Below are 115,343 nucleotides of genomic sequence, written 5' to 3' on the forward strand. Positions count from 1 at the left end.
TAGGTACTCCATTCATCGGAAATTTAGTGCGAAGACCTTGATATAACAGTATTCTGAAGATGCAAATGAAAATTGGATTTTCAGGAGGGAATTACATGACTTCAGTCATTGAGGTAAGTCATTTAGAAAAAGTTTATCAAAATAAGCAAGCACTTAACGATGTAACTTTTCAAGTCGAGAAAGGAGAGACATTCGGTTTTTTAGGACCAAGTGGCTCAGGAAAAACAACCACAATAAAAATATTAACTGGACAATTAACACACACTTCTGGAATAGCAAAAGTATTTGGTGTACCAGTTCAACAATTAAAATCGCCAGCTCAACGAAAACGATTTGGAGTGGTTACAGATAATAGTGGTTTGTATAACCGTCTCACTATCTACGATAATTTAAAAACGTATGCGCAATTATATGATGTGCAAGAGAACCGCATTAATGAAGTGTTAGAGATGGTTCGTTTACAAAATGAAGCAAAGCAACAAGTTGCCAAGTTATCAAAAGGTATGACACAGCGCGTGCTCTTGGCAAGAGCATTACTTCATAACCCTGAAATATTATTCTTGGATGAGCCAACTTCAGCATTAGATCCCGTGAACTCGAAGCACATTCATGAAGGATTAAAAGAATTGAATAAACAAGGAACAACGGTATTTTTAACAACACATGATATGGAAGAAGCAGATCATTTATGTCATCGTGTAGCATTTTTGAATAAAGGTTCTGTGCAGTTATTGGATAGCCCTAAAAATTTGAAGAAGCAATATCGTGAAGAGAAAGTGTTGCTAGAGCTAAGGGATGGTAGAGAATTGGAATTACCTTTAGCCCCTTCTATTGCTAATGATATTCAACGATATATTTCAGAAGATCGTATAGAAACCATCCGCACAAAAGAACCAACTTTAGGGGATATTTTCGTAGAAGTAACGGGGAGGGAACTAGTATGACTTTTTCTGTAAAACGTTTTATGGCAATTTTTCAAAAGGATTTAAAAGACTTATATCGTAATATGTATGTCTCTTCAACGATTATCTTACCACTCGTATTTGCGCTCATATATGGACGGATGGATGTTGTTCCATTAGAAATTCATATATTTATTATCAGCATTTCTTTATCTATGGTAGGTGCCTTTCTTCAATGTGCAATTATTGCGGAAGAAAAGGAAAAGAATACACTTCGTGGTTTGATGCTTTCACCTGCTACCATTACGGAGATACTAGCAGGAAAAAGTGCCGTAACAATAGTTATCACATTAGTAATTACGTATATCTCTATGTTGATTTCAGGATTTTCACCTTCTAATCTTATACCGGTAATAGTAGGAGTTGTATTATCTCTTGTATTCTTTATTGCGCTAGGAACTTGGTTAGGATTAATCACTCGTTCTGTTTTAGAAGCTTCCATCTATATTTTACCTGTAATGTTTATATTTGGAATGTCTAATATGTTTATTGGGTTTGCAGAAGAATATCCTTTTCTGAAAGTGTTAGAATATACACCAGCTATTCAGTTATTTGAAATAGCGAATATAACGAACGGGACTATTGCCGATTATTGGCAACCTTTTGCAATTATTGGTGCTTGGATAGTTGTTGGTGCTGGATTAACAATCTTGTCCTTCAAGAAACGAATGATGGATTAATATAATTGCCACGTTTTATTTAATAAACGCAAAAGAATAGTTTTATAATTGACTGGAGTCCTTCGTTTGCTTAAGTAGCGGAGGACTCTTTATGTTGTGCCCGATAAATTTTGAGTCACTCTATAAGGGGTAGCGTCAGGAAAATGCGGATTTACAACGTTAAGGAAATTTTCAATATTAAAAAGCCTAATTTCTCAATTGAGAAATTAGGCTTTCATTGCTTCATTAAAGCGCCCGATTCTTAAAGATGTAACCTGTTTCCAATTTTTAAAAAAAACATTAAAGAATATTCACTCCTATTTTTGGAACAATACAATTGATTGTATTAACGAATAAGGAGGTTAATTAGAAATGGATAAACAAAAATTAGCTGATCATGAATCAATGGATTTACATGAAGTTATTAATTTCAAAACCCTGTGCTTAGCGAAATCAAAACTAATGCAAGGACTCGTATTTGATCAAGATTTGAGAGCATTAATGCAAACTTAGAAAGGGCATACATATGCTCTTTCTTTATGACTGTGTCTCCGTTGTATCGATGTTATGAATAGAAGTCTAATAGAAATAGGTCAAAAAATAATATCAGAAAGAAAAAGGTGATCAACTTCAGTGATCACAAAATGATTCCACTACTTCTAACATTGACTTTTACCTTTGGATTAACAAGGATATGCTCATAATAATTTTCTCCCTTTATTTCTTTCCATATAGCTGGATGAAAGGCAATGAGTTCTCTGCCTAATCCAAGTACGTCACTTTGATTCGCTGCAAGTTTTTTGAACAGAGCATCCGCTTTTTCAGTGAGAATCTTTGATAATCGATTTTCCAAAAAATTGATCATTTCCTGCTTATCTAAATGGTCTGGAGGATAGTCAACAATCTCTACGTCCAATTGCAGCATAATATCAGCATGTACCTTTTCTTTTTTTTCCAGCTTAAGTTTTCTTGATACGCTTTTTACATTATAGCTGACAGATCCGCCAGCTTTTTTATCTAACTGTTCTGTTAAAAGTGCTTTTTTGGATTGTGTTTCCATAAATAATAATAGCAAAGTACTTTCAGCAGGGGAAAGAAACTGTCCGGTAAAGCTGTGGTCATGAAAAAGAGCAGCCCCATTTATTTTAACTTCATTATCTTCCTCGTCCTTGCTCAGATAAGGGAGCATGAAATCTTTTCCTTCATCAAACAAATAGGTGCGAATCGATCTTAGTGTAATATCCTGAATCACCGAATGTTTTTCACTGCTGTGAATCAATTCGTACAGGTATTCCCCTTTTTCAACTTCATTTTCGGATATATGGGTAATTATCCCATTTGCACTGTTATCTGTCACAGCAATTTTGGCGTTTAAATCCACCCTTGGATCCCGGTAAAGAGGATCCAGCACATTGTAGATATCACCTTTGGCGACGTCGTTTCCTAAGATTAAAGTTCTTCCTTTTGCTGGATCGTAATTACCAGGTACGCTTTGATCAATTGTCATGCTTGCCTCTTTTATCGAACCTCCTTTTCCAGTTACCAGTTTATTCGATATGGATATTTCCCCCCTGCTTGACTCACTAATATTCATATCTCTAATAATTGAAGTTGTTTGATAATCACCATTCTCATCCAAGTCAAAACCTGATAAATACACAGTACGGGAATTCTTTAGAAATCTTTCATCCCAGCACCCAGCTAGTAATGGAAGAATAAAGAAGATCAAGAAGAGCTCAGTTTTTCTCATAGGTCGATGCCGCCTCTCTTTTAAAAATAATTGTTATTAAAAGCAGTAGGATAGGGATAATAATGCCGAAAACTAAACTTAAATGCTTTAACCATTTTTCAAGTAAGGTAATCTCCATATAATAAAATATTATCGAAACGATAAGGACGAATGTTCCAGATAGTATCACAGCAAATTTATGTTTGATATGGATTAATTTACTTATTCCCATACTTGCTGAAAAGGTGTAGCTAATAATAGTAGTAAAAACTATCAGACCCCAGAAAGAAAGAAATATTAAATCTAATCGGCTTAAAATTCTTATTTCCATCGCACTTAGTATATATAGAACCGGTTCCGGCGTGTTTTTTATTTCTTCAGGACTAAGCATTACGGTACTTAGAATCACAATATACGTTAAAAAAATGGTTACAAATAATACTGCTAAAAAAACTCCTTTCAGTGCTGAAATAGTTTTAGATTGCTTTATAAAAGCAAAATAAATAAGTAATGTTTCAAACCCTATGAAGGATATCATTGAGTCACTAGTGCTTTTAAGAATATTCCATCCACCACTGGAACCAATAGGGAAGAGATAGCGAACATCTATGTTTGGATCACCATAAACCAAAAACGTAATGAAGAATAAAAACAGAATGAATATGAATAGTAAAGAAAATAAAGATACCAAATTTTTTATATTACAAATACTTCCATAAATAAGTAGAACGAATGCTATCAAAAATAATATCCATGCTGGAGTTTCAGGGAGTATCCATCGTTTCAAGTTATCCACATATATAATGAAGATATAACAAATCACTGTGAGCAGGTAAATAATATATAAAAAATTTAATACAGTTCCAGAAGTTTCCCCAAAAATTACTTTAGAAAAATCAAATAAGGTAAGATTGGGGAAATTCCTGCAAAGTAACCAAATAAGCAGTACAATTAGTTGAATAAAAAATCCAGAAATTAAAATGGAAATCCATCCGTCACTGCCTGCTGCTTCATGTGTTTGATGAGGTAATGATAACAAGCCTACACCAATCATCGTTTGCACCAGCAGAAAAAATAAATTTACAGAACTAATACTGCTCTTCACTCTCATCTAGTTTCCACTTCCTTGATCGTTTTTCTTGCTTATAATGAGAAGAATTTTTGGAGTGTTTATACATCATCCAAGAAGGAACACGAATGATAGTATCTTTAAAATTCTCCATGTTTAATGGAACAAAAGGTGAAAAATATGGAAAACCGAATGAAATAAGGCGTGACAAGTGAATTAACACAAATAACACTCCAACGACAATTCCAAAAAAGCCGAATATAGCTGCCAATAGCATTAAAGGAAATCCTAATATACGAATCGAGCTGCTCATTTCAAGATTTGGTTGAACAAATGATGAGACTGATGTTAATGCAACAACTATAAGCCCACCATAGGAGACAATTCCTGCCTCAACCATTGCTGTTCCTACAACTAGCCCTCCGACGATCCCAAAAGTCGTGGCGACGGAAGGTGGCAGTCGAATGGACGCTTCTCTAAGCAACTCTAAGGAAAGCTGCATAATCATTAACTCTATAAATGGCCGAAATGGTACGTAGCTCAACGAAGACTGCAGCGAATAAACAAGCTCCAAAGGAATTGCTTCATAATGGAATGAAACGAAAGCAATATATAATGCCGGTAGAATAAGTGCAATGATATAGCTGAATAGACGTATAAACCTAAAAAATGAACCTAACCACCAACGAGTAATATAGTCATCCGGTGTTTGAAAGAACGTCATAAATGTTGCTGGCAATATAATTACAGTAGGACTTCCATCTATAATTAAAGCAACCCTTCCGTCCTTTAAATTTGCTGAAGCTCGATCTGGCCGTTCTGTAAGTAAAAGCTGGGGAAATGGAGTAACTGTATGGTCTTCAATGCAATCCTGAATATCTCCTGCTGATCGGATGGAATCAAGCGTAATACTTTTTATACGTTGTTCAACCTTTTTGATGATTTCCGGATCTGTCACATGATCCAAATAAATTAGTGATACATTCGTTGTTGTTGAGGAACCCAATGTATAATTTTTAACCGTGAAATCGGGTGATTTTGTTACAGTACGGAGTAAAAAAATGTTTTTGTCTAAGCTTTCAACAAAACCTACTTTTGCCCCAAGGATTGTTTTTTCTATGATAGCCTCTGAAACTTCTCTATCGGTTGATGCGTTCGTTTTCAGCAGGAATCCTTCACTATTCCTGCTTTTTTTTATTAGCAGACAATAACCGTCTAATAATCCGTTGATGGCTATTTCATTACTTTTGGCAGTGCTGATCTCCTGGCTATATAGTTCATTTAAAATATTGTTGTTTTCCATTTTCGTAAGCGGTTTAATTATTTTTGATTCAAGCTTTTCCTGATCAACTAATGAATTGATGTAAAGGATAATATAGATTTGATTATTGCTATGTATTTCACGGTCTTTTAAATCGCTGGTATGATTTAATTGACTTTTGATATTCTCTATGGAGAGATTTGCCTGATTTATTAAAGACTTTTTGGATTTATTTCTTTTAAATCTCATCCCTGCACACCCTTTTTACCGCCACTTCTTGTTAGTAGTATGTGGAATTTGAATACAATTATGCAAATAGAAGATGGAAGTTGTTTCAAAGAGAATGCAAGGACATCAGTGGGACAAATTACTTGAACATCAACGCTCAGCAGCCCCATAAGGCATATTCCCCAAATTGGCCCAATAATTGAGTTTTGGAGGCTATACTTTATTCTGTTTTTGTCCCATATAGTTTAAGTGTATTTCACAATCTTCAAACTCACTTTTTATTGCCAATACCAGTATTAACATTAGAATTGTTATAAGACCGAATGTTGAAGTGAATATATCAATTACTCCAAAATTTAACTTAATATACTTATACTTAGTACAACAATCAATTAAATTAACCATAGAAATAAATCTTTAATCGGACTACCTTTTTTGGTAACCACCATGAAAAATAATGAGAATCCTATTACCAATGTTATTACTAACATCATTATTTCCGCATTCATATAATACACCTCCAGTTAATAAAGCCTTTCTTTGTTTACTTTATATCAGTAAAGAAGATTCACATTATAAGATTTTTCATTTCTTCATAATTGACACTTCCCTTAACTAAACTGCCCGTTAGTTTAAGTGAAAATATTCGCAAATTTTATATTGCATTAGAATAATTACAATTATTGCGTAAATTAAATTTAAACTAAATGCCTTGATTGTCACTTTTGAATTTTAATTTGCACTTTTTTAAGTGTTATTTTGCAATATTTGACAAAAAAAAGCTTTCTTCAATTCAAAAGGCAGGTAGATTTTAATATTTACTTGATTCCGATTACTAAATCGTCTCGTGTAGCTTCAACTTCTGTTGTTATGGTTTCAAGATTATTAAGTTTAGGTATTCTTTAAATTTGGGTGAAGGGTCTATGTATTAGCCCAAAGTTCCCTCCAGTAATCTTAATGTAACAACGGTTTTTCGAGTATTGAAACAATCCTACGGAAGCACAGAGACAGGCGTTTTTTTACGAAATAAAGAAATCCTTGGATTGTGGAGGGATTAATAGGGAAGTTTATTTAATAAAGAATAAATCATGTATAAAGGAAAGGAGAAAAATTATATGAAACTTTATGAAAATCTTAACAAAAATTTTATCTCTGGCGAATGGCGTGATGGCCAAGGGGAAACCACTTATGAAGTGAAAAACCCCTATAATGATGAAGTTCTGCAAGAAATAAAAATGGCTAGTAAAGAAGATATAGATGAGGCTTATAAATCTGCTGAACAGGCTAAAAAGAAATGGGCAAAATTTAATCCATTCGAACGCTCTTCCATCATGGAAAAAGCAGTTCAGATTATCGATGCGAGAAGAGAAGAGTTTGTTAACCATTTAATTAGGGAAGGTGGCTCATCCCATCTGAAAGCTAACGTCGAAATTGACTTTGTTATTGCAATTACAAGGGAGGCAGCTTCTTTTCCACTTAGAATGAGTGGGGAAATTGTCCCTTCCCTGATCCCAGGAAAGGAAAATAGGATTTACCGTAGTCCTCTAGGGGTAGTCGGTGTAATAGGACCATTTAACTTTCCAATGTATCTTGCCATGCGTTCGGTTGCACCGGCACTTGCTGTCGGTAACGGGGTCGTACTGAAACCTGATGATCAGACAGCTGTAACTGGAGGAATATTGCTTGCGAAGGTATTTGAAGAAGCTGGATTGCCGAAAGGAGTCTTTAATGTTGTCGTTCCAAACATAGAGGATATCGGCGATGCATTTGTGGAACATCCAATTCCACGGTTAATTTCATTTACAGGGTCTACTCCGGTAGGACGGCATATCGGTGAAATTTGCGGAAGAAATATTAAAAAAGTTGCTCTTGAGTTAGGGGGGAACAACCCACTCGTAGTGCTGGAAGATGCGAAAGTGGAAAATGCGGTAAACTCGGCATTATTCGGTAAGTTTATGCATAATGGACAAATATGTATGGCCATAAATCGAATTATTGTTCATAAGGATATATATGAGGAGTTTGTTGAGAAATTTGTTGAAAAGGCGAAAAAGATTAAAGTGGGCAATCCAAGTGAGAAGGACAATCTAATCGGTCCTTTGATAAATCGGCAGGCAATTGATCGGATACTCGAACAAATCGAATCAGCTAAAGAGCAAGGGGCAGAAGTTGTGTTGGAAGGAAAAGTAGAAGGGAACGTCATGCACCCTTATATACTAACAGGTTCGAATGATGTTGCAACTGCTCAGAACGAAATGTTTGGGCCGGTGGCAACTATTATTTCTGCTGAAAGTGATGAAGAAGCAATTCGCATTGCAAATGACACCCCATTTGGTCTAAGCGGGGCGGTTCACGCAGGTTCCCCGGAAAGAGGTGTGGAGGTGGCCAAACAGATAACCTCTGGTATGGTTCATGTGAATGACCAAAGCGTTAATGATGAGCCATTGATTGCATTCGGAGGGGAGAAAGCATCTGGATTGGGCCGATTTGGAGGGAAATGGTCACTTGAAGAGTTTACAACTGTCCAATGGATTTCTGTCCAAACCGAAGAAAGGGAAAATCCTTTCCATACAGATTATTTGGAGTAAAAATCATTTATGATAAAAAAACGCCTTTTCGCATAAACAAAAGGGCAGACACAAAAAGAGATTATAAAATAATGGAGATAAAGGAACTGATTAAGCCAACCTCTTCTTGTTTTATGTATATATAAGTAGGCGTCAAATAATCCCTATCTGAAAACAGGTGGGGGTTATTTGACGCTTATGTACAAAATTTCCTGAATGGTTGGCGGTACCCCTAATGCAAAACAACGATAAAAACAGGTGCAAGATAGCGTCTCAAGTGACACCAAGACAAAGATCATACACGATTATCAGTTAGCTTATCGTTCGAAGCATACATTCAAGAAAGGACCAATAGCCTTAATGAGAGACTAAAATGGTTATCGAACAATTGGAATAAACTAGAGGGAGTTTCGTTCGAGAAAGGAAAGCTTTCAATTGCACGGTTGGAGAAGGAGATTCCAGAGGAAGCCAAAAACTTTAGTGCTAGACTTTATCAGATGCTTCCTAGGATAAAATTAACCGATTTACTCATGGATGTTGCTCATATAACTGGATTTCATGAACAATTTACTCACGCCTCAAATAACCGTAAACCAGATAAAGAAGAAACGGTAATCATCATGGCAGCCCTATTAGGAATGGGATTGAATATTGGGCTAAGTAAGATGGCTGAAGCAACGCCGGATCTTACATATAAACAACTTGCAAATGTATCTCAATGGAGAATGCATGAAGATGCCATGAGCAAAGCGCAAGCTGTATTAGTAAATTTTCACCACAAGTTAGACTTATCTTCCTATTGGGGTGACGGTACAACATCTTCGTCAGATGGAATGAGAATGCAGGTAGCGTTTCATCTTTACATTCAGACGCAAATCCGCATTACGGAACCGGAAAAGGTACAACAATCTACCGATTTACCAGCGACCAGTTCTCATCGTATTATACAAAAATTATTCATACTAATTCAAGATATGCTATTCATGTCCTAGATGGATTATTGCATCACGAGACCGACTTAAATATAGAAGAGCATTTCACAGACACAGCTGGCTATACAGATCAAATTTTTGGATTAACTCACCTTTTAGGCTTTAAGTTTGCGCCAAGAATAAGAGATTTGTCAGATTCAAAGCTGTTTACATTAGAAAAGGCAAGCGAGTATCCAAAATTAGAGTCTATTTTTCGTGGCCAAATAAATACAAAAATTATTAAAGTTAATTATGATGATGTCTTACGATTAGCTAATTCAATAAGAGAAGGAACTGTCACGGCATCACTTCTTATGGGGAAGCTTGGTTCCTACTCTAGACAAAACAGTTTAGCTACAGCTTTGCGTGAAATGGGAAGAATCGAAAAACTATTTTTATTCTTAATTACCTTACTAGTGAATCTTTAAGAAGAAAAATTCAAAAAGGCTTAAACAAAGGAGAGGCCATGAATGGTCTCGCAAGAGTAATTTTCTTTGGGAAACAAGGGGAACTTCGGGAACGAACGATACAGCATCAACTACAAAGGGCCAGTGCTTTAAATATAATTATCAATGCCATTAGTGTTTGGACTACGCTACATCTGTCAAAAGCAGTGGAATACCAAAAGGGCTTAGGGGGTTTTAAAGAGGACTTGTTGCACCATATGTCTCCTTTAGGCTGGGAGCATATTAATTTACTGGGGGAATACCATTTTAGTCATGAGAAAATGGTTTCATTAGATTCTTTAAGACCATTAAAACTTTCTTGACGTTGGTAAAAACGGGGTAATCGTCAGGAAAATTCGCTTAACGTTGTAAATCCGCATTTTCCTGACGCTACCCCTATAATTTTAAAATAAACTTTAAAATATTTTTATAGATTCTTTACGGGTTTTCGTTTAATCTATAAGAAGTGTTTTAATTTTTATGTTTATTAAAGGGGGACATCATCGTGAATCAAATCCATCGACCAACCGTAGTAGCACTATTATTAGCTGGTTCTTTTATTGCAATTTTAAATCAAACGCTAATGATAACAGCCATTCCCCCAATAATTATAGAAATGGGTATTACGGCAAATAGTGCTCAATGGTTAACAACAGTTTTTATGCTTGTAAATGGAATCATGATTCCAGTAAGTGCGTTCTTGATTGAACGATTTACAACCAGACAATTATTTATGTCATCAATGGGGATCTTTGCTATAGGAACATTAGTGGCAGGTGTAGCCCCTGTTTTTGAGATGTTATTAGTTGGAAGAGTTATTCAATCTATTGGAGCAGGGGTAATGCTGCCACTTATGACGACAGTATTCTTACTGATTTTTCCAATTAATCGCCGTGGCTCTGTAATGGGGTTAATTGGTTTAGTTATTTCTTTTGCTCCAGCTATCGGTCCAGCATTATCCGGATGGGTAACAGGACATTTTTCTTGGAGATATTTGTTCTTTATTATCTTCCCGATTGCAGTCATTGATATGATTATCGCTTACTTTGCTTTAAAAAATGTAACAGAGGTAAAAAAGACAAAGCTCGATATCCCATCGGTTATTCTATCTTCGTTTGGGTTTGGTGGAATTTTATATGGTGTGACCAATGCAGGGAATTATGGCTGGGGAGCATCAATTACACTAATAACACTGGCTATTGGCGTTATCTCATTAACATTATTTATTTTGAGACAGTTAAAACTAACACATCCAATGCTAGAATTTCGTGTGTTCAAATATGCCATTTTCCCGTTCAGTGTTTTTATTGGTTCGATAACATTTATGGGACTTATTGGTACAGAGACGTTAATTCCATTATTTATGCAGAATATGCGTGAATTCAGTGCATTTCAAGCGGGGATGGCAATGTTGCCAGGTGCATTAGTAACTGGATTTCTAGCACCTATAATTGGTAGAATGTTTGATCGATATGGTGGTAAGTGGATTGTCCTTCCAGGTGTAGTCATAATTACCTTGGCCACTGTTCCATTCATTTTTATAGATACAGAAACGACGTTTGCATTTATAACTACTTTGTATGCCGTTCGAATGTTAGGTTTAGCATTGATTATGATGCCGATACAGACTGCTGCACTGAATCAGCTGCCTAATAATTTAATACCTCATGGAGCAGCAATGGATGGTACGATGCGTATGACAGCAGCTTCTGTAGGAACTGCTGTCTTGGTTACTGTAATGACCTCAGTAGAATCCATGGCAGAAAATCAAGTGGCTCGCCCGGATATTTTAGGTGTGAATGTGTCATTTTCTGTAATTGCAGTGTTAGGACTATGTACGATTATTGCCTATTTCTTTATTAAGTTCGACCCATCACCGGCTAAAATAGCAAAGATGGAAGAAGACAAGTCAAATTAAAGTATCGACGTGTGTAAAACTGGTTGTTGTTGATTTATGTTCAAGGTGAACGATACCAGTTTTAAAAAATATACGTGGATTTTTGTAAAGATGACAGCCGGCGATCTCCCGATACACAAGACGGGGGGATCACCGGCTGTCATTTTTTAATAATAAAAAGAAGTTTGCTGAAATTGAGGCAGATACTCGTTTATGCGCTCTTATTCACTTCTTTTTTCATGTAATCATCTGTATTTTTCTTTCCATATTTCCTCATCGAGTAATTGTATAAAACAAATCCTAATATAATCCAAGTACCGATGATAAGCCATTCATAGGGCCAGATTAACGCAGATGGCATACCTGGAAGATAAAGAATCGTAACACCAATAGCCATAATGGTCGCTATCCAACCAATCGTAGTTCCACCAGGAAGGCGAAAGGGTCGTTGCATCTCTGGTGCTTTCTTTCGCAATATTATAAAGGATATAGTAACCATTAACCAAGCAACAACAAGTCCAAGACCACCTGCATTGACTAACCAAACAAGAGCTGGTCTTCCTAAAAGCGGAGCCGCCGTCGATAATACTGCAATTAACAAAATAGCTTTATGGGGAGTATTATATTTAGGATGTAATTGCCCTAGAGATTTAGGGAGCATTCCAGCCTTTGCTAAAGCATATATTGCCCTGCTACCTCCAACATAAAATCCGATCCAACTTGTCAATATCCCACCGATACCACCTAAGACAAGAAAATTACCCATCATTTCACTATTTCCAAAAGCCTTTGCCACCGCATCTGCTGTAACTAAATTGGATGCATTGATTTCTGACGGAGTTAACATTCTAGAAACACCAAAAATTATCGCTATATACCAAATTACAGCTACTACTACAGATAAGATTAGTAATTGCCCGATTTTTTTATTTGGTAGATTAATTTCTTCGGCAGCTTGTGGTATGACATCAAAACCAACAAACATAAAAGAAGTCATCATAAGAACTGTCATGATTCCTGTCATTCCTGTTTCAAAAAGCGGATTCATATTGCTCATATTACCGCTAAATGTACTTCCAGTAATAAGCATGATTCCTGCAATGAGAATTAGTATGGTTAAGATGAAATTTATTATAGATGATAGTTTAATTCCTCTATAATTAATCCATGCAACCAATACCGAACCAATAATCCCCACACCAGCCCAAGTTAATGTGACATCCCAACCGGCAATTGTATAGAGGTATCCTTGACTATAATTGGGGACAAGGTACTCGAAAACAGTTGGTAAGGCTACTGCTTCAAAAGCAATAACTGAAACATAACCAAGAATAATTGCCCAAGTGGCTATGAATGATGTTACTCTTCCCATTGCCTTGTATGTGTACACATGTTCTCCTCCGACAAATGGAAGTGCAGAGGACAGTTCTGCGTATGTTAAACCAACAAATACGACAAGTAGGCCGCCGAGTAAAAATGCGATAATTGCTCCGAGTGCTCCAGCTTCCGTTATCCATAAACCAGAAGTAACTACCCATCCCCAACCAATCATAGCCCCAAAGGCAAGTGCAAAAGTTTCCTTTTTACCTAGTGATTTTAATAGTTTATCCGAGTCATTCATCAAATTCCCCCTAATGATAGTTGGTTTAGCATGGTTTATTTATTAATAATTTTGGGATACACCTAGTTGATGTTGAACGAATAAAATAGCATCACTTATACGGGAGATAAGTTCATTAACTTCTTGTTTCGTAATAATTAACGGCGGAGCGAAGCATAAGATGTTTGAACCATCGTAAGTAACGCCTCTAGATATAACTCCTCGTTCATGTAAAGCATTAATAACAGCGGGGGTTACACCAACATCCGGAGTAAATGGTTGACCAGTGGCAGAATCCTGCATAAGTTCGATAGCACCTATTAATCCGATTGCTCTAACTTCTCCAACTATAGATGATTCTTTTTTGATCTTTTGGAAACCATTCTGTAATTCTAAGCCTCTTTCCTTCGCATTAGTGACAAGTGACTCTTTTTCAATAATTTCTATATTTTTTAATGCGACCGCGGCAGCTGTAGGATGACCACTATAGGTAAATCCATGGAAGAGGGTTCCTTTAGATTTTTCTTTTAATACAGTGTGAATATGATCGGATACGACAACTCCCCCCATGGGAATATATCCACTAGTAACACCTTTAGCGAAAGTCATTGCATCTGGTACAACGTTCCAATTTTCCATACCAAACATCGTTCCAGTTCTCCCAAAACCAGTGATTACCTCATCAGCAATAAAAAGGATATTATAGAAGTCGCAAATTTCTCTTACTGCTTCTAGATAATCTGCGGGCGGGATCAATACACCTCCAGCTCCTTGTACAGGTTCTACAAAAATTGCTGCAATTGTATCTGCGGTTTCTTGTTCTATCATGGATTGTAACGATTCAATTGCTTTTTCTGTAGTGGAACGATAGGGTGTTTCTGCATGTAAGAAGTCATTCATCAAATGACCAGCCATATCCCAAAATTCTGGTATACCAGTTATGCTTGTAGAGGCAGCAGCTACTCCATGGTATCCTCTTTTTAATGAAATGATTTTTCTTTTTGAAGCCTTGTTTTGTATTTTCCAGTAATGACGTGAAAGTTTTACAGCGGAGTCATTTGACTCTGATCCGCCTGAAGTGAAGAAGACAGCATTTAATCCTTGTGGAGTAAGTTCTGAAATTTTCTTTGCTAATCGTATAGCTGGCTCATGACTAAATGTTGAAAAAGCAGAACTGAAAGCTAGTTTTTTCATTTGTTCTGATGCTACTTCCGCTAATTCAGTTCTTCCATGTCCGATATTTACATTCCAAAGTGAAGAAACTGCATCGATATATTCTTTGTTATTGGTATCTGTAACATAGATACCATCACCCTTAGCCATAATTGACTTAGCTCCATCTGTTTGTTGCTGTATAATGGATGACGTAGGGTGAATAAAATGTTTTTTATCTAATTCAAATAAATCTTCCATTAAAAAACCTCCCTATTAAAATACAAAAACCAGTCATAAAGACAGAGTTGACCCGTCGATATAACTGGTACTTGATCTAATTTCGTGCTTTACGGGTGAAGTAAAGTCAATTAGATTCAACAATTATTGGTTTATATTTTACAGAAAATTTAGTTATATCACAATAGTGAAATATAACTATTTTATGTTTGTTGTCAAATTGACTTTATTACCAAGTTTTGATCATTAACAAATAATAAGTGATATCTCAAGTTAATCGTGTTTTACTAGATAATAATATTGGTCAAGGAGGCGCAGGATGTCAGATTTAACTGAATCTATAAAGGTGTGGGTATTAGAGTATTTTCCGAAGGGTTCTTTTATCACGAACATTAATTGTTTAAAAGGGAGTACTACTTCAACTTTAGTTGGAATTACTATAGAGCATCCTGATAAGACGGAAAGTCAAGTGGTATTAAAACAATATAATAAACCTGAAGCTGTGGGGAAAAGTGAAGCAATTACATCGGTGGAAAATGAAGCGAATAGTTTAATCGTAGCTAACTCACTAAGGGGCAATAGTCCAAAGTTAATTGGAACAGATAAGTATGGTGATATAAGTGAATATCCACTGTTATTAATGAGCAAGTTACCTGGAGCGGTGGATTTACATCCGGATTCCATTTCTACATGGATTGAAAAACTTGCCATAACGTTAGTGGAAATACATCAGAATGATATAAAGGATTTTTCAAGTAAGCATTTTCGCTATCAACAATCAGATGATTTAAACATCCCAGTTTGGTCTCAATATCCAGAAGTTTGGAAAGCGTTAATTGAAATTGCGAAGCAACCAGAACCGATGTATGATCCAATATTTATTCATCGTGATTTTCATCCTGTCAATGTGCTGTGGCAAGATGGGGAAGTGGCTGGTGTAGTGGATTGGACAAATGGCTGTATCGGACATGCGGGTATTGATCTTGGACATTGTCGTTGGAATTTAGCAATGATTTTTGGTGTGGAGGAAGCGGATATTTTCTTACAATATTATATAAAACAAGCTGGAAATAGATTTAAATATGATATGTATTGGGATAATGTTTCTCTAATGGATGTTTTGATGGATCATCCATCTGTTTACCCTGGATGGGCGGCGTTTGGACGGAGGGAAATAACGAAAGAGATTATAATGGATAGAATGGATCGGTATGCAATATCTTTATTTAATAAAGTATACTAGCCAAAATAAGGCGCTAGAATCATATTTTAATTCGATGATTTAGCGCCTTTATTTAACTTATTTATATTGAATGTAGACAACATGAGTTTGTAGAAATTCTCCTAACCCATGTTTTCCGTCTGCTCCGCCAATTCCTGATTTTTTCCAACCAGCATGGAATCCTTGAATTGCTTCGAAGCTTTCTCTATTAACATAGGTTTCTCCGAATTCTAATTCATTACTAGCGCGCATCATGTAATTCACGTTATTTGTAAAAATAGCAGATGTTAATCCATATTGGCAGTCATTTGCTAATTCGATTGCTTCATCCAATGAAGTAAAAGTAGCAATAGGTAATACAGGCCCGAACACTTCTTCTTTCATAATTTCAAAGCTATTATCGACATTTGATAGTACAGTAGGTTCATAATAGTATCCAGCCTCTGTGTTCACTCGGTTTCCACCTGTTAATACAGTTGCTCCATTTTCTACTGCGCGCTTAACCATATCTTCTACATTTTTAAGACCTGCTTCATTTGAAAGTGGTCCCATATCGATTTGTTCATTTCCAAGAGGATTTCCATAACTAACATTGGACATTGCTTTTGTGATTTTTTCAATAAATTCATCAGCTACATCTTCATGTACATAAACTCTTTCTGTACAGTTACAAACCTGTCCTGTATTGATGATTCGAGAATCAAGAACGGATTTTACAGCCAAGTCAATATCTGCATCTTCCATCACAATCGAAGGCGCTTTGCCTCCTAACTCAAGAGACACTTTTGTGATGTTTTTCGATGCTTTCTCCATTACTCTTGATCCAGCCTCTGTGCTTCCTGTTAAGCTGATCATTCCGATTTTTTCGTTTTTAGATAATTCTTCACCAACAATGCTACCTGCACCAGTAACTATATTAATAACACCTTTTGGTAATCCGACTTTATCTAAAATCTTAGCAAAAGCTAACGCATTATTAGGAGAAACACTACTTGGTTTGAGCACTATAGTATTTCCAGTTAATATAGCAGGTGCAGCTTTTCGTGCAATTAAGAAGAACGGAAAATTCCAAGGTAATATACCGGCTACAACACCAATTGGTTGTTTGAATACAAGGATGTTTTCTTTTTCTCTGTCACTTGGTACGATTTCACCTTCATATTTTCTTGCCCAACCAGCAATATATTCAAAGTAGTCAGCAGTAACACTAACTTCTACAACAGCTTGATCAAGCGGTTTTCCCATTTCCTCAGAAATAATCTTTGCATATTCATCAATGTTTGATCGAATCTCTTTACTTATTGCGAATAGATAAGATGCTCGTTTACTTGAAGGAAGGTTTGCCCAGTCTTTTTGCGCTTTTGCAGAACCATCGATTGCTCTTCTAGTATCTTCTAAGCTAGCTTTTGGAACTGTTGAAACTATTTCCTCTGTTGCAGGATTTGTAACCTCAAGTGTTTCATTGTTACTAGCATTGACAAACTCTCCGTTAATGTACATTTGATATGTTGTTATCGCTTTCAATTCAGCCATACTCTTTCATCCTTTCTATTGTTTCGGAATGTACTATTATATTAGACAGAAAAATGATGGCTGTCAATAAAAAACAAATATAAACAGAAATTATTTAGTTTGTTTATATTGATATTATTGTGTAATTATATAGATTATATCCAATAAAAAGGAATATAATGGTATTTATGTTGTGAAATTATTAAAAATAAAAGGTGAGATTAGATAAACAAAAAATAACAAAAATAAAACTGTTTATTTGTGTTGACTTTCAAATAAGAGCATATTAGTATATAAACATCAAGTTCATGTAATCGCTATCATTTATATTGTTTAGAAAGAAGGGGATTTAATGAAACGAAAAGGATTCATTATGACAGTCTATCCGGATAAACATGATGAATACGAAAAACGACATAATGAAATTTGGCCAGAAATGGTTGCAGAATTAAAAAAACATGGTGCGCACAATTATTCGATTTTTTTAGATAAACAAACGAACCAATTATTTGGTTATATCGAAATAGAAGATGAAGAAAAATGGAGCAAGATGGCGGAAACTTCAATTAATCAAAAATGGTGGAAGTTTATGAAGCCCGTTATGAAAACGAATTCAGATGATAGCCCTGTATCAACGGATTTAACAGAAGTGTTCCATATGGATTAAGAGGAGGGAATAAAAAATGAGCAAGCAAAGATTTGCAGCTAAAAATGTAACTGGCTGGAAAGCGACTATTGCAATTGCGATGGCGAATTATATTGAAGCCGGGTCAATTATTGCTGCAGCTAGTAGTCTTACATTATGGCAAGCCTATCTTGGGTTTGATAGTTTAGGTGTTGGGTTGCTTAGTGCGTTAAGTGCGAATGCTTTAGGTGCGGCGATTGGTGCGCTTATTGGTGGACCATTAACAGATAAATATGGAAGAAAGATAATTTTTAGTTATGATTTATTAGTGTATATGATTGGTGTTGCTTTGATTGCGGCATCTGTAAACTTCCCTATGTTGTTAATTGGTACGATTATTACTGGTATCGCGGTAGGGGCAGGAGTGCCGGTATCTTGGACTTATATTGCAGAAGAATCACCAAAGAAAAAAAGAGCCGCGCATGTTGGTGCAGCTCAATTAGCCTGGTCGATCGGACCGATGATTACATTTGCTTTAGCAGTACTTGTAGCACCATTAGAGTTATTAGGATCGAGATTAATCTTTATCCACTTATTTATCGTTGCTGGTTTAGCTTTATATATTCGTAGAGGTCTTCCGGAATCCAAGATTTGGGAAGAGCAAAAAGCAAGAGACGATGCGGATAAAGCAAAAGGTATTGTTAAAAAAGGTACATTGAAAGAATTATTTACACTGAAACCAAACAGAGAAGCATTATTCTTACTACTTGGTATTTACTTATTCTGGAACTTAACAGCGGGAGCAATGGGATACTTTATGCCATACATATACGAAAATGTAGGTGGCTTAAGTAATATGGAAGCAAACTTATTACAGTCGTTCCTATGGATGTTCACCGTGTTAACCACCTTCTTTATCTTCATGAAATTAGGGGATAAAATAAGCCGTAAAACACTGTTTACGATAGGTGCACTTATGGGTGTAGCTGCCTGGATAATCTTAACGTTTATGCCGATGACTTGGCCGACATTGATTGCCTTTGTTATTTTGTGGGGATCTGCAGCTGGTATTGGTGCTCAAGCGTTTTACGCATTATGGACGAGTGAATTATTCCCAACAAGATATCGTGCTACCGCGCAAGGATTTATGTACTTTATTGTACGAACAGGAATTGCACTTTGGTCAGTAGTATTACCAGTAATTATGGACACACTAGGTTTTGTGGTTGCGGGCATTGTGATGATTATATTCCTTGTTATTCATTTAGTTATCGGAGTTGTTCTAGCTCCTGATACGAGAGGTAAAACATTAACAGAAATTGAAGAAGAGCGTTATGGTAAAGAACGAATAGCGAATTAATAGTATACAACAAAAAAAGGTAACGGAAAATTCGTTGCCTTTTTGTTTTTTTTTTATTCTTTTTACTAACTAAAAAACAAAACATCTTTGTTTATTTTGGTTTTGGTTGACTAACCAAAAAGATAGCGTTATCATAAACGTACAGAAGGCAACGAAAGATTACTTAACTTGACGATTTTATAGATAGACGGATAGAAGCATTCTATTGATTCAAGGAAGGTGAATTACATGCAACAATGTAACTTAGCGGTAGATATAGGAGCTTCCAGTGGAAGAGTTATTGCAGGGTACTTACAAAATGGAAAATTACAATTAGAAGAAGTTCATCGTTTTGATAATAAATTAATCGATCTGAACAATTATTTTTGTTGGGATATCGATCGAATTTATCAAGAAATATTAATGGGTATTAAATCGGCAGTTGATAATGGATACCAGCCTATAAGTCTTGGAATTGATACGTGGGCGGTTGATTTTGTTTTGTTAGATGAAAATGACATGCGATTAACAGATGCGGTTTCTTATCGAGACCCACGGACAGACGGAATGATGGAGGAAGTCTTCTCTCAAATAAGTAAAGAACGTCTCTATTTAGAGACAGGAATTCAGTTTCAAAAATTTAACACGATGTATCAATTACAAGCATTAAAGAATAGCAATCCTGATTTGATCGAGAAAGCAACGAGTTTTCTAATGATACCAGATTACTTAAATTTTTTACTTACTGGGAAAAAAGTTAACGAATATACCAATGCAACTACGACTCAATTAGTTAATGCATTTACGAAAAAATGGGATATCGATTTAATTGAACAGTTAGGTTTTAATTCGAACATGTTCATGGATATTCAACCTCCTGAATCAGTAATTGGTAATCTTCGCCCAGAGCTTCAAGAAGAATTAGGTGTTGATTTTAATGTAATCTTACCCGCAACGCATGACACTGGTTCAGCTGTTGTAGCTGTTCCTGAACAAGAAAATTCCATATATATTAGCTCAGGGACTTGGTCTTTGATCGGGGTGGAGAATCATTTTCCAATCTGTACAACCAAGGCACTAGATTATAATTTTACGAATGAAGGCGGAGCGGATTACCGCTATCGTTTTTTGAAAAACATCATGGGATTATGGATGATTCAAGAAGTAAAGAGAAACTTTAATGATGAATTTGAATTTGCCGATTTTGCTGCGATGGCAAAAGGAGAATCATTTAAATCGATTGTGGATGTAGATGATGATCGATTCTTAAAACCTGAAAATATGATTGAGGAAATAAAAGCATATTGTAAGGAAACCAACCAAGCTATACCTCAATCGCCAAGTGAAGTGGCTAAATGTGTATTTAATAGTTTAGCAGTTAGCTATCAACAAGCGATCTCTCAAATTGAAGAAATTTATGAAATCGACTTTCCGACCATTTATGTTATTGGTGGCGGATCAAAGAATGAAATGTTAAATCAATTAATAGCAGATACAACAGGAAAAACAGTAATAGCTGGTTTGTCTGAAGCTACAGCTATTGGGAACTTAATTGTACAAATGATGGCAATCGATCAAATAGATGATATGCAACAAGCTAGACAAATTATTAAACATTCATTTGATTTATATACCTATGCAAAAGTAACGATGGAGGGGTAAATATGGACGTCAAACAAAATTATGAACAAGCGAAAAAACAATATGAAAAATGGGGAGTTAATGTTGAGGATGCGTTAGAGAAGCTAAAACAAATTCCGATTTCGATTCATTGTTGGCAAGGGGATGATGTGACAGGATTTGAAGTCAATCAACAGGAGTTATCGGGGGGGATCGATGTAACGGGAAATTACCCAGGTAAAGCAACTACACCAGAGGAATTACGAGATGACCTTGATAAAGCTTTATCACTGATTCCTGGTATGCACCGAGTCAATCTACATGCAATATATGCAGAAACAAATGGAGAAGCCGTGGAACGTGATGAGATTGAGCCTAAGCATTTTGAAAACTGGGTAAAATGGGCAAAAGAAAACGGTTTAGGACTTGACTTTAATCCAACATTATTTTCTCATCCAAAAGCAGATGACGGTTTAACGTTAGCACACCCAAATAAAGAGATTCGAGATTTTTGGATTCGTCATACGATTGCCAGCCGTAAAATAGCGGCTTACATGGGGAAAGAGTTAGGGACTTCTGCCTTAACAAACATCTGGACTCCAGATGGATATAAAGATATCCCAAGTGATCGTCTGACACCTAGAAAACGTCTAGAAGATTCCCTAAACCAAATATTTGAAGAGGAAATAGATAAGGAATATAACGTTGACGCAGTAGAGAGCAAACTATTTGGAATAGGATCGGAAGCATATGTAGTAGGTTCACATGAGTTTTATATGGGATATGCATTGAAAAATAATAAATTATGTCTACTAGATACAGGACATTATCATCCTACAGAAATGGTATCTAATAAAATTTCTTCGATGCTATTATATAGTGATGAATTAGCTTTACATGTATCTAGACCAGTTCGTTGGGATAGTGATCATGTTGTTATATTAGATGATGAATTACGTGAAATTGGCTTAGAGATTGTCCGAAATGATGCTTTAGATAAAGTTAGAATCGGCCTTGATTTCTTTGATGCAAGCATAAACCGAATTGCAGCATGGACAATCGGTACTCGGAATATGATTAAATCGTTATTATATGCGTTACTAACACCGAACGAGCATTTAAAACAATTACAAGAAGAAGGTAACTTCACAGATCGCTTAGCGATAATGGAAGAATTAAAAACTTATCCATTTGGGGCTATTTGGGATTACTACTGTGAATCCATGAATGTACCAGTTGGAGAGTCATGGTTAACAGAGGTAAAAGAATATGAAAAAGAAGTTTTATCTAAGCGATAATTTTAAGAGGATTTGAAGTGGAAAGGGAGAGAATGATGACACAGGATATTACACAACAAGATGTGTTAGATGCACCTTTTATGAAAGAAATGATGAATACAACATATGATATGTGGAAACTTGGATGGGATGAACTTAATGGAGGTAACATCAGCTATCTACTAAAAGAAGAAGAGGTAAGAAGTTACTTTGATTTGAACCAAGTAAAGCGAACTATTTCATTAGATTTTCCGGTAATAGAGTTGGCAAATCAGTATTTCCTTGTTACTGGATCAGGTAAGTTCTTCAGAAAAATTATAGAAAATCCAGAAGAATGTTTAGCGGTATTACGAGTAACTAGTGATGGAGAATCAGTTGAACTTCTATGGGGATTAAGTGATGGAGGAAGACCGACAAGTGAGTTAGCATCTCACTTTATGAGTCATATTGTTCGATTAAAACATGATCCGAATCATCGAGTCATCATGCACACACATGCAACAAACTTAATTGCAATGACATTTACACATGAATTAGATGAAGTTCAATTTACTCGGACATTATGGCAAATGTGTACAGAATGCTTAGTGGTATTCCCTGAAGGAGTAGGGATACTCCCATGGATGGTTCCTGGAACTTCAGAAATTGGAAAGGCTACAGCGGAAAAAATGAATGAATATCGTTTAGCAATTTGGTCACATCATGGAATATTTGGTGCAGGGGAGTCAATTGATCAAGTATTTGGATTAATTGAAACAGTGGAGAAGGCTGCAAAAGTCTATAATCTTGTAAACGCACATCCAGACGGTGCTAAACAAGTAATTACTGATCAGCAACTGATAGATTTAGCAGAAGCTTTTCATGTGAATCCTCCTAATAAATACTTTTCTTAAAAGGCCGATGCAATTATGAAAGAACGAAGCAGTGGAAATACAAGTGTTTCGTTCTTTCTATGCTTGTTAAACTTAGTAGAAAATGGGTAAAATATAGTAAAAATATGATATGCTATTTTAGAGAATATGTTAAAGGTAAGAGAAGGAAGTGGTTAGATGCTTGTAGCAGAAAGACATCACAAAATAGTTGAATTAGTGAATGAAAAGAAGAGCATTCGAGTTTCTGATATGAGTAAGTTATTTGCAGTTACAGAAGAAACGATTCGAAGAGATTTAGAAAAGTTAGAGAAAGAGAATAAGTTAGCTCGTAGTCATGGTGGCGCAGTTAGCTTGCATCCGAATGATTCTTTAGAGATTCCTTATACGCAACGAGAAATTATGAATGTACGTGAGAAACAAAAAATTGCAATGGAAGCTATTAAACATGTTTTTGAAGGAGATAAAATCATTTTAGATGCCAGTACAACTGCCTGGTATATGGCAAAAGCATTACCTGACTTACCTTTAACCGTCATGACCAACTCCATTAAAGTTGCAATGGAACTGAGTAACAAACACCAAATTAACGTGATTTCAACTGGTGGAACGCTTCTGTCTAAGTCACTCTCTTACGCTGGACCTTTAGCAGAGGCTTCGTTCCATAGTTATCATCTTGATAAGGCATTTATTTCTTGTAAAGGTCTGCATCTAGAAAGAGGAATAAGTGAGTCGGATGAACAACAATCACGTATTAAAAAGAAAATGATTGAAAGTGCTGATTCTACTTATTTAATGATAGATTATAGTAAATTTGGCAAAACTGCTTTTTCGAAAATTGATCAAATTGAAGTCGCGCATCATTTGGTTACAGATAGCAAAGCAGACCAAACGATGATTCAGTTGTTAAAAGAAAAAGGAATTCGTGTAACGGAAGTACAAAATGATGAATAATTAACAAGATATCAAAGAGGTAGGGACATAACAAACAGTTCTGGTCAAAAGACGGATGATAGGTAAAATAAGCGTAAGAAATATACGGAGACTCCTGTGGGAGGAAGGCCTAGTTGAGACCCCGGATTGCGGAGCAACCGGAGGCTCATCAGCCGCCCACGGAAAGCGCAGTATATTTCTGAAGCGGGTTTTCAATACTCATTCATTCGGATTCCTCTTTTGATTAAATACTTTTGTCCCAACCTCTTTTTCGATGGAGCATAGCGGGCTCGAACCGCTGACCTCTTCACTGCCAGTGAAGCGCTCTCCCAGCTGAGCTAATGCCCCGTTAATAAAAGTATATACCCTCTATAAAACTATTTCAATATAACTATGAACTATATTGAAAAACAAGTCTAAACTACTGTTTTCCTCTTTTTATAGGTTAAAAGTTCTGAATTTACATTATTTTTACAAAAAAGCGATGGTAGAAGTAGAATTTTTATGCAATATTTAAAGAGAAACGATTGTTTATGTCGAAATGAATACAATCGTATTAAAAAATGGTAACGGAGGGGACGTATGAAACAGGTGAAAAGATCGCTTAGTATGTTCATGATTTTCGCATTAATTATGATGAATGTAACACCAGCGTTATCAGTATATGCTGAAAGTGCTACAAATGTAGATACAGTCGCAGAAGATTTAATTCTTTCGGAGTACGTGGAAGGAACTTCATTTAATAAAGCGATTGAAATCTTTAATGGTACAGGAGAAGCAGTGGATTTATCGAATTATTCTATCGAATTATATAGCAATGGAGCTTATTCTGCTAGTCAGTCTTTATCACTATCAGGCACTTTGGCTAATGGTGATGCGTACGTTTTAGCCCATCCGAGTGCAGATCAGGCAATCTTAGATCAAGCTGATGTAACAAATGGCTCTGTTATTAATTTTAACGGTGATGATGCAGTAGCTCTATTAAATAATGAAGAGAAACTAGATGTAATTGGTGAAATTGGACAACGAACCAATTTTGGACAAGATGTTACGTTGGTTCGGAATGCATCAGTCATCGCACCAAGTACAACATTTAATGTAGAAGATTGGACGGATTACAGTCAAAATACGTTCGCGTATATCGGTTCTCATACAATGGATGGTACTCCGGGAGATCCTGAAGATCCTGAAGAACCAGGTGACCCAGAAGAACCAGATCCAGGTCAATTACCTATTTCCGATGTTCGTGATCTCCCAGATGGAGAAGTAGTTACCGTAGAAGGAATTGTTACAGCTGATAATCAAGCAATTAGTAATGGCAGCCAATTTACTACATATATCCAAGACGAGACGGCTGGTATTAATCTATTTGCTTTTGAACAAGGTGAAATCTCTGATGTTACAAAGGGTGACAAAGTTGTCGTAACAGGAGAACTTGCTACCTATAATGGGTTAAAAGAAATTGTACCGAATTCATTAGAAGTGATTGACTCGGGGTTAGATTTACCAGAAGCACAAACAATAACTTTAGAGGAATTACAAGATGAAGAATTGGCTGAATCACTAGAAGGGCAGCGAGTTCAAGTCAATGGTTACATTCGGTCCATTCCAGATAGTCCTGCCGGCGGTGGGTATAATATTACAGTTACAGATGCAGATTTTAATGGTACAACGCTTCGTGTAATGGAAAATGCACTTGATATTTCTGAAGTGGAACCAAACACTTGGTATGATATTACAGCTGTTGTAAGTCAATACAATACGTATCAATTAATTCCTACAGAGCAAGCAGATATTCAAATTGCAGAAGAACAGCCAGAACCGCCTTCTTCTGAAGGGTATTATGAGACTACAGTAGAAAGTGTAACAGATGGTGATACCATCCGCGTAGCTGAGCCTGTATTTGGGGAAAAACGTGTCCGATTTGTAAATATGGATACTGCAGAAACATATGCTGCCCATAATGATGACCCGGAACGTGATGAAATAAATGATAACCAGAAATACTATGGAGATTTAGCAACGGATTATATAGGGGAACTCATTCAACCAGGTGATGAGATTTATCTAAAAGTCGGAGATAAACCAACAGATGACTATGGAAGAATTCTTGCAGAAGTTATCCGTAAAGATGATGGTTTAAATGTAAATTTAGAAATGGTAGAAGCTGGATATGCATCCACGTACTTTATTGCGCCAATTGATGAAGAAGCTTATCCGGAGTATCAACAAGCAGTAAAAGAAGCAAAGGATGCTGAATTAGGAATTTGGAATCCAGAGAACCCACTTCTAGAATTGCCATTTGTTTTCCGAGCAAATGACGATCAAAAAGGGTTCCAACGATATGTTGGAAACTCAGATACGATGGAGTATGTAGTCCCGGATAATTGGGCAGATGTTCCAGTGGAGCATCGAATCTTTTTCTCTAGTCCGGAAGAAGCTGAATCTTATGGATATACACCGGTAAGCGGTGATGGAGGAGATTCTTCTGAGGAAACGTTAGATCTACAGCTAATTAGTATGAATGATTTACATGGGAAGATTGACCAGGAATACATGTTAGATTTAGAAGGAAATGGTGAATCCGAGTTATATGGAAGAATGGATTATACAGCTGCTGCAATCAAAGAGCATCAAGAAGGAAATGAACATTCGATGCTTGTTCATGCAGGAGATATGATAGGTGGAAGCTCTCCAGTATCAGGTTTATTACAGGATGAACCAACGGTAGAGATTATGAATGCGATGGGTTTTGATGTTGGTGCTGTTGGAAATCATGAATTTGATGAAGGTTTACCTGAACTCCTTCGAATGATTGAAGGTGGAGATCATCCAGAAGGAAAAGGGACAGAAGGCTATGAAGGCATGGATTTTCCATCCCTTTGCGCGAATTGCGTATATGAAGATACTGGTGAAACTTTCTTACCACCGTATATTATTGAAGAAGTAGATGGTGAACAAATTGGATTTATTGGAGTAAACACACAAGAAACGGTCAATATGGTTATGCCATCTTCATTAGAAAATGTAGAGTTTACGGATGAAACAGAAGCTGTAAATGATGCAGCGGAAGAATTAACGAGTCAAGGTGTAGAAGCGATTATCGTGTTAGCACATATGCCAGCTACTCAAAATGGCGATGATGCTACAGGAGCTGCAGCTGATTTAGCACGAAATGTAAATGACGCTGTTGATGTAATCTTTGCTGGACATAATCATGTGGAGAATAATGTATTAGTGGATGACAAATTAATTATCCAGGCAAATGAATACGGAAAAGCATTTGCGGATGTGCAATTAGTTTTAGATCGCGAATCCGGCGATATTATTGAAAAAGAAGCAGAAATTGTTTATGTAAAACAGAGTGATTACACGCCAGATGCAGAAGTCGCTGCGATTTTAGATAAATATGCGGAAGAAATTGCCCCGATTATAAACGAAGTGATTGGTTATAATGCGCAAGACTTAACGGGTGATTATACAAATGATGGCGATCATGGATTAGGAAACTTAATATCTGATGGTATGAACGAAGCAATGGATAGTGATTTTGCCTTTATGAATGGCGGAGGGATAAGAGATGATCTCTTAGCAGGCGATGTCACTTGGGGAGATTTATACAATATCCAACCATTTGGAAATACGTTAATGACCGTAGAAGTTACTGGTAATGACATATATGAAATATTAAATGAACAAATTCATCCAGAATATGGTCCTGATTATAGTGTTAGTGGTTTGCATTATACTTGGAACCCGGAATTAGGAGAGGTGATTAATGTTACTTTTCCTGATGGCACACCAATTGATTTGGAAGAAACATATGTCTTAACAGTTAACAACTACATGGGAACTTCAGAAGGGCCGATTAAGGACCTTGGAGAAAATCCTACGATGGGCCCTGCCGACATTGATGCTACAGTTGAATTCATTCAAGCAATGGGTAGCTCCGAAGCAAACCCAATTGTATATGAGGCAGAAGGAAGAATTACACAAACAGATGAAGAACCAGGTGACCCGGAGGATCCTAGTGAACCAGATCATATTATAGAAGCTATACCAGATAGAGGTTTATTAGCATTTGTTCGAACAAGAGATCTTTTGTTTATAGAAGATGGATCGGATGTAGTAATCGATATCTCGAATGAAAGTAGACTACGCATGCTTTTATTGACATTGCCTCAAGTATATATTTTAAAAAATAAGGAAGTAACACTTCATGTCACGAATGGTGAAGAAACAAAGACATTTGATATGGCAGAAGAAAAATTAAGAACTATGTTAGTCTTGCTAACGAAATAACGATAAAGTCGAATTTACCTGTAGAGAACTGTTAATTTCTCTACAGGTTTTTCGTATTTACAAGAGGATAGAAGTTACCTTATAGTAATGATAGTAGTTTTCTATGATAAGGTAGGAGATCAAAACATGATAAAACAAAAACAAAGCATAGATGCAAGGTTTAAAGTAGCGAATAGAGAAGCTTTAATCGGAGTAGGTTTAGTTATATTTAATTTTATTTGGTGGTTCGGTTTTGCCTATGGATTGGGAAGTAAAAATCCAGAAGAGTATTCGTATATAGTAGGATTTCCAGCTTGGTTCTTTTATAGTTGCATTCTTGGATTTATAGTAATGGTCACATTGACCGTCATAGCAGTTAAATTCTTTTTTAAAGATATACCACTTGATGATACAGAGGAAAATTAATCTTAATACCGGGTCAATGGGTTAGAGTGAGGAGAAAAATGTAATGAATTGGGAAGCAGTTATACCATTATTCCTATTAATTTTTATCATTTTTTTAGTTGGAATGTGGTCAAGTAAATTTGTGCGGAATACAGATTCATTTGTTCAAGAATATTTTCTTGGGGGCAGGAGCTTAGGTGGGTTCATATTAGCGATGACGCTTGTAACTACTTATGGAAGTGCAAGTAGTTTTCTTAGTGGTCCAGGAACTGCTTATAATGAAGGATTAGGTTGGGTTCTTTTATCCATGACTCAATTAGCTACAGGTTATTTTGTGTTAATGGTATTAGGTAAACGATTTGCGATTGTTACTCGAAAATACAAAGCAGTAACTATTGTAGATTTTTTAAAAGAAAGATATCAATCCAAATGGGTCGTTTTATTATCTTCATTTAGTATACTGATATTCTTATTTTCTGCAATGTCTGCACAATGGATAGGTGGAGGTAGGTTAATTCAGTCGCTTACTGGTATGTCTTACCTTTCTGCATTATTTATATTTTCTGCTGCAGTACTTATCTATGTGATTGTAGGGGGATTCCGAGCAGTTGCAATTACAGATGGAATTCAAGGAATTATTATGTTTTTAGGTACATTAATATTGCTAATTGCTGTAATTGTTGCAGGTGGAGGAGTTCCACAAATTATGGAAGACTTACGTGCAGAAAATATGAATCTTATAACACCTTTTGGCGCGGATGGTGGATTAACACCTGCATTTGTATCTTCCTTTTGGATATTAGTCGGTGTGGGAGTTATTGCCCTACCACAAATTGCAGTAAGAGCAATGTCATATAAAAACTCGCGATCACTTCATAGAGCCATTATTATTAGTACGATTGTAGTTGGATTTATAATGTTAAATATGCACTTAATTGGCGTGCTCGGTAGACCAGTAATGCCTGGAATTGAAGTAGGTGATACCGTTATGCCATTACTTGCTCAAGAAGTGCTACCTGGCTGGCTAGCTGGAATTGTATTGGCAGCACCTATGGCAGCTATCATGACAACCGTTAATTCATTATTGTTAATGGTTAGTTCCACGATTATAAAGGATGTATATTTAAATTATATTGAAAAAGAAGCTACAGATAAAAAAGTGCGTGGTTTGAGCATGGGGGTGACTGCCCTTATCGGAGTTATTGTTATAGTTATGTCGCTACAACCACCTGATCTAATTATCTGGTTAAATCTATTCTCGATGGGTGGCTTAGAAGCAGCTTTTATTTGGCCGATTGTATTGGGGTTATATTGGAACCGAGGCAATAAATATGGCGCAATAGCTTCCATGATAACAGGTGTGTCTAGTTATATTATTTTTGAAAGTTTCTTTCCACAACCATTCGGAATGCATTCTGTTGTAACGTCGATAACTATTGCTTTAATAGCTTATATCATTGGAAGTTTATCTAAACAACATCCAGTATCACAAATGAGTTAAATAGTAGTTTCTATATTACTTTTAAATCTTACTTTTAAGTATCTCTCAAAAACGAGCGATACTTTTTTTATTGCTTAGGAAACTATACAATTTGAATGCTATGGATAACTTAGTTACAGGAACAGCCACGTCCAGCTCCAGCGCCCAACGACTAGCGATCCTTCCTCACCTTCGTACGGTAATTAACATCGGCTTTTTACGGTCGCCGTGTTTCCTTTATCTCCTGCGGCTCAGTCCAGTCCGTACGTCGCTAAACGGGCGCTTGCGCTTTTGTTCTTAGGAAAGTCAATTCTTGTGTACAATCCGAATGCTGCGATAGTTGATTTTCATTACAGACGGGCGTTTATGCTTTTGTTCTGGATTAAGAGAAACGCCGGAGTGAGCGTGGAAAATCACTATCGGATTCCTTTATAAAATAGTATCAGACTGAAGTCGTAGGATAAATCCATCTTGAGAGGTTTGTTATTGTTAAAATATTCGATATAATTAATGTTAAGGAGGTAACAGGATGTTATTTTTTAAATCGTCAAAGCAAATAAAGGAACAAAAAAAGTTGATGAACAATCATATTGAGACAATTATTATTCAATCTGGCTGGGCAGACGTTAATATTTATACGCATAAAGAAAATTATATCTCCTTATTTCTAACTTCCATTGAAAATGGACCGTATTGGATTGTTGAAGAGAATCAAGATCAATTACGACTAACAATAGAACCTGGAATAAGAAGGTTGCATTTTCGATTTAATCAAACCATTAAATTAGATGTATATGTTCCCGAACAAAATAATATAAACTGGGAAGTTGAAGCGGACTCTGGAAGTGTTTATTTTTACAAACAAGTTGTTCAAAATATTATGTTGAGAGTAGGATCTGGAAACTTCAAAGGCAACGATCTTACAGTAAATAATGCTTTCGTAGAGGTTGGTACAGGTGAAGTAAATATCAATCATTTCAATGGGGAAAATCTTCAGTTAGTAGGTGGGTCTGGAGATATTAAATTAGTGGATGTTACTTGTAATAGGATTATGTCCAAAATAGGGTCAGGTAGTTTGAGGTATAATCATGTTCGGTATAAAGAAATGATTTCAGAAGGTGGATCAGGTGATGTATTTTTGGAGAATTTTCAAGGGGATACGAAGATGAAAGTAGGGAGTGGGGATATAGAAGTAGTATTAGATGAAAGACCAAATTTAAAATGTGAGTTACAAGCTGGCAGTGGAACAATTATAACCGATACCGGCCATATATCTGATGGGAAAATCCATAAAGATTATGGTGAAGCAAAATATGTATTAGCATTAACCAGTAGGTCGGGTGATGTAGTGGTGAAGCAGAAATTTTAATAGGAAGGAATATATACAGAGGAGTGGTATAGATGATAGGGAGAAAGGCAGAAATGGAACGAATCACAAAATTAATAAACGGTAATGAAGTAAAAGAGATACAGATAGATATCTCGGTATCAAATATTACAGTGGAGCCATATGAAGGGAATGATATTGAACTTACTTATACACAAAAAATCGATAAACCATTGTGGGATATACATGTTCAAGAAGGGATTTTATCTATTCATTTACAACATAAAAATACAATTATACGAAGAACCGAAGACTATAAATTAAAAATTAAATTACCTCGTGAATTTATCTTAGCTGGATCCATAAACAACGGTGTCGGTCATATTAGAATCGCTGAAATTATAATCGGCGAGTTTACTATACAATTAGGATCGGGTGGGGTTCATTGTGAAAAGGTAGAAGCAAATAATCTGAGCATGCATGTTGGGGCAGGGAATATACGGCTTCGACATATACACGCAACAAATCTTGATGCTCAAACGGGAACTGGATCTATCTCAACGAAAGACATAAAAGGGAATACAGATTTAAATAGTGGAGTAGGTAATATAAATATAGCGTTAGAAAAAGATGCTAATATTAAATTAGATTTATCGACAGGTATTGGAAAAGTAATTCGAGATGGATGGTCAGAGTCTAGTTCTGCAATTGGAAATACGAGTATACTACAAAGAGAAGAAGAGCATGGTATATGTGCTGTGACGGGTGTTGGAAACATAAAGGTGCATAAAGAGTCAGAAACAGTTGGTAATTTGTAATCTAGTTGTGGAGGTTATGATGATCATTCGTATGTATGAATCTAGTGATACAGAATGATGTGATGCTGATAAGTGATATTAGGAGGAAAATATTATAATAAAATCGAGGTTGGGCTTGTCATATAAAGTGTGTAAGTCCCTGTTTACTCATAAACCAAAAAAAGGAATAGCTCCCAACTGATTTTTGTTGGCTACTATTCCAAGTTTTTTGTTCTAATTCAGACGCTGGAATTCCATTCTCTGGCTAAGTTAATAAAATATTCAATAGCACTTTCGTTGATAAGCGATCCTTTATTCATTACTTGCTCAAAACTTTCGCCCATTAATATTTTCTTTATAGGAACTTCAATCTTTTTGCCATTTAATGTTTTAGGCAATTCCTTCACTTCAAACATATGAGTAGGCACATGTCTTGGTGAACAGTGCGTTTTTAAGTTATTTTTAATAGAGTTTTTCACTTCATCTGTGAAAGGCTTACTATTTTTCATTACTACAAACAAAGGAGTAATCGAGTCTCCGTTGGTTTGAGGTAAATCTATCATTAAACTATCTTCTACTTCTTCGATTTGATCAACTGCTCGATAGATCTCACTTGTACCAATACGAATACCTCCGCGATTGATTGTTGCGTCCGAACGACCATAGATAATAGAAGTGCCTTTTTCCGTGATTTTTATATAATCACCGTGACACCAGACCCCGCGATAAGTGTCAAAATAGCTATGATACATTCGCATACCATCATCGTCATTCCAGAAGAAGATCGGCATACATGGAAATGGTTTTGTTAGTACTAACTCGCCAATTTCATTAACTAATGAATTTCCATTTGAATCAAAACTTTCCACTTTTGCTCCTAGACCACTACACTGCAATTCACCCGCATATACTGGTAGAGTTGGAGAGCCAAGTAAAAAGGCCGTACAAACATCGGTTCCGCCACTAACAGAAGATACCCAAATATCTTTTTTTACATGAGTATAACACCATTGAAACCCTTCAGGAGGTAACGGAGATCCAGTCGAACTTATGTTTTTTAAAGCAGAAAGATCAAATTCTTCTTCTGGGTGGATATCTTTCTTCATCGAAGAAGTTATGAAACTGGCACTGGTTCCAAATACAGTCATTTTTGTATCCTCAGCAAACTTCCATAAGAAACGTTCATCTGGGTAGGATGGACTTCCATCGTATAAAATAATACAGCTACCATTAAGGAGCCCGCCAACAAGAAAATTCCACATCATCCATCCGGTTGTAGTAAACCAGAAAAATCGAGAATTCTGATCTAAATCGAGATGTAAGTGAGTGGCTTTTAGATGCTCGAGTAACATACCACCCTGACTATGAACGATTGCTTTCGGCTTTCCTGTTGTACCAGATGAATAGAGTACCCAAAGTGGATCATTAAAGCCGACAGGTGTAAAGGTTAGTTCTAAGGGTTTACTAGTGTGCACTGCATCTTTCCATGTTATTGGTTGTTTTAAATTAGAAAAATCTGTATCGGCATGCAAGTAAGGGATCGCAATCGTAGCTTCTAAAGAAGGTATTGTTGATTGAATCTCTTCAATAATCGCCATTCGATCAAAGCTTTTACCACCATATTGATAGCCATCTATGGTAATCATAACTTTAGGTTCAATTTGCTGGAATCGCTCGATAACACTTTGTTTACCAAAGTCAGGAGATGCACTGGACCAAATTGCTCCGAGACTAGAAGTAGCTAGAAAAGCGACCACAGTTTCATAAATATTAGGAGCATAACTAACTACTCGGTCTCCTTTTGTTACACCGATATTCTTAAGTGTAAGTTGAAGAGCAGTCGTATCTTGATAAAGTTGTTGCCAGGAAATTTCTTGCTTTCCTCTTGTTTCTGAAGCATGTATGATGGCAGGGTTGGAATTATCTTTATGCTTAAATACATGTTCTGCATAATTGACTTTCGCTTCTTTAAACCATCTAGAACCAGGCATTGATGTACTTGATATTACATGTTGATAAGGGTGGTGAGAAATTACATTAAAGTATTCCCATATCGTTTCCCAAAAAGAACTAATATCGTCTACTGACCATTTCCACAAAGAAGCATAATCGTTCAAATGAAGTTGTTTATTGTTTGCTAGCCATTGTTGATATGCATACATATTTGATTGTTTAATTTGTTGGTCGCTTGGTTCCCATAATAATGTACCTTCTTCTACTTTCACACTCTTTTCCCCCTTTAACTCTAAACTCTTTATATATTATTATATGAAAACGTTTTCTTTACGTAAAGGGTACTTTTAACCCGCATGTATGAAGATTTCTTCAAGACTACGACGGATAGTCTAAGAAGATTAAAGAGGATAATCTGTACGTAAATGTCCGATTCAAGAGCCTGCAGACCCTGATTTTCTATTACTGCAGAACAGCGGAAACTTCACTGAAAAAAGGCTGATTTTATAATCAGCCTTTTTTCGTAGCTTGTGTCATTTGGTGCCATACAGATCCTTTGGCTTCCTTGCCACCTTGAATTCGTTCAAGCGCCATATTTATTTGCATTCTAACCTCAAATTCAGGGTCATCTACAGCATCTTGAAGTGGAGCAATAGCTGATTCATCTCCAACTTCATATAGAAACATGGCCGCACGCCAACGAACTAATTGGCTTTTATCTTTCAATGTCGTAATCATTTTTGGTGTAGCTTCTGCAAATCCAAGGTCAGAAATACAATCACCAGCTGTACGTCTTACATTAATAGCTTTATCTTCTAACGCTATATAAAGCAAAGGTAGTACTTTTTTATCTTCAATCATGCCAAGGTAGGCCGTTGCAAGACGTCGAATTGATGACTTTTCATCGTGAAGTGCTTTTTCTAACAGATCTAGATCATCGATAGTCGGATCTAGTCGGTCTAAAGCAGCATAGCGATTTTTCCAATTCGGATCATCCATCTTTTCGATGGGTACAGTTTGATAATATCCAGAACTTTGTTCGGTTTTATCCGCTTGGAATGCCAAATTGACAAGTGTTTGAAGTCTTTCTTCGTCATAGCTAGCTTTTAATTCCTCAACAACTTCCTCGCCAATTTCGTCTATATTACCGTATCTCGGATGTTGTTCCACCCACTTACGATCCATAATTACATTTGTAGATGCTGGTGAAGCATCCATGACGGCATTTGTGAAAATCTCAGGTAATCCAAATCGCTTCTCTTCATCATCTTCTTCAAGCTTTACTTGCATCGGAATACCAAGGAACATTTGAATAAAAACATGGACTTCTCCAAAACCATCTTGTTGCTCAGTGGAAGGTGTAATATTTGGAATTTCCAATCCCTCTGTTGTACCCAAAACTTCACGTACTTGTGGCAATAATTCTTCCCACGGTGTCTTCGGATGTCTCGCTAACGCAATAAAATCTACCACACGGTAAATATTTTTAACCCCTGTTAATGCAAATAATTCCTGTACATAGTTAGGTGCATTAGTCAAATCATCTTTTTCATTATAATTATACGTTTCTTCTGGAGGTAGAGACTCACTCAAATTAATCTTCATTGAATGTGGGCTAGGTGTTGGTTCAATAGAAACAATTTTCATAACCAATATACCTCCTATTTATTTGCTAGTACGTTAATAAATTCTCGTAAATAATCTGGTAGATCTGGTGGACGACGACTTGATACTAAATGTTCATCCACAACGACAGGTTCATCCACCCAAGTTGCTCCAGCATTTGTCATATCATCTTTAATCCCAGGTGTACTTGTTACTGTTTTTCCGTTAAGGATATTTGCAGATATAAGCACCCAGCCAGCGTGACAAATTTGACCAATTGGTTTCTTGGCTTGATTCATATTACGAACCATATCAAGAACTTCTGGGAATCTACGTAGCTTATCTGGTGCCCAACCGCCAGGTACTAGAATTGCATCGTAATCAGCATCGTTTACATCCGTAAATGCAAAGTCAGATTCTACGGGCACACCATACTTGCCAATATATTTGTGATTTGCTTCTTTTCCAATAAGATCGACCTGTGCTCCTTCTTCTCGTAACCGGAGGACAGGATACCATAATTCTAAATCTTCAAAGTCATGATCAACAAGTGCTAATACTTTTTTATTTTTTAATTGCATCGTTTTATTCCTCCATTCTATGTATAAGTTTAACAGACGTGGTCTCAGATGACGATTAGAATGATTAAGGATATGCTTAAGAAAGCATAAAAAAACGGTTGGAATAAATCAACCGTTATATTCTGCATATTTAATAAAGCTTTGTTCTTCTTCAATAAGTCCGCATGCAGCACATTGTACCTTTAATTTAGGACCTTTATATAATTGATGAAACACTTCAACGTTTTCATCGGTATAAGCGTTAATTGTTTCACCAGTTTGCGGGTCCATCTTTACCGGAGTGGCATGCTGTTCAATTAAATTAAATCTAGAGCGGTTCGTCTTACAATTAGGACATCGGTATGCATGTGTCACTATATCACCTCCATCAGTAGTATTCCTTTGATGGAGGATTTTATCCCGTGTGGAACAGATACTCTAACTTTTGCCTAGTGATTAATTAGCTAAACCAAGATTTGATCCGTTCCACTATTCCTTGATCCTTTTGGTCATCTTTTTCTACGCTGTCTGATTTTTCTTGGTCTTCGTCATTAGAAAGGTAGATATCTTCTTTATCAATTGCATGATCGTAAGTTAATACGGCTCCAATTTCTGTTTGATGTTCTTGATTACTAATAGTTGTATGTGAAATCTTATATTTATCAGCTAGATCTCTTTCTTGTTTTAAGAATTTATACGCTACGCTTCCATTCATTAATAATGTGGAATTTGGATGTTTTTTCATTTCTGTTTCTAACTTTTCTAATCCACGGTCGGACATCACTTCACCAATTGTTAAAGCAAGAATCACACGTTCACGTAAAGTACCTAAAAAGTGTTTACGTTCAGCCTCTTTTGGTAAACGTGTACCATACATGCCTTCTTGTAAATAGTCATCTACATTTTTTTTCGTCATATGTTTTCATCCTTTATATATCATTACTGCTATTGATAATGTACACCATTATTGTATGTAATAACAAAGAAAATCTATCAAAGAATTTTCTAAAGGAAAAAGCATATATGATACTATAAACGTAATGGAATACAAACTGGTAGGAGGTCTAAGGGAGATGAAAAGAAATAATAAAAGGCCAATTTCATTAGGAAATGGTATCTCGCTGATAGATGGATATGATCTAGATGTAGAGAGTAGGACAGGTATTTATGTTTTGGAGGAAGAAGAACTAACGATTATTGAGACAGGCCCAAGTCCATCAGTACCGTATATCAAAGAAGGAATAGAAGGTTTAGGACATGATTTAACAGGAGTGAAATATATCATTCTTACACATATTCATTTAGATCATGGCGGTGGTGCAGGTCGGCTACTACAATTATGTCCAAATGCAACAGTAATTGTGCATCCAAAAGGAAAGCGACATTTAATTGATCCGAAGAAGTTAGCCGCAGGAGCAAGAGCTATTTATGGAGAAAGTTTTTCTGATTTGTTCGATCCAATTATCCCAGTGCCTGAGGATCGTATTATTATAAAGACAGAGGGAGACAGCCTGACTATAGGTCCAGCCCGTAAACTTGAATTTTGGGATACTCCTGGACATTCGCGACATCATTTAGGGATTTATGATCCAGTGAGTAATGGGATGTTTATTGGAGATACTGCTGGAATTCGTTATGAACAGCTAGTACCACATGGTATTGATTATTTCCTGCCATCTACATCACCTAATCATTTTGATCCTGTTGCAATGAGAGCCTCTATTGAACGCATGCGTAAGAAAGACTTGGATTACATTTACTTTGGCCATTTTGGTGCTACAGAATTAGTTAATCAAACGTTTAATCAAGTTTTATTTTGGCTCGATATTTTTGTAGAGGAAGGCGAGAGAGCCGTTGCAGAGGAGAAAGGATATGATGCGATAGCTAAAGGCTTGCTGGAAAAAGTGCAAGCAGATTTACAGGATAAAGGTATACCAGATGATCATAAAGTATATACAATTATTAATCTGGATCTACAAGTGAGTGCTTTAGGAATTATTGATTATTTACAAAAGCAATTGCGTGAAAAGTAGTCCATTAATTAAAATAAAAAACCCGACTCTACCTAAGCTTAAAAAATTCAGGTGAAGTGGGGTTTTTCTTTAAGTTTATATGATCACTGGCTATGAAGGAGCGACAATCTCTACTTTAATGCGATCAGGATCTTCAAAATAAATAGCGTAGTGATTCGGTCCGCCAGCAAAAGGATGGCGATCTTGATACAGAATAGGGATTTGTTTTTCCTTCAATTGTTCTGTTAGTGTATCAACATGTTCTTTTGATGTGGCGTGGAAAGCGATATGATTTAGACCTACCCTGCGACGGTGATAACAAATATCTAAAAATTTATCTTCAGCCTGGACAAATACAATATAGGATTGATCTAGCTTCCAACTTTGACCTTTATCCCATTTTTGGTAAGAATCATATCCAAGATCTTCTAATAACCATCCCCAGAATTCTTGAGATTGTCGTAAGTTGGAAACATAAATTTCAATATGATGTATAAGTCCTCTCATCTTCGCCAACTCCCTGTTGTAGTAATTGTTTTTCATCTATGACAAGTCCAATAGGGCAATGATCACTTCCTAAAACAGAAGAATGTACTTCCGATTTTTTAAGAGCTGGAATTAGTTGCTCTGAGACAATGAAATAATCGATTCGCCATCCTATATTTCGTTCACGAATCGTTTTCATATAAGACCACCAAGTAAAGATGTCGTCTGCTTCTGGATGAAAATGACGAAGTGTATCGACAAATCCGGCATCTAGTAATCGCGACATTTTACTTCTTTCTTCTTTTGTAAACCCTGAATTTCCATGATTCGTCTTATCGTTTCGTAGATCAATTTCATGATGAGCGACATTCAAGTCCCCACAATAAACTAGAGGTTTTTTCTTATTTAATTTCTGCAAATAGTCAAATAAACGATCTTCCCATTCTAGGCGATCTTCTAATCGGGTTAAATCACGCTTGGAGTTTGGAGTGTAGACATTGACCAAATAAAATGATTCATATTCTAAGGTAATAATTCTACCTTCTGGTTCGTAGTTATTGGAATCGATCCCATAAAAAACATGAAGTGGCTCCCATTTGGTGAAGATGGCTGTACCCGAATAACCTTTTCGTTCAGCATAGTTCCAATATTGATAATATCCATCTAAATCTAATTGAATTTGACCTTCTTGTAATTTTGATTCTTGTATGCAAAAGAAATCTGCGCCCATTTCTTGGAAAAAATCTAAAAAACCTTTTCTAACGCAAGCTCGTATCCCGTTTACATTCCACGATATAAAATGCATATCAGTTCTTCCTTCCTCATTAATCTGTTAGTTATTTTATCATAATTCGTTTTTTCCCTGTTGAAATCACTATTATTTTGTAAAATAACATTTCCCGGGAAATATGTTGTCGAATGGCTTTAGACAAAAAAAGAGAAAAGAAGAGAGTTATTTACTATATTTATCTATTAATAGAGTATGTATCCTGTTAAACGCTAATAAGATATGTAAATAAATGTTAGCTGCGATAATTCCAAACAAAAGAAATATCATGAACTCACGTAAATCAAATGGTCCATCATCAATAACAAATAATACACCAATGATGATGCAAGCTGCTAATGAATACAAACTGAGTTGTAATAAATAACGTACAAAATTAGATGAAATATAAATCCTCTTAATAATCATATCAATTACTAAAGATATAATAGCACCTGCAACAAACGGAGGGATGCTAAACATAAATACGAAACCAAATGTCTCCCAAAAACCGAAGTAATATGTATTAGGTGCACGTTGGGAAACAAATATATAAGAAGCCCATGAATAAAGTGTACTGAATAATATAATTGCCAATATTGTCGTATGTAATCTCTTCATGATATCTATCCTCCTATTACTATCTATTTCATAACCAATTTTATCTTATGTGATTAATGAATCAATGAAAATAATTAAGAATTTCACTTATCGGAGTTAGTTTTTAAAAAATTAAAAATTTAACTTGTATTCTTAGTGTATTAAGCATATAATACATCGTGTAAGTGTATTATGTGGTTAATACACTAAAAGAATCCGTTTGCTGGTTTCAAAGATGAAGGAGAGAAAGCAATGAAATTGCAATTCAATAAACGCGAACCTGTTTATATTCAGGTGAAAAGACATCTAAAAGAACAGATTGCAACTGGAAAATTAAAACCTGGAGAAGAAATCCCTTCACGTAGAGAGTTGGCTAGTCAATTAGAAATCAACCCAAATACTGCTCAACGAGCGTATAAAGAAATGGAGGAAGAAGGATTGATATATACAGAAAAGAACCTTCCTAGCTGTGTTACTTCTGATTCAAAGAAGATAGAAGGAATTAGAGAAGATCTTATTAATAATGCAATTGAACAATTTTTACATGCAATAGAGCCTATCCATTTATCTAAAGAAGAAATTATAGAACGTATTAAGAACCAATATGATGTTACGCGTGGGAGGGATTAGAATGATTGAACTAACGGATGTATATAAGCGGTTTGGAAGAAAGTCAATCCTAAACGGGGTTACGTTTCAAGCAAAAAAGAGTGAAATAACCTGTTTGATCGGGATTAATGGATCTGGAAAAACGACTATACTGCAATCGATCATGAATCTTACTCCAATTAGTAAAGGGAAGATTACCATTGATGGAGATTTATTAAATAAGTACACATATGAAAAACTTACGTATATTCCGGATACCATTACGTTATTACCAAGAATGAAAATTAAGGAAGCATTTATGTTTATGAATGATTTCTATTTAAATTGGAATCAAAAGCGTGCGGATGAGATGTTAAAGTTCTTTAAGCTTGATCGAGAAGATAGAATTATGAATCTCTCTAAAGGAAATAAAGCAAAGGTGAATATGCTTATGGGTCTTGCGATGGATACGGATTATATTCTCATGGATGAACCTTTTTCTGGAATCGATATCTTTAGCAGAGAACAAATTGCTGATGTATTTACTAGCCATCTCGTTGAGGACAGAGGAGTTATTATTACAACACATGAAATTAGTGATATTGAACATCTAATTGACAAGGCTATTTTAATAGATGATGGAGTAGTTGTGAAAGAATTTAATACAGAGCAAATGCGAGAAGATGAAGGAAAATCTGTAGTTGATGTAATGAGAGAGGTGTATCACAGTTGAGGAATTTTGCTAAATTAGTGAACTTTGAATTTAGACGATTTTTGCCGATATTTTTAGCTTTATCCGGAGTTTTGATAGTTGTACAAATAATTGGGGTCTTTATTGTTTCAAATTCTTATAAAAATAATCTAGAAATAAATTATATTTCAGGTTTAATGGACAAATCAGAATATATTAGCCAATATGGGTTGATTTCCATGCACCAAATTACAAACAATATATTCTTTTTAGGTGCGATTGCCTTAGTTGTTGTGTCTTTACTAATCTATTTGCTTTTCATTTGGTATAGAGATTGGTTTGGAAAGAATACCTTTGTGTACCGACTGCTTATGCTGCCAACGAATAGAATGAATATCTTCTTTTCTAAAGCTAGTTCTATATTGATATTCATATTTGGTTTTGTGGTGCTGCAAATCTTAATGATACCGATGCTCCACTTTATATTAGAGTTATTGGTTCCCATAGACTTTCGTCTTGATTTATCTTTAACGGATATTATTTTAGGTAATCAGGCATTGTCCTTGTTTGTACCGACTTATTATGTTGATTTTATTATTTATTATGTCATAGGAATTATATCCATGTTCGTTATCTTTACAATGATTCTTATGGAAAGAAGCTTTCGGTTATTAGGTTTTGGAATGGTTATTGTATATGGTGGTTTAATTATTTTGTTACTTATTTCTCCTGATATTCTCCAGGTATTAACGAATGATTATTTTTATTGGATGGAAGTTCAAATTATGCGAGGGGCATTACTCATACTGATTGGTGGATTATCGCTTTGGTTAAGTAACTACTTATTGAATAAGAAAATAAGGGTGTGATCTTAAATGAATCATTTAAAAAGGTATTGGGGTATTTGGAGTATATTATTAGCCATTGTAGTCATTATTACAACTTATTATGCACAAATTGATCATACTCCAATAGGTTTAGAGTGGAAAAAAACTTCAGGTGATTATTCTGAATTAGACAATATGGATATTGTGGGTTCTACTTCAACAGTAAATCAATCCGTAATGTATAGACTATCAACAAATAAATCAAAAGATAATCTTCAACAAGATATTGTAGGAGCTAATTTTATTGATTCGAGATTAAATATTTATAATCACCAGCAATTGAATGAATATATAAATGAATACAAATCATTTATGCGAGGAAAACCATTATTTATTGAATTATATGAGGAAACAAATGAGTATGTTATTTTTGCGGACATTAAAGAAGAGAAATTGATGGTGGAAGTATTATACAAGGAAAATAAGGAAGTTAATAAGATGGAATTTCCACTGGAACATTTAGAAAGTGCGTATGTGCATATTTCCTCTTTAAACTATAACGATAATCAGTTATATATGATTCTTGGTTATGAAAAGGAAACCAGCGAAAATGGATTTCCTATCATGAATTATAAATCCATTCGAATAGACCTTGATCAAGAAAAAATAGTTGAAGAAAAACAAATAGTTGAAAATAACAATAAGCAAAAGGAAGTTGAACTAGAATTCTTAGATAGCTTTATACAAGAAAACAAAGAATACTATTTAATTGTGGAACGTACGTATAATCTAATTGAAGAAAGCGCTGAATCACAAAATTACCAAAATACAAATACTGCTCATAGACTATATTTATATGACGCAGAAGCAGGAGAGCAGGTAGAATTACCAGAAATAATTACAGAGAATTCTGCCCCAGTTTTATATGAAGGAAATGTTTTATTCGTGAAAGAAGAGGGCGGTAAATTAAGTATGGAATTATTTGATATTGATACAGAAGAGATAGAGACAGTAAGTCAGGTGGAAGTAGAGAGTCCATATAGTATTCCAATGTTAGAAGTGCGAGGTGAAAATGCATATCTATTATATTCTCCAAATGAAGGTAGAAACAAAATTATGTTGAATGTTACCAATATTAATACTTTCTACAATGTATTTACTGGAGAGTTAATCGTAAATCAGTCAAAAATAGAAGGTGAAGTTTATGCAGATTGGATGGAATTTTATTAATTATTACTGAAGCCTTTTAAAAATGTATGTTTGCATTGATACAGGTGACGATGCAGGTATACGATAATTCACATATATTATATTGAATCTAGACAAGATTTGTCATAGATCAACTTCCAACAACCCATGAATAGGAGAAACCGAAATCGTCGGTTTCTCCATTTTTTTATGTTCTAGAAATTATAAAATTAAGCAGTAGAACGCGTACGCTAGCAATTTTATTCTGTATAGATAAAAAATCGCCTATATAATAAGGATGTTATTAGATGGAAATTTTTAGGTTATCCAAATTTTTAACTATTTGGCACGATTTGGGACTATTTAATAAGCGATGGCATCTAAACGAAGCTCAGTCCATTTAATGGGCATTAATCGCTATTAATCACGATTAATCCGTTTTGACGAATTGGTAAATTATTTATATTCTAAAAGACGTGATTGTTCAAATAATTTGGAGGTGAAAGCATCACTACGATTTTAGATGTTGCTGAAAAGTTAAAGGTAGATACGGATGAGTATTACTTTAGAAGACCAACAAAAGAAGATGGGGGTCCCGTTTGGGAGCTAGTTAGAGAGATAGGAAATTTAGATTTAAATTCATCGTATAGTTATGTATTATGGTGCGAAGTTTTCGCAGAATCTTCCATCGTCGTAGAGCATAAAGAAACACAACAAATTGTCGGATTTATTTCGGGATTTATGCATCCTGAAAAGGAAGATACCCTCTTTATATGGCAGGTTGCCGTTTCTTCAACACAAAGAGGAAAAGGATTAGCAACCAAGATGCTACTTCAATTACTTGAGTGGAACGAGTCGGTTAATTTTATTGAGGCAACAGTTGCCCCTTCAAATAAACCATCCAATTACTTGTTCCTAGGATTAGCAAGAAAAATTCATACAAACTGGAAAATAAGCGATTATTTTAAAACAGATCATTTTCCAGCTAAAGATGAAGAACATGAAGAGGAACTACTTTTTAGAATAGGGCCAATGAGAAAAAATAAAAATAAAAGGATGATATAATGACAACGATTGTTGATAAAGCCCGGAATGATATGGCAGTATTTGAAGAAATGGAATCAGCGGTAAGAAGCTATAGTCGCGGATGGCCAGTAGTATTTGAAAAAGCGAAAGGCTATAAGCTGTGGGATAAAAATGGAAATGAGTATATTGACTTCTTTGCTGGGGCAGGTGCACTAAATTATGGCCATAATCCAAGTGAAATGCAAAAAGTCATGATTGATTATATACAAAATGATGGTGTTATTCATAGTCTTGATATGGCTACGGCACCGCGTAAAAAATTCTTAGAGTCATTTAATGAAATAATTTTAAAACCACGTAATATGGATTATAAAGTAATGTTCCCTGGTCCTACAGGTACGAATACGGTTGAAAGTGCTTTAAAAATTGCTCGTAAAGTAACAGGACGAGATACGGTAATTGGTTTTACAAATGCGTTTCACGGAATGACAATCGGTTCCCTATCGGTTACAGGTAATTCCTTTAAACGTAATGGAGCTGGAATACCGTTAAATCATGCAATTTCTATGCCATTTGATCAATATGTAGATGAGCAAGATTCAATTGCATATATTGAACGTTTCCTAGAGGATTCTGGAAGTGGAGTAGCACTACCAGCTGCATTTATTCTAGAAACAGTTCAAGGAGAAGGTGGAATTAACGCTGCCCGTCTTGAATGGGTGAAAAAAATAGAAGAAATTTGCAGAAAATGGGATATTCTACTAATCATTGATGATGTCCAGGCAGGATGTGGAAGAACGGGTACATTCTTTAGCTTTGAAGAAGCAGGAATCAACCCAGATATAGTTTGCCTGTCAAAATCAATTGGTGGAGTTGGGTTGCCAATGGCAATCACATTGATTAAACCTGAATTTGATCAATGGGGACCTGGTGAACACAACGGTACATTCCGTGGAAATAACCTTGCATTTTTAGCAGCTACAGAAGCATTAAACAATTGGAAAACGGATGCATTCTCTCAAAATATTAAGAAAATGAGTTCTCTATTCCAAGAGAGAATGAAACGCATCGTAGAAAAGTTTCCTGAATTAAATGCAGATTTAAGAGGTAGAGGCTTAATGCTTGGTATTGGGGTTCATGTAGATGGACTTGCAGGCGAAATTTGCGCGGAAGCATTTTCTAGAGGTTTAATTCTTGAGACATCCGGAGCGAAGGATGAAGTTGTTAAATTCCTTCCGCCATTAATTATTGATGAAGATGGTATTGAAAAAGGAATGGACATCTTAGAAGAAAGTATTCAAGCAGCACTAGAGAAATAAGGAGGAATTTTAATCATGATCGTAAAATCATTAGAAGACATTCAAGGTACAGAGGATCATCAAAAAGGGGAAACATGGGAAAGCAGACGTTTTGTTTTAAATAAAGACAATGTTGGCTTTAGCCTTAACGATACGATTATTAAGGCAGGAACAGAAAGCTACTTCTGGTACAAAAATCATATTGAAGCAGTGTACTGCATCGAAGGTGAAGGGGAAGTAGAGAAAAAAGATACTGGTGAGGTATGGCAGTTGAAGCCAGGAACGATGTATCTTTTAAATGATAACGATAAGCACTATTTACGTGCAAAAACTCAAATGCGTATGGTATGTGTGTTCAACCCTGCGTTAGTAGGAACGGAAACACATGATGAAGATGGGGTATACCCATTATTAGCTGAATAATAAAAGATTAAAAGGACCCTGACTTCTCAAAGGAGGAGGAGGGTTCTTTTTTTTTGAAAATAAAAGGGTTGTAAATTGTGTCAAAAAAGACTACAATTTATATAAACTATCCAGTCAGTTTTAATAAAGAGGTGTAATTATGGCTCCACGAATTTCTGATGAAGAAAAAGAAGCACGCAGAGAACATTTATTGGAATCTGCTTTGGAGTGTTTCTCCGCCAAGGGATACTATGCATCAACAGTCGACGATATAGTTCGATATTCGAATTTAAGTAAGGGATCAGTCTACAACTACTTCAAAAGCAAGGAAGAAATTTTTATTCATTTGCTTCAGAAAAAACGTCAGGAAATGGTAGAAGAGCTTACGATTAAATTAGCAAAAATCGATAGTCCACTAGAAAAACTGAAATATTGGATCCGAGAAGATATTCCGTACAGTCTGGAAAAGAAAAAATTTATGCGTGTACATGTTGAGTTTTGGTTATATTCCACAGACTCACCAGAAGTTCAACATATTTTAGTTGAACGGTTTGATGATATGTTTGGATTGACGAAAGAGATTATTGAGCAAGGACAGAAATTAGGGGAAATCAAGCCAGATATAGATGCTGAGGCAGCTTCATCTATGTTTTGGTCCTTGCATGATGGAATTTGGTTACACGCTGTTATTGGTTATGACGAGGCGAAGTTAGAGGCAAGTATTAAAGAAATGGAAAGCGTGCTTATCACATATTTAACAGCAAATGCCTAAATTTGGAATCATTTTTGATGGTTCCTCATATATTAAGAAACTGACCGGTCATTTTAATAAAGGAAGGTGAAAGCAATGTTAAAGAAATTATTTAGATATCGAAATAACAAACAAGATATTTATATGAAGAACGAAGAGCATTTATTACGCGAGAAATTATCCGTGCAATATGACTATATTCGTTCAATGACAAGATAAAAATCAAGAGTCCACGCAGTTACGTGGGCTCTTTTTTGTCTCATCCTCTTATATTTACAAATTGGTCAAATGACTTTTTCTCCAATACTCTCTCGTATAAGAGAGTGAATACCATCTTCATCTCCTTGCTCAAATAACTGTACAATTTTACTTCCTACAACAACGCCGTCGCAAGCGGCAGAAAGTTCTCTTGCGCGTTCGGCAGTGGATATACCAAATCCAGCTAATACTGGTACATGGCTTATTTGCTTCAGTTTTTCTAAAAAGTGGAACGCATCATTCTCGTGTTGAGCGCGTTCACCTGTAGTACCAGTCACAGATACGGCATATAAAAATCCTTCTGATCGTTTTGCTATTCTTTCCAGACGGTCTTCTGTACTTGTCATGGCAGCTAAACGGATAAACGCGATATCGTGCTGCGTTAACGAAGATGCTACATCGTCCTCCTCTTCCATCGGAATATCCGGAATAATGATGCCGTCGACACCTGCTTGAGAGCAATCTCTAGCAAATTGTTCAAATCCATATTTCCATACTGGGTTAATATAGGTCATTAGGACAACAGGGATGTTTCGCTGTGATTTTTCGCTTTCCAATGCTTCTAATACAGAACCTATCGTAGTCTTATTTGCCAGCGCGCGTTGTCCTGCATCTTGAATGACAGGCCCATCTGCTACCGGATCAGAAAATGGAATTCCAAGTTCCACTGCCGAAGCACCTGCTTCTTCTAAAAACTGAATACGTTTGTTAAGGTTATCAATGCCACCATCTCCAGCCATAATATAAGGTACAAATATAGGTTTTTTGGCTTGTGTTTTTTCTTTCAATACAGCATCGAGTTTACTTTTTCCCATTATTGTTCCCCCTCCAGTCTTTCTTTTACTTGCTCGACGTCTTTATCCCCTCTACCAGATAAGCAAATAACGATAGATTGCTCAGGATTCATTTCCTTAGCTAACTTTGTAGCATAACTAACTGCATGTGCGCTCTCTAATGCAGGAATAATGCCTTCTGTTTTGGATAAGAGTTGAAAAGCTTCAAGTGCTTCCTCATCTGTAATCGAGGAGTATGTTACTCTTTTCGTCTGGTGAAGGTGACTATGTTCTGGTCCAATTCCTGGATAATCAAGACCTGCTGAGATAGAGAATGCTTCTTCAATTTGTCCACAATCATCTTGAAGCAGATACGTAAATGTTCCATGCAACATACCTGGAGAGCCACCAGTAAGGGTCGCTGCATGTTGTTTGGTATCTAATCCTGCTCCTGCAGCTTCTACACCGAATAAAGTCACTTCCTTATCATCGATAAATGGGTAGAACATGCCCATCGCATTACTTCCGCCACCAACGCATGCGACAACAGCATCGGGTAAGGAACCTATTTTTTTCATACTTTGTTCTTTGGTTTCTTTGCCTATCACGGATTGAAAGTCGCGAACAATTTTTGGGAAAGGATGAGGTCCAACGACTGATCCGATAATATAATGAGTGTCATTGACATTATTTACCCAGTAGCGAAGCGCTTCGTTCACAGCGTCTTTTAAGGTTCCACTACCTTGGGAGACACTGACTACCTCCGCCCCTAGCAATTCCATGCGAAAAACATTTAGCTTTTGCCGCTTAATATCTTCTTCCCCCATAAAAACAATACATTCTAATCCTAATAAAGAACATACTGTTGCTGTAGCTACACCATGTTGTCCTGCACCAGTTTCAGCTACAACTTTTTTCTTGCCCATTCGCAACGTGAGTAGTGCTTGCCCAATTGTATTATTGATTTTATGAGCACCAGTATGATTTAAATCTTCACGTTTTAAATAAATTTGTGCGCCGCCTGCATGTTCCGTTAACTTTTTAGCGTGATATAATGGGGTTTCACGTCCGATGTATTCCGTTAAATATGTTTGAAGTTCCTCGTTAAAACTCTCATCTTTCAACGCATCTTCATACGCTTTTTCTAATTCAAGTACTGCAGGCATTAATAGTTCTGGAACAAATCTTCCGCCAAACTCTCCATATTTTCCTTTTGTATTTGGAAATGAATAAGTAGTCATCGCAATACATCCTTTCTTTGTACGTTAGTAATAAATTGCTGGATCTTCTTTGCGTCCTTTTTTCCATTTGTTTCTACTCCACTTGAAACATCAACACCAGCGGGATTTACAGTTTTTATAGCTTCACGTATATTCTCTGTATTCAACCCACCAGCCAATATTAATTTGCTAGTAAAAGGTTGGTCTTTAAGGATATTCCAATTAAATGTTACCCCGTTTCCTCCGCGCGATGATTGCAGAGGGGGACTGTCGATTAATATATATTTTGCAGATGATTGATTTGCTTGGTTTAATCCCTCTGTAGTAGCTGGAAATGCTTTGATTATCGGAATTGGAATCCTCTTTTGATAGTCGATAGACTCATCGCCGTGTAACTGGACAATATCAAGATTCACCCTCTCGATGATGGATAGGATATTCTCTAAAGGCTCATCTACAAATACCCCAACTTTTTGAATGGTCTGAGGAAGTGTATTTGCTATTTCCTCAGCTAGAGAGGTGGATAGTTGTCGCTTACTCGGTGCAAATACAAATCCAATCATATCAGCGTTAGCATCTACAACTGCTTGAGCAGTATCAATGGAAGTTATTCCGCATATTTTTACAAACATCTATATACTCCTTTCCACAAGAGGAACGCGTAGATTATTAAAATCAGTTTCTAATTGATTCGACCTCATAAATGTTTCTCCAACTAAAATCGCTTTTGCTCCAGATTCAGCAGCTAGTGTTGCATCACTAGCAGTTCTCATGCCGCTTTCACTGATGATAATCGTTTTATTGGTATCAACTCGTTGAGCCAATTGTTTCGTAGTTTGTAAATCAACGTCAAAAGATTTTAAGTTACGATTATTTATGCCAATGATTGCTGGGGATATCGTTAAGGCATTTTTTAATTCTTCTGCTGTATGCACTTCACATATGACCTCAAGTCCTTGCTTTGTAGCATAATTATATAATTCTTGGAATCTCTCTAATGGTAAAGCTGCTAGAATTAACAGAATAATAGAAGCTCCTGCATCTTTTGCATCATCAATTTGAATTTCATCGATAATAAAATCTTTACAAAGAACTGGAATTGAAACGGCTTCACTTACTTGTTGTAAATCGTTTAATGAACCTTTGAAAAAACGTTGATCTGTTAATACAGATATGGCTGATGCACCTGCTTGCTCATACTTTATAGCTTGCTCGACGGGATCAATGTCCATTTGAATTTCTCCTTTTGATGGAGAGGCGCGTTTTATTTCGGCGATAATAGATAATGAGCTTGCTTGATTGATTAGTTGAATAAACGAGTGCACTGGTATATTTCTACTTCCGAAATCGATTTTCTCTTGTTTTCTACTGTTAACTTCCGTTTGCTTTTCCTCTAAGATTTTTGCTAGAAAAGTCATTTAAACCACCTCGCTAACTTTCTTACTGAATGTGATTAAGTTATTGAGTTTGCTTAATGCTGATCCAGATGTAATACTTTCCCGAGCAAGTTCGACACCGTCATAAATGGAATCCGCTTTTTTGCTGGCAAACAATGCAATACCTGCATTGAACAATACCGTATCTAGATATGCACTATCTTCCCCTTTTAATACAGAAAGTAAGATATTTGCGTTTTCTGTTGCATTTCCTCCTTGAATTTCATCGTTCGGATAAACAGATAATCCCACCTCTTCTGGATGAATGGTTTTTTCTTCTAAACGATCATTCTCTACGAGGATATATTTATTTTCTCCTTGTAAAGAAGCCTCGTCTAAACCGCCAGCCCCATGAATCACAATTGCTCGTTCTCTTCCAAGTAGTTGTGCAGCTTTTGCCACCATTTGAAGAGCTTCTGGATCATAGACTCCAATATATTGAGAATCTAAGTGGACAGGATTTGTTAATGGGCCGATGAAATTAAAAATAGTAGGTATTCGTAAATCTTTTCTTACTTTGCCCACTTGCTTTAGTGTCGGATGTACATGTTGAGCAAATAAGAAAGCAATTTGATTTTTATCTAACATTTCATTCACTTGTTCTTTAGTAAAAGCAAGAGATACGCCTAATTTCTCTAAGACATCTGCACTTCCTGTTTGACTAGATACACTTCTATTTCCATGCTTTGCTACGGTGACACCAGCTCCAGCTAATACAAAGGCAGAACATGTACTGATATTAAAACTATTAGAACGATCTCCGCCCGTTCCGCAATTGTCCATTACTGGTTGATGAAAGTTTAGTAGGAAAGGAGAATGTTCTTGAATAACTTGAGATAATCCAGCTACTTCCTCAGCGGTTTCTCCTTTCATTTTTAAGGAGATAAGAATGGCTGCTAGTTCCGAATCAGATACTTCTTGTGAGAAACAATGTTTAAATACTTCTTTTATTTCTTCTGTGGATAAATCTTGTCGTTCAATAATTTTATGAAGTGAGTGCTTCATTATTTTCATCCTCCTGTAAGGCTTTGATTTGGATTAAGAAATTCTTAATGATTTGCTTTCCATCCTTTGTACCGATTGATTCTGGGTGAAACTGCATTCCAAAGAGTGGTAGTTGTTTATGTTCGATTGCCATAATCTCATTATCATCCAGAGATCGTGCTGTCACTTGGTAATCGGCAGATAGACTTTTTCGATCAACAATAAGTGAATGGTAACGCATGACCTGTATTGGATGTTGAAGTGAATGTAATAACTGTGAATCTTTTATTGAGATAGGTGACGTTTTTCCGTGTTTTATCACTTTGGCTTGTTTTATTTCTCCCCCTAAAGCTTCTGCAAGTACCTGATGTCCTAGACAAATACCGAGTATTGGGAATTCTCGATATACTTCCCGTACAATCTTCAAGCAATTTCCTGCTTTTGTCGGAGAACCTGGTCCAGGAGATATAATAATTGCTTCAGGATGCATGGCTCGTATTTCATTAGGTGTTATTGCGTCATTTCGAATAACACGGACTTCCTTATTAAATTCAGAAATATATTGATAGAGGTTATACGTAAATGAGTCGTAGTTATCGATTAATAAAATCATGATCGTCCACCTCCATAAATGATTTGGCTTTATTTAGCGTTTCAATATACTCACTTGTAGGTATGGAATCATAAACGATTCCTGCTCCTGCTTGTAAGTATGCTTTGTCATCTTTAACGATCACCGTTCGAATAGCTAAAGCCATGTGAACATCTTGTTGAAAGTTAATAAATCCAATACCTCCTCCATAAGGACCTCTTTGGTGTTGCTCTAACTCGTTGATTATTTGCATTGCACGTATTTTGGGTGCTCCGGATACTGTTCCAGCTGGTAAACAAGAGATTAAAGCATCAATACTAGAGTAGTTAGATTTTAAAATGCCAGTGACTTCAGAGACCATATGCATGACATGTTGATATTTTTCTATTTTCATATATACCGGAATATCAATACTTCCGATTTCACATACCTTTCCAAGGTCATTTCTACTTAGATCTACAAGCATTTGATGCTCCGCTCTTTCTTTTTCATCAGCAAGCAATTCCTCTGTGAGCATGAGATCAATTTCGTTCGTGCTTCCTCTTTTTCTTGTACCTGCTATTGGATTCGTGATGATCTTCTTGCCAGTTGTTTCGATGAGACTTTCTGGTGAAGCCCCAAGAATGAGGTAATCATTAAAATCCATATAAAACATGTAAGGGGAAGGATTCGATTGTCTCAGTTGTTCATAAAAGGAGAGGGAAAAGGTTTCTGGATTTTCGACCTTTGCCTTCATTCGCTGAGACAATACAACTTGAAAAATATCTCCGTCTTCAATATGTTTTTTTGCAGTAGCTACATTTTTTTCGAATACGTCTTGGTCCATCTCTGGAGTAAATGAATATCTCGCTGGGATGGGGACTGTCGCTGCTCTTGCTTTCTTTATTATTTTTCTGAGTTGGCCTAGACGTTCCTGTAAATCATCTCGAGAAGTGGATGAATCCGTATCAATCACAAGGAGGTAGCAGGTATCTTGTTCATGGTCGAATATGATCGTATCTTCAAATAACATCAGATGTATGTCTGGCATGTTTCGTTCATCGGGTAATCGATCTCCGATGTGTTCAAAGGAACGTATCGTATCGTAGCCGATATATCCGATTGCGCCACCATAGAATGGAATGGAAATATCGATTTCGGCTTTAGGTAGATGGTGTTTTATATAATGTAAGGCATGTTGTTCTACCCATTCATCTTCGTCATTCGTATAGTTGCAAATCTTGGTACGGTTATCGAATCCTAGAATTTCTTGGTATGGATTCATTCCTAGAAATGAAAAGCGTCCTTTTTCTTCATGCGGAAAGCTGCTTTCTAATAAATATTTTTTTGTGCTAGTTAGTTGGGTTAGTACTTGAATAGGTAATAATCGATCGATTGGTTGTTTCTCAACTACATAATGGATACTCATGTCTTCGACTCCTTATTTAAAAGTAATTGAATAAAAAAAGTCCCCTATAAACACAGCTAGTGTGCTTATAGAGGACGATAGGAACCGCGGTGCCACCTCATTTGGAAAGAAATCTTCCCAACTCGTTTTCAGATACGGGAGAAGTTATGCTCCGATATCCTATCCGTATAACGGCGGAAACCCGTTTTTCCCTACTAGTCTAATGCTTCAAGAAAACTCTCGTAAGTCCATTCAATACTCTTCGGCGTGCTAGAATTTCACCAACCTCTAGCTCTCTGTAACGATTCCTGAATATTTACTCCTCTTACTCAATGATTTTGCAATTATTTAGTTGTATGAATACAAAAAAGCCCCTAATCCTAAAAAGGACGAGGGACCGTGGTACCACCTTTATTAGCTGAAGTTCAGCTCACTTTGAAAGTAAGATAATAAATTATCTACTTAGTCTCGATAACGAGAGACGAATTCGCCAAGGCCTACTTCAGTTAACGGTTCGGTTTGGAGCTCAGAAGTCCATTCCTTAATAAAATATCCCGCTGATTCTCACCAACCATCAGCTCTCTTTAGGGTTTTTATTAAGTACTCTTCTTCGTCAGTGCCGATTCATCAATTTGTTGAATTTATCTTACCGGATGGGACAAGTAATTGTCAATAACTTTTTTAAAAGTTTTTTTAAGGGCTACTTATTTAATCAAGATACCCACCAATTGATAAATGCATTCTCGCTTAACCTCGAAAAGTTTCAAATTTGTCATCGACAGAAATTCGTTCTTTCTGTGGCGGTATTTCTTCAAAATAACCTAAATGAAGAAAACCAACGATTTTTTCATTTTCTTGTATATTTAATTTATCTTTCACGTTATCATCGTAAATATGCGGGTTTGTTTTCCATACGACTCCAAGTTTTTCTTGCCATGCAAGTAACCAGAAATTCTGAATCATGGAAGCAACAGCTCCGTAGTTCTCGTCCCATTGCTTTGGAATATCAGACTCTTCCATAATTACAACGAGAATGGCATTAGGTTCATTTAAATAATTTTCTCTGTTTTCCTGTCTTTCTACAGGGTAAGTAGATGCAACTTTTTTTGCGAAGGTAGGCAAGTGTTCTTGACTAACAAATAAAAAGCGCCATGGCTGTCTCATTCCATGTGTGGGTGCCCAGATTGCATCCTCTAATAGCTCTTTTATCTTATCTTCGGTAACTTCTTTATTTGTGTAACCTTTTTTTATGGCACGTCGTTCTCTAATAAGTTTTGCTAATTCCGTTCTTTCCATACCCATACCCCTATACAATTTAATTGATAATTATTATCAATTAAATTGTAACGGAAGCGCACATTCTTTGCAAATTTTGAATAAATTACTTTACAACTAACTTGTAAAAAGGTAAAATGAACTAATATCTTTTTTTGGTTGATATTTGCGAAATTTAACTGAATAGTAAATATTGTTGCGCAGTAGCTATATAATCTGTGCTTTTTTCATACATGTTTATATTCAGCGAAATTTGGTAATGAAAGTAATATACACGAAAGAAAGGAGCATAAGGATGGAAAGAGTTACTTTAGAACAAATATTTGTTCACCCAATCACAAAGAAGTATTTACAGCGTTCTGGGATTGCCCATGCAGTGGCGGTGGCGGAATATGCGTATATTTTTTCTAAGCGATTTGCTGTAAATCCAGATCTTGCTACAAAAGCAGCGCTCTTACACGATATCGGTCACTATACATGGTATCGTAATGGCGAATGGGATTATGATCTCTATAAAGAAAATGATATTCATGCGATTAAAGGTTCAAGTCGTGCTCATAAACTTTTAATTCGAAATGGTGAAGAGCGACATGCAGCTAAAGAAATAGCTATTGCTATTTTACTTCATACCGACTCTTATCTGCCAGAAGGGGAGTTGCAATTAAATTCACTTCAACAAGTTGTAGCAATGGCAGACGAAGCTGATGAAGAGTATGGTGGTAATCATCATTATAAAGAAATTGATCCCGAAATAGCACTAAAAAGAATTCGAGCACTAGATAAACAAATTGATGAGGCTTTAACTAAAGCAGATACCTCTTCTAAGCATGCATAAAAGATATGCTTGGAGTTTGAGGTTACATATTTTTTCTGCGTCTAAAAAACGCCCCCTAATTTTTAGAGGACGTTTATGATTTATTTCTCCAGGTATTCTTCTAACGTAATGTCTTGATTCATGATTTCTTCTGCTGCTTTATGTCCTACATAACGTAAATGCCAAGGTTCAAATTGATATTTAGTAATATCTTCTTTACCTTCTGGGAATCGAATGATAAAACCATAATTTGCGGCATTTTCTTTTACCCATTTTCCTTCTTTTGTTTCACCAAACTCCGTTACTAGATTAAAGTTAACTTCTGGACTTGTTACATCCATAGCCAGTCCGGTTTGATGTTCACTCTCTCCAGGTCGAGCACTAAATGTGTTTGCATGCTTTTCACCATTTTCAGCGGCATTTGCTGCAAAAATGTTATCTTGGCGGTCGTATGATCGGTATCCAGATTGTGCGTAAAGCTCTAAATTTTCTTCTAGCGCATCTGCAAACAATTCTTCTAATGCATCAGCGGCAGCTTGGCGCATATATTTTTTTGGAATGTCCTCCGTGAATGGGAAAGGAACATTAGGTATAACTAAATCATCTGGAATATAGTCTGCAGGCAATGAAAATTCTTTATTTACAAGAGCTAGTTGATCGTATGGGTTTGAAATGATTTCCGTACCCGCATCTGTAAATGCAGGTTCTGTCGGTGCTGGTAGACCTTCACCTGGTTTATACGAATTTTCGGATTGGATAACTTCCTCTATTTTTTGTTTGGTATCCTCATTATAGACCCCAGAAACGAGTAAATCCTCTTGTTGTAGTTGAAAATCAGTTATTGCCCAAGTCACCTGTTCGTTATAGTTACCTTGTTCAGAAAAGTTGTACCCTAACTGTTCAAGAAAATACTGAAGAGCATCTACCTCTTCTCCTTGATCTAGCTTTTGTAAAGGGGTTTCTGGTAACTCTTTATTATTTTGATTAGCTGTTACATCCTCATCATTTGTTGGGTTTTCTAAAGTTTCTTGTGAAGATGAATGGTTATCATCATTAGATTGGCATGCGCTTATGAAAAGTAGTAGTACACCGATCAATAACAACCAAAGCAAACGTTGCATAATTAACTCTCCTAACCCGTACTATCTCTTATTCTTTTCCAGGTGAGAAATGTCCGTCAACTAAAAAAAGCTTAATAAAGGATAAGGACATCACCTTGATAAGCCTTATTTATCATTATTACTGAGTGAAAAAACCTCAAATGATGGAAGACTTACGTTATATATGTATATATATTTTATTAACGCGTAATTAGAAATAATTTTGCAGATTATATCTTCTCATATTTTTAGGGGATTGAGTAGCTAAAACAATAAGTTAGTAATTTCTGAATTTATAGCAAATAGAAGGGAGGTGGAAAATTAGATGAAGGATGTAGTTTTGAGCCAGTGGCAGTTATTACCACAGACTCAAAACGAATTTGATTAGTCTTATGATTTCTCAGCAAATAATTTAGCAATACCAATAATCGTTTTCGTAGATTTTTCCATATTTTGAACAGATACATACTCATATTTTCCGTGGAAATTCTCTCCACCGGTAAAGATATTTGGAGTTGGTAATCCCATATAAGAGAGTTGGGATCCGTCTGTTCCTCCACGTACTGGTTGAATAATAGGTTCGATATCTAATTGTTTCATAGCCTCACTAGCTATATCGACAATATCTTTAACCGGCTCTATTTTCTCGCGCATATTGTAATACTGATCTTCCATTTCTACGTGAATAGCATTTTCTCCATATTTATGTTGTATATCAGTAGCGAATTGTCGTAACGTATCTTTTCGATTTTCAAACTTATTACGATCATGATCGCGAATAATGTAATAAACTTTGGTTGTTTCTACGTCACCTTCGATAGATATTAAATGATAAAACCCTTCATATCCCTCTGTATGCTCGGGAGCTTCCTGTTCTGGAAATTTCGAGATAAATTCAGCAGCAATCTTTCCTGAATTGACCATCTTATTCTTTGCAGTACCTGGGTGAACACTGTTCCCAGTGAAGGTGACTTTTGCGGCTGCAGCATTAAAACTTTCATATTGAAGTTCTCCTAAAGGACCACCGTCGATCGTATATGCGTATTTAGCGTTAAAACGGGATACATCAAATTTATGCGGACCACGTCCAATTTCTTCATCTGGTGTAAAAGCAACACGAATAGTACCATGCTCTATTTCTGGATGTTGGATGAGATACTGCATAGCTGTCATAATTTCAGCAATGCCCGCTTTATTGTCAGCTCCTAAAAGTGTCGTACCATCAGTAGTAATTAATGTATGTCCTTTATAGGAAGAAAGCTCTGGAAATTCCTTAGTTGATAGCACAACTTGAAGCGTTTCATTTAATACGATATCCCCGCCGTTATAATCAATGATTTGCGGATTAACGTTCTTACCAGTAAAATCCGTAGCAGTATCTACGTGGGCAAGAAAACCGATCGTCGGAATATCATTTTTCGAATTTGCTGGTAATGTAGCCATGAGATATCCATATTCATCGACTTCGATTTCTTCCATGCCAATTTCTTTTAGTTCATCTTTAAGATAGTGAATTAAATCCCACTGGCCAGGTGTTGATGGAGTAGTACTTGAATCTCCGTCAGATTGTGTGTCTATTTTTGCATATGTAATTAATCGATTGATAAGTTGTTTTTGCATGTTGAAGCTCCTCTTCGTTTTCTATTAGTTTATCATATATTGATTATTTAGATATCTGTATATTATTTTATAAAATGATATGATAGAAAATAAAATAGATGCTGGAGGGATAATATGAAAAATTTAATTAGTGTACAGCGTTTGATGCGTAGATTTTCGCAAAATCAGATTGTAATTGTGGATGTACGATTTGATTTACAAGATCCCGATGCTGGAAGAAAAGCGTATTTGAAAGAGCATATACCTGGTGCAATTTATATGGATTTAAATAAGGATTTATCTGGGAAGGCGGGTAAACATGGAGGTAACCATCCTTTGCCAGATTGGGAATTATTTGCGAATAAGCTAGGCCAGATAGGGATAACCAATGAAACGATCGTTGTCGTTTATGATCAAGGAAATGACATGTTTGCGCCTCGATTTTGGTGGTTAATGGATTATGTAGGTCATGATAAAGTTTATATTCTAGAAGGAGGATTGGACCAATGGAAAGAAGAAGGTGGTGTGGTAACAACAGAAATACCTTCTTTAACTCCAGTCACTTATCATCCTCGAATGAAACAAAATCGTACCGTTGATATGAAGGAAGTGCGCGATAAAATTACTAATGGCAACACGGTATTAATCGATTCTCGTTCCTATCCAAGATATCTGGGAGACGAAGAGCCGTTATATCGAAGAGCAGGACATATTCCAGGAGCAGTCAATTATTTTTGGAAAGATGTACTTACGAGTGATGGTACAAGGTGGAAAGATAAAGAGCAGTTAGAAAATTTGTTTGCTAATCTTTCAAAAGATGATGAGATTATTGTTTCTTGTGGCTCAGGTGTTTCTGCTTGTCCAAACATACTTGCGTTAGAGGCAGCAGGGTTTCACAATGTGAAATTGTATCCTGGTAGTTTTAGTGATTGGATATCATATGATGAAAACGATGTGAAAGTAGGAGAGGAGACCACGTAATGTTAAAACGGTGTGGCTGGGTTACTGACGAATCCATCTATATTTCTTATCATGATGAAGAATGGGGAGTTCCTGTTTATACGGATGACAGGTATCTATTTGAAATGTTGTCGTTAGAAGGAGCTCAAGCAGGGTTAAGTTGGATTACGATTCTAAAAAGACGAGAGAATTATAGAGAAGCATTTGACCATTTTTATCCGGAAATTGTGGCAACCTATTCGGATGAAAAAATAGAAACATTACTATCAAATGAAGGTATTATTCGAAATAGAAAAAAGGTAAGTTCGGTGATTAATAATGCCCATAGATGCATGGAAGTCGCTAAGGAATTTGGTTCTTTTCATAACTATATTTGGAGTTTTGTGGATGGACAACCAATTATGAATACGTGGGAAAACGATAAGGAAATTCCTGCTTATACGGACCTTTCCAAAAAGATGAGTAAAGATATGAAAAAAAGAGGTTTTCGCTTTGTAGGTCCAACTATCTGTTATTCATTTATGCAAGCAACTGGAATGGTGAATGACCATACAAAGCAATGTTTCTTATACCATGGTAATCAAGAAAATAAAGATTAACTCTTTCTTCAATTGTTTTTAAGCTAAAAACCGAACTACAATCCAGTCACATCGTTCACTCCTTCTCGAATTTTTACTTCGATTCGTGTAGAGTTAAGCTGGAAAGTAGTTCGGTTATTTGTTTTATTTAAGTTTAAATACTTTTAATTGATTGTTTAAATCAATTGCGAGTTCTGCAAGACTGTTGGCACTGCCTGCAACCTCTTCCATTGAACTAGAAGTTTGCTGAGCAGCAGCAGATGCTTGTTCCACACCAGCAGCTGATTCTTCTGAAGTTGAGGCAATTTCTTCGATAAGTTGATTCATATTAGTACTATTTTCAACGATATTTAATAGATCTGTCGTAATATATTCAATTTTATGCACCATGTCATTAACACCATGTTGAATTGTTTTAAAGTTGTTCCCAGTTGATTCGATTTGACTTGTTCCTTCTTGAACTTCCTTGTAGCCGTTATTAAGGGAACTAACAACTTCTTTTGTTCCGTCTTGGATATTAGAAACAATAGTGGTGATTTCTCCTACAGAATTTGATACTTGTTCAGAAAGTTTTCTGACTTCATCTGCTACAACAGCAAATCCCCGTCCATGCTCGCCAGCTCTTGCAGCTTCTATGGCAGCATTTAATGCTAATAAGTTCGTTTGTTCAGAGATATCTTTAATAACGGATATCAGATTCGATATATCTCTTGATTGATGATCTAAACCTTTAACCTTATCTACAGAAACTTTCACAATTTCATCAATTCGGTGCATCTGCTTCATTGAATTTTGCATTAAAGCGGTTCCCTGGTTGGTTTGTTCTAACATCTTTTCGGTGGTACTAGTAATCGCATCTCCGTTTTCACGAGACTTGTTAACTACCTCTACAAATTCTGACATCTTACCAGACAGGTCTGAAGCGCCATTTGCCTGTGTCTCTGCTCCAGCTGATAATTCTTCCATCGTCGCAGCTACTTGTGAATTCCCTTCTTTCACTTCCGTTGCAGCTTGGGTAAGATGATCGCTACGTTCTAATACGGAAGTACTTGCTGAAGAAACCTTCGTTAGGATCGCTTTCATATTGTCTTTCATTTGGTTAACGGATGCACTTAATTGACCAATTTCATCTTTTCCGTTATATTCCATTCCTTTTGCTGTTAGGTCACCATCTGCAACTTTGGAGGTGATTTGTACAACTTGTTTCAGATTTCTAGAAATTTGCACACTAACTATACTAAAAATAATTATCCCTATGGCAATGGTAAAAAGGTTAGCCATTGTAAGTGTCGAGGAAACACTATCCATACTAGTTTCTGCAGCTTCTGAAGCTTCTGCTTGAGCTTCCTCTCTTTCTGATATGAATTCGTTAACAATGTCAACATTACTTGTACGGAAACGATAGGTTGTTTCTCTTAGTGTATTCGCCATTATATTATCATTGTTTTCTATGGATGGAATGACCTTTTCTTCAAAAGTACTATTAATCGTATCATCAGATCGTTTTAATTGACTTATTTTAAAGAATTCATCTTCCGTCGTTAAAAAATCTTCCACTTCTACTATTAATTGATCTACTTGAGTTTTATACTCATTAAATCGATCAACATATAAATTATTACTCGTAAGTAAATAGTCTGCAATTTGGACATCTTTACCTTGAATTGCTAGTGATAGTTGATTTAGCTTATTTACTTGTTCGCTATATGTATACACTGCTTCAGCGTCTTCCTTAGATTGTTTCACTTCTTGGTTCACAAAAAACCAGGCACTGAAAGTAAAGAAGATAACAACTAAGAATGATAATAAATATTTTTTACCAATACTTAAATTATTAAAGGCTTTAAAATTAATGGAGAACCGGTGCTTTGGTTTTCCTTTATTATCTTTCTTTTTTATGTTTAAGAAATTAAATGTTCTTTTACTTTTGGTAGTTTCTGTATTTCTAGATTTCATCTTTTTGTTCTTTAGAAATTTCATATTTTCCCCCGCCCATATTATGTTTTATATAATATCGGTAAATAGGTAGAAAGTATGAAGAGAATTGTTAAAAATTTATGAAAGATTTGATATTATAAGCTAATAAATCGTATGAAACTATCAAATAAAGTATAATTATTGATAGATTAAGAGAAAGGGATGAGAAGACGATGGAATATGTTACTTTAAATAATGGCTTAAAAATGCCTCAATTAGGTTTTGGAGTTTGGAAAGTTCCAAATGAAGAAGTCGTTTCACCAGTAGAACATGCATTAAAAGTAGGTTATCGTTCAATAGATACAGCAAAAGTATATGGAAATGAAGTAGGGGTAGGAGAAGCTATCTCTAATAGCGGTATACCGCGTGAGCAATTGTTTATAACTACCAAAGTGTGGAATAGTGATCATGGGTATGATAATACATTAAAAGCGTTCGATGAAAGTTTAGAAAGGTTAGGTTTAGACTACGTAGATCTTTACTTAATCCATTGGCCAACTCCAGAATTTGACCAATATGTAGAAACTTATAAAGCTTTAGAAACATTATATAAAGACGGTAAAGTTAAAGCAATTGGTGTTTGTAATTTTGATATTGAGTATTTAGAAAGAATACTTAATGAATGTGAAATAGTACCGGTACTTAATCAAGTAGAATGTCATCCTTATCTACAACAAAAAGAACTTCGGGATTTTTGTGAGAAACACAATATCTACCTAGAGTCGTATAGCCCTCTAATGAATGGTAAAGAGGTACTTCAAAGTGAAGAACTACAAAACTTAGCAGAAAGAAAAGGTAAAACTGTTGCTCAAACAATTCTACGTTGGCATCTGCAATCAGGAATGATAGTTATTCCTAAGTCAGTGACACCTAACCGTATCGAAGAAAATCTAGATGTATTTGATTTTGAACTTACGGATACTGAAATGCAGGAGATTAACGAATTGGATAGGAATTTAAGAAGCGGTGCAGTACCAAGTGAAATGAATGTAAGATAAATTGTAATACGAATAATAAATAATTCATGTCCTGATATTACTTGAATCATTAAATAACACCTTCGAACTGATACATTCAAACGATGCAATCATTCGAAGGTGTTATTTTTGAGAAAAAACACGTTCTACTGCTTTTGCATATTCAGTAAAATAAACTGGTATTTCTGATTGGTTTAAACCGCAGTACATATATTTTACGATCGATTGATTATACCACTTTTGTTGATCGTAACCTGCATTAAAATTTGCCCAGATACTATCTCCCAATAAAGCGTATTCTTTTTCAAGTTCAATTAAGTTGTCTAATTTATCGGCGATAATTAAATATTTTACTTCCTTAGGGGAGTTTTGGATGCTTTTTATTGTATGTTGTTTGCGTTCTTTCCAAGATTTGGATTTATCTTCTGTATGAGCAGCAACAAGTCGAGCAATTTCCTTTCCGAACTCATATTGGATGTCATCGATTGTAACAGGAGTATCTTCAACAACGTCATGAAGATAAGCTGCACATACCAGTGCATCCGAACAGCCTTCTAGCTCAAGCCTTTGAGCAACACGAATTGGATGTGTGATATATGCTTCGTCCGAATTTTTTCTGGTTTGCCCTTGATGTGCCTTTGTTGCAAAGGTTTTTGCCTTCTCTTTTAACATAGTATCCTCCGAATATAGATGTTTAGTATTTATAGCATATGAAATAAACAACTTACTGTTATATCATAATTATCATTTTATTCAGTGAAATTAATTTATTCTATTATTTAATAGTATCTTAATTGTTGCAAGGATACAATGATATTTTTAAAGTAAAGGTAAGTTACCATTTTCATGTATTTTAGTATGGATAAATGAATATTAAATTGCCGAAATCCCTTTACAATACAAACTTCCAATTCGAATTTCGTAATACACGAATGTACTTCATTCATGTAGAAAAAGTTAGGTTGGATTATAAGAAAAGCTCTTTCTTTCTTTTCAGCACATAAACCATTACACTAGAGGTAATGAAATTAGATTAGCGGAGGTAACATCAATGGAAAAAGGAATTAATCAACGTAAGACAGAACATATACGTCTTTGCCTTACTGGAAATGTAGAGGGAGTAAATAAATCAACAGGATTAGAAGGCATTAATTTTATACATAACGCATTACCGGAAATAGATTTCGCAGATATTTCTTTGGAATCAAGTTTTTTGGGGAAACAATTGAAAGCGCCGTTTTTAGTAAGTTCAATGACTGGGGGATCGGAGCTAGCGACAAAAATTAATCAGAACCTTGCTATTGCTGCAGAGGAAAAGGGATGGGCACTGGCAATTGGTTCAACGAGGGCTTTCTTAGAAAGCGATCAACATAAGGAGTCATTCCTAATCAGAAATCAAGCTCCTACAGCACCATTGATTGTTAATATCGGAGCGGTTCAATTAAATTACGGCTATGGTCCAGAAGAGTGTCAACGAATTATTGATAAGACAAATGCAGATTCTATTGTCCTTCACCTTAACAGTTTACAGGAAGCGGTTCAAGATGGCGGAGACCTGAATTTTAAAGATTTACTACCAAAAATAGAGCAGGTCTGCAAACAAGTAAAAGCCCCGGTGGGAGTAAAAGAAGTAGGTTTTGGGATTGATGGTGAAGTAGCTAGACGATTGTATGACGCAGGTATTTCATATATTGATGTAGCCGGTGCTGGAGGTACATCTTGGAGTCAAGTGGAAAAATTACGTTCTAAAGATCCTTTAAATAAAGCGGCAGCAGAAGCATTTAATAACTGGGGAACTCCGACAAAAGATTGTCTTGTGTCTGTACGTGGAGAATTACCAGAAGCTCCTCTAGTGGCAAGCGGCGGAATGAAAACAGGTGTAGACGCAGCGAAAGCAATTACGATTGGTGCCGATGTCGTAGGCTTTGCTAGACATTTATTAAAAGCTGCTATGGAAACACCAGAAGATGTTATTCGGACTATGGAACAGCTGGAGTTAGAATTGAAGATGACGATGTTTGGAATTGGAGCTGTTAACTTAGAAGAGTTAAAAAACACGTCTCGGGTATCAATTATGGGACAATCATTAATGGATAAGTAATAAATGGAGTTGTAAAAGGAAATCCCTTTTACGGCTCTTTTTTTATAAATTTTAAGTCGAACTTTTTAGTGATTAATTAAGTAATGATGAAAGTGATTCAAATACATAAGAATAGGGAATTCAATATAAAAAAGAAGGAGTGAAGATAGATGGTGTGGACAATGCAAGATTATCCCAGTTCTATGAAAAATCTGGATAAAGCGACAAGAAAAAAGGCAATTGATATTGCTAATTCTATGATTGATGATGGTTATAAGGAAGGTCAAGCAATTCCAATAGCGATTGAACAAGCGAAAGAGTGGAAGCAACATGCATCTCAAAGTGAAATTAACACTTACCAAAGCCAGGGTAGTCCAACTAAGCGATCCGAAGAAGGGAAACAATCTACAAGTAATCCTGAGCGATTGGAAGAAGGGGAAGAGGTTTATAAGCATGATGATGGTTGGGCAGTAGCTTCGGTAGGTTCTGATAGAGCAAGTGAAGTATTCTCGGTAAAAAAAGAAGCCATTGCTAGAGCAGTGGAAATTGCACGGAATAAAGGCACTTCACTAACCATTTATAAAGAGGACGGTACTAAGGAAGAAAAACGGTCTTATGCTGAGTAATAACAAAGGTAATAATTATTTGTACAGCTATAGCAGCAAAATAAAATTGACAGTAAGAGGATAGCGCAAGTTCCTTTTACTGTTTTTATATGGAAATCAATTCTAAATTTCTTGTGTATGGTAAGAAACTTAGGTTGATTTTACAAAAAGCCTTTTATATAATTGATATCGTACTTAATAATGATAATCATTTTCAATTGAGTCGAAAATAAACTAAGATATGAGGATTACGATATGAAGTTATGGATATTAATTATTATTACTGTAATCTTGTCATTTGTTTCTCTTTTCATAGGAGCAATTGATATCAAGGTAACGGATTTACTAGATTGGGAGTCTGATAAGACCCAAACATTCCTCATTAGTCGGGTACCTCGTTTAATGGCAATTATTTTGGCTGGTGCAGGAATGAGTATCGCAGGATTAATAATGCAATCGCTTAGTAGAAATAAATTTGTCTCACCAACTACTGCGGGTACTTTAGATGCAGCTAAACTTGGAATATTAATATCCATGTTGTTTTTTACAAATGTTACATACACACAACAAGTAGTTTTTAGTTTTGCGTTTGCCTTAATTGGAACGCTCGTCTTTATGCAAATATTAGATCGTATTAAATTTAAAGATGCAATATTTGTTCCGTTAATTGGTATCATGTATGGAAATATTTTATCTTCAATTACAACGTTTTTTGCATATGAAGCTGACCTGCTCCAAAATATATCATCTTGGTTAATGGGGAGTTTTACATTAGTCATTGCTGGTCGTTATGAGTTGTTATATGTAAGTGTTCCAGCTGTTATTTTGGCATATATATATGCGAATAAATTTACAGTTGCGGGCATGGGTGAAGAATTTGCAAAGAATTTAGGATTGAGTTATAAAGTTGTACTTAATATCGGACTTGTACTTGTCGCTATTATTGCAACAACTGTTGTACTTACTGTTGGTGTCATACCGTTTCTAGGATTAATTGTTCCAAATATTGTTTCTCTGTATTTAGGAGATAACTTAAGGAAAACAATTCCACATACAGCAGTAATGGGAGTGGTGTTCTTACTAGTATGCGATATTATAGGACGTATTGTAGTTCATCCGTTTGAGATCCCTGTAAACGTAACTGTAGCAGTTATCGGTAGTGCGATCTTCTTAATCATGTTATTTAGGGGGAGAGCATATGCGAAAAAATAGTACTAAGCTGATATTTTTAGCAGTAATAGGACTACTCTGTATTTTATTTTATGCTTTTTATGATATTAAGGGTGGCTTTGATTATGCTTTCCCTAGAAGAATGAATCGAGTTCTTGCAATGATAGTAACAGGTATTGCTATTTCTTATGCGACAGTTATTTTTCAAACGGTCACTCGAAATCGTATTCTAACACCATCGGTTATGGGGATAGATTCCATGTATGAAGTGGTTCAAACCTTAATCTATTTCTTTGCCGGTTCTATGTCGATGTGGGTCTTGAATAAATACTTGAATTTTGGGGCTGCATTACTCGCAATGGTTCTCTTTGCTTTCCTTTTATATCGCTTCTTATTCAGAGCAAATAAGCATCCAATATATTTATTATTATTAATAGGGATGATTATAGGAACCTTTTTAGGCAGTTTTGTAACATTCTTACAAGTGCTGATTGATCCAGTCGAATATTTAGGATTGCAATCATTATTATTTGCCAATTTTTCTAGAGTAAATGTTGAAATTTTATATATTGCTGTAGGAATACTAGTAATTTCATTTATATTTGGCTACTTTATGTTAAATAAACTAGATGTGATGTCACTAGGTCGAGAGAATTCTATCAATTTAGGTATTAAATATGATCGAATGGTGATGCAAGTATTGATTTTATCATCTATATTAATTGCCACATCAACTGCTTTAGTAGGTCCAATTACTTTCTTAGGATTAATCGTGGCGAACCTGGCTTATCAATACCTAGCATCATACAAACATACGGTATTAATTTTAGGGGCAAGTTTAATTAGTATAATCGCTCTTGTAGGTGGACAGTTTTTAGTTGAGCATATTTTTGAATTACGAACAACATTGAGTGTAATTATAAACTTTGTTGGTGGGATTTACTTTATTTACTTATTATTAAAAGAAAGTAGGTCGTCAAAATGATAGAGATGAGAGGTCTGACTAAGAAATTCGCAAAAAAGAAAGTTGTTGATGATGTATCAGTAACAATAAAGGCGGGGACAATTACTTCTTTTATTGGACCGAATGGAGCTGGTAAATCTACTTTATTATCTATGGTCAGTAGATTAATGGACTCTGACTCGGGTGAAGTATTATTGGATAAGAATGAAGTCAACAAATGGAAGTCCAATGAATTTGCGAAAAGAGTTGCTATATTGCGACAAGCAAATTTTATTAATGTTCGTCTAACCGTGCGTGAATTAGTGTCATTTGGTCGTTATCCATATTCGAAAGGTCGGTTAACGAGTGAAGATGAACAATACGTGGATCAAGCAATTAAATACATGAATTTAGCTGAAATGGAAGACAAATTTCTAGATGAGTTATCTGGCGGGCAAAAACAAAGAGCATTTATTGCCATGGTTATTGCACAAGATACAGATTATATTTTACTCGATGAACCATTAAATAATTTAGATATGAAACATTCCGTACAAATCATGAAGATCTTACGGAAACTAGTTGATGAATTAGGTAGAACGGTAGTAATTGTTTTACATGATATTAACTTCGCATCTGTCTACTCGGATCAAATTGTAGCGTTGAAAGACGGGAAACTTATAAAAAATGGACCAACTAATGAAATCATAAATTCCTCTGCTTTAAGAGAAATTTATGATATGGATATACCCATTCAAGAGCAAAATGGATGTCGTATTTGCGTTTACTTTAACTCACACACAGAAGTAAATTAAAACATCGTACCTAGAGATAAGTATTTAAGATTGAGCTTTTCTCTAGGTTTTTTATAAGTCAATAAATAATAATTGTGACAAAAAGTTAAAATAATATTACAAAGAAGTAATAATTATATTGACGGGAGTTCTAAAGGCGATTATACTAAGTGTAGTTATTGATAATGATTATCATTATCAATAAAATAATACATACATAGAGGAGAGAAGTACATGAAGAAATGGCAATTAGCTATCGCACTTATAGTTTTAGCTTTAGTATTAGCAGCATGTGGATCATCAGATGAAGGAAGTGCATCTGAAGAAACTACTGATAATAACGCATCAGAGGAAACTACAGAAGAGAATGAAAACGCTGCATATCCGATGACGGTTTCTCCAACTGTATCTACATCAGAAAGTAGAGATGGTACTACTAATAATTTTGATGATGTTGAGTTTAAATCTATGCCAGAAAACATTGTCGTATTTGATTATGGAATGTTAGATACATTAGATGCCCTAGGAGTAGAGGGTATTACAGGGGTGGCTAAAGATTCCACACTTCCAGAAAATCTTTCTAAATATGAGTCAGATGACTACACTAGTGTCGGAACATTAAAAGAACCTCGTCTTGAAGAAATCGCTGCATTAGAACCCGATGTAATCTTTATTTCAGGACGTCAATCAGCTTTTTATGATCAATTAAAAGAGATTACTCCGAACGTCATTTTTATCGGTACACAACAAGATGACTATTGGAATACATTCTTAAAATCTGTAGATATTGCAGCGAAGATCTTCGATAAAGAAGAAGAAGCTCAAGAATACCTGGATAAATATGATGCAGCTTTAGCAGAACTAGAGGAAGTAGCTGGCAATTATGAAACAAGCCTTGTAACAATGTACAATGAAGGAAATTTATCTGGTTTTGCTACAAATTCAAGATTCGGATACCTTTATGAATTATATGGGTTTGAGCCTGTAACGGAAGATATTGAATCCTCTTCTCACGGTTCTAACTTTGGTTTTGAAGCAATTCTTGATCTCGATCCACAAGTAGTATTCGTTATTGATCGTACTGCAGCAGTTGGTGGAGATTCCAATATTGAATCTGACCTAGAGAACGATATTATTAAACAAACTACAGCATATGAGAATGGAAATATTATTTACCTAGATGGACCACTATGGTACCTAGGCGGTGGCGGATTACAATCTGAACTAGATAAGATTGATGAAGTCCTTAATGAACTAAAATAATTGCTTATTACGTGTCCGAAGTTCATTCATATTATTTATGAATGAACTTCGGACTCTTTTTTTGTGTTTTTACATTTTTTGTATTGCTCGAGAATCTCATGAAGCAAGTAGTTTTTCCTTTTCTATACGGTTGTGCTACAATTACGTCTAGAAAAGGGGTGCTTTTGATGAAGATAGAAGTTTGGTCTGATTTTGTATGTCCATTTTGTTATATTGGAAAAAGAAGACTAGAAAAAGCATTAGATCATTTTGAACAAAGCAATGAAGTGACAATAGAGTATAAAAGCTATCAATTGGATCCAAATGCAAAGCATATTCCAGGGAAAAATTTCTATGATACATTTTCTGAATTAAAAGGAATGCCGCTTGATCAAGTGAAAAATATGAACCAACAAGTAAAGGAACAAGCTTCTGAGATTGGCTTAGATTATAACTTTGATGATATGAAATATTCAAATACATTTGATGCCCATCGTGTTGCAAAGCTTGCAACAAAACAAAATAAAGGGAAAGAAATAACAGAACGTTTCTTGCATGCTTATTTTACAGAATCAGAATTACTCAGTGATCACCAGACTTTAATAAGATTAGCTGAAGAAGTGGGATTAACACCTTCCGAAGTGGAAGAAGTGTTGAATACCGAAAAATTTACTAATCGAGTGAATGAAGATATTGATATAGCAAGACAAATTGGAGTCCAAGGGGTGCCTTTCTTCGTATTTAATGAAAAGTATGCAGTGTCCGGAGCACAGCCTGAAGAAGTATTTCATGAAGTACTTACCAAAGTGTGGGAAGAAGAGAAACAAAATCCCGTATTGAAGACAATCCACACTGGGAATAGTAAAACTTCTTTTTGTACAGATGAAGACTGTGGAGGGGAATAAAACTTTAACCCCTCCATAATTAAAAGGCTAAGTGATTGGGAGAAGAACGACTCACTCTACTAAATAGAATTTTGACTTTTTATCGTAAAAGTAAGTAAAATTTGTTATGGAACTGTAACCAAATGTTTGTTATCCCCGGTATAAGGCTCTTTTTATTTTAGGCAGATAATTCTGACAGTTGATAACGTAAATGATGTATGATTGAATGAAACCAGACTTACTTAAAGAAATGAGGGATGTAGCGATGAAAAAATGGACGCTATTGATAATATTAAGTTTAACCATGTTCCTAGTAGCATGTAGTGACGATGAAGAAGCAAGTAATGAACAAGCTAATCAAGATGAAAATCAAGAGCAACAAGATCAACAAGGTCAACAACAGGAACCTTTAGAAATTACAGATGAAGAAGTGGTTGATAAGAAAGAATCTGTTGTAGTTGTAAATGGTACAGAAGTAAATGGAACTACGTATAACGCTGCGTATTCTCTTGTAAAATCAATGATGCATCAATCTGGACAAGATACAAGTGATTTAGAAGCATTAAAGGATCAAACGGTTGATTTTCTTGTTGAACAAGAACTAATGCTTCAAGAAGCGAATAACGCTGGAATTGAAGTGACAGATAAAGAATTAGAAGAAGAATTAAAAGCTTATAAAGAAAGTGCAAATGAAGGACAATTTACTACGATGCTAGAGCAGTTAAACATGACAGAAGAAAACTTCAAGCATCAATTAAGATATGATTTAACTACGATGGAATATGTAGAACAAGAATTTGAAGTAGAAGTAACAGATAAAGAAGTAGAAGAACTATACAATCAAATGACAGAGCAAAGTGAAGGTGAAGCTCAAGAACTTTCTGAAGTGGAAGATCAAATCAGAGCTCAAATCGAACAACAAAAACAACAGCAACAATATGCTCAAAAAGTAGAAGAACTTAAAGAATCTGCAGAAATTGATAAAAAGATATAAGAAGACAAAGGCTTAAACGCCCGTTCAGCAATGAATAAACTGGAACACTTCGCAATGAGATAAAGGAAACACGGTGAGCTGGTAGCGATTTGATGTCAACTTATCGTAGTGGAGAATTGTGAAATTTACACGTTACTGGGCGCTTAAGCCGGACGTGGCTGGTTTATTATTTAGTTATTCACAGCACACAAATCTTACAATATCCTATCTATGAACAAAGGCCTATGCGCCCAATAAAACCATCGCCAACATTATGGCGATGGTTTTATTATGTGGTCAATTTTCTTTAAGAGTTTTTCTATTTGTGCTGGTGTTCCAATTGAAATACGCAAGAAATTTTCTAGTCCAGGTTTTTGAAAATACCTTACAAGAATTCCTTGTTTTTTTAACTCTTGATATAACACTTCAGCATTTACCTCTTTATGAGATACAAGCAAGAAATTAGCTTGGGATGGGAGAATATCAAAATGTCTAGTTTCTAATTGCTCTTTTAAATAGGATCTAGATTCAATAATTTTAGTAGTAGTTTGCAGGAAATAATCCTTATCTCTTATTGCCTCTATAGCACCTGCAATAGCTAATCGATCAACGGTATAAGAATTAAATGAATTTTTTATTCTTTCTAATCCAATTATTAATTCAGGATTACCGATAGCAAATCCAATACGCAGCCCTGCTAGTGATCGAGACTTTGACATGGTTTGAATAACAAGCAAATTTGGAAATGCTTCGACTAATGTTACTGCACTTTCCAATGCGAAATCGATATATGCTTCATCAATAATCACCACTTGGTTAGGATTATTTTCAAGTATGCGTTTAATTTGGTCTATCTCTAAGAAAATACCAGTCGGAGCATTAGGATTAGGGAAAATCACTCCACCTTCTGAATTATAAAAATGTTCTACAGGTATTGTATAGTCGTCATTTAACGGAATTACATCCGTAGATATATTAAATAACTTAGCATAAACTGGGTAGAAACTATAAGTGATTTCCGGATATTTAATCCTATTTCCCGGTTCAAAGAATGACATGAAACTGAAAGCAAGCACCTCGTCGGATCCATTTCCAATGAATATATGATCTTGACTTAGCCCATACATTTCTCCAATTTCGCTTCGTAATTCATCAACAGTTGGAGAGGGGTATAACCTCAAATTCTTTGATGCCTCGTCTATAGCCTGAATTACCTGGTTAGACGGGGGATACGGATTTTCATTTGTATTTAGTTTAATAATCGTATCATCATTCAATTGTTCTCCAGGAATGTATGGATCTACTTGTTTAGCTAAGGAGCTCCAGAATTTACTCACGTTGTTGGCCTTCTTTCTCGACGTGACGTTTATATAGCTCTTTTTTGATATCCTCTAACGTAACTCCTTGTTGTTCCATGAGTACTAGTGAGTGATACAGAAGATCTGATAACTCGCTTGTTAATTCTTGCTTATCTTCGTTTTTAGCAGCTATAACAACTTCCGTAGCTTCTTCCCCGATTTTCTTTAATATCTTATCTACTCCTTTTTCAAATAAATAAGAGGTGTATGCACCTTCAACTGGATGTTCATGACGTTCCTTAATTTTAGCTGACACTTGCGGAATAATTTGCAGCAACGCAACATCATTTTTATACAAATCTTCATAAAAGCAGCTTTCTTCTCCTGTATGACATGCTGGACCTTGTGCATCTACAAGGACAAGAACCGCATCTGCATCACAATCAAAGGATATTTGTTTTACTGTCTGCTTATTACCTGAGGTAGCCCCTTTATTCCAAAGCTCCTGTCTTTTTCTAGAGTAAAACCAGGTTTCGTTTGTTTCGATTGTTTTGGTGATAGAATCGCTATTCATATAAGCCAAGGTTAATACTTGGCCAGATTGATGATCCTGCACAATTGCTGGTATTAATCCTTTCTCGTCAAATTGTAAATGTTCAATGGAGATTGATTTGGTCATTTCGAATTCCTCCTTACTGAAATTTCCTGTTCGTTCAAATAGGTTTTAAGTGCAGGTATCTTAATTTCATCATAGTGAAAAACAGAAGCTGCTAGGGCGGCATCTATTTCATGTGAAAGTACATCTTTGAAATGTTGGATATTTCCAGCTCCGCCACTAGCGATTACTGGTATATTAACTGCTGTTGCTATAGCTGTTGTTAAGGGGAGATTATAGCCATTTTTTTCTCCATCTGCATCCATAGCATTTACCACGATTTCACCAGCACCATAAGATTCACCTTTTTTCGCCCATTCAATAGCATCAATTCCAGTATCCTTTCTCCCTCCATTGATAAAAACATTCCACTTTCCAACTGCGATCTCTTTTGCATCAATAGATAGGACCGTACACTGGCTTCCGAATTTTTGTGCTGATTCGAAAATAAGCTCAGGACGTTGAACAGCCGCACTGTTTATTGATACTTTATCAGCTCCAGACCGAAGAACTTGATGGATATCTTTAGTTGTACGGATTCCTCCACCTACCATAAAAGGGATAGCGATTTCTTTTGCTACCTTTTCAACAACATCTAAAAATATTCCCCGCTGCTCATTGGAAGCCGTAATATCATAGAAGACAAGTTCATCAGCACCTTCATCATTATAGCGTTTTGCTAATTCAACCGGATCAGCAACATCTTGGATATCTAAGAATTTCTTTCCCTTAACTACTCGCCCGTTATCAACATCGAGGCAAGGAATAATTCGTTTAGCGAGCATCCATTTCACCTTCCAATATATCTTGTAGTTTTATGGAACCGTCGTAAAGTGCTTTTCCGATAATTGCACCATAAAGATTCATCGTTTTAAGTTGTTGAACATCTTTTTCTGTAGTAACTCCCCCAGAAGCAATAATGTTCATGGTCGTAGCTTGTTGAACTGCATCTAGTTCTTGGAAGTTAGGGCCACTCATCATGCCGTCTTTTAAGATATCCGTATAAATAATGGTTTTTACTCCGATTGATTCTAACTGTTTGATAAAAGGGATTGCTTCTACCGTACTATTCTTTGTCCAGCCATCCGTTGCAATAAAACCATTTCTCGCATCAATCGATACTGCAATTTTCTCAGCGTAACTTTCAACGGCGGTTTGTAAAAAGACCGAATCTGTTATTGCTGCTGTTCCAAGAATCACTCGGCTTACACCTGCTTGGATATACTTATCAATGACTTCGAGGGACCGGATTCCGCCTCCTACTTGAATCGGAATAGAGAGTGCTTGAGCAACATCTTGAATAATGTTAATGTTATTCGATTCTCCTGACTTTGCTCCGTCCAAGTCAACAGTGTGTAAATACTCAGCACCGGAAGCTTCCCATTCTTTCGCCATTTCTACAGGAGAGTTGCTATATATAGTTTCTTGATTATAGTCACCTTGCCTTAAACGTACGCATTTCCCGTTTCGTATATCAATTGCTGGAAAGATAATCATCTAATCATCTCCTCATATCTTTTTAGTAATTCAATTCCAAACTCGCCGCTCTTCTCTGGATGAAATTGCATACCGGTTATATTCCCTTTTTGAACGATAGCTGGAATTAGCTGTCCATATTGAGAACTAGCAAGTAAAGTATTCTCCTCGAAAGAAGAAACTGCATAGGAGTGAACGAAATAGACATAAGGATTTTCTAACTTAGAATCAAATAGTGGCGAAGCTTGTTGAATGTCTAATGTATTCCAACCCATATGTGGTACTTTAACTTCACCAGAGATTCGTTTAATGGATCCTTTTAGCAGTCCTAATCCTTCCCAATCTCCGTTTTCAAGGCTTTGTTCATAAAAGAGTTGCATACCTAGGCAAATCCCTAATATTGGTTTTCCTTTTTGCGCTTCCTCTTGTATAACGGAATCTAATTGAAGCTGACGGATTGCTTCCATTGCATCTTTGAATGCTCCGACACCAGGTAAAATAATTGAATCTGCTTGTTTGATTTCTGCTGCTTCTGTTGTAACAATGGAATGTTTATTCAATTTATCTAATGCAAATTGAAGACTTTTTATATTTCCAGCGCCATAATCAATAATTGCAATCAATGCTATTGCCCCCTATAAACTTCCTTTTGTTGAAGGTATTCCTTTTTGGTTTAGGTCGATGGAACAACCTTGACGGATCACACGCCCGAATCCTTTAAATATCGATTCAATAATATGATGAGAATTAACTCCGTATAAAAGATTAATATGGAGTGTTACTTGAGCGTTGCTTGCAAAAGCTTGAAAAAATTCCTGAACTAACTCTGTATCAAAGGTACCTACTTTTTCTTTTAATCCTTCTACGTTGTAAACGAGGTAAGAACGTCCACTTATATCGAATGCAATCGAAGATAATGCTTCATCCATCGGGCTCATGACATTGGCATAGCGGGTAATTCCTTCTTTATTCCCTAAAGCTTCACGAAGTGTTTGACCGAGTACAATACCAATATCTTCTACAGTGTGATGCTGATCTACTTCTAAATCTCCGTCGCATGATAAGTCTAAATTTATACCACCGTGTTTCGCTAAAAGGGTTAGCATATGATCAAAGAAACCTATTCCTGTTTCGATAGTAGATGTTCCTTCTCCATCTAATTCTAGAGTTAAATGAACAGATGTCTCATTGGTTTTTCTGCTTAAAGATGCTTTACGCATTGTCATTCTCCTTTCGAATACGGATTGCATTTGCATGTGCTGTTAGGCCTTCCGCTTCTGCAAGTGTAATTATTGTATCTGCAGCTTCTGCTAATTTGTTTTTAGAGTATTGGATTAGACTCGTTTTTTTAACAAAATCATAGACTCCAAGTGGAGAAGAAAATTTAGCTGTGCCATTAGTGGGTAATGTATGACTTGGCCCGGCAAAATAATCACCTAATGGTTCGCTAGAATAATTGCCGATAAATATTGCACCGGCATGCTTAATTTTTGGGCAGAGTTGTTCTGAATCAATCGTCATTAATTGTAAATGTTCTGGTGCTAGTTGATTGATAGTGTTAATCGCTTCTTCATTGTTATCGCAAATGATGATCTTTCCATTTTGAGAAATAGAAGCTTCAATGATTTCTTTTCGTTCTAATAAAGGAATTTGACGATTTACTTCCTCCTGCAATAATTTCGCAAAGGAACGGTCAGTAGTAATACAAAGAGAAGATGCTTCTTCATCGTGTTCGGCTTGTGAAAGTAGATCTGCTGCAACATAGGGAACAGGAGCACTGGAATCTGCAAAAATACAAATCTCGCTAGGTCCGGCTATCATGTCAATCGCTATATCTCCAAATACCCATTTCTTTGCTCTGGTAACATATATATTACCTGGGCCGACAATTTTATCGACACTAGGAATCGTTTCAGTTCCGTAGGTAAGTGCTGCAATTGCTTGAGCTCCACCAACTTTATACACCTTAGTAACTCCCGCAATTTTTGCTGCAGCTAAAACTACTGGATCTATTTCTCCATTTTTATTAGGTGGAGAGGTAATGATAATCTCCTTCACTCCGGCGACCTTTGCTGGAATTGCATCCATTAATACCGTAGAAGGGTAGCTTGCTTTTCCACCAGGAATATAAATCCCTACACGATCAAGCGGGTTTACTTGTTGACCTAGTTTCACTCCTGTTTCTGGAGTAATTGACCAGTTGGATTCTAGCATTTCAGATTGATAGCGTTGGATATTTCCAGCTGCGGTCTCTAAAGCATCTAATAATGTAGAATCTACTTTTTTGATCGCTTGTTCCCATTCGTTACTCGTAACCTCAAATGAATTTAGATTAACTTGGTCAAATTGAAGCGTATAGTGTTTTAATGCTTCATCCCCTTGTATTTGGACTTGTTCAATAATGCGAAGTACATCTTGATCGACTTGTTTGTTCCGAATAGTAGAAGACTTTGTATCCTGTTGTTGCTTCCATTGATGTAAAGAAAGTATTTCCATGTTTTTCACCCCACTACTGTACTTAATCGATTAATGATGCTTTGTATTTCAGCAGAACGTGTTGCGAAGCTAGCTTTATTCACGATTGCTTTTGTACTAATTGTCTCAATATCTTCAAGAATTTCTAACCCATTTTCTCTTAATGTATTTCCTGTTTCGACAATGTCTACAATATAATCTGCCAGTCCGATTAGGGGAGCTAGTTCAACAGATCCATTTAGTTTTACGACATCTATCGATTGGTTTCTTTTACTAAAATATCGCTTAGCTACAATTGGATATTTTGTTGCAATAGTGATTTCATTATCGGAAGAAAGTGTTACTCCTTGCTTAGCTGCAATAGAGAACTTACATTTACCAATGCCAAGGTCAAGTAACTCGTAAACTTCTGCTTGGGATTCGATGATATTGTCTTTACCGACAATTCCGATATCAGCCGCACCTTTTTCAACGTAAATAGGTACATCCATTCCTTTTAGAAATATGACCCGTGCAGTACGATCTTCATTGTAAAATACAAGTTTTCTTGACGTTGCATCTAGTTCTTCAAATGTTAACCCTGCAGCTTGGAGTAACTTAATGGTTTGTTTCGCTGGTCTTCCTTTCGCTAGAGCAATGGTAACAGGTTGCATTATGTTCACCTCTTTTTTAATACATGTTGTAATGTTTGATCAATGGATGAAAATGTTGTTTGTATATCTGAACTCTTTAGTTGGTAACTATTTGAATCTACTAGTATGATGTTTGATGCTTTTATTTTGGACGATGATTCTGTTGGTTGTATAATGACTTTTTTATTTGCTTGACGGAGCCTTCTTGCTAGTAATAATGCATCTTGTCGGCAATTAGGTTGATACTCGATAAGGAAGTCTGCCTGTGTAATTAATGGTTGATCGCCTGGAGTAATCAAAGTTAATAACTTATCAATTTCAAAAGCAAACCCTACTGCTGGTATTTCGTTTTCAAACTGTGAACTGAGATGATCATAACGACCTCCCATTAAAATAGGTTGACCAATTTGTTCTGTGAAACCTTGAAAAATAATTCCAGAGTAATAATTCATATTATTAATTAATCCAAGATTAAACGATATATATTCTTCTATCTGATCGTCTTTTAATAGTGAATAGACATTGAATAATGTATCTACAACTTGTTGCATTGTTTCATTGGTTACTATTGCTTGAGCCCTTTTAATCACAGTCGAAGGATCACCGTACAACATGGGAATTAGCTCTATTTTTTGTTTTAAGTCTTGATCGATGGATAAGTGATCAAGAAAGCTAGATGTTTCTGATATATTTTTGGACTGAATTAACGCATGTAATGTTTGTTGCTCTTGATCCGTTAGATTTGCCTGTTCAAGCAATTCTTTATAGATACCAGAATGGCCAATTTCTATTTTAAAAGGAGCAATCTTCAAATCTTTAAGACTATCAATTGCAAGAGCGATCACTTCAGCATCGGCTTCTGGACTCTCATCTCCAAAGAATTCAACCCCTGCTTGTGTACGATACGCTTGTTGAGTTTCGTTAAACCGAAATATATCCAAACAATAGGAAAATCGTTGATAATGACTAGTCATATCTGTTTCAACATATTGACGTGTTATAGGTATGGTCACATCTGGTCTTAATACAAGTACTCTACCTGACGAATGAATTACTTTTACCATATCATCTTGTTGAACGGTTCCTTGTACATTGCTATACATATCATAATCTTCAAATAGAGGGGTTTCGATTTGGTCATATCCATACGTATAAAAACGATTTTGTATTTGTTTTATTACATTCGCTTTTTTTAGAAAATCTTCAGGAAAGGATGTTCGATTACGGAAATTGTAATTTATCATCATATCCTCCTTTTGCTATAATTTCTTTAGTATTTTACCGCTTTATCACTTTATCTAAGTAAAGTTATATAGTATTATATAAATAATCAGAAAAAATGTCAATGGAGGGTTAAAAATGTTTGATTTTCATATGCATAGTAATTTTTCCGCGGATGGAGATTTTGAAATGGAGGCAATGGTGCAATCTGCTATACAAAAAGGACTAAAAGAAATTTGCTTTACAGATCATTTAGATATAGATTATCCAGATAAAGATTGGGATTTTACATTTGACCCGGTTAGATACACAGAGACAATCGAACAATTACAAGAAAAGTATCAAAACAAAATAACCATCCTTAAGGGAGTAGAGGTTGGGGTGCAACCGCATGTATTACATGCGACAGCTGATTTTGTAAACAGCTTGCAGCCTGACTTTGTTATTTGTTCCATGCATGCAACGAGGGGTACAGACCTGCATTCTGGTGAATTTTTTCAAGAGAAATCAATAGAGACTGCTTTCCGGCAATATTTTGAAGAATTGTATGCGTGTATACAGAAATTTGATTCATACCAAGTATTGGGACATGTTGATTTGGTGAGACGATATGCAAAGCAGACAAGTAAGGATGAATGCTTCGACATTCTTGAATCCATTTTGAAGCTTGTAATTAATCAGCGTAAAGGTATTGAATTAAACACTTCAGGATTTAAGTATGGGTTAGAGGCAGGACTACCGAGTAAAGAAATTTTAGAACTGTATCATCAACTGGGAGGGGAGATACTAACTATTGGTTCGGATGCTCACCGTCCAAACGAAATATCACAAAGCTTCCGTCAATCATTAGAACTATTGCAATCCATTGGATTTAATTATATTACTTCGTTTGAAGAGCAAGTACCCAAGTTTACTTCTATTGAGAAAGTAAAAAATATCTAGAAAATAATCGTATTGGTGTTTGTGATTGTGAAGGAATGGTATAATAACGTGAAGAAATTAAACCTATTACATTCGAAGTGAATGTTGGTAAAGTTATAAAGGAAGATATATCGTGGGTAAAAAATCAATTATCAGCTTAGTAGTCGGCATAATTATATTAATAGGTGTGATAGTATTTATGTTCTTATATCCTGGTCATACTCGTTCTGAGATTTACGAGGGAGAGCCGACTGTATTTATTCATGGATACAAAGGTACAGAGCACTCCTTTGGGTTCATGTTGGATCGATTCGAAAATAAATATGGTTGGGGAAATAAAGGATTCGTCTATTATGTTACTAAAGATGGTCAAGTACTGGATTATAATTTAAATAAAGGAAGGTATGCTCCTACATTTGTACAAATAGTGTTAGAAGATAATCGGGCTAGTTTTGCTGATAGTGCGCAATGGATTTCTTCAGTACTGCTGCACATGAAGTCAACATATAATATAGATCGGGTTAACTTAGTAGGTCATTCAATGGGGGGCATCATTGCTCTAAAGTATACGATGGAATATGCATCACAAGGATATCCAGAAGTAGATAAGCTTATAACCATTGGTAGTCCTTTTGATGGGATATATAGTGAGGAGTATTTCCAAATTCATAATGATGAGGCAGCAGAAGACTTAAAACCAGGATCTAATGCGTTACAGCTTTTACAGACATTGACATTTCCAAGTGATGTAAAAGTATTAAATATTGCAAGTACGGGAGATTCTGTAGCCGTGCCACAAAGTGTAGGAACTTTACGAAGTATTATACCACCGGAGAATTTTAAAGAAGTAATTATTGAAAATCAAGAGCTAGGGCATAGCGGTTTGCATGAAAGTGTGAAAGTCGACAAATTGATCCATTCTTTTTTGTGGCAGGAATCAGATGATTAACTTACAATAGAATAAGATTCAAATGGACGTATCATAAATAGTAATTGAATTGTTTAAAGGAATGATAAAAATGAAAGTCAGCCATCATCTATATGATCAACTATCACGTATCACTTCTGAGGAAAATGTGATGGTCGATGAATTAATCAGAAATCATACGTATACGAAATTAGGCGGGAAAGCTGATGTATATATAACACCTGAATCGTACAGTGAAGTACAAGATATTATTAAATTAGCGAATAAAGAAGATGTCCCGTTTACAATGCTAGGTAATGGGTCCAATCTGATTGTAAAAGACGGCGGAATACGCGGGATAGTAATGAATTTACAAAAACTTGCCTCAATTTGGAGGGAAGAAGATAAGATAATTGCGCAGAGCGGAGCGCGTATTATTGATGCATCTAGAACAGCATTAGCAGAGAGCCTTGCTGGGTTAGAATTTGCTTGTGGAATCCCCGGTTCTGTAGGTGGAGCACTCTATATGAATGCGGGTGCCTACGGTGGAGAGATAAAAGATGTTTTAGAAAGTACGATTGTGGTGACAAAAGAAGGGGATATTCGCACATTGACCGCTGTGGAGTTAGACCTTGATTATCGTACCAGTAATATTCCAGATAAGGGATATATCGTACTGGAAGCAACCTTTGCATTAAAAAAAGCAAATTCTTCCGATATTAAAGAAGTTATGGATGATTTAACGTATAAAAGAGAATCAAAGCAACCACTTGAATATCCATCTTGTGGAAGTGTTTTTAAGCGTCCGCCGGGGTATTTTGCAGGGAAGCTAATTCAAGATAGTGAGCTACAAGGAACACAAATTGGTGGAGCTGAAGTATCAAAAAAACATGCTGGTTTTATCGTTAATAAAAACAATGCCAGTGCTACAGAATACATTAATTTGATTCGTCACGTGCAAAAAACAGTTAGCGAAAAGTTTGGTGTTCAGCTTGAACGTGAAGTAAGGATTATTGGAGAAGATCCGGTAGAATAATAAAAAGTGCTATCCGTTTGATTTTAACGGATAGCACTTTTTTCTTGTCTTTTTCGTTTGAAGCGATCGATTTAGCCTCTAAAACGATGTAAGAATTCTTGAAGTCTATCATTTTCAGAGTGCTCAATCACTTCACTGGCTGTACCTTGCTCGGCGATAACCCCTTCGTCTAAGAATAGGACTTTATCAGCTATATCAAGAGCAAAGTCCATTTCATGTGTTACAAGAACCATCGCCATATCATCATTTTTTGCAATGTCACGTATAACATTCAGAACTTCTCCAACTAGCTCTGGATCAAGTGCAGAGGTAACCTCATCAAACAGCATGATCTTCGGACGCATAACCAGTGCACGAGCCATCGCAACACGCTGCTTTTGACCACCGGATAATTGGCTAGGGTAGTTATCTACTTTATCCCCTAAACCAACACGTTTTAACATTTCAATAGAACGTTTTTTTACTTCTTCTTTTGGTTCTTTCTTTACATTAATAGGAGCAGTCATGCAATTTTCTAGAATTGTCATATGTGGAAACAAATTAAAATGTTGAAATACCATTCCGATATCTCCACGTATTTCGCGCAAATGATTTTCGTTGGCGGGTACTAATTGCCCTTTCTTCTCCATCTTCCAGAGGTTTCTTCCTCCTACAATAATATCTCCGTCGGTTGGTTCTTCTAATGTCATAAGCATTCGAATAATCGTTGTTTTACCAGAACCACTCGGACCAATCACAGCAACTTTTTCAGCTGGATGAATATCTAAATTAATTCCCTTTAATACCTTTACATCACCAAAGGACTTATGGATATCTTGAAATTTTACTATCGGTTCTGTCATTATGTTAAGGCTCCTTTTTTCTTAATTTGGTTTTTGTCGAAATTGCGGTTGTATTTTAATTCCAATTTTTTAATAAGCACTGCTGACGGATAGCTTAATAGTAAGAAAATAATACCTACTATTGTAATTGGCTCCAAGTAAGACCAATTTTGCGCTCCGTAAGTTCTTGCCATTAACATAATACCACCTACACTAATCGTTGATGTAATAGGAACTTCTTTAAACATGATAATAAAATAATTACCTAACATTGGAATCGTTGGTGGAATCGCTTGAGGTAAAATAATTTTCCGCCATTTATCCAAGGTAGAAAAGTTTAAAGAGGTGGATGCTTCCCATTGTCCTTTCTCAACACTTTCAATTCCGGATCGATAGATTTCACCTATATAAGTACTAAAGTGAATACCTAAACCTAACACTGCACATACAAACGGATGTAGTGTCATGCCAATAACAGGAACACTAGGGAACGCAAAGTAAATAAAGAATAATTGAACAAGCGGAGGAGTAGAACGTATAAACTCCATTGTCCAAGTAACGATAAAATTAAAAGGTCGGTTTTTTACTCGTCGAGCAAATGTCCAAAAGAACCCAAAAATCATTGCAAAGAGGAAACAAGAAATAGTTAAACCAACAGTAATTCCTAATCCTTGTAATACAAATGGCAAAGCATCCATGAATGTTTCCCAACTCCAATAATTCATTAGTTAGCAACCCCTTTCTTTGCAATTTTTTCTGCCTTTCTGGTAAAGAAAATCAATGGTAATGCTAAAACAAAGTAGAATATGAGTGCTACAAAGTAGATAAGTCCTCCCATTTCCATACTACTTACATTTCGGAGAGATTCTCCATGGTACAATATGTCTTGAAGTCCAATTAATGAAACAAGAGAAGTTCCTTTAAGTATTTGGATTGTATAATTTCCGAACTCTGGTAACATCATTCGAACAGCTTGAGGAAAGATAACCAGACGCATTCGTTGGAATCGAGACATGTTTAATGCAGTAGCAGCTTCGCTTTGTCCTTTAGAAACTGCTAAGATAGAACTCCTAACAACTTCTGATAAATACGCACCATAATTTAATCCAATAGCGATTACACCAATCCACCAATTATCTAATGAATTAAACCCAAATAACATTGGTAGAGCATAGTAAAACCAAAATAATTGAACAATTAAAGATGTTCCTCGAAAGACTTCAACATAAAATCCTGTTCCTTTCCGAATAATAACATTATCAGATAGACGGCACAGCCCAGCTATAAATGCCATAAGATAAGAAAAAAGAGCAGAAGCTAATAATATCGTAAACGTTACTCCAATCCCTTGAAGCAACTTTTCAGATATATCCATTAAAGTAGAAATTGTAATCACTCCTTTATCATAAGTAGACTTCGTTCCAAAAAAATAGGGCACGCTCCCTCAGGCAAGGAAACGGACCCTATGGAGTCTGTAATTCAACTCACATTTCTAGTGTTATACTTCCCCATTACAGAGTTGCTCGGTAGTTACTGAACCATCTTCTACAAAGTTGTTTTCTGGGTGGAAGCCGTTTTGTTCAAGCAATTCAGCTACTGTTCCATCTTCTTTTAGTTCTTTTAATTTCTCATTATAAGCATCACGTAGCTCTTCATTTTCTAAACTGAATGCTGCAGCACCATAACTAGGAACTCCATCAATAGGTGGTTGTTCAAAGGATTCTACAAGTTCAATTTCATCTGATTGTGCATTATCATAAGCCATGCGAACTGTCATTTCTGTACCTGTGGTAGCATCGACACGTCCAGATTGTACAGCTGCTAGAGTTGCTGGAATGTCTGCCGCTGTTTCAATTTGACTTGGATCGACTCCCATTTCTTCTAAGTAGCCAATTTCAGTTGCACCTTCCATAACAACTACTTTGACATCAGGATTATCTGCTATATCTTGATAGCTTTCTAAACCGTGTGGATTTCCTGCTGTTACTACTAAACCCTCTCCATATTGCATAGTAGGTTCACTGAACAAAGCATTTTCACAACGGTCAGGTCGAATCGCCATTCCGGCAGTAATTGCATCGAATTGACCAGCCTGTACGCCAGGAATTAGTTCTTGCCAGTCAGAAAGTTTACCCTCTACATCATCAATTCCTAATTCTGCAAAAACTGCAGTTGCAATATCAACAGAAGCCCCAGTTAATTCACCATTATCATCTTCATATGCATAAGGAGCTTCGTTTGCAAAACCTACTTGAACAGTTCCTCCATCTTGTAAGTCTTCTAAACTTCCACTATCTGAACCGCAGGCAGCTAAGAAAACGAGCGTTGCACTAAGTATTAATACCGTTATTAACTTTTTCTTCAACTTAATTGACCTCCTAGTATTTTTATATATTTATAAGAAAAAATAACTATGAATACGGTTTTGAATCTATTATCTCTAGTAAAATATCACCGCTTCATAGTCTAAAAAAAAGAATGCGGTGTTCGCCCAACATTCGTTACTAAACATGTTACAGAGATATGAAAAACTTCTCAAATGTGGTATATTCTGATAATTTGGAATTAAACTGTATATTTTTTAGTTTAAAGAATTTAATACGGTTTATACAGAGATATACTTATTTATAATGATAAATGCTTGGATATACACAGAATTTGCTCGAGAGAAGTGGATGGAATAAAAATATTGTGATTGAAAGAAATTTGTATATTCGATACCCTAAAAGAAACAAGCGTAAAAAAGCGAGGGATAATATGTCTGGTTCGATGATAACTGTCATCATTGTTTCTGTAGTGGTAGTTGCTATGGTAATTGGATTATCGTTGCTAACCCTTTCTAAAGGGTATGGGTATAAGCATAAGGTTGATCCGCTTCCAGATGAGGAAGAAAATGATGAGAAGGAGAAAAAAACGAATAACGATTAAAAAACAAAACCATTCATGATACCAACTTAAAGATGTTCAAGTAAACATGAATGGTTCTTTATTTATCTGGAGGCGGCCTATAGCCTTTTTGAAGTTCATTTATACTTAATCCGAATGTCATTTGAAGATGAGGATAATCCTTAAAGTGCTGCCAATCGCCTCCCCATTCAAAACCAATTTCTTTAGCAATTTCAGCTACTTCAAACCAGTCGGATTCACCATTGTTATTACCATCGTAGTGTATATCCCAAAGCACATTGCCGTTATTATTTTTAATAGCATAATCAATTGCTAGTCCATAATTATGATAGCTTTCTCCACCTTGAGCATGTGTTACAACGGTTCCTTCTGTGGTTCGTCCTCTTGCATAAAGTTCATCCTGTCTCTCTTTGGAGCGGACTTCATCCGTTATCATGACATCGATATCTTTCTTAGAAGCTTGATCAACCAGTTCGTTTTTAGCTTTTTCCACTACGGGGTGAAGTTCAGAAGCTTCAGTTGCTCCTTCCCCCACATAAATAGTTTCGGGTTGATTTGCTTCCTGATAAATCATAAAAACAATAGCTACAAAAAGGATAATGGGCACCCAAGTAGTTATAAAGTGTGTCAAGCCTCTCATTAAGCTTATTACTCCTTTTTTGACAAATTGAATGTCTCTAAAAGAATAACATGAATAGACTTGTAGAATAATTAAATTAAACCTATTGAAGAAAAATTGTCACGATTTATCTATTTGATGGAAATCATTCCAATTTACGTTTAACTTGCCAATGAGACGTATAAAGGTGATTGATTATATGAAAGCGTAATCATATAATGAAGTGAGGCTCATCATAATTTTCGATTCTGAAATTACTAGCATATACTTCTTAAGAATCGTGATTTACGAATAATGACACAATTCGGCGATGATTAAAAGGGGGAGTAAAATGTATTATGTAATTGCTAGTTTACTAGGATATATATTTGGCTGTATACATGGTTCCCAAATCGTAGGTAAACTAAAAGGAATTAATATTAAAGACGGAGGAGTGAAGAATGCAGGTGCATCGAATACAACCATTTTATTAGGGTGGAAGTATGGAATTGTCGTAGCACTCATAGATATATTTAAAGCAACAGCCGCCATATTTCTATTATTAATATTACTTCAGGGAAATGCCATACCCACTCAAGAACAACATATTTATATCTATTTAACCGCATTATTTGTTATTATAGGACATAACTACCCAATAACGATGCAGTTTAGTGGTGGAAAGGGAACTGCTTCTCTTGTCGGAGCTTTAATTGCAATTGATTGGCGAATAGCATTAATTGGGATTGGAGTACTAATCCTATTTACGATCGCTACGGATTATTTGGCGGTCGGAGTTTTGAGTATGTATATCTCATTCCTTATAACGACGTACTACATCTTTGGTTTAGCTCCATTTTTTATCGTAGTTGGGTTATCTGTGTTGAGTATTTATAAACATATTGAAAATTATAAGCGGATAATAGGAAAAGAAGAAACAAAACTATCCAGTATGTTTGGTAAAAAAGCAAGTTAGAGATGGGAATGGAGGTATATCTTTGTTTGAGATTATTATATGGATTATTATCGCACTATTATTTATCGCTAGTTTTATAGGTATTATTTTTCCAATTATACCTTCAGTTCTAGTAATCTGGATAGGTTTTATCCTTTATCAATTTGTTTTGAGCGGGGATCAATTAAATACTCTATTCTGGATAGCAATGATACTTATCACTATTTTATTATTTGGTGCTGATATTATCGCCAATAGTTATTTTGTACGACGTTTTGGAGGCAGTAAAACAGGGGAACGTGCAGCTGCAGTTGCGGTAATTATTGGATCTTTTATCACCCCTCCATTTGGAATTATTTACGTACCTTTCTTCGTGGTATTGATAGTTGAAAAAATCCAAAATCGAACGTTAAAAGAAGCATTCCGATCAGCAATTGGTTCTCTTATTGGCTTCTTGGGAGGTTCGTTTGCAAAGATCGTCTTGCAGCTAATTATGATTATTTGGTTCTTTATTTTAATCTTGTTTTAAGAAAGGGAGTTAAGAGTAGATGAAAAAAAAGGCATTATTAAATATCGATTATACAATTGATTTTGTAGCAGAAGATGGTGCACTTACTACTGGAAAACCTGGACAAGCCATTGAAAGTAAAATTGTACAAATAACGAAAGCCTTTGCTGATCAAGGAGATTATGTGGTTTTTGCTATTGATGCACATCAACCTGACGATGAGTATCATCCCGAACAACAACTATTTCCTCCCCATAATATAGTTGGAACAAAAGGTAGACAATTATTTGGAGAGTTAGAAACACTTTATCAACGTATAAAAGAACAGGAAAATGTCTATTACTTTGATAAAACAAGATATAGTGCATTTGCTGGTACAGACTTAGAACTAAAGCTAAGAGAACGTGGAATTGAAGAAGTTCATCTTGTTGGAGTTTGTACTGATATATGTGTTTTACATACAGCTGTAGATGCATATAATAAAGGATTTCGAATTGTCATCCATCAGGATGCAGTGGCTAGCTTTAATCAAGTGGGACATGAGTGGGCGCTCGGACATTTTGAACAGTCGATTGGTGCAGAGGTAAGATAGTCGCACACTTGACTTTCATAGCGTCTGACTATATATTTAAAACATAAATGAAACGTGGACGGAGACTAGTACTTTTATTTATCTAACACAGAGAGGAAGAGAATGCTGAGACTCTTCTATAGATAATTTTAGGAACCTATCTCTAGAGTTCGCCATCGAAAGGCTCTGCTATAAGATGTGCGCGGTGAAATCCGTTATCTACGTAAAGTGTGTATCCGATTTTGGATGCAAACAAGGGTGGTACCACCAGACCTCGGTCCCTTTTACGGATGGAGGATTTTTTGTGTTTTTTAATACATTTTAAATGAGTTAATTTCATAATTGGAGAGTTCCTATTATACAAGAATAATGTTCCAATTATAGAATATACTGGGCTTTGATTGGAAGGGAAAGTGTCGTCTTCGAATTTTATACAAGATCATATTATGAAATTGATTCAAATAGATGAAAATGAGGTGTAGGAAGTGGGAAAGAAAAATAAACAGTTCGTAGAAAAAATTACTGCGATGGAAGATGATTTTGCACAATGGTATACCGACGTTGTAAAGCAAGCAGACTTGGTAGACTATGGACAAGTTAGAGGAACAATGATTATAAAACCGTATGGTTATGCAATTTGGGAAAATATCAAGAATGAATTGGATCGTATGTTTAAAGAAACGGGACATACAAATGTTGCCTTTCCTTTATTTATACCAGAAAGTTTGCTTCAAAAAGAGAAGGATCATGTAGAAGGATTTGCTCCTGAAGTTGCATGGGTAACCCATGGTGGAGAAGAAGAATTGACCGAACGTATTGCGGTTCGTCCAACATCAGAAGTGCTTTTCTGTGATTACTATTCCAATAATATTCATTCGTATCGTGATCTTCCAAAACTTTATAATCAATGGGGAAATGTAGTTCGTTGGGAAAAGACAACACGTCCATTCTTACGTTCTTCTGAATTCCATTGGCAAGAAGGTCATACTGCACATGCAACAGATGAAGAAGCAACCGAAGAAACAAATCGCATGTTAGAAACCTATGCAAAACTTGTAGAAGAGTATTTAGCTGTCCCAGTCCTAAAAGGAAGAAAGACAGATAAAGAAAAATTCGCTGGTGCAAAATTCACGCTTACGATTGAAGCATTGATGCATGACGGGAAAGCTTTGCAATCAGGAACGTCTCATCATTTTGGAACCGGATTTGCAGAAGCGTTTGATATTAATTATCTTGATAAAGATGGCAAGAGTCAATTTGTTCACCAAACTTCTTGGGGATTATCGACGCGTATTATGGGTGCTTTAATTATGGTACATGGAGATAATCGTGGACTTGTTGTTCCTCCAAAAATTGCTCCAACCCAGGCGATGATTGTTCCGATTGCCCAACATAAAGAAGGCGTACTTGATAAAGCTTACGAACTACGTGATAAATTAGCTAAGGTTGCGCGTGTGGATATTGACGGCAGCGATAAGATGCCAGGGTGGAAGTTTAATGAGTATGAAATGAAGGGTATCCCTGTTCGTGTAGAGATGGGTCCAAAAGATATCGAAAAAGAACAGGTTGTACTTGTACGACGTGATACGGGTGAGAAAGAGTTCGTACCAGTAGCAGAAGTAGAAACTCGTTTAGTTGAATTGCTTGATGAGGTTCAATCGAATTTATATCAACGTGCACTAGATCATCGAAATGAGATGACTACTGTTGCAAAAGATATGGATGAATTTAAAGAGAAAATAGAAGAAGGCGGATTTATTAAAGCAATGTGGTGTGGAGATGTAAGTTGTGAGGAATCCATTAAAGAAGAAACAACCGCAACTTCTCGTTGCATTCCTTATGAAGAAGAAAAAGTAGCAGATACTTGTGTATGCTGTGGTAAAAAAGCAAAAGAATTAGTATATTGGGCTAGAGCATACTAAGCTTTTGTAAATTAAAGTTGTGGCTTGGATAAAAGTATTATTGTCCCAGCCACAACTTTTTAATTGTCTAGCTGTGATAAACGGGCGCTTGCGCTTTTGTTATTACCAAATACCTTGCAATACAAGATAGTAAAATATATACTATTTATATATCTTGTATAACAAGGTATAAGCAATCATGACATGCATTCTAGATAATATGTGGAGGCTATATAATGTCACAAACACAAATGATGAAAGGGATACTAGATGGTTGTCTGCTCGCAATTATTCATGGTGAGGAATGCTATGGATACGAAATGGCTCAGAAGTTAAGCAAGTACGGATTTTATCATGTTAGTGAAGGAACAATTTATCCGCTGCTTCTGAGAATGCAACGAGAAAATCTAGTTCAATCTGTAAAAAAAGCATCGACAGCTGGACCGCAAAGAAAGTATTATTCATTGACAGAAGAAGGGGAAAGGGAATTAGCAGAATTTATAACAAACTGGAATCAACTACAATTGAGTGTGAATGAGATATTACAAAAAGAAAGTGAGGATTAACCATGAGTACGGAATTGTTAAGTAAAGAAAGTGTTCGTTTTATAGAGAACCTACGATTATATTTATTTGCAAGCGGCAAAAAAACCGAAGAAATCGATGATATTGTAGAGGAATTAAAGGGTCACTTATTAGAAGCCGAAAAGTCAGGGAAGAATATCCATCAAGTTGTGGGGGATTCCCCAGAAGAATACATGCAAATGATCTCAAAAGAAATGAAAGTGGATATAAGATCTTGGATGATGTATTTACCATTAATTTTAATTGGAGGCATTTCCTTTAGTATATTTGGAAATTTATTGGAAGGGAGTAGTTTTACATTAAACTATAGTTTAATGCAGATCATAGGAATTGTGTTACATGGTATCTTCTTTCTAACGGGAACCGTGATTGCTTTTCGTTATGTTTCAAGAAAGCAAACGTTAGGAGTAAAACAATATGTGATTATTACAGTACCAGTTATTCTTAGTATGTTGTTTTATATTGCGGTGCTGTTTATCAACCATATATATCCATCCCCAATGTATCATTTTAGTCTAACAACAAGTTTAATTGTTGCATCACTTGCGGCTATAGTGGTGATTGGTCTATCCATATGGGCGAAAACTGCTATTCTACCGTTTGTGTTAGTTGCGTTGCATTTGCCAAGTTATCTACTAATGTATACGAATATCAGCGAAGATAACCGATTAATTTTTGGTATGTTAATTAGTTATCTACTGATTGGAGTCTATTTCTTTTTTGAATTCAGGCGAATGAAGGATGATACTAAAGAATGATAGAATAAAAGTATAAATTTTTTGTTGGTGTATATGGAGTGAGTGAATCTGTAATATGGAGGGCTAAAATGAAGCAGCTTTTAAATCAGAAAATGGAAGAAATTATTCCGTCCCTAATCGATATTAGTGACCATTTATATTATCATCCAGAACTAGGTGATCAAGAATTTAAGTCAATGAAGCTCCTTACGAGTCTTCTAGAAAAGCATGGATTTCAAGTGCAAACAAATATTGTAGAAAGACAGACTGCATTCCATGCAACTTTTTCGGGGGCACAAACTGGACCAAATATTGCTTATCTAGCAGAATACGATGCATTGCCAGGTGTTGGACATGGATGTGGCCATAATTTAATCGGAACAATGAGTGTTGGAGCTGCTATTGCTCTAAGTAAGCTCATGTCTGAAGTTGGAGGAACGGTGCATGTATTCGGAACACCTGCTGAAGAAACGAATGGAGCCAAGGTTCCGATGAGTGAACAAGGTATTTTTGATGAATTAGATGCCGCAATGATTCTTCATCCTGGAGATGTATCTCATGAAAGTGGTGATGCTTTGGCGATGGATGCGTTACAGTTTAGCTATACAGGTAAACCTGCACATGCAGCGGCTGCGCCTGAACAGGGAATTAATGCCTTAGACAGCGTGATTCAGTTGTTTAACGGCATTAACGCTCTACGACAGCATGTAACAAGTGATGTTCGAATGCATGGAATTATTACAGAGGGTGGTGTAGCAGCGAATGTCGTACCGGAAAAGGCGACCGCTCAGTTTTATATTCGTGCAAAGGATCGTAATTACTTAAATCGCGTGGTCGATCAAGTGAGAGATATTGCAATTGGAGCTGCAGCTATGACAGGTGCATCATTAGAAATAACAAACTATGAGTTAAGCTATGATAATATGATTACCAACCAACGATTATCAGAGGTATTCACGAAGAATTTAAAAGAAACAAGTGAACTTCCCGTACATCCTCAAAAAGAATCCTATGGATCTATTGATATGGGAAATGTAAGTCAAGTTGTACCAGCAATTCATCCTTATATTGGGATGAACAAGTCCGGGATTATTGCACATACAACAGAGTTTGCTGATCAGACGATAACAGATGATGGACATAAAACGTTATATGATGGTGCACTATCGCTTGCGAAGACAGGGTATGATTTATTAACCGATAAAGCGTTACTTCATTCAGTTCGACAAGAGTTTACTCAATTGAAGAAATAAAGCACGTGGGGTAGACAATACAGTTTGATTTTAAAAAAAGCTCGGTGAGTCTGCGATTTGCTAAAAAGCAGTCGTTGACTCACCGGATCTCTTTTTATCGTAACAAAACTTCAATATCTTTATTTAACGTATTGGGGTTCTTTTGGGGAGAAAAACGTTCTATAACATTTCCATTTTGATCAATAAGGAACTTCGTGAAATTCCATTTGATTTGTCCACCTAGTATTCCTTTCTTCTCTTCGGTTAGGTGCTTATAGAGCGGATGGGCTTCTTTACCTTTCACATCAACTTTTTTAAACATTTGAAAAGTTACTCCATAGTTCTTTTGACAGAATGCTGAAATTTCCTCTGATGCTCCAGGATCTTGATTACCAAACTGGTTACACGGAAACCCTAATATTTCAAAATCATTATCTTGATATTGTTTATATAGTTTTTGGAGATCTTCTAACTGTGGGGTAAAGCCACATTGACTTGCAGTATTCACAATTAATATCACTTTACCTTTATAATCGGAAAGTCTTTTTTCTTCCCCTTCAATGGTAGTTACTGTAAAATCATGTACACTCATAGAAAAAATCCCTCCTATGTAAAAGATTATAACAACGCCCCTTATAGAGGTCAAAATAGAAAGGTTAGATTATTATGCAACATGTATTACGAGATGGCACGAATATAATGGTAAGGTATTTAACGAAAGAAGATTTACCTGTGATTACCCAACTACAGGAAATAGTAATTGAAGATTTAATTGATAAAGATCGATTAGAACCTTTGTCAGAGGAGGAATTTCTTACAATTCTCGCAGAAGATAAGTTAATGATTGGCGTGTTTGATCAAAAGAAATTAATCGGGTTTCGAGCTTTTTTGAACCCGAAAAATGATGAAGAAGGGTTAGGGAAGGATATCGGGCTACTCGAGAGTGAATACCCACGAATTGTTTATTCGGAAATATCCAATGTTCACCCAGATTATCGAGGAAATGGTTTACAGACATTTATGGGGAAATCATGGATAAATTCGTTGGATGAAAGAGATTTCCGGTATATTTTAGCGACAGTAGCTCCTTTTAATATAGCTAGTTTAAAAGATAAATTTGCCTTAGGGATGAGGATTTATCAATTAAAGAATAAATATGGTGGTAAACTCCGCTATATTTTCTGTAAAGATTTACGAACTAACGATAATCAAATAATAGATATGGTAACAATTGAAATGGATGATACCCAAAAACAACAGCATTACCTAAGTGATGGATATGTAGGAGTGAAGATGATTCAAGGGAAAGATACATGGTATGTTGAGTATGTTAAATATAAATAGAAAGGGAAGAGTTAATAGATTAAAAAAAAGAGGATGAGACAAAAGTATTTATGCAAAAGATAAATCCGAATGATTAGCTTTGGAAAGCCACTTCAGAAATATACTGCGCTTATCCTAAGGCGGCTGTTGGGCCTCCGGATGCTTATGCATCGAGGTCTTAACTAGGCTTTGCTCCCATAGGACAAGGAAGACTTCGATAGCATTGCATCGCACGCAGAAAATTGGTTTATATTTTCAAGGAGTCTCCATATATTTCTTACGCTTATTCTTGCTTTCATTCGTCTTTTGACCAAAACTTTATGTTATGTCCCAGCCTCTATCTATAGTTACACTTCTTGTGTTAAAGATTCACCGATTGCGAGTAATCTTTCTTCGACTTGCGTTCCAGTAAGTTCATGTTCTTTCACATATAAGTTACGAGGAGTAACACGACATTCATGTGTACAACCGCGTAAATATTTATGCTCATTTTCCTCTGAAGCCAGTATTTGTTTATTACATTCTGGATTCGCGCAATTTACATATCGTTCGCAAGGTTCGCCATCAAAGTAATCTTTACCAACGATAACATGTTCTTTACGATTCACTGGTACACTAATACGCTCATCAAAAACATATAGTTGACCATCCCAAAGATCTCCTTGTACTTCAGGGTCTTGTCCATAAGTTACAATTCCACCGTGTAATTGAGCAACGTCTTCGAAGCCTTCTTTTACCAACCAGCCAGAAAACTTCTCACAACGTATTCCACCTGTACAATAGGTAACGACTTTTTTACCTTCTAACATGTCCTTATTTTCTTGCACCCAATCAGGAAGGTCACGGAAAGTTTTGATGTCAGGACGAATTGCACCACGGAAATGGCCTAAATCATATTCATAATCATTACGTGCATCCAATACAACTGTATTTTCATCTTGTAATGCTTGATAAAAATCTTTTGGTTCTAAATATTCTCCTGTTGTTTCTAATGGGTTTACATCATCTTCAAGACGTAAAGTCACTAGCTCCGGACGAGGGCGAACGTGCATTTTTTTAAATGTATGACCCTCATGAGGATCAATTTTAAATGTCATATCATGGAATCGCTCATCATTGTGCATGTGATCCATGTATGCAGTTGTTTGTTCAATGGTTCCTGATACGGTTCCATTAATTCCTTCATTTGCAACTAAGATACGACCCTTTAAACCAATTTCTTTGCAATAGCGTAAATGTTCTTCAGCAAAGGCTTCGGGATCATCAATAGTCACATATTGATAATACAACAATACTTGATATTCTTGATTTGATTCCATTTTCTTTTACCACCTATTCATTCATATTTGCAAGATATAAATGTTGGTAGGTATCAATACTATTTTTTATCTTGCAAATAAACATTGTAGCATGGCTTCATTGCTTTTTCAATTCCTATTATATAGACAGAAGCATAGTCATGATGGGAATTTACACCATACGATGAAGTATAAAGCGTATCTGCATGAAGCAGAGAGTTGAGTGTGTTGATTAATATGATGGTAACATCCGATGAAATTTTAAATTCTGTGATGAATTTAGATTTTACGAAGGATTGTACCATAATAAATAAAGAAAGTGGGTGAGTTGATATGGCAGATAACAAATCAGGATTACCAGATAAGGTTGTAGAAGTGATGGTGGATAGTATATTTAAAAAAAATGGAATTAATAAAGATGATGTAAAGAAAAACTTATCTGATGAGCAAAAGCAAATGTTACGAGAAATGGTTGAAAACTTAAAGCAACAAGTAGAAGAATTTAATCATAAAAAAACAACGTTAACTGACAAAGAAAATGACAAAAAATAAAAATAAATAAAACACCTAGTATAGGTGTTTTATTTATTTTTTAGATTACTGGTGCAGATGTACAGTTCTTCTAGTTTAAATTACCATAAAGTATTTTATAACCACTAGAAAGGAGTGTTAGTATATGACAGTTTTTAGGAGCTCAAAACAAGATGAAAGACATTACGAAGATAGACATTATGAAGAAAGACACTACGACGACAGAAAACAATATGACTATGTAGAGAGTGAATCTTGTCATTCAGACTGTGATTCAACTTATGTTGATAGTTATTCATCATCACACCCATTTGACTTTGATAATGACGCAACAGTTACACAACGTGACGGGGATTTTTCATTTCTAGAACAGGAATCAGCAGAATTAATCTGGGTGAAGGAGTCTTGTGACATTACAGTAACTTCCACAGATACCCAATTAGGAGTATCCCTACAAGTTGCACTTCAACTTGCAATAGCAGTTGTCATTCGTCTTAGCATTGGGGACACTGACCGTAGTGAACAAGTTGCTCAAGAATTGACACAATATCTTGGTACGAGTCAAGTAAATAAACAAAAAGTCTATATTTATAATACAAAAGACGCAACCGTAACTACAACAGATACAGACTTAGCAATAAACATCCAAATATTACTGCAATTACTTGTAGCTATTGTAATTATGATCGATATCTTGTAATTAAATTCTCAAAAAAAGTGAGGTGAATAAGTATGTCTAAAAAAGAATGGAGAGCTTTAGATCATTGTGATGATAAGCGTTTTGATGATAATGCAGATGTAGACCAAGAATTCGATGGAGTATCTGTTACAGAGCAAATCTCAGATGAGTGGATAATCATTAAAGATTCAGAGGGTGTTAGAGTTACTACAACTGATACGCAAGCTGCAATTTCCTTACAAATCGGAATTCAAGTAGCTATAGCAGTAGTACTCAGCATTACCATTTTTGATTCTGATCGTTCAGACGATGTTTTCCAAGACTTAAACCAATTCTTGGGAACGAGACAAAGTAACCGTCAAAAGACAATTGTAGAGAAATCAAAAAATGTTACCATCACAACAACAGATACAGATATTGCAGTTAATATACAATTATTAATTCAAGTGCTTGTAGCAATTGTGATTAATTTAGATATCTTGTAATAGAAGTACAAAATATAAATTTTTGTGTCAAAAAATTCTTATCATTCATGGGTTCCTGTTATGTTGGAAAAATTAAAAAACAGGAAGGATGAAAGAAATTGGCTAATTTGACAGAGCGCCAGGCAAGGTTGTTATCTCTTCTTCAAAACTTGCAAAACTTAAATACAAACGCATTAACGAATACTGATTTTTCAATTGATTTTCCGAGTATCGATGTAGGTATAGATTTGGGAGGAATTAGTATTGGTAGCGGTGGGAATGGAGAGAACGGAAACGGTGGTAGTCAACCAAGTAATATTCGACAAGTATTACTTGGCTTATTAAATGAAAATGTGGAAGTCGCTACTCCATTTGGAATCGTATCAGGACTTCTACTTTCTGTACAAAATGACTATATTGTTCTAATTGATAATGGAGAACAAGTGCTAGTTTTAATTGAAAAAATCGAAACAGTAAACGAATCTTAAAAAGGAGAGATAATAAATGAATAATACGTTTACAGCGGAATTAGCTTCTCGTGTAGGATCAACAATTGAGATTGCTACAGACAATAACCTTATTGAAGGCATATTAGCCAGTGTTTCACTTGGCGTGGTTCTTGTGATTGAAACTGGTGGTTATAGTGATAGTAACAGACGATATATTGCTTTGAATGCAATTAATTTTGTCCGCTTTTCTAGTGCGGCATAAGTTAAGATACTAGTCAAAGATATACTACGGTAACATTTGGTTGGTTGGCGAGTCTATTCGTAGTTTCAAATTAAAGGGCTCGCCTTTTCCATCCTATCAGTAGATTATTCGTTTTCTAATTTAGGTATTTTTATGAAGCATTATCTTACCTAATTATTATTTCACATCTCTTATGCACAAAGTTTAATCTGTCTTGAAATTTTGTTCCATAAACTTAACATAGTCTCTCCATTTGAAATGGTTATTTTTGGTGATACTTTGATCATGTTCTCTTACATTGTAAATAGTAAAATCATGATAACAAAAATTTCCTAGATCAAATAAGGAATGGAGTACTGTCACATCTTCATATAGTCTACCCTCTTCAAAAGGAATTGTTGGGAATCCATGAATTGCATTTAAACTGGATGTACGATAAATTCTTGGACCTAGAGGTAAGGAGTATTTAAATAATTGATGTTTATGATAAATTTGTTTTCCTTTTGCGTGCGTTGTATATATGACTTCATCATTAGGGAGTTGCTTCCATTTTCTAAAATTACCATAAAGAAGAACATCCTTTTTTCCTAAATGGCTTAGATAATTTTTAATGGTTGATATAGCGTTGTAGTCTAGCCAATCATCCGCATCTAATTCTAAAATAAAATCGCTAGTAACAAATGAGAGTAATTTGTTTAATGCGTTCGCTTTACCTTGATTCTTTTGAAAGTAGGTACGTATACGTTGATACTTGTTCCATTGATTAATACGGGAAGCTGTGTGATCCGTTGATCCGTCATCCATAATAAGAATTTCATCTGCTGGTTCATTTTGTAAGTATGCAGATTGAATTGCAGCGTCAATATAAGATTCTTCATTATAAGCACAAATTAAGACAGCGATTGAAGGAGCTTTTTTTGGGTTAAGTTTATGACTATAGGAATGAATTACCTTTTGTTTTTCTATTTCAGATCTAAAATTGTTAATTTTTGTTGGTTTGATATTTAAAACCTTCGATGAATTGAAATTTTCTTTACTTAACCATAATGGGAAGACTGCTTCTTGAAATACAAGGTGCTTACTTGAGTGAAATGGATATTTTATTAATGTTGATACGGGAACAAAGGCAGGATAATTAATCGTAACATTTCTGTATTCTTTTTCGATATGATGTATTGTGTCTTTTGTTATCGGGAAATCGCTCTGTAAATAATCTGTATTGTATAAAAATAATACTGTTGTTGCTTTTGATTCTTCAATTACATAATTAAGCGTTAAACCTAAATCGTTATCTATAGGAGAGATTTGCTCTAATAACGGATGGTTAATATCTTTCGTCAAATTGTTACTTTTTAAACTAATACATCGAATTTCTAAAATTTGTGAGTGTAGGGGTTTTAGGGATTGCAATGTATTTAGAAGTGTTTGTTTATTTATGCTATTAATAATACAAACGAGAAGAGTGTTCAATTTATATTCCTCCATTCAAAATTAAAATTTATGTGCTGACTTAGAAAATCATGCTTAATTAATGGTAATTTTTCATTAAATCTTTAGTAGTTTTTAATGGAAGCTTGAGCTTGGAAATATCGAATAATGTCAGATTTTGCGCTAAGATAAACGCTTGCAATTTACTGACAAAAAGAGTAAAATAAAGTTGCAAAAGGAAATTGGAGTTTCAGAAATACTTTACGGTCTCTTTTTCAAGATGGTGTAAAAGTATTTAGGATTCAATTTACTTGCAGATCTTGTTAAAGGAGGTCATTCTAATGACTGGTAAAGTAAAATGGTTTAATGCAGAAAAAGGTTTTGGTTTCATCGAGCGTGAAGATGGAGACGATGTATTCGTACATTTCTCAGCTATCCAAGCTGATGGTTTCAAAACACTTGAAGAAGGTCAAGACGTTGAATTTGAAATCGTTGAAGGTAACCGTGGCCCACAAGCGGCTAACGTAGTTCGTTTATAATTTAATCATTAAAATACAATGAGGGCTGCCAATTTGGTAGTCCTCTTTTCTTTTATATGAGAAGTTGTGCTGGTAAACTAAATAACTGAACAGCTTTGTTTTATATTGCGTTATAAGGGAAGTGTTTTTTATGGATAAAAATGAAGAAGTAATTCGTCGATATCAAGAAGATGAAAAAAGAATGGTACTCATATTTGCTCAATGGTGCATTAATCATCAACTAGATCCATTTACTGTTTATGGAGAAGCGTATCCAACACAAGTTAATAACTCGATTCTTAAAGAAGTAATTGATTGGACAGTTGACTCCTCGGAGTCAGATGTGATTGATACAGAGATGCTTATCCAGATTCTTCAAGCTTATGGTAATGATGATCTAGCAATGGTTATATCTGAAAAAAGCCAAGAAATGAAGCAGAAATAACGGCCTCATTTCTTGGCTGAAAAGTTTTAGATAAGTTGGCTTGACCACTACTCGATATAATTATAATTTGCCAATACTCATCTATAATGTCATCTCGGACCTGTATGCGAGGGCTTTGATTAACGCTTGAGTTCCACTATCCTGCTCACCCATATCTGAGAGTTGTTCATATAAATCAATAGCTAATTTTAAGCCAGGAGTATCCAATCCGAACGCTTGAGAAGATTCAAGAGCAATTCTCATGTCTTTAATAAAATGTTTTACATAGAATCCGGGATTAAAGTCATTTTCAAGCATTCTTGCACCTAATTTTGAAAGAGAAAAACTGGCAGCAGCACCAGTGGAAATAGTCGCCAATACTTTTTTCGGATCAAGTCCTGCTTTTTTTGCATATAATAAGGACTCACAAACCCCAATCATGTTGGATGCAATCGCAATTTGATTGGACATTTTAGTATGCTGGCCAGTTCCTGCTGGGCCTTGATAAGATATATTCTCCCCAAGAACTTGAAAAATAGGGAGGACGTAATCATACACGCTTCTTTCTCCGCCTGTCATTATAGCAAGTGTTCCACTCTCCGCTCCAATATCTCCCCCTGAAACAGGTGCATCTAATACGTGCAACCCATGTTTTTCACTGACCGAAAAGATTTCTTCAGCTAATGATGGCTTGGAAGTAGTCATATCAATTAGGTAGGAACCTTTATTGCAGTTTTTTATTAAACCTTGCTCACCTAAGTATACTTCTTCTACATCAGAGGGATAACCTACCATTGTAATAATTACATCGCATTGTTTTGCCAATGTCGGTATATCTTTATCCCATTTTGCCCCTATATTTAATAAATCATCAGCTTTGGATTTTGTTCTTGTAAATATTCGTATACTATATCCAGCATTGAGCAGATTTTTTGCCATGCTTTTCCCCATAACTCCAGTACCTATGAAACCTATCGTAGTTGTGTTAGCTGATAACATTTACATTCTCCTTATTTTAAGACTTAATACAACCATTCTACAAAAAAACAGGGAATCCTTCTTTACTTAACAAAAAGTAAAGAATTAAATAGTCTTGTCAGTAATTGGGATGTTTGAATAGGAATCATTCATATAAAATCACACATAGTATAACTAGCCATTATTTTATTTTAACAACGTAGCATGTCCAAAAGGGGGAGAAAAGAAATGATATCCAAACAACAACAACTTCAATGTAAGGAAGCATTGTTGCAAAGGCAATCGACATTAATTGAACAAGTGCAAAGACATACGTTTGGATTGGATGTAGAGTTTGCGCGTGAGGATGTCGGAGAACTTTCCAATTATGATAATCATCCTGGAGATACTGGGACGGAATTGTTTGAAAGAGAAAAGGATATTGCTTTGCAAGAGCACACGGAAAAAGAACTGGAAGATATTAATGCAGCATTGCACGCAATAGAAGAAGGAACCTATGGTATTTGTACAGTATGTGGAGAAGATATACCACATGAAAGATTAGAGGCGATACCAACCACTGATCGTTGTGTCAAGCATGCAAATGAAGGTGGCAGAGAAAGATATCGTCCCACCGAGGAGCAATCGTATAGTCCTAATCTCAACCCAGATGAAAAATATGAAGATGAGCAAAATGTGTATGATAGAGAAGATACATGGCAAGATGTCAGTCGCTATGGAACGTCAGACACGCCTTCGGATCTATATGGGGATCAAGAAAATTATGATGATATGTATGCTAATAGTGAGGAGCTAACAGCAGATATTAGTGATTTTGCTGCAGCTGATATTTACGGTAAATATGAAAAAGTAATGCCTAATCACGAAAAGTATGAAGCTGATTTGGATGAAGAGTGGTATTAACAAGTTTAAAAAATAGAAAAGGAATAACTCAGAAATAAAAGAGGTGGAACAAAAGGATTTATTCAAAAGGATAATCTGAATCAATAGTAAAAGCCGTTTCAGCTTCAGAAATATACGCTGCTTATTCTAAGATGGCCGGTGAACCTCCGAATGCATATGCATCGAGGTCTCACCTATGCCTCACTCTCATAAGGATTATCCGTAAATTTCTTGCGCTTAAGCTAGATTTCCTTCCGTCTTTTGAACAAAACTTTTGTCAGTCCCAACCTCTTTTAAAATAAAAGCTTAAGATTTATTCTGCCTGAAATTCATCTAATTTTAATGTAATGGAATGTACTTCACCATCACGAACATATTCGATTTTAACATGTTCTCCAGCTTCTCCATTCTCATAGAGATGTTTACGTAATTCTATAATGGACGTTACTTCATTACCGTTGATTTTTGTAATTACGTCAAATTGTTCCAGACCAGCGTTGGCTGCTGGTGAATCAGCTTGAACATCTGCTATTACCATTCCGCCTTTGATATCATCTGGAATATCTATCTCAGCACGATATTGTGCAGGCACTTGATTTAGTGGAGCTGTACTAATTCCAATAAGTGGACGAGACACTTCGCCTTCCGTTTCTAACTGTTCAATAATTGGTAAAGCCTCATCTGCTGGAATGGCAAATCCGATTCCTTCGACACTACTCTGAGCAATTTTCATGGAGTTGATGCCAATAACATCTCCGTTTTCATTAACTAACGCGCCACCACTGTTTCCAGGGTTTATCGCAGCATCCGTTTGAAGTACTTCGGTAATCCAATCCGCTCTACCATCACTATTGGTATCTACTTCTACAGAACGATTTAACCCACTTATAATTCCTTTCGTAACTGTATTTACGAATTCCATCCCAAGTGGATTTCCGATTGCAAGCACTGTTTCTCCAACTTGAGTATCGGTACTAGAGCCGAAATTAGCTACAGTATCTACATTCTCGCCATCTATCTTAAGTACGGCTAAGTCACTTAAAGAGTCTACGCCGAGTACTTCCGCGGAAACACGATGCTCTTCATCGATAACTACTTCTACTTCCTCTGCACCATCAACAACATGTTGATTGGTTGCAACATAAGCCGCGTCATTTTCTTTTTTATAGATAATACCAGAACCGGTTCCGGCTTCTTGACTGCTCTCCCACACACTTTGCTGTTGTTTATTAATTACACCAACAACAGCTTTGGAAACTTCATCGATATTTGTGGATTTTTCTGCATCATCAGAAGCTAAAGTCTGAACAATATTATTAGATGATTCATTATTACTCTCTGAATTACCTTGATTACTTTCGACAGAAGTATCTGAAGCAGGAAGTATATTGTTACCTACTAACATCAAGATAATAAGTGAAGAGATAATCCCGCCAATGGCTCCTCCAGAAAAACTTCGTAACCAACCTCCTCCACGTTGTTTGTTTTTTGTAGCTTTTGTTGTAGAGGGGTTTCTAGTATCGTTTTCTAATGTAGAAGCTGTCTCATAATGTGATGATGAGTAATCATCATAATGACCTTCATCACTATTCCCGTTTTCTATATTTTGTTGCTCTTGATCAAAATTTGAAGGACTTTCTTTATTCTCCTCTTCTGGAAAATTTCTTTCTTCATCATTATTATTGTCTCTATAAGTCATGTAAAGCACCTCCAATGAATGTTGATACCTTTATTATAGGTGGTTTGAAAGGTAATCATTTGGTACAAATGTGGAAAAAATGTGTAATGATAACTTCGATTGTAATTTTCAAATGAATTATGTAAGAATATATATAACTATAAAAGGAAAAGGTGAAGGTCAATGACAGTTCATATTGGTCTAGTTGAAGATGATACAAACATTCAGAATATCGTTTCCGCGTATTTAAAAAAGGAAGGATACCAAACTACAATTTTAGATAATGCGGAAGATGGTTGGAAACTTTGGGAGAACAACCCACCTGATATGTGGATATTAGATATAATGTTACCGGGAATGGACGGGTATGAATTTTGCAAAAAAATTCGAAATGAAAGTGATGTTCCGATTATCATTATTTCTGCAAAAGATGAAGAAATTGACAAAATACTTGGGCTTGAATTAGGTGGAGATGATTATTTAACAAAGCCGTTTAGCCCTAGAGAATTAATAGCTAGAGTGAAGAGATTATTTAAACGTTCAACCTCACACCGCCAAGATGAAATAGAAGAGGACCGTGTAAAAGTTGATCAGCTGCTAGTTTATAAAAATGAACGTCGCGTATTTTTTGAAGGAGAAGAATTTGAAACAACAACAAAAGAGTACGATATGCTGCTACTGCTTGCAGAAAACCCAAACAGAGCATTCTCAAGAGAAGAACTGCTTATGAAAATTTGGGGTAATGATTATTTTGGTAGTGATAGAGCAGTTGATGATTTAATTAAACGAATTCGTAAAAAAATGGGCAATATCCCACTAGAAACCGTATGGGGTTTTGGATATCGCTTAAGAAAAGATGAGGAATAACAATGAAGCTTCAGTCGCAATTGAACGCAGCTTTCACAGCGTTGCTTTTAGTTATTATGACCACGGCGGGCTATATCATTTATTCGTTGATTTTGGATTTACTCATTCAAGACGAAAAAAGACAGCTAGCAGAAACTGGGGAGCTATTGGTTAGTTTTCTTAATGAACAATATAATAACGATGTAAATAATTATCAAAATATAAATGATTTCTTACAAGAACAGGACTTACAACTATTTTTATATGATCGAAATTTAGATACCGTATTGTTTTCGACAATGAATATTTCGGTCGTAAATGAATTTTTTCAACAAAATAATTTTGCGAATAATGATGAGTTTTTATGGCAATATGGTAGTGATCGCTTTGTCACGTCACGTATCATTTTCTCTCCGGAGCAAACTGGATTGGAACTTATCTTGTTGACTCCGATGCATGATTTACAAGTAGTCCAACAAAATTTCTTTGTTCGACTTCTCTTGGTATTTCTTGTTGGGGCGGTAGCTGCTGTTATACTTAGTTATTTTATGACAAATAAGTTAGTGACACCATTGTCTCAATTAAAAACGGAGCTAAAAAAGGTAGAAAATCGTCAGTTTGATCGGATGAGCAGGGTGAAGGCAACTGGTGAAATTAAAGAAGTAGAGCAAAGTGTATATGAAATGGCTCAAACATTGGAGCAATATATGAAATCACAACAAACTTTCTTCCAAAATGCCAGTCATGAGTTAAAAACACCATTAATGACGATACAAGGGTATGCTGAAGGTATAAGAGATGGGATTTTTGATGAAAAAGATACAGAAAAAGGATTAGAGGTAATGGTTACGGAGGTTAATCGTTTGAAAGGGATTATCAATGAAATGATTCTGCTAGCAAAATTAGATACAGATCCTGCAGAATATTCACCTTTTCCACTTGAAGCAGATCAATTTATACATCAAGTAGTTGATCGAGCACATCCTATAGTCAATGAAGAAGGGATAGAATTAAACCATCAAGTGGAGAACGGGGTTATCCTATTTGCTGACGAAGAGAAATTACTTCGTGCTCTACTTAATATAGTTTTCAATGGAATTCGTCATTCTAAATCGACGGTAAATATTCAAGTTTATACCAAGGATCATAAGGTAATGATTGATGTAGAAGACGACGGAAGCGGTATTACAGAAGAAGATGCAGAGCATATTTTCCATCGGTTTGTAAAAGGAAAGGATGGCGAGACAGGCCTTGGTCTTGCAATAGCTCGTGCAATTATCGAACAAGCAGGTGGTAATATATCTGTATCCAATTCTGAAATTGGCGGAGCGAAATTTACGATTCAATTGCCGAAATATCAGTCAACAAATCATAATAGACAAAAACCAAAGCAACTTCCAAAGTAGTCTGGATTTTTGCAAAAATACCTATGCATTAAGATGGAGGAAATGAAAATTTGAGGATTAGCAGCTCATAATTGTTCGATCTCATTCAAAGGCCTTTATGTCTTGCTATGATGGTCCCTCCAACCAATATAGGTAGAACGAAAATCACCACTGTAAGAAGTTTCACTTTATTTGAATGTATGATATAATTAATTGGTTATTCATTTTGAAGATGATAGAGGAGCGTAAAATTTATGCAATTAAGAAATGATATTCGCAATATCGCAATTATTGCGCACGTTGACCACGGAAAAACAACGCTTGTGGATCAGCTATTAAAATATTCTGGTACTTTCCGAGACAATGAGCATGTTGATGAACGTGCAATGGACTCTGGAGATATAGAACGTGAACGTGGAATTACAATATTAGCTAAAAATACAGCTGTAAAATATAAAGATACAACGATAAATATATTAGATACACCTGGGCACGCTGACTTCGGTGGAGAAGTAGAACGTATCATGAAAATGGTAGATGGTGTTGCCTTAGTAGTAGATGCATATGAAGGTACAATGCCACAGACACGATTTGTGTTAAAGAAAGCATTGGAGCAAAAGTTAACACCGATGGTTGTGCTTAATAAAATTGATCGCCCGAATGCACGCCCAGAAGAGGTTGTTGATGAAGTACTTGATTTATTTATTGAATTAGGAGCCGATGATGAACAATTAGAATTTCCGGTAGTATATGCATCAGCTATTAATGGAACTTCTGGTTTAGAAGCGGAAGAGCAAGAAGAAACAATGGATCCTGTATTCCAAACGATTTTAGAGCATATTCCAGCGCCAATTGATACAAAAGAAGAACCTTTACAATTCCAAGTAACACTACTTGATTATAACGACTATGTTGGACGTATTGGAGTGGGACGAGTTGTTCGAGGAAGCATAAAAGTTGGCCAGCAAGTGGTAGTATTAAAACAAGATGGATCGCAAAAATCCTTCCGCGTTTCCAAGCTATTTGGTTTTACCGGGTTAAAACGTATTGAAATCCAAGAAGCTATAGCCGGTGATATCGTTGCGTTATCTGGAATGGAAGATTTAAATGTGGGAGAGACTGTATGCCCAGTAGAGCAACCAGAAGCACTACCTTGGTTGCGAATTGATGAACCAACATTGCAAATGACATTCTTAGTAAATAATAGTCCTTTTGCAGGTAAAGAAGGAAAGTTCATTACCTCTCGTAAAATTGAAGAACGTTTGATGAAGCAATTAGAGACAGATGTAAGCTTGCGTGTAGACCCAACGGATTCGCCAGATGTATGGACAGTATCTGGACGTGGAGAATTACATCTATCAATCCTAATCGAAAACATGCGTCGTGAAGGTTATGAATTACAATTATCCAAACCGGAAGTTATTATTCGTGAAATTGATGGCGTGAAATGTGAACCAGTAGAACGTGTACAAGTGGATGTACCAGAAGAATACACGGGTGCAATTATGGAGTCACTAGGTGAACGTAAAGGTGAAATGATTGATATGGTCAATCAAGGGAACGGTCAAGTTCGTATCGAATTTAAAGTGCCTTCTCGTGGATTATTAGGTTATACGACTGAATTCATGTCACAAACTCGTGGATACGGTATTTTAAATCACACGTTCGATGCTTACGAACCACTTATTAAAGGTCAAGTCGGCGGACGTCGTGAAGGGGTACTAGTTGCACTTGAAAACGGGAAAGCATCAACTTACGGTATAATGAATCTAGAAGATCGTGGTGTGATTTTTGTATCACCAGGAACAGAAGTATATGCAGGTATGATCGTAGGAGAACATAATCGTGATAATGACTTAACGGTTAATATTACACGTGAAAAACATTTAACCAATGTACGTTCAGCTACGAAAGATCAAACAACAACAATCCGTAAGTCCAGAACTTTATCTTTAGAAGAAGCACTTCAATATTTAAGTGATGATGAATTTTGTGAAGTTACACCGGAATCCATTCGATTAAGAAAGAAAATCTTAAATAAAAATGAGAGAGAAAAAGCTGCAAAGCGTAAAGTATAATAATATTTTTAAAGCTGTAGAACTAGTTACTAAACTAGTTCTACAGCTTTTTTATAAGGTAGTCAATTTAATTTATAGAAAGAAAATCGAAATAAGAGGTTTTTTTATAGTTTAAAGTGGGTAAACAATTTAGTAGTAGTTTTTTTGTCATCGATGCACCTCACTGATAGAAATCTTACCTTTTGAGGAGGATACAATGCGTATTATATACGGTCTATTATTTTGCCTTTTATTTATGACAGGATGTACGGAACAATCCGATCCATCATCAGAAAATTCTTCAGATGTCACAACTCCGAGTAATGAGCAACAAGTAATTGCTTCTCAATTACAAACTCCTTGGGCTATCGAACTAGTAGGTGAAACGATATATTTAACAGAACGTCCTGGTAACATAGTTGAGGTATTAGAGGATGGTGAGTTAACAAGAAAACCAGTTGAATTTATAGATGATTTAGCAGGTGAACCAGAATCAGGTCTTTTAGGTATCGCTTTCCCAGATGATTTCTCATCTTCTAATCGAGCGTATATTTATTATTCCTACCACACAAATAATGGTAACTTTCAACGAATTACAACGATCTCAGAACAAGAGGACACCTGGGTGGAAGAAGAAGTATTGTTAGATGGGATCCCTGGTGGTACCTATCATCATGGTGGGAGAATAAAGTACGGACCGGATAATCTTTTATATATTACTGTTGGTGACGCTTCACAACCTGAATTAGCACAAAACCTCGATAGCTTGGCTGGAAAAGTGTTACGTATGAATCCCGATGGTTCCATACCAGATAATAATCCATTTGAGAATTCCTATGTGTACAGCTATGGACATCGCAATCCGCAAGGGCTAGCTTGGAATGAAAAGGGAGAATTATACGCTACAGAGCATGGTAATAGTGCCTTAGATGAAATTAATCTAATAGAACCTGGAAATAATTATGGATGGCCTATCATTGAAGGCGATGAAACAATGGATGATATGGTAAGCCCTATGATTCATTCTGGAGAGGATACATGGGCTCCATCAGGAATGGAATATGCCAATGGTGCATTATATTTTGCTACATTAAGAGGAGAAAGTGTCAAGAGGTTTAATCCTGCTGATAGTGAAGTAGAAACAATTTTAGAGAATAAAGGAAGAATCCGTGATGTTAAATATGGGAATAATGGTTTATATATAATTACAAATAATACAGACGGTAGAGGTAATCCATCTGATAATGACGATCAGTTACTATGGATTCCATTGGAAGAATAAGTTAGAATTCAATGATTCGTAACCTAGAAGTAAATACACTATAATGTAGTAAGAAATTAAACAAGGGGGAAGAAAATTGGAACTTGATAGTAGAAAAAGAATGCATTTACTAGAAAAAGCTTTAAATTATACACGCGTAGGAATAATCGTTACTGATCCTTCTATCGAGGATAATCCAATAGTTATTGCTAATAAAGGATTTTTAGAACTAACTGGTTATGAAGAACACGAAATAATTGGGAAGAACTGTAGATTCTTACAGGGCAAAGATACGGATAATATTAGTATTAAACAACTTCGTGATGCAATACAGAATAAAGAACCAATTACCATTCAAATATATAATTACAAGAAGGATGGAACCGGTTTTTGGAATGAATTATCCATTGATCATATGTGGGATGAACAAGAAGGAAAATATTTCTTTGTGGGAGTTCAAAAAGATATTACGAATGAAAAACAAAATGAATTACTGTATGAAAAGAGCTTAAAAGAAATTGAAAAAATCTCTACACCGATTGTTCCGATTATGAAAGATGTATCGATTCTTCCATTGATTGGAACGATGAATGACACTAGAATAGAAGCATTAATAACCTCTCTATCGGACTATTTGGAGAATTCAGATCAACATTATTTAATTATTGATTTATCAGGATTATTCGAAATGGATACATATACGGTTTCTCGATTTTTGAAAATACATCAATTTGTGTCTATGATGGGAAAAGACTTACTGGTGGCAGGCATTCGTCCAGATATGGCAATGAAGACATTAACTATTCAAGATACTTGGCAAGGCATGCGAACGTTCAAAGATGTAAAAATGGCAGTTGAATATATAAAGCAAAAAGAACCAGAAATTAACTAATAGAAGAGAAACCGAATGGAATCCACAAGACTTCATTCGGTTTTTTATTTTCATAGGGAACAATCGTGTTTGTATTTACCATACTCCAATTATCCTCGGAAAATCGGCAGTGTACAACAACGGAATGAACCGCCGGACTTAATAATTTCAGAGAAATCTACTTCCATGATATCAAACCCTGCTCGAGCGAGTTCTTTATTCACTCGATTATTTTCAGGAAGGCTAATTATTTTACCGTTACCTATGGAAAGAACATTTGGTGCCATATGAAATTGTTCTTCTTCCGTTACCTCAATCAATGTATACTTTTGCTTCATCGTTTGGTAAGATTGGCTATCCATTCCATCTTTATAGATTAGTGCATATCCATCTTCTAGTACATTGAAAATACAATCTAAATGTAAAATGTCATCTCGCAAAGGTACGGCATGTACCTCATTATTTGGTAAATGAGAAGTTAGCTCACTAATAGCTGGTTTCAAGGTTCTTTTACTTTGACCTACCCAAATATCTTTACCATCTACGATAACGTCTCCACCTTCTATGGAAGCTGTTTTAATAGGAGTAAATGGAATACCTTCTGTGCTTAACCAGTTCTGTAAAACAACACTCTCTTTTTCTCTTATTTCACGTTGCATCTGTGAAACAAAAAACTGATCTTCAATTACAAAACCTATATCTCTGGTAAAAACTTGTTCATTTAAATTTGAGTCTGCTTTAAGTTGAATAACTTCAGATCCCGTTTTTTTCAAAGCATTTATAAAGTCATGATGCTGTGTCATTGCTTTTTGAATATCGATATTATCGTCTGCATAATGTAATTGAGTTTCATTTATAATCTCTTTAATTTTCATATGTTTTGGGGGAACTGTGATGACTTTGTGTAAAGAATCATATTCATTTTTACAATATACGTTGGAGATTGGTTCCATCGCTGTTGTGTTCCTCATTCTTCATCCTCCATTACTTAAACATCAAAATTATTATATTACCATTATAAACATTATTGCTTAATTATTGAAAAAAATCCATATTTCATGTAGTTTTTGTAATTTGAAATATTTAAAAAATACCTTAACGCTCCAACGCTTAGGACTGTTATGTTCTACAGTACCTAGTTTGCATTCTCGTTCCAGAATCTTGAGTGCCTGCTTTATTTTTCCCAATTTTTTTCTGTATAAAACTTCCTGCATTATACAAATATAACCACAATGGGAAAATTGTTTTACTTTATATCAATTAAAAAAGCAGTACATCTCAAAAATTAATCGTACTGCTTTTTGTGCTTATTTTTTATAGTCTTACATACCATTTTTTTATTCTAAACTTCTCCGTTTTTCTTGTCTTGTTCTTTTTCATTTGGAATATATCTAGAATAGTATGCTGCAAATATTAAACATATTAATGCCAAGCCCCATGCTACAATACCACTCCAATAAACCTCAACTTTTGAGCCGATATAGATAATCACAGCACTAAGCAAAATCAATATTAACGTATAATATCTTTTCATGATCGATCATTCCCCCAGGTAAGGCAACCTATATAATTATTGTTTATAATTTAGTATGTGTTTTTATATGATCTTATTATACCAAATGTACCTATCTTCTACATGTTATTTGTTTTTTTAATCATTAAAAATATAACTGAATTTTGCCGAATGTTATAAATTTTAATCGATAAAATGGTATGATATAGACTAGTGAAGGAGTGCTGCGTTTGAAAAGATTATATCGCTTTTTTCCTGTGTCTATAATCACTATTTTTTTCTTATTATTTATGAGTTTTATTGATATTGAAACTGTTGAAAAAAGTTATAATGTTCATGCTGGGCATGCATCATTGTTACAGAAAAAAACGGCTCCAACTATAGAACAAGAGATCAAGGTATCTGCTGTTGGAGATGTTTTAATTCATAGTCCAGTTTATGAAGATGCAAGAGAGCGTGATGGTTTTGATTTTAATCCAATGTTCAAGCAAGTTAAAACCTATCTTGATTCCTCTACGGTTACGATAGCCAATCAGGAAACGATGATAGGTGGAGAAGAAATGGGATTATCTTCTTATCCGTCATTTAATAGCCCATTTGAGGTTGGAGATGCACTCAAAGAAAATGGGGTTGACATTGTAACGATTGCCAATAATCATACACTAGATCGCGGTGAACAAGCTATAACCAATGCAATTGGCCATTGGCAGTCAATAGATATGTTGTATGAAGGTGCTTATCAGAACAAGGAGGATCAAGAGAAAATAAGAGTACTGGAAACCGAAGAAGGCATTTCTATTGCATCATTAGCTTATACATATGGTACAAATGGAATACCAGTTCCTCAAGGGAAAGAATACTTAGTCGACTTAATAGACCGTAAAAAAATGAAAGAAGAAATTATAAAGGCAAAAAAATTAGCAGATATAGTTGTTCTTTCGCTTCATTTTGGTAATGAGTATGAGCACTATCCTAACCAATCACAGAAAGACTTAGCAAAGTTTGCTGCAGATTTAGGAGTAGACGTTATTATTGGACATCATCCACATGTACTGCAGCCAATCGACTGGGTGAAAGGGGAAGATGGTTATCAGACTCTAGTTGCGTATTCACTAGGTAATTTTCTTTCTAATCAACAAAAGTATAATCAACGTGTTGGCGGGATATTTGGATTCTCCATAACCAAGAGGGTAAAAGGGGAAGAAGAAAATATAGAAGTTCATTCTCCGACGTTTGTACCTACATATGTGTACTTTGAAAATAATTACACTAACTTTAGGGTGATCCCCATGTATCAACTTAGGGATGATCAATTAGAAAATGCTCAACAAAAATATGAAGAAACGAAACAACATATAAATCAATATATAAACGAAGTGGAATTTCTAGAAAAAGAATAAATGGAGATCTTTATTGTATCGTTTCCGTTCATTTTGGTATGATTGATTTGTTCAATTGTTGTTTAAAGAGGAGAAATATTGTTATGGAATGGAAAAATATATATCGTGGTTTAGCTATGGGAGCAACCGACGTTGTTCCAGGGATTAGTGGTGGTACGATTGCAGTATTATTAGGCATTTACGATCAATTAATCCAATCATTAAATGGTTTATTTAGTAAGGATTGGAAAAAGCATTTAGGTTTTTTAATACCTCTAGGTATCGGAATAGTAGCAGCAATATTTTTATTAGCTAGTGTAATTGAATGGTTATTTGAACACCATCCACAACAAACTCAGTTTTTCTTTTTAGGATTAATTTTAGGTGTGTTACCGTACTTATTTCACAAAGCTAATGCAAAAACTGACTTTACAGCCAAACACTATGTATATCTAGTGATTGGATTTATCGTTGTTAGTATTATGGCGTTCTTCAACCCTACAGAGGGACAAGCTATAGAGAATATGACTCCGGCAACATATTTATTGTTATTTGTATCAGGTTTTATTGGCAGTAGTGCGATGATCATACCTGGTATCAGCGGATCGTTTATGTTGCTATTACTCGGAGTGTATACTACGGTTATATCAGCAATTAGTAATTTATACTTTGATATAATTATCGTTACAGGATTAGGGATTGCGATTGGTTTTATTGTCATGAGCAAAATTATTGCCTACTTTTTAAGGAATCATTATACTTCGACTTATGCAGTAATCATTGGACTTGTAATTGGAGCAGTAGTAGTCGTATATCCAGGTTTTTCAGATGGGGTATTAGGATTAATCATTAGTGTTATTACATTCGGATTAGGTCTCTTTGTAGCGTATATATTAGGTCGAGTTGAGTATAAACAATAACAGATGGGAGCGTTGAGTAATGGAAGCAATTAAAAGTGTCGAATCGTTTAACGAAATTATTGCTAGTGAGCAACCGGTAATTATTAAATTTTATGCTGATTGGTGTCCAGACTGCAAACGTATGGATATGTTTATCGATGGAGTAATCGAAGAATTTAACCATTACGATTGGTATGAAGTAAATAGTGACGAAGTTGAGGGACTAGCAGAAAAATATGAAGTAATGGGTATTCCGAGTATGCTGATCTTTAAAAATGGTGAAAAAATTGCACATCAACATAGTGCATATACTAAATCACCTGAATCTGTGTCGGAGTTTTTACATCAACAATTAGATTAAAATTACATTAAAAAAGCGACCATTCTTCTAGAATGGTCGCTTTTTTGATAATTCCTAGTTTATAATTAAGGAGAAAATGGCCTTAATTTATATTTATATTTAAATGAAGGAAGGGGCATGATTCATGGCAGAACGTATATTAATTGTGGAAGATGAACAAAAAATTAGCAGAGTATTACAGTTAGAGCTTGAATACGAAGGTTATGAATCTGAAGTAGCTAGTAATGGAAAAGATGCATTAAATAAAATTGAACAAGAAAACTGGGATCTTGTACTACTAGATATTATGATTCCTCAGCTAAGTGGATTAGAAGTGTTAAGACGTGTTCGGAGAGCAGAAAATCAAACGCCGATCATCTTATTAACTGCTCGTGATGAGGTTCATGATAAAGTAAGTGGTCTCGATTTAGGTGCGAATGATTACATAACGAAACCATTTCAAATAGAAGAGTTACTCGCTCGTGTACGTGTGCATTTACGAAAAGTTGTGCAGGCAGCGAATGATAACCAGACTTTATCAGTAGCAGATCTACAGGTGGATTTACATGCGTATGAGGTCACGCGTAACGGTGAAAAAATTGAATTAACACCTCGCGAATTT

114 protein-coding genes, 1 tRNA gene, 2 pseudogenes and 3 other annotated features (1 of these 120 running past the window's edge) are annotated in these 115,343 nt (G+C 35.6%); of the genes and pseudogenes, 69 read left to right on the forward strand and 48 right to left on the reverse strand.

Going from position 1 to position 115,343, the window contains the following annotated elements:
* Positions 1 to 95: 95 nt before the first annotated feature.
* From OB_RS02605 to OB_RS02615, 3 genes and pseudogenes are all read left to right on the forward strand, one after another.
* The gene (locus OB_RS02605; protein WP_011064884.1) at positions 96 to 944 is read left to right on the forward strand and encodes an ABC transporter ATP-binding protein; all 849 of its coding nucleotides are present in this window, start codon (positions 96 to 98) and stop codon (positions 942 to 944) included.
* Positions 941 to 1,642 (forward strand): ABC transporter permease, encoded by a 702-nt coding sequence (locus tag OB_RS02610; protein ID WP_011064885.1) that lies wholly within the window; start codon positions 941 to 943, stop codon positions 1,640 to 1,642. Before OB_RS02605 ends, OB_RS02610 begins: the two co-directional genes overlap by 4 nt.
* 351 nt (positions 1,643 to 1,993) lie before the next feature.
* Positions 1,994 to 2,128, forward strand: a pseudogene (locus OB_RS02615) (spore gernimation protein GerQ); the annotation flags it as partial.
* Positions 2,129 to 2,258: 130 nt separating this feature from the next.
* Here the strand turns inward: OB_RS02615 and OB_RS02620 are convergent.
* From OB_RS02620 to OB_RS02630, 3 genes are read right to left on the reverse strand one after another with little or no spacing between them, the layout of a single operon-like run.
* Entirely contained in the window at positions 2,259 to 3,371 is a 1,113-nt protein-coding gene (locus OB_RS02620; RefSeq protein ID WP_011064887.1) for a Ger(x)C family spore germination protein, read from the reverse strand.
* Complete coding sequence (locus OB_RS02625) at positions 3,358 to 4,461, reverse strand: GerAB/ArcD/ProY family transporter (RefSeq protein WP_011064888.1); 1,104 nt, start codon at positions 4,459 to 4,461, stop codon at positions 3,358 to 3,360. Before OB_RS02625 ends, OB_RS02620 begins: the two co-directional genes overlap by 14 nt.
* Positions 4,439 to 5,929, reverse strand: a complete 1,491-nt coding sequence (locus OB_RS02630) for a spore germination protein (protein WP_011064889.1) — start codon at positions 5,927 to 5,929, stop codon at positions 4,439 to 4,441. The genes OB_RS02625 and OB_RS02630 overlap by 23 nt, the downstream gene beginning before the upstream one ends.
* Before the next feature lie 1,094 nt (positions 5,930 to 7,023).
* On the opposite strand from OB_RS02630, the gene OB_RS02640 reads away from it, so the two are divergent.
* From OB_RS02640 to OB_RS02660, 3 genes and pseudogenes are all read left to right on the forward strand, one after another.
* The gene (locus OB_RS02640; protein ID WP_011064891.1) at positions 7,024 to 8,496 is read left to right on the forward strand and encodes an aldehyde dehydrogenase family protein; all 1,473 of its coding nucleotides are present in this window, start codon (positions 7,024 to 7,026) and stop codon (positions 8,494 to 8,496) included.
* 260 nt (positions 8,497 to 8,756) lie between these two features.
* A pseudogene (locus OB_RS18040) lies at positions 8,757 to 10,215 on the forward strand (Tn3 family transposase); the annotation flags it as partial.
* Between the two features lie 182 nt (positions 10,216 to 10,397).
* Positions 10,398 to 11,810 carry a DHA2 family efflux MFS transporter permease subunit gene (locus tag OB_RS02660; protein ID WP_011064892.1) on the forward strand — a complete coding sequence of 471 codons (1,413 nt, stop codon included), beginning with the start codon at positions 10,398 to 10,400 and terminating at the stop codon, positions 11,808 to 11,810.
* 190 nt (positions 11,811 to 12,000) lie between these two features.
* Here the strand turns inward: OB_RS02660 and OB_RS02665 are convergent, their stop codons facing one another.
* Positions 12,001 to 13,410 (reverse strand): APC family permease, encoded by a 1,410-nt coding sequence (locus tag OB_RS02665; protein ID WP_011064893.1) that lies wholly within the window; start codon positions 13,408 to 13,410, stop codon positions 12,001 to 12,003.
* 42 nt (positions 13,411 to 13,452) lie between these two features.
* Positions 13,453 to 14,802 carry an aspartate aminotransferase family protein gene (locus tag OB_RS02670; protein ID WP_011064894.1) on the reverse strand — a complete coding sequence of 450 codons (1,350 nt, stop codon included), beginning with the start codon at positions 14,800 to 14,802 and terminating at the stop codon, positions 13,453 to 13,455.
* A 298-nt stretch (positions 14,803 to 15,100) separates the two neighbouring features.
* Here OB_RS02670 and OB_RS02675 point away from each other — a divergent pair, with 298 nt between their 5' ends.
* A complete protein-coding gene (locus OB_RS02675; RefSeq protein WP_011064895.1) occupies positions 15,101 to 16,024 on the forward strand; it encodes an aminoglycoside phosphotransferase family protein in 924 nt (307 codons plus the stop codon).
* A gap of 57 nt (positions 16,025 to 16,081) precedes the next feature.
* Here OB_RS02675 and aldA read toward each other — a convergent pair whose 3' ends face one another.
* Positions 16,082 to 17,536, reverse strand: a complete 1,455-nt coding sequence (gene aldA / locus OB_RS02680) for an aldehyde dehydrogenase (protein WP_011064896.1) — start codon at positions 17,534 to 17,536, stop codon at positions 16,082 to 16,084.
* A 331-nt stretch (positions 17,537 to 17,867) separates the two neighbouring features.
* Between aldA and rhaM the strand changes: the two genes are divergently transcribed.
* The 6 genes from rhaM (at position 17,868) to OB_RS02710 (ending at position 24,199) form a co-directional block, all read left to right on the forward strand.
* On the forward strand, positions 17,868 to 18,182 hold the full coding sequence (gene rhaM, locus OB_RS02685) for an L-rhamnose mutarotase (RefSeq protein WP_011064897.1): 315 nt from the start codon (positions 17,868 to 17,870) through the stop codon (positions 18,180 to 18,182).
* Between the two features lie 16 nt (positions 18,183 to 18,198).
* Positions 18,199 to 19,500 (forward strand): MFS transporter, encoded by a 1,302-nt coding sequence (locus tag OB_RS02690; protein WP_011064898.1) that lies wholly within the window; start codon positions 18,199 to 18,201, stop codon positions 19,498 to 19,500.
* A 228-nt stretch (positions 19,501 to 19,728) separates the two neighbouring features.
* Positions 19,729 to 21,141, forward strand: a complete 1,413-nt coding sequence (rhaB, locus tag OB_RS02695) for a rhamnulokinase (protein WP_011064899.1) — start codon at positions 19,729 to 19,731, stop codon at positions 21,139 to 21,141.
* A gap of 2 nt (positions 21,142 to 21,143) precedes the next feature.
* Positions 21,144 to 22,397 (forward strand): L-rhamnose isomerase, encoded by a 1,254-nt coding sequence (gene rhaA / locus OB_RS02700; protein WP_011064900.1) that lies wholly within the window; start codon positions 21,144 to 21,146, stop codon positions 22,395 to 22,397.
* Between the two features lie 35 nt (positions 22,398 to 22,432).
* Positions 22,433 to 23,269, forward strand: coding sequence for a rhamnulose-1-phosphate aldolase (gene rhaD, locus OB_RS02705; RefSeq protein ID WP_011064901.1), 837 nt, complete (start codon positions 22,433 to 22,435; stop codon positions 23,267 to 23,269).
* A 156-nt stretch (positions 23,270 to 23,425) separates the two neighbouring features.
* Positions 23,426 to 24,199, forward strand: a complete 774-nt coding sequence (locus OB_RS02710; RefSeq protein ID WP_011064902.1) for a DeoR/GlpR family DNA-binding transcription regulator — start codon at positions 23,426 to 23,428, stop codon at positions 24,197 to 24,199.
* A 254-nt stretch (positions 24,200 to 24,453) separates the two neighbouring features.
* Here the strand turns inward: OB_RS02710 and OB_RS02715 are convergent.
* Positions 24,454 to 24,526, reverse strand: a tRNA-Ala gene (locus tag OB_RS02715).
* A gap of 234 nt (positions 24,527 to 24,760) precedes the next feature.
* On the opposite strand from OB_RS02715, the gene OB_RS02720 reads away from it, so the two are divergent.
* From OB_RS02720 to OB_RS02740, 5 genes are all read left to right on the forward strand, one after another.
* Positions 24,761 to 28,480 (forward strand): 5'-nucleotidase C-terminal domain-containing protein, encoded by a 3,720-nt coding sequence (locus tag OB_RS02720; RefSeq protein WP_011064903.1) that lies wholly within the window; start codon positions 24,761 to 24,763, stop codon positions 28,478 to 28,480.
* A gap of 126 nt (positions 28,481 to 28,606) precedes the next feature.
* The gene (locus tag OB_RS02725; protein WP_011064904.1) at positions 28,607 to 28,885 is read left to right on the forward strand and encodes a YhdT family protein; all 279 of its coding nucleotides are present in this window, start codon (positions 28,607 to 28,609) and stop codon (positions 28,883 to 28,885) included.
* Positions 28,886 to 28,928: 43 nt separating this feature from the next.
* Entirely contained in the window at positions 28,929 to 30,365 is a 1,437-nt protein-coding gene (gene panF / locus OB_RS02730) for a sodium/pantothenate symporter (protein ID WP_011064905.1), read from the forward strand.
* Between the two features lie 508 nt (positions 30,366 to 30,873).
* Positions 30,874 to 31,713 (forward strand): DUF4097 family beta strand repeat-containing protein, encoded by an 840-nt coding sequence (locus OB_RS02735; protein WP_011064906.1) that lies wholly within the window; start codon positions 30,874 to 30,876, stop codon positions 31,711 to 31,713.
* 32 nt (positions 31,714 to 31,745) lie between these two features.
* Positions 31,746 to 32,489: a DUF4097 family beta strand repeat-containing protein gene (locus tag OB_RS02740; RefSeq protein ID WP_011064907.1), complete on the forward strand. Its 744-nt coding sequence runs from the start codon at positions 31,746 to 31,748 to the stop codon at positions 32,487 to 32,489.
* 218 nt (positions 32,490 to 32,707) lie between these two features.
* Here OB_RS02740 and OB_RS02745 read toward each other — a convergent pair whose 3' ends face one another.
* The 5 genes from OB_RS02745 to OB_RS02765 form a co-directional block, all read right to left on the reverse strand.
* Complete coding sequence (locus tag OB_RS02745) at positions 32,708 to 34,693, reverse strand: acetoacetate--CoA ligase (RefSeq protein WP_011064908.1); 1,986 nt, start codon at positions 34,691 to 34,693, stop codon at positions 32,708 to 32,710.
* 238 nt (positions 34,694 to 34,931) lie between these two features.
* Positions 34,932 to 36,068: a conserved virulence factor C family protein gene (locus OB_RS02750; RefSeq protein ID WP_011064909.1), complete on the reverse strand. Its 1,137-nt coding sequence runs from the start codon at positions 36,066 to 36,068 to the stop codon at positions 34,932 to 34,934.
* 14 nt (positions 36,069 to 36,082) lie between these two features.
* Positions 36,083 to 36,607: a type 1 glutamine amidotransferase domain-containing protein gene (locus tag OB_RS02755; protein ID WP_011064910.1), complete on the reverse strand. Its 525-nt coding sequence runs from the start codon at positions 36,605 to 36,607 to the stop codon at positions 36,083 to 36,085.
* 108 nt (positions 36,608 to 36,715) lie between these two features.
* A complete protein-coding gene (locus OB_RS02760; protein ID WP_011064911.1) occupies positions 36,716 to 36,961 on the reverse strand; it encodes a hypothetical protein in 246 nt (81 codons plus the stop codon).
* 85 nt (positions 36,962 to 37,046) lie between these two features.
* Positions 37,047 to 37,502 carry a YueI family protein gene (locus tag OB_RS02765; protein WP_011064912.1) on the reverse strand — a complete coding sequence of 152 codons (456 nt, stop codon included), beginning with the start codon at positions 37,500 to 37,502 and terminating at the stop codon, positions 37,047 to 37,049.
* Between the two features lie 157 nt (positions 37,503 to 37,659).
* Here OB_RS02765 and OB_RS02770 point away from each other — a divergent pair, with 157 nt between their 5' ends.
* Complete coding sequence (locus tag OB_RS02770; RefSeq protein WP_011064913.1) at positions 37,660 to 38,619, forward strand: MBL fold metallo-hydrolase; 960 nt, start codon at positions 37,660 to 37,662, stop codon at positions 38,617 to 38,619.
* A gap of 90 nt (positions 38,620 to 38,709) precedes the next feature.
* Here OB_RS02770 and OB_RS02775 read toward each other — a convergent pair whose 3' ends face one another.
* The 3 genes from OB_RS02775 to OB_RS02785 all read right to left on the reverse strand — a co-directional run bounded on the left by OB_RS02775 (position 38,710) and on the right by OB_RS02785 (position 40,471).
* Positions 38,710 to 39,105 (reverse strand): VOC family protein, encoded by a 396-nt coding sequence (locus OB_RS02775; RefSeq protein WP_011064914.1) that lies wholly within the window; start codon positions 39,103 to 39,105, stop codon positions 38,710 to 38,712.
* Entirely contained in the window at positions 39,080 to 39,889 is an 810-nt protein-coding gene (locus tag OB_RS02780; protein ID WP_011064915.1) for an exodeoxyribonuclease III, read from the reverse strand. Before OB_RS02780 ends, OB_RS02775 begins: the two co-directional genes overlap by 26 nt.
* Positions 39,890 to 40,036: 147 nt before the next feature.
* Positions 40,037 to 40,471, reverse strand: coding sequence for a hypothetical protein (locus OB_RS02785; RefSeq protein WP_011064916.1), 435 nt, complete (start codon positions 40,469 to 40,471; stop codon positions 40,037 to 40,039).
* A 231-nt stretch (positions 40,472 to 40,702) separates the two neighbouring features.
* Between OB_RS02785 and OB_RS02790 the strand changes: the two genes are divergently transcribed.
* From OB_RS02790 to OB_RS18740, 9 genes are all read left to right on the forward strand, one after another.
* Positions 40,703 to 41,080 (forward strand): GntR family transcriptional regulator, encoded by a 378-nt coding sequence (locus OB_RS02790; protein WP_011064917.1) that lies wholly within the window; start codon positions 40,703 to 40,705, stop codon positions 41,078 to 41,080.
* Position 41,081: 1 nt separating this feature from the next.
* Positions 41,082 to 41,771 (forward strand): ATP-binding cassette domain-containing protein, encoded by a 690-nt coding sequence (locus OB_RS02795; RefSeq protein ID WP_011064918.1) that lies wholly within the window; start codon positions 41,082 to 41,084, stop codon positions 41,769 to 41,771.
* Positions 41,772 to 41,788: 17 nt separating this feature from the next.
* On the forward strand, positions 41,789 to 42,598 hold the full coding sequence (locus OB_RS02800) for a hypothetical protein (RefSeq protein WP_231846982.1): 810 nt from the start codon (positions 41,789 to 41,791) through the stop codon (positions 42,596 to 42,598).
* 6 nt (positions 42,599 to 42,604) lie between these two features.
* Positions 42,605 to 43,786: a hypothetical protein gene (locus OB_RS02805; protein ID WP_011064920.1), complete on the forward strand. Its 1,182-nt coding sequence runs from the start codon at positions 42,605 to 42,607 to the stop codon at positions 43,784 to 43,786.
* 474 nt (positions 43,787 to 44,260) lie between these two features.
* Entirely contained in the window at positions 44,261 to 44,809 is a 549-nt protein-coding gene (gene ectA, locus OB_RS02810; protein ID WP_041544082.1) for a diaminobutyrate acetyltransferase, read from the forward strand.
* A complete protein-coding gene (gene ectB, locus OB_RS02815) occupies positions 44,809 to 46,089 on the forward strand; it encodes a diaminobutyrate--2-oxoglutarate transaminase (RefSeq protein ID WP_011064921.1) in 1,281 nt (426 codons plus the stop codon). Before ectA ends, ectB begins: the two co-directional genes overlap by 1 nt.
* 15 nt (positions 46,090 to 46,104) lie before the next feature.
* Positions 46,105 to 46,491, forward strand: a complete 387-nt coding sequence (locus tag OB_RS02820; protein ID WP_011064922.1) for an ectoine synthase — start codon at positions 46,105 to 46,107, stop codon at positions 46,489 to 46,491.
* A gap of 139 nt (positions 46,492 to 46,630) precedes the next feature.
* Positions 46,631 to 47,242 carry a TetR/AcrR family transcriptional regulator gene (locus tag OB_RS02825; protein ID WP_011064923.1) on the forward strand — a complete coding sequence of 204 codons (612 nt, stop codon included), beginning with the start codon at positions 46,631 to 46,633 and terminating at the stop codon, positions 47,240 to 47,242.
* 75 nt (positions 47,243 to 47,317) lie between these two features.
* Positions 47,318 to 47,440 (forward strand): hypothetical protein, encoded by a 123-nt coding sequence (locus tag OB_RS18740; protein WP_269445911.1) that lies wholly within the window; start codon positions 47,318 to 47,320, stop codon positions 47,438 to 47,440.
* Positions 47,441 to 47,505: 65 nt separating this feature from the next.
* Here OB_RS18740 and trpA read toward each other — a convergent pair whose 3' ends face one another.
* From trpA to OB_RS02865, 8 genes are all read right to left on the reverse strand, one after another.
* Positions 47,506 to 48,294 (reverse strand): tryptophan synthase subunit alpha, encoded by a 789-nt coding sequence (gene trpA, locus OB_RS02830; protein WP_011064924.1) that lies wholly within the window; start codon positions 48,292 to 48,294, stop codon positions 47,506 to 47,508.
* On the reverse strand, positions 48,294 to 49,493 hold the full coding sequence (gene trpB / locus OB_RS02835) for a tryptophan synthase subunit beta (protein ID WP_011064925.1): 1,200 nt from the start codon (positions 49,491 to 49,493) through the stop codon (positions 48,294 to 48,296). The genes trpA and trpB overlap by 1 nt, the downstream gene beginning before the upstream one ends.
* Positions 49,490 to 50,104, reverse strand: a complete 615-nt coding sequence (locus OB_RS02840) for a phosphoribosylanthranilate isomerase (protein WP_011064926.1) — start codon at positions 50,102 to 50,104, stop codon at positions 49,490 to 49,492. The genes trpB and OB_RS02840 overlap by 4 nt, the downstream gene beginning before the upstream one ends.
* Positions 50,105 to 50,890, reverse strand: a complete 786-nt coding sequence (trpC, locus tag OB_RS02845; protein ID WP_011064927.1) for an indole-3-glycerol phosphate synthase TrpC — start codon at positions 50,888 to 50,890, stop codon at positions 50,105 to 50,107. It abuts the gene before it with no gap.
* Positions 50,891 to 51,913, reverse strand: a complete 1,023-nt coding sequence (gene trpD / locus OB_RS02850; RefSeq protein WP_011064928.1) for an anthranilate phosphoribosyltransferase — start codon at positions 51,911 to 51,913, stop codon at positions 50,891 to 50,893.
* The gene (locus OB_RS02855; protein WP_011064929.1) at positions 51,894 to 52,505 is read right to left on the reverse strand and encodes an anthranilate synthase component II; all 612 of its coding nucleotides are present in this window, start codon (positions 52,503 to 52,505) and stop codon (positions 51,894 to 51,896) included. The genes trpD and OB_RS02855 overlap by 20 nt, the downstream gene beginning before the upstream one ends.
* Positions 52,486 to 53,892 carry an anthranilate synthase component I gene (gene trpE, locus OB_RS02860; protein ID WP_011064930.1) on the reverse strand — a complete coding sequence of 469 codons (1,407 nt, stop codon included), beginning with the start codon at positions 53,890 to 53,892 and terminating at the stop codon, positions 52,486 to 52,488. The genes OB_RS02855 and trpE overlap by 20 nt, the downstream gene beginning before the upstream one ends.
* Positions 53,893 to 53,959: 67 nt before the next feature.
* Positions 53,960 to 54,213 (reverse strand) — a binding site (T-box leader).
* Between the two features lie 40 nt (positions 54,214 to 54,253).
* Positions 54,254 to 54,497, reverse strand: a binding site (T-box leader).
* A 121-nt stretch (positions 54,498 to 54,618) separates the two neighbouring features.
* Complete coding sequence (locus tag OB_RS02865; protein WP_011064931.1) at positions 54,619 to 55,167, reverse strand: nitroreductase family protein; 549 nt, start codon at positions 55,165 to 55,167, stop codon at positions 54,619 to 54,621.
* A 274-nt stretch (positions 55,168 to 55,441) separates the two neighbouring features.
* Here OB_RS02865 and OB_RS02870 point away from each other — a divergent pair, with 274 nt between their 5' ends.
* On the forward strand, positions 55,442 to 55,981 hold the full coding sequence (locus tag OB_RS02870; RefSeq protein WP_011064932.1) for an HD domain-containing protein: 540 nt from the start codon (positions 55,442 to 55,444) through the stop codon (positions 55,979 to 55,981).
* A gap of 80 nt (positions 55,982 to 56,061) precedes the next feature.
* Here the strand turns inward: OB_RS02870 and OB_RS02875 are convergent, their stop codons facing one another.
* Together OB_RS02875 and pepT are read right to left on the reverse strand one after the other, a co-directional pair.
* Positions 56,062 to 57,081 carry a D-alanyl-D-alanine carboxypeptidase family protein gene (locus OB_RS02875; RefSeq protein WP_011064933.1) on the reverse strand — a complete coding sequence of 340 codons (1,020 nt, stop codon included), beginning with the start codon at positions 57,079 to 57,081 and terminating at the stop codon, positions 56,062 to 56,064.
* Between the two features lie 369 nt (positions 57,082 to 57,450).
* Complete coding sequence (pepT, locus tag OB_RS02880) at positions 57,451 to 58,680, reverse strand: peptidase T (protein ID WP_011064934.1); 1,230 nt, start codon at positions 58,678 to 58,680, stop codon at positions 57,451 to 57,453.
* Positions 58,681 to 58,794: 114 nt separating this feature from the next.
* Here pepT and OB_RS02885 point away from each other — a divergent pair, with 114 nt between their 5' ends.
* Together OB_RS02885 and OB_RS02890 are read left to right on the forward strand one after the other, a co-directional pair.
* Entirely contained in the window at positions 58,795 to 59,640 is an 846-nt protein-coding gene (locus OB_RS02885) for a sulfurtransferase (RefSeq protein WP_011064935.1), read from the forward strand.
* Positions 59,640 to 60,218: a DNA-3-methyladenine glycosylase I gene (locus tag OB_RS02890; RefSeq protein ID WP_011064936.1), complete on the forward strand. Its 579-nt coding sequence runs from the start codon at positions 59,640 to 59,642 to the stop codon at positions 60,216 to 60,218. The genes OB_RS02885 and OB_RS02890 overlap by 1 nt, the downstream gene beginning before the upstream one ends.
* Positions 60,219 to 60,341: 123 nt before the next feature.
* On the opposite strand, the gene OB_RS02895 is transcribed toward OB_RS02890, so the two are convergent.
* The gene (locus OB_RS02895) at positions 60,342 to 62,177 is read right to left on the reverse strand and encodes a methyl-accepting chemotaxis protein (protein WP_011064937.1); all 1,836 of its coding nucleotides are present in this window, start codon (positions 62,175 to 62,177) and stop codon (positions 60,342 to 60,344) included.
* A gap of 170 nt (positions 62,178 to 62,347) precedes the next feature.
* On the opposite strand from OB_RS02895, the gene OB_RS02900 reads away from it, so the two are divergent.
* Complete coding sequence (locus OB_RS02900; RefSeq protein WP_011064938.1) at positions 62,348 to 63,172, forward strand: aldo/keto reductase; 825 nt, start codon at positions 62,348 to 62,350, stop codon at positions 63,170 to 63,172.
* Positions 63,173 to 63,274: 102 nt separating this feature from the next.
* Here the strand turns inward: OB_RS02900 and OB_RS02905 are convergent, their stop codons facing one another.
* Positions 63,275 to 63,823: an HD domain-containing protein gene (locus OB_RS02905; protein ID WP_011064939.1), complete on the reverse strand. Its 549-nt coding sequence runs from the start codon at positions 63,821 to 63,823 to the stop codon at positions 63,275 to 63,277.
* Between the two features lie 379 nt (positions 63,824 to 64,202).
* Between OB_RS02905 and fni the strand changes: the two genes are divergently transcribed.
* The 8 genes from fni (at position 64,203) to OB_RS02945 (ending at position 71,863) form a co-directional block, all read left to right on the forward strand.
* Positions 64,203 to 65,252 carry a type 2 isopentenyl-diphosphate Delta-isomerase gene (gene fni / locus OB_RS02910; protein ID WP_011064940.1) on the forward strand — a complete coding sequence of 350 codons (1,050 nt, stop codon included), beginning with the start codon at positions 64,203 to 64,205 and terminating at the stop codon, positions 65,250 to 65,252.
* Positions 65,253 to 65,401: 149 nt separating this feature from the next.
* A complete protein-coding gene (locus OB_RS02915; protein ID WP_011064941.1) occupies positions 65,402 to 65,857 on the forward strand; it encodes a DUF2188 domain-containing protein in 456 nt (151 codons plus the stop codon).
* 234 nt (positions 65,858 to 66,091) lie between these two features.
* Positions 66,092 to 67,048, forward strand: coding sequence for an ABC transporter permease (locus tag OB_RS02920; RefSeq protein ID WP_011064942.1), 957 nt, complete (start codon positions 66,092 to 66,094; stop codon positions 67,046 to 67,048).
* Positions 67,035 to 67,991, forward strand: coding sequence for an iron chelate uptake ABC transporter family permease subunit (locus OB_RS02925; protein WP_011064943.1), 957 nt, complete (start codon positions 67,035 to 67,037; stop codon positions 67,989 to 67,991). The genes OB_RS02920 and OB_RS02925 overlap by 14 nt, the downstream gene beginning before the upstream one ends.
* Complete coding sequence (locus OB_RS02930; RefSeq protein ID WP_011064944.1) at positions 67,988 to 68,764, forward strand: iron ABC transporter ATP-binding protein; 777 nt, start codon at positions 67,988 to 67,990, stop codon at positions 68,762 to 68,764. Before OB_RS02925 ends, OB_RS02930 begins: the two co-directional genes overlap by 4 nt.
* Positions 68,765 to 68,977: 213 nt before the next feature.
* Positions 68,978 to 70,006, forward strand: coding sequence for a siderophore ABC transporter substrate-binding protein (locus OB_RS02935; protein WP_011064945.1), 1,029 nt, complete (start codon positions 68,978 to 68,980; stop codon positions 70,004 to 70,006).
* A 167-nt stretch (positions 70,007 to 70,173) separates the two neighbouring features.
* A complete protein-coding gene (locus OB_RS02940; protein ID WP_011064946.1) occupies positions 70,174 to 70,890 on the forward strand; it encodes a DsbA family oxidoreductase in 717 nt (238 codons plus the stop codon).
* A gap of 244 nt (positions 70,891 to 71,134) precedes the next feature.
* Positions 71,135 to 71,863 carry a SurA N-terminal domain-containing protein gene (locus OB_RS02945; RefSeq protein ID WP_011064947.1) on the forward strand — a complete coding sequence of 243 codons (729 nt, stop codon included), beginning with the start codon at positions 71,135 to 71,137 and terminating at the stop codon, positions 71,861 to 71,863.
* 251 nt (positions 71,864 to 72,114) lie between these two features.
* On the opposite strand, the gene hisC is transcribed toward OB_RS02945, so the two are convergent.
* Genes hisC through hisZ form a run of 9 tightly spaced genes read right to left on the reverse strand, consistent with a single transcriptional unit; the run spans position 72,115 to position 79,622 of the window.
* A complete protein-coding gene (gene hisC / locus OB_RS02950; RefSeq protein WP_011064948.1) occupies positions 72,115 to 73,179 on the reverse strand; it encodes a histidinol-phosphate transaminase in 1,065 nt (354 codons plus the stop codon).
* Positions 73,172 to 73,819, reverse strand: a complete 648-nt coding sequence (gene hisIE, locus OB_RS02955; RefSeq protein WP_011064949.1) for a bifunctional phosphoribosyl-AMP cyclohydrolase/phosphoribosyl-ATP diphosphatase HisIE — start codon at positions 73,817 to 73,819, stop codon at positions 73,172 to 73,174. Before hisIE ends, hisC begins: the two co-directional genes overlap by 8 nt.
* A complete protein-coding gene (gene hisF / locus OB_RS02960) occupies positions 73,816 to 74,580 on the reverse strand; it encodes an imidazole glycerol phosphate synthase subunit HisF (protein ID WP_011064950.1) in 765 nt (254 codons plus the stop codon). The genes hisIE and hisF overlap by 4 nt, the downstream gene beginning before the upstream one ends.
* On the reverse strand, positions 74,570 to 75,292 hold the full coding sequence (gene hisA / locus OB_RS02965) for a 1-(5-phosphoribosyl)-5-[(5-phosphoribosylamino)methylideneamino]imidazole-4-carboxamide isomerase (protein WP_011064951.1): 723 nt from the start codon (positions 75,290 to 75,292) through the stop codon (positions 74,570 to 74,572). Before hisA ends, hisF begins: the two co-directional genes overlap by 11 nt.
* Positions 75,289 to 75,894 carry an imidazole glycerol phosphate synthase subunit HisH gene (hisH, locus tag OB_RS02970; protein WP_011064952.1) on the reverse strand — a complete coding sequence of 202 codons (606 nt, stop codon included), beginning with the start codon at positions 75,892 to 75,894 and terminating at the stop codon, positions 75,289 to 75,291. Before hisH ends, hisA begins: the two co-directional genes overlap by 4 nt.
* A gap of 12 nt (positions 75,895 to 75,906) precedes the next feature.
* Complete coding sequence (gene hisB, locus OB_RS02975) at positions 75,907 to 76,491, reverse strand: imidazoleglycerol-phosphate dehydratase HisB (RefSeq protein ID WP_011064953.1); 585 nt, start codon at positions 76,489 to 76,491, stop codon at positions 75,907 to 75,909.
* Positions 76,484 to 77,767 carry a histidinol dehydrogenase gene (hisD, locus tag OB_RS02980; RefSeq protein WP_011064954.1) on the reverse strand — a complete coding sequence of 428 codons (1,284 nt, stop codon included), beginning with the start codon at positions 77,765 to 77,767 and terminating at the stop codon, positions 76,484 to 76,486. The genes hisB and hisD overlap by 8 nt, the downstream gene beginning before the upstream one ends.
* A gap of 5 nt (positions 77,768 to 77,772) precedes the next feature.
* Positions 77,773 to 78,399, reverse strand: a complete 627-nt coding sequence (gene hisG, locus OB_RS02985) for an ATP phosphoribosyltransferase (RefSeq protein ID WP_011064955.1) — start codon at positions 78,397 to 78,399, stop codon at positions 77,773 to 77,775.
* A gap of 5 nt (positions 78,400 to 78,404) precedes the next feature.
* Entirely contained in the window at positions 78,405 to 79,622 is a 1,218-nt protein-coding gene (gene hisZ, locus OB_RS02990; RefSeq protein WP_011064956.1) for an ATP phosphoribosyltransferase regulatory subunit, read from the reverse strand.
* A 115-nt stretch (positions 79,623 to 79,737) separates the two neighbouring features.
* Between hisZ and OB_RS02995 the strand changes: the two genes are divergently transcribed.
* The 3 genes from OB_RS02995 to murB all read left to right on the forward strand — a co-directional run bounded on the left by OB_RS02995 (position 79,738) and on the right by murB (position 82,463).
* Positions 79,738 to 80,541, forward strand: coding sequence for a histidinol-phosphatase (locus tag OB_RS02995; protein ID WP_011064957.1), 804 nt, complete (start codon positions 79,738 to 79,740; stop codon positions 80,539 to 80,541).
* Positions 80,542 to 80,653: 112 nt separating this feature from the next.
* Positions 80,654 to 81,469: an alpha/beta fold hydrolase gene (locus OB_RS03000; RefSeq protein WP_011064958.1), complete on the forward strand. Its 816-nt coding sequence runs from the start codon at positions 80,654 to 80,656 to the stop codon at positions 81,467 to 81,469.
* A 70-nt stretch (positions 81,470 to 81,539) separates the two neighbouring features.
* Positions 81,540 to 82,463, forward strand: a complete 924-nt coding sequence (gene murB, locus OB_RS03005) for a UDP-N-acetylmuramate dehydrogenase (protein ID WP_011064959.1) — start codon at positions 81,540 to 81,542, stop codon at positions 82,461 to 82,463.
* Positions 82,464 to 82,534: 71 nt separating this feature from the next.
* Here murB and ehuA read toward each other — a convergent pair whose 3' ends face one another.
* The 4 genes from ehuA to ehuB all read right to left on the reverse strand — a co-directional run bounded on the left by ehuA (position 82,535) and on the right by ehuB (position 85,649).
* Positions 82,535 to 83,305, reverse strand: a complete 771-nt coding sequence (ehuA, locus tag OB_RS03010) for an ectoine/hydroxyectoine ABC transporter ATP-binding protein EhuA (protein ID WP_011064960.1) — start codon at positions 83,303 to 83,305, stop codon at positions 82,535 to 82,537.
* A complete protein-coding gene (gene ehuD, locus OB_RS03015) occupies positions 83,305 to 84,009 on the reverse strand; it encodes an ectoine/hydroxyectoine ABC transporter permease subunit EhuD (RefSeq protein ID WP_011064961.1) in 705 nt (234 codons plus the stop codon). Before ehuD ends, ehuA begins: the two co-directional genes overlap by 1 nt.
* A complete protein-coding gene (gene ehuC / locus OB_RS03020; protein WP_050750234.1) occupies positions 84,009 to 84,659 on the reverse strand; it encodes an ectoine/hydroxyectoine ABC transporter permease subunit EhuC in 651 nt (216 codons plus the stop codon). The genes ehuD and ehuC overlap by 1 nt, the downstream gene beginning before the upstream one ends.
* Before the next feature lie 123 nt (positions 84,660 to 84,782).
* Positions 84,783 to 85,649: an ectoine/hydroxyectoine ABC transporter substrate-binding protein EhuB gene (ehuB, locus tag OB_RS03025; protein ID WP_011064963.1), complete on the reverse strand. Its 867-nt coding sequence runs from the start codon at positions 85,647 to 85,649 to the stop codon at positions 84,783 to 84,785.
* A 326-nt stretch (positions 85,650 to 85,975) separates the two neighbouring features.
* On the opposite strand from ehuB, the gene ytzI reads away from it, so the two are divergent.
* Entirely contained in the window at positions 85,976 to 86,212 is a 237-nt protein-coding gene (gene ytzI, locus OB_RS18045; RefSeq protein ID WP_011064964.1) for a YtzI protein, read from the forward strand.
* A 58-nt stretch (positions 86,213 to 86,270) separates the two neighbouring features.
* On the opposite strand, the gene OB_RS03030 is transcribed toward ytzI, so the two are convergent.
* Positions 86,271 to 86,831: a M15 family metallopeptidase gene (locus OB_RS03030; protein ID WP_011064965.1), complete on the reverse strand. Its 561-nt coding sequence runs from the start codon at positions 86,829 to 86,831 to the stop codon at positions 86,271 to 86,273.
* Positions 86,832 to 87,141: 310 nt separating this feature from the next.
* On the opposite strand from OB_RS03030, the gene OB_RS03035 reads away from it, so the two are divergent.
* The 7 genes from OB_RS03035 to OB_RS03065 all read left to right on the forward strand — a co-directional run bounded on the left by OB_RS03035 (position 87,142) and on the right by OB_RS03065 (position 93,298).
* Positions 87,142 to 87,765: a glycerol-3-phosphate acyltransferase gene (locus OB_RS03035; protein WP_011064966.1), complete on the forward strand. Its 624-nt coding sequence runs from the start codon at positions 87,142 to 87,144 to the stop codon at positions 87,763 to 87,765.
* A gap of 22 nt (positions 87,766 to 87,787) precedes the next feature.
* Entirely contained in the window at positions 87,788 to 88,273 is a 486-nt protein-coding gene (locus OB_RS03040; protein WP_011064967.1) for a DUF456 domain-containing protein, read from the forward strand.
* Positions 88,274 to 88,292: 19 nt separating this feature from the next.
* Positions 88,293 to 88,844, forward strand: coding sequence for a cysteine hydrolase family protein (locus tag OB_RS03045; protein ID WP_011064968.1), 552 nt, complete (start codon positions 88,293 to 88,295; stop codon positions 88,842 to 88,844).
* 46 nt (positions 88,845 to 88,890) lie between these two features.
* Positions 88,891 to 89,109: a binding site (T-box leader), on the forward strand.
* Between the two features lie 199 nt (positions 89,110 to 89,308).
* The gene (proS, locus tag OB_RS03050) at positions 89,309 to 90,745 is read left to right on the forward strand and encodes a proline--tRNA ligase (RefSeq protein ID WP_011064969.1); all 1,437 of its coding nucleotides are present in this window, start codon (positions 89,309 to 89,311) and stop codon (positions 90,743 to 90,745) included.
* Between the two features lie 215 nt (positions 90,746 to 90,960).
* Entirely contained in the window at positions 90,961 to 91,290 is a 330-nt protein-coding gene (locus OB_RS03055; protein WP_011064970.1) for a PadR family transcriptional regulator, read from the forward strand.
* Between the two features lie 2 nt (positions 91,291 to 91,292).
* A complete protein-coding gene (locus tag OB_RS03060) occupies positions 91,293 to 92,066 on the forward strand; it encodes a DUF1129 domain-containing protein (RefSeq protein ID WP_011064971.1) in 774 nt (257 codons plus the stop codon).
* 68 nt (positions 92,067 to 92,134) lie between these two features.
* Entirely contained in the window at positions 92,135 to 93,298 is a 1,164-nt protein-coding gene (locus OB_RS03065; RefSeq protein WP_011064972.1) for a M20 family metallopeptidase, read from the forward strand.
* Positions 93,299 to 93,392: 94 nt separating this feature from the next.
* Here OB_RS03065 and OB_RS03070 read toward each other — a convergent pair whose 3' ends face one another.
* Entirely contained in the window at positions 93,393 to 93,869 is a 477-nt protein-coding gene (locus tag OB_RS03070; protein WP_011064973.1) for a glutathione peroxidase, read from the reverse strand.
* A 74-nt stretch (positions 93,870 to 93,943) separates the two neighbouring features.
* On the opposite strand from OB_RS03070, the gene OB_RS03075 reads away from it, so the two are divergent.
* Positions 93,944 to 94,621 (forward strand): GNAT family N-acetyltransferase, encoded by a 678-nt coding sequence (locus OB_RS03075; protein ID WP_011064974.1) that lies wholly within the window; start codon positions 93,944 to 93,946, stop codon positions 94,619 to 94,621.
* A 326-nt stretch (positions 94,622 to 94,947) separates the two neighbouring features.
* Here the strand turns inward: OB_RS03075 and OB_RS03080 are convergent, their stop codons facing one another.
* A complete protein-coding gene (locus OB_RS03080; protein ID WP_011064975.1) occupies positions 94,948 to 95,919 on the reverse strand; it encodes a rhodanese-related sulfurtransferase in 972 nt (323 codons plus the stop codon).
* Between the two features lie 312 nt (positions 95,920 to 96,231).
* On the opposite strand from OB_RS03080, the gene OB_RS03085 reads away from it, so the two are divergent.
* From OB_RS03085 to OB_RS03105, 5 genes are all read left to right on the forward strand, one after another.
* Positions 96,232 to 96,450: a hypothetical protein gene (locus tag OB_RS03085; RefSeq protein ID WP_011064977.1), complete on the forward strand. Its 219-nt coding sequence runs from the start codon at positions 96,232 to 96,234 to the stop codon at positions 96,448 to 96,450.
* Positions 96,451 to 96,574: 124 nt separating this feature from the next.
* The gene (locus tag OB_RS03090) at positions 96,575 to 97,129 is read left to right on the forward strand and encodes a spore coat protein (protein WP_011064978.1); all 555 of its coding nucleotides are present in this window, start codon (positions 96,575 to 96,577) and stop codon (positions 97,127 to 97,129) included.
* Between the two features lie 32 nt (positions 97,130 to 97,161).
* Complete coding sequence (locus tag OB_RS03095; protein WP_011064979.1) at positions 97,162 to 97,593, forward strand: spore coat protein; 432 nt, start codon at positions 97,162 to 97,164, stop codon at positions 97,591 to 97,593.
* Between the two features lie 98 nt (positions 97,594 to 97,691).
* Positions 97,692 to 98,060 carry a DUF2642 domain-containing protein gene (locus tag OB_RS03100; RefSeq protein WP_011064980.1) on the forward strand — a complete coding sequence of 123 codons (369 nt, stop codon included), beginning with the start codon at positions 97,692 to 97,694 and terminating at the stop codon, positions 98,058 to 98,060.
* A gap of 16 nt (positions 98,061 to 98,076) precedes the next feature.
* The gene (locus tag OB_RS03105) at positions 98,077 to 98,283 is read left to right on the forward strand and encodes a hypothetical protein (protein WP_011064981.1); all 207 of its coding nucleotides are present in this window, start codon (positions 98,077 to 98,079) and stop codon (positions 98,281 to 98,283) included.
* Between the two features lie 183 nt (positions 98,284 to 98,466).
* Here the strand turns inward: OB_RS03105 and OB_RS03110 are convergent, their stop codons facing one another.
* Positions 98,467 to 99,603, reverse strand: a complete 1,137-nt coding sequence (locus OB_RS03110; protein ID WP_231846983.1) for a glycosyltransferase family 2 protein — start codon at positions 99,601 to 99,603, stop codon at positions 98,467 to 98,469.
* Positions 99,604 to 100,031: 428 nt separating this feature from the next.
* Between OB_RS03110 and cspD the strand changes: the two genes are divergently transcribed.
* Together cspD and OB_RS03120 are read left to right on the forward strand one after the other, a co-directional pair.
* Positions 100,032 to 100,229: a cold-shock protein CspD gene (gene cspD / locus OB_RS03115; RefSeq protein WP_011064983.1), complete on the forward strand. Its 198-nt coding sequence runs from the start codon at positions 100,032 to 100,034 to the stop codon at positions 100,227 to 100,229.
* A 130-nt stretch (positions 100,230 to 100,359) separates the two neighbouring features.
* Positions 100,360 to 100,653, forward strand: coding sequence for a hypothetical protein (locus OB_RS03120; RefSeq protein ID WP_011064984.1), 294 nt, complete (start codon positions 100,360 to 100,362; stop codon positions 100,651 to 100,653).
* 81 nt (positions 100,654 to 100,734) lie between these two features.
* On the opposite strand, the gene OB_RS03125 is transcribed toward OB_RS03120, so the two are convergent.
* Complete coding sequence (locus OB_RS03125) at positions 100,735 to 101,631, reverse strand: NAD(P)-dependent oxidoreductase (RefSeq protein WP_011064985.1); 897 nt, start codon at positions 101,629 to 101,631, stop codon at positions 100,735 to 100,737.
* A gap of 207 nt (positions 101,632 to 101,838) precedes the next feature.
* Between OB_RS03125 and OB_RS03130 the strand changes: the two genes are divergently transcribed.
* On the forward strand, positions 101,839 to 102,513 hold the full coding sequence (locus OB_RS03130; protein ID WP_011064986.1) for a yteA family sporulation protein: 675 nt from the start codon (positions 101,839 to 101,841) through the stop codon (positions 102,511 to 102,513).
* Positions 102,514 to 102,805: 292 nt separating this feature from the next.
* Here the strand turns inward: OB_RS03130 and OB_RS03135 are convergent, their stop codons facing one another.
* Positions 102,806 to 104,191: a S1C family serine protease gene (locus tag OB_RS03135; protein ID WP_011064987.1), complete on the reverse strand. Its 1,386-nt coding sequence runs from the start codon at positions 104,189 to 104,191 to the stop codon at positions 102,806 to 102,808.
* Positions 104,192 to 104,353: 162 nt separating this feature from the next.
* On the opposite strand from OB_RS03135, the gene OB_RS03140 reads away from it, so the two are divergent.
* The 5 genes from OB_RS03140 to OB_RS03160 all read left to right on the forward strand — a co-directional run bounded on the left by OB_RS03140 (position 104,354) and on the right by OB_RS03160 (position 110,611).
* Positions 104,354 to 105,037, forward strand: a complete 684-nt coding sequence (locus OB_RS03140) for a response regulator transcription factor (protein WP_011064988.1) — start codon at positions 104,354 to 104,356, stop codon at positions 105,035 to 105,037.
* A 2-nt stretch (positions 105,038 to 105,039) separates the two neighbouring features.
* Entirely contained in the window at positions 105,040 to 106,422 is a 1,383-nt protein-coding gene (locus OB_RS03145; RefSeq protein WP_011064989.1) for a sensor histidine kinase, read from the forward strand.
* 233 nt (positions 106,423 to 106,655) lie between these two features.
* Positions 106,656 to 108,479: a translational GTPase TypA gene (typA, locus tag OB_RS03150; RefSeq protein WP_011064990.1), complete on the forward strand. Its 1,824-nt coding sequence runs from the start codon at positions 106,656 to 106,658 to the stop codon at positions 108,477 to 108,479.
* Between the two features lie 196 nt (positions 108,480 to 108,675).
* Positions 108,676 to 109,740 carry a PQQ-dependent sugar dehydrogenase gene (locus OB_RS03155; protein ID WP_011064991.1) on the forward strand — a complete coding sequence of 355 codons (1,065 nt, stop codon included), beginning with the start codon at positions 108,676 to 108,678 and terminating at the stop codon, positions 109,738 to 109,740.
* Positions 109,741 to 109,816: 76 nt separating this feature from the next.
* On the forward strand, positions 109,817 to 110,611 hold the full coding sequence (locus OB_RS03160) for a PAS domain-containing protein (RefSeq protein ID WP_011064992.1): 795 nt from the start codon (positions 109,817 to 109,819) through the stop codon (positions 110,609 to 110,611).
* An 89-nt stretch (positions 110,612 to 110,700) separates the two neighbouring features.
* Here the strand turns inward: OB_RS03160 and OB_RS03165 are convergent, their stop codons facing one another.
* Positions 110,701 to 111,561: a dimethylarginine dimethylaminohydrolase family protein gene (locus OB_RS03165; protein WP_011064993.1), complete on the reverse strand. Its 861-nt coding sequence runs from the start codon at positions 111,559 to 111,561 to the stop codon at positions 110,701 to 110,703.
* 371 nt (positions 111,562 to 111,932) lie between these two features.
* Entirely contained in the window at positions 111,933 to 112,124 is a 192-nt protein-coding gene (locus OB_RS03175) for a hypothetical protein (RefSeq protein ID WP_011064994.1), read from the reverse strand.
* Positions 112,125 to 112,333: 209 nt separating this feature from the next.
* Here OB_RS03175 and OB_RS03180 point away from each other — a divergent pair, with 209 nt between their 5' ends.
* From OB_RS03180 to OB_RS03195, 4 genes are all read left to right on the forward strand, one after another.
* The gene (locus OB_RS03180) at positions 112,334 to 113,503 is read left to right on the forward strand and encodes a CapA family protein (RefSeq protein ID WP_011064995.1); all 1,170 of its coding nucleotides are present in this window, start codon (positions 112,334 to 112,336) and stop codon (positions 113,501 to 113,503) included.
* 83 nt (positions 113,504 to 113,586) lie between these two features.
* Complete coding sequence (locus OB_RS03185) at positions 113,587 to 114,402, forward strand: DUF368 domain-containing protein (RefSeq protein ID WP_011064996.1); 816 nt, start codon at positions 113,587 to 113,589, stop codon at positions 114,400 to 114,402.
* 19 nt (positions 114,403 to 114,421) lie between these two features.
* Positions 114,422 to 114,742, forward strand: coding sequence for a thioredoxin family protein (locus OB_RS03190; RefSeq protein ID WP_011064997.1), 321 nt, complete (start codon positions 114,422 to 114,424; stop codon positions 114,740 to 114,742).
* A 124-nt stretch (positions 114,743 to 114,866) separates the two neighbouring features.
* Positions 114,867 to 115,343 carry the 5' portion of a response regulator transcription factor gene (locus OB_RS03195; protein ID WP_011064998.1) on the forward strand. 213 nt of this gene lie beyond the right edge of the window, so only the first 477 of its 690 coding nucleotides appear in the window; the start codon lies at positions 114,867 to 114,869; its stop codon lies off the right edge, out of view.

This window comes from Oceanobacillus iheyensis HTE831, assembly GCF_000011245.1.
GTDB classification, from domain to species: domain Bacteria; phylum Bacillota; class Bacilli; order Bacillales; family Amphibacillaceae; genus Oceanobacillus; species Oceanobacillus iheyensis.

Coding starts and splice junctions, on each gene's coding strand:
- OB_RS02610 (WP_011064885.1), top strand. CDS start 941: ATGACTTTTTCTGTAAAACGTTTTATGGCAATTTTTCAAAAGGATTTA.
- OB_RS03145 (WP_011064989.1), top strand. CDS start 105,040: ATGAAGCTTCAGTCGCAATTGAACGCAGCTTTCACAGCGTTGCTTTTA.
- trpB (WP_011064925.1), bottom strand. CDS start 49,493: ATGACTACTTATTCATTTCCAAATACAAAAGGAAAATATGGAGAGTTT.
- hisZ (WP_011064956.1), bottom strand. CDS start 79,622: ATGATAAATTACAATTTCCGTAATCGAACATCCTTTCCTGAAGATTTT.
- pepT (WP_011064934.1), bottom strand. CDS start 58,680: ATGCAAAAACAACTTATCAATCGATTAATTACATATGCAAAAATAGAC.
- OB_RS02905 (WP_011064939.1), bottom strand. CDS start 63,823: ATGTTAAAAGAGAAGGCAAAAACCTTTGCAACAAAGGCACATCAAGGG.
- aldA (WP_011064896.1), bottom strand. CDS start 17,536: ATGGCTGAATTGAAAGCGATAACAACATATCAAATGTACATTAACGGA.
- OB_RS02770 (WP_011064913.1), top strand. CDS start 37,660: ATGAAAAGAAATAATAAAAGGCCAATTTCATTAGGAAATGGTATCTCG.
- OB_RS02785 (WP_011064916.1), bottom strand. CDS start 40,471: ATGAAGAGATTACATACGACAATATTGGCAATTATATTATTCAGTACA.
- OB_RS02675 (WP_011064895.1), top strand. CDS start 15,101: ATGTCAGATTTAACTGAATCTATAAAGGTGTGGGTATTAGAGTATTTT.
- OB_RS03045 (WP_011064968.1), top strand. CDS start 88,293: ATGAAAAAAAAGGCATTATTAAATATCGATTATACAATTGATTTTGTA.
- OB_RS02710 (WP_011064902.1), top strand. CDS start 23,426: ATGCTTGTAGCAGAAAGACATCACAAAATAGTTGAATTAGTGAATGAA.
- fni (WP_011064940.1), top strand. CDS start 64,203: ATGGAAAAAGGAATTAATCAACGTAAGACAGAACATATACGTCTTTGC.
- OB_RS02725 (WP_011064904.1), top strand. CDS start 28,607: ATGATAAAACAAAAACAAAGCATAGATGCAAGGTTTAAAGTAGCGAAT.
- OB_RS02925 (WP_011064943.1), top strand. CDS start 67,035: ATGCGAAAAAATAGTACTAAGCTGATATTTTTAGCAGTAATAGGACTA.
- OB_RS02775 (WP_011064914.1), bottom strand. CDS start 39,105: ATGAGAGGACTTATACATCATATTGAAATTTATGTTTCCAACTTACGA.
- OB_RS02735 (WP_011064906.1), top strand. CDS start 30,874: ATGTTATTTTTTAAATCGTCAAAGCAAATAAAGGAACAAAAAAAGTTG.
- OB_RS02915 (WP_011064941.1), top strand. CDS start 65,402: ATGGTGTGGACAATGCAAGATTATCCCAGTTCTATGAAAAATCTGGAT.
- OB_RS02940 (WP_011064946.1), top strand. CDS start 70,174: ATGAAGATAGAAGTTTGGTCTGATTTTGTATGTCCATTTTGTTATATT.
- rhaA (WP_011064900.1), top strand. CDS start 21,144: ATGGACGTCAAACAAAATTATGAACAAGCGAAAAAACAATATGAAAAA.
- ectB (WP_011064921.1), top strand. CDS start 44,809: ATGACAACGATTGTTGATAAAGCCCGGAATGATATGGCAGTATTTGAA.
- OB_RS03075 (WP_011064974.1), top strand. CDS start 93,944: ATGCAACATGTATTACGAGATGGCACGAATATAATGGTAAGGTATTTA.
- OB_RS02625 (WP_011064888.1), bottom strand. CDS start 4,461: ATGAGAGTGAAGAGCAGTATTAGTTCTGTAAATTTATTTTTTCTGCTG.
- OB_RS02620 (WP_011064887.1), bottom strand. CDS start 3,371: ATGAGAAAAACTGAGCTCTTCTTGATCTTCTTTATTCTTCCATTACTA.
- OB_RS02765 (WP_011064912.1), bottom strand. CDS start 37,502: ATGACGAAAAAAAATGTAGATGACTATTTACAAGAAGGCATGTATGGT.
- OB_RS03080 (WP_011064975.1), bottom strand. CDS start 95,919: ATGGAATCAAATCAAGAATATCAAGTATTGTTGTATTATCAATATGTG.
- OB_RS02855 (WP_011064929.1), bottom strand. CDS start 52,505: ATGATTTTATTAATCGATAACTACGACTCATTTACGTATAACCTCTAT.
- OB_RS02665 (WP_011064893.1), bottom strand. CDS start 13,410: ATGAATGACTCGGATAAACTATTAAAATCACTAGGTAAAAAGGAAACT.
- ehuC (WP_050750234.1), bottom strand. CDS start 84,659: ATGGATATATCTGAAAAGTTGCTTCAAGGGATTGGAGTAACGTTTACG.
- OB_RS02720 (WP_011064903.1), top strand. CDS start 24,761: ATGAAACAGGTGAAAAGATCGCTTAGTATGTTCATGATTTTCGCATTA.
- OB_RS02690 (WP_011064898.1), top strand. CDS start 18,199: ATGAGCAAGCAAAGATTTGCAGCTAAAAATGTAACTGGCTGGAAAGCG.
- OB_RS03070 (WP_011064973.1), bottom strand. CDS start 93,869: ATGAGTGTACATGATTTTACAGTAACTACCATTGAAGGGGAAGAAAAA.
- rhaB (WP_011064899.1), top strand. CDS start 19,729: ATGCAACAATGTAACTTAGCGGTAGATATAGGAGCTTCCAGTGGAAGA.
- OB_RS03120 (WP_011064984.1), top strand. CDS start 100,360: ATGGATAAAAATGAAGAAGTAATTCGTCGATATCAAGAAGATGAAAAA.
- ehuA (WP_011064960.1), bottom strand. CDS start 83,305: ATGACAGAACCGATAGTAAAATTTCAAGATATCCATAAGTCCTTTGGT.
- OB_RS02895 (WP_011064937.1), bottom strand. CDS start 62,177: ATGAAATTTCTAAAGAACAAAAAGATGAAATCTAGAAATACAGAAACT.
- hisF (WP_011064950.1), bottom strand. CDS start 74,580: ATGCTCGCTAAACGAATTATTCCTTGCCTCGATGTTGATAACGGGCGA.
- OB_RS03035 (WP_011064966.1), top strand. CDS start 87,142: ATGTATTATGTAATTGCTAGTTTACTAGGATATATATTTGGCTGTATA.
- OB_RS02740 (WP_011064907.1), top strand. CDS start 31,746: ATGATAGGGAGAAAGGCAGAAATGGAACGAATCACAAAATTAATAAAC.
- trpA (WP_011064924.1), bottom strand. CDS start 48,294: ATGGGAAAAAGTAAACTCGATGCTGTATTGAAAGAAAAAACACAAGCC.
- OB_RS03140 (WP_011064988.1), top strand. CDS start 104,354: ATGACAGTTCATATTGGTCTAGTTGAAGATGATACAAACATTCAGAAT.
- hisIE (WP_011064949.1), bottom strand. CDS start 73,819: ATGACCAAATCAATCTCCATTGAACATTTACAATTTGACGAGAAAGGA.
- OB_RS02920 (WP_011064942.1), top strand. CDS start 66,092: ATGAAGTTATGGATATTAATTATTATTACTGTAATCTTGTCATTTGTT.
- OB_RS02805 (WP_011064920.1), top strand. CDS start 42,605: ATGAATCATTTAAAAAGGTATTGGGGTATTTGGAGTATATTATTAGCC.
- trpE (WP_011064930.1), bottom strand. CDS start 53,892: ATGAGTATCCATTATGTAGTTGAGAAACAACCAATCGATCGATTATTA.
- OB_RS02795 (WP_011064918.1), top strand. CDS start 41,082: ATGATTGAACTAACGGATGTATATAAGCGGTTTGGAAGAAAGTCAATC.
- OB_RS02840 (WP_011064926.1), bottom strand. CDS start 50,104: ATGTTTGTAAAAATATGCGGAATAACTTCCATTGATACTGCTCAAGCA.
- OB_RS02790 (WP_011064917.1), top strand. CDS start 40,703: ATGAAATTGCAATTCAATAAACGCGAACCTGTTTATATTCAGGTGAAA.
- cspD (WP_011064983.1), top strand. CDS start 100,032: ATGACTGGTAAAGTAAAATGGTTTAATGCAGAAAAAGGTTTTGGTTTC.
- OB_RS02750 (WP_011064909.1), bottom strand. CDS start 36,068: ATGAAAATTGTTTCTATTGAACCAACACCTAGCCCACATTCAATGAAG.
- trpD (WP_011064928.1), bottom strand. CDS start 51,913: ATGAAGCACTCACTTCATAAAATTATTGAACGACAAGATTTATCCACA.
- OB_RS02945 (WP_011064947.1), top strand. CDS start 71,135: ATGAAAAAATGGACGCTATTGATAATATTAAGTTTAACCATGTTCCTA.
- OB_RS03130 (WP_011064986.1), top strand. CDS start 101,839: ATGATATCCAAACAACAACAACTTCAATGTAAGGAAGCATTGTTGCAA.
- OB_RS02820 (WP_011064922.1), top strand. CDS start 46,105: ATGATCGTAAAATCATTAGAAGACATTCAAGGTACAGAGGATCATCAA.
- OB_RS03105 (WP_011064981.1), top strand. CDS start 98,077: ATGAATAATACGTTTACAGCGGAATTAGCTTCTCGTGTAGGATCAACA.
- OB_RS02875 (WP_011064933.1), bottom strand. CDS start 57,081: ATGCAACGTTTGCTTTGGTTGTTATTGATCGGTGTACTACTACTTTTC.
- OB_RS02930 (WP_011064944.1), top strand. CDS start 67,988: ATGATAGAGATGAGAGGTCTGACTAAGAAATTCGCAAAAAAGAAAGTT.
- OB_RS02605 (WP_011064884.1), top strand. CDS start 96: ATGACTTCAGTCATTGAGGTAAGTCATTTAGAAAAAGTTTATCAAAAT.
- hisG (WP_011064955.1), bottom strand. CDS start 78,399: ATGCAACCTGTTACCATTGCTCTAGCGAAAGGAAGACCAGCGAAACAA.
- OB_RS02865 (WP_011064931.1), bottom strand. CDS start 55,167: ATGGAAAGAACGGAATTAGCAAAACTTATTAGAGAACGACGTGCCATA.
- trpC (WP_011064927.1), bottom strand. CDS start 50,890: ATGACTTTTCTAGCAAAAATCTTAGAGGAAAAGCAAACGGAAGTTAAC.
- typA (WP_011064990.1), top strand. CDS start 106,656: ATGCAATTAAGAAATGATATTCGCAATATCGCAATTATTGCGCACGTT.
- rhaM (WP_011064897.1), top strand. CDS start 17,868: ATGAAACGAAAAGGATTCATTATGACAGTCTATCCGGATAAACATGAT.
- OB_RS03060 (WP_011064971.1), top strand. CDS start 91,293: ATGAGTACGGAATTGTTAAGTAAAGAAAGTGTTCGTTTTATAGAGAAC.
- OB_RS03190 (WP_011064997.1), top strand. CDS start 114,422: ATGGAAGCAATTAAAAGTGTCGAATCGTTTAACGAAATTATTGCTAGT.
- ehuD (WP_011064961.1), bottom strand. CDS start 84,009: ATGAATTATTGGAGTTGGGAAACATTCATGGATGCTTTGCCATTTGTA.
- OB_RS03165 (WP_011064993.1), bottom strand. CDS start 111,561: ATGAGGAACACAACAGCGATGGAACCAATCTCCAACGTATATTGTAAA.
- OB_RS02670 (WP_011064894.1), bottom strand. CDS start 14,802: ATGGAAGATTTATTTGAATTAGATAAAAAACATTTTATTCACCCTACG.
- OB_RS18740 (WP_269445911.1), top strand. CDS start 47,318: ATGTTAAAGAAATTATTTAGATATCGAAATAACAAACAAGATATTTAT.
- OB_RS03125 (WP_011064985.1), bottom strand. CDS start 101,631: ATGTTATCAGCTAACACAACTACGATAGGTTTCATAGGTACTGGAGTT.
- OB_RS02885 (WP_011064935.1), top strand. CDS start 58,795: ATGAAAAATTTAATTAGTGTACAGCGTTTGATGCGTAGATTTTCGCAA.
- rhaD (WP_011064901.1), top strand. CDS start 22,433: ATGACACAGGATATTACACAACAAGATGTGTTAGATGCACCTTTTATG.
- OB_RS02995 (WP_011064957.1), top strand. CDS start 79,738: ATGTTTGATTTTCATATGCATAGTAATTTTTCCGCGGATGGAGATTTT.
- OB_RS03030 (WP_011064965.1), bottom strand. CDS start 86,831: ATGAGAGGCTTGACACACTTTATAACTACTTGGGTGCCCATTATCCTT.
- OB_RS03155 (WP_011064991.1), top strand. CDS start 108,676: ATGCGTATTATATACGGTCTATTATTTTGCCTTTTATTTATGACAGGA.
- OB_RS03085 (WP_011064977.1), top strand. CDS start 96,232: ATGGCAGATAACAAATCAGGATTACCAGATAAGGTTGTAGAAGTGATG.
- OB_RS03055 (WP_011064970.1), top strand. CDS start 90,961: ATGTCACAAACACAAATGATGAAAGGGATACTAGATGGTTGTCTGCTC.
- hisD (WP_011064954.1), bottom strand. CDS start 77,767: ATGGAAATACTTTCTTTACATCAATGGAAGCAACAACAGGATACAAAG.
- panF (WP_011064905.1), top strand. CDS start 28,929: ATGAATTGGGAAGCAGTTATACCATTATTCCTATTAATTTTTATCATT.
- OB_RS02780 (WP_011064915.1), bottom strand. CDS start 39,889: ATGCATTTTATATCGTGGAATGTAAACGGGATACGAGCTTGCGTTAGA.
- OB_RS02890 (WP_011064936.1), top strand. CDS start 59,640: ATGTTAAAACGGTGTGGCTGGGTTACTGACGAATCCATCTATATTTCT.
- OB_RS03090 (WP_011064978.1), top strand. CDS start 96,575: ATGACAGTTTTTAGGAGCTCAAAACAAGATGAAAGACATTACGAAGAT.
- OB_RS02900 (WP_011064938.1), top strand. CDS start 62,348: ATGGAATATGTTACTTTAAATAATGGCTTAAAAATGCCTCAATTAGGT.
- murB (WP_011064959.1), top strand. CDS start 81,540: ATGAAAGTCAGCCATCATCTATATGATCAACTATCACGTATCACTTCT.
- OB_RS02640 (WP_011064891.1), top strand. CDS start 7,024: ATGAAACTTTATGAAAATCTTAACAAAAATTTTATCTCTGGCGAATGG.
- OB_RS02755 (WP_011064910.1), bottom strand. CDS start 36,607: ATGCAATTAAAAAATAAAAAAGTATTAGCACTTGTTGATCATGACTTT.
- hisB (WP_011064953.1), bottom strand. CDS start 76,491: ATGCGTAAAGCATCTTTAAGCAGAAAAACCAATGAGACATCTGTTCAT.
- OB_RS03135 (WP_011064987.1), bottom strand. CDS start 104,191: ATGACTTATAGAGACAATAATAATGATGAAGAAAGAAATTTTCCAGAA.
- OB_RS03065 (WP_011064972.1), top strand. CDS start 92,135: ATGAAGCAGCTTTTAAATCAGAAAATGGAAGAAATTATTCCGTCCCTA.
- OB_RS02935 (WP_011064945.1), top strand. CDS start 68,978: ATGAAGAAATGGCAATTAGCTATCGCACTTATAGTTTTAGCTTTAGTA.
- OB_RS03095 (WP_011064979.1), top strand. CDS start 97,162: ATGTCTAAAAAAGAATGGAGAGCTTTAGATCATTGTGATGATAAGCGT.
- OB_RS02825 (WP_011064923.1), top strand. CDS start 46,631: ATGGCTCCACGAATTTCTGATGAAGAAAAAGAAGCACGCAGAGAACAT.
- OB_RS03185 (WP_011064996.1), top strand. CDS start 113,587: ATGGAATGGAAAAATATATATCGTGGTTTAGCTATGGGAGCAACCGAC.
- OB_RS03175 (WP_011064994.1), bottom strand. CDS start 112,124: ATGAAAAGATATTATACGTTAATATTGATTTTGCTTAGTGCTGTGATT.
- OB_RS02630 (WP_011064889.1), bottom strand. CDS start 5,929: ATGAGATTTAAAAGAAATAAATCCAAAAAGTCTTTAATAAATCAGGCA.
- OB_RS02870 (WP_011064932.1), top strand. CDS start 55,442: ATGGAAAGAGTTACTTTAGAACAAATATTTGTTCACCCAATCACAAAG.
- hisA (WP_011064951.1), bottom strand. CDS start 75,292: ATGATTATCTTTCCAGCAATTGATATACGAAACGGGAAATGCGTACGT.